This window comes from Vibrio sp. 10N.286.51.C3, assembly GCF_003050065.1.
Lineage (GTDB): Bacteria > Pseudomonadota > Gammaproteobacteria > Enterobacterales > Vibrionaceae > Vibrio > Vibrio crassostreae.
Genome location: NZ_PIGC01000005.1, coordinates 171,578 through 286,920 on the forward strand (window position 1 = coordinate 171,578; position 115,343 = coordinate 286,920).

At 43.6% G+C, this 115,343-nt stretch carries 101 protein-coding genes and 1 pseudogene (2 of these 102 running past the window's edge); 56 read left to right on the plus strand and 46 right to left on the minus strand.

The window, feature by feature from the left end:
• Positions 1-357: the end of a formate transporter FocA gene (gene focA, locus CWO27_RS07330; RefSeq protein WP_048614492.1), read on the plus strand. 486 nt of this gene lie to the left of the window's left edge; the window shows 357 of its 843 coding nt (coding positions 487-843); its start codon lies beyond the left edge, outside the window; the stop codon is at positions 355-357.
• Positions 358-711: 354 nt separating this feature from the next.
• Here focA and CWO27_RS07335 read toward each other — a convergent pair whose 3' ends face one another.
• The gene (locus CWO27_RS07335) at positions 712-1,506 is read right to left on the minus strand and encodes an ABC transporter permease (RefSeq protein ID WP_102433198.1); all 795 of its coding nucleotides are present in this window, start codon (positions 1,504-1,506) and stop codon (positions 712-714) included.
• A gap of 358 nt (positions 1,507-1,864) precedes the next feature.
• On the opposite strand from CWO27_RS07335, the gene torE reads away from it, so the two are divergent.
• Genes torE through torA form a run of 3 tightly spaced genes read left to right on the plus strand, consistent with a single transcriptional unit; the run spans position 1,865 to position 5,766 of the window.
• Entirely contained in the window at positions 1,865-2,047 is a 183-nt protein-coding gene (torE, locus tag CWO27_RS07340) for a trimethylamine N-oxide reductase system protein TorE (protein ID WP_008222628.1), read from the plus strand.
• Between the two features lie 50 nt (positions 2,048-2,097).
• The gene (gene torC, locus CWO27_RS07345) at positions 2,098-3,279 is read left to right on the plus strand and encodes a pentaheme c-type cytochrome TorC (protein ID WP_004734592.1); all 1,182 of its coding nucleotides are present in this window, start codon (positions 2,098-2,100) and stop codon (positions 3,277-3,279) included.
• Between the two features lie 24 nt (positions 3,280-3,303).
• Positions 3,304-5,766 carry a trimethylamine-N-oxide reductase TorA gene (torA, locus tag CWO27_RS07350; protein ID WP_048609404.1) on the plus strand — a complete coding sequence of 821 codons (2,463 nt, stop codon included), beginning with the start codon at positions 3,304-3,306 and terminating at the stop codon, positions 5,764-5,766.
• Positions 5,767-6,017: 251 nt separating this feature from the next.
• Here torA and CWO27_RS07355 read toward each other — a convergent pair whose 3' ends face one another.
• Positions 6,018-7,232: a putative manganese transporter gene (locus CWO27_RS07355; RefSeq protein ID WP_102433197.1), complete on the minus strand. Its 1,215-nt coding sequence runs from the start codon at positions 7,230-7,232 to the stop codon at positions 6,018-6,020.
• A gap of 201 nt (positions 7,233-7,433) precedes the next feature.
• Between CWO27_RS07355 and CWO27_RS07360 the strand changes: the two genes are divergently transcribed.
• On the plus strand, positions 7,434-8,339 hold the full coding sequence (locus CWO27_RS07360; RefSeq protein WP_048658327.1) for a manganese-dependent inorganic pyrophosphatase: 906 nt from the start codon (positions 7,434-7,436) through the stop codon (positions 8,337-8,339).
• Positions 8,340-8,489: 150 nt separating this feature from the next.
• Positions 8,490-8,879: a DUF2750 domain-containing protein gene (locus CWO27_RS07365; protein WP_004734596.1), complete on the plus strand. Its 390-nt coding sequence runs from the start codon at positions 8,490-8,492 to the stop codon at positions 8,877-8,879.
• A gap of 100 nt (positions 8,880-8,979) precedes the next feature.
• On the opposite strand, the gene CWO27_RS07370 is transcribed toward CWO27_RS07365, so the two are convergent.
• The 7 genes from CWO27_RS07370 to pspF form a co-directional block, all read right to left on the minus strand.
• Complete coding sequence (locus CWO27_RS07370) at positions 8,980-9,759, minus strand: DUF2927 domain-containing protein (RefSeq protein ID WP_102433195.1); 780 nt, start codon at positions 9,757-9,759, stop codon at positions 8,980-8,982.
• A 41-nt stretch (positions 9,760-9,800) separates the two neighbouring features.
• The gene (locus tag CWO27_RS07375) at positions 9,801-10,583 is read right to left on the minus strand and encodes a peptide ABC transporter ATP-binding protein (protein ID WP_017060304.1); all 783 of its coding nucleotides are present in this window, start codon (positions 10,581-10,583) and stop codon (positions 9,801-9,803) included.
• On the minus strand, positions 10,580-11,581 hold the full coding sequence (locus tag CWO27_RS07380) for a peptide ABC transporter ATP-binding protein (RefSeq protein WP_107898764.1): 1,002 nt from the start codon (positions 11,579-11,581) through the stop codon (positions 10,580-10,582). Before CWO27_RS07380 ends, CWO27_RS07375 begins: the two co-directional genes overlap by 4 nt.
• Positions 11,581-12,468 (minus strand): putrescine export ABC transporter permease SapC, encoded by an 888-nt coding sequence (gene sapC / locus CWO27_RS07385; RefSeq protein ID WP_048658330.1) that lies wholly within the window; start codon positions 12,466-12,468, stop codon positions 11,581-11,583. Before sapC ends, CWO27_RS07380 begins: the two co-directional genes overlap by 1 nt.
• Positions 12,455-13,417, minus strand: a complete 963-nt coding sequence (locus tag CWO27_RS07390; RefSeq protein ID WP_048658331.1) for an ABC transporter permease — start codon at positions 13,415-13,417, stop codon at positions 12,455-12,457. Before CWO27_RS07390 ends, sapC begins: the two co-directional genes overlap by 14 nt.
• Positions 13,417-15,039 carry an ABC transporter substrate-binding protein SapA gene (gene sapA / locus CWO27_RS07395; protein ID WP_102478598.1) on the minus strand — a complete coding sequence of 541 codons (1,623 nt, stop codon included), beginning with the start codon at positions 15,037-15,039 and terminating at the stop codon, positions 13,417-13,419. The genes CWO27_RS07390 and sapA overlap by 1 nt, the downstream gene beginning before the upstream one ends.
• A 102-nt stretch (positions 15,040-15,141) precedes the next feature.
• Complete coding sequence (pspF, locus tag CWO27_RS07400) at positions 15,142-16,164, minus strand: phage shock protein operon transcriptional activator (RefSeq protein WP_102433192.1); 1,023 nt, start codon at positions 16,162-16,164, stop codon at positions 15,142-15,144.
• Positions 16,165-16,434: 270 nt separating this feature from the next.
• On the opposite strand from pspF, the gene pspA reads away from it, so the two are divergent.
• The 9 genes from pspA (at position 16,435) to CWO27_RS07445 (ending at position 25,186) form a co-directional block, all read left to right on the plus strand.
• Positions 16,435-17,106 carry a phage shock protein PspA gene (gene pspA / locus CWO27_RS07405; protein WP_010440091.1) on the plus strand — a complete coding sequence of 224 codons (672 nt, stop codon included), beginning with the start codon at positions 16,435-16,437 and terminating at the stop codon, positions 17,104-17,106.
• A 14-nt stretch (positions 17,107-17,120) separates the two neighbouring features.
• Positions 17,121-17,354, plus strand: coding sequence for an envelope stress response membrane protein PspB (gene pspB, locus CWO27_RS07410; RefSeq protein ID WP_004734605.1), 234 nt, complete (start codon positions 17,121-17,123; stop codon positions 17,352-17,354).
• A complete protein-coding gene (pspC, locus tag CWO27_RS07415) occupies positions 17,347-17,733 on the plus strand; it encodes an envelope stress response membrane protein PspC (RefSeq protein WP_107898765.1) in 387 nt (128 codons plus the stop codon). Before pspB ends, pspC begins: the two co-directional genes overlap by 8 nt.
• Positions 17,734-17,890: 157 nt before the next feature.
• Positions 17,891-18,925 carry an efflux RND transporter periplasmic adaptor subunit gene (locus tag CWO27_RS07420; protein WP_055320147.1) on the plus strand — a complete coding sequence of 345 codons (1,035 nt, stop codon included), beginning with the start codon at positions 17,891-17,893 and terminating at the stop codon, positions 18,923-18,925.
• Position 18,926: 1 nt separating this feature from the next.
• A complete protein-coding gene (locus CWO27_RS07425; protein WP_102431597.1) occupies positions 18,927-20,012 on the plus strand; it encodes an efflux RND transporter periplasmic adaptor subunit in 1,086 nt (361 codons plus the stop codon).
• A complete protein-coding gene (locus CWO27_RS07430) occupies positions 20,005-23,115 on the plus strand; it encodes an efflux RND transporter permease subunit (protein WP_102431598.1) in 3,111 nt (1,036 codons plus the stop codon). The genes CWO27_RS07425 and CWO27_RS07430 overlap by 8 nt, the downstream gene beginning before the upstream one ends.
• A gap of 76 nt (positions 23,116-23,191) precedes the next feature.
• On the plus strand, positions 23,192-23,758 hold the full coding sequence (locus CWO27_RS07435) for a DNA-3-methyladenine glycosylase I (RefSeq protein ID WP_055320150.1): 567 nt from the start codon (positions 23,192-23,194) through the stop codon (positions 23,756-23,758).
• Positions 23,759-23,867: 109 nt separating this feature from the next.
• Positions 23,868-24,725, plus strand: coding sequence for a winged helix-turn-helix domain-containing protein (locus CWO27_RS07440; RefSeq protein ID WP_107898766.1), 858 nt, complete (start codon positions 23,868-23,870; stop codon positions 24,723-24,725).
• A complete protein-coding gene (locus CWO27_RS07445; RefSeq protein WP_055320152.1) occupies positions 24,716-25,186 on the plus strand; it encodes a hypothetical protein in 471 nt (156 codons plus the stop codon). The genes CWO27_RS07440 and CWO27_RS07445 overlap by 10 nt, the downstream gene beginning before the upstream one ends.
• Positions 25,187-25,297: 111 nt before the next feature.
• Here CWO27_RS07445 and CWO27_RS07450 read toward each other — a convergent pair whose 3' ends face one another.
• Both CWO27_RS07450 and cls read right to left on the minus strand, forming a co-directional pair.
• Complete coding sequence (locus CWO27_RS07450; RefSeq protein WP_107898767.1) at positions 25,298-26,482, minus strand: cystathionine beta-lyase; 1,185 nt, start codon at positions 26,480-26,482, stop codon at positions 25,298-25,300.
• 181 nt (positions 26,483-26,663) lie between these two features.
• Entirely contained in the window at positions 26,664-28,118 is a 1,455-nt protein-coding gene (gene cls, locus CWO27_RS07455; RefSeq protein WP_048658340.1) for a cardiolipin synthase, read from the minus strand.
• A gap of 366 nt (positions 28,119-28,484) precedes the next feature.
• Here cls and CWO27_RS07460 point away from each other — a divergent pair, with 366 nt between their 5' ends.
• The 4 genes from CWO27_RS07460 to CWO27_RS07475 all read left to right on the plus strand — a co-directional run bounded on the left by CWO27_RS07460 (position 28,485) and on the right by CWO27_RS07475 (position 33,591).
• Positions 28,485-29,918 (plus strand): sodium-dependent transporter, encoded by a 1,434-nt coding sequence (locus tag CWO27_RS07460; RefSeq protein ID WP_102431602.1) that lies wholly within the window; start codon positions 28,485-28,487, stop codon positions 29,916-29,918.
• A gap of 209 nt (positions 29,919-30,127) precedes the next feature.
• On the plus strand, positions 30,128-31,744 hold the full coding sequence (locus tag CWO27_RS07465; RefSeq protein ID WP_107898768.1) for a methyl-accepting chemotaxis protein: 1,617 nt from the start codon (positions 30,128-30,130) through the stop codon (positions 31,742-31,744).
• Positions 31,745-31,930: 186 nt separating this feature from the next.
• A complete protein-coding gene (locus CWO27_RS07470) occupies positions 31,931-32,629 on the plus strand; it encodes a TIGR01621 family pseudouridine synthase (protein ID WP_107898769.1) in 699 nt (232 codons plus the stop codon).
• Positions 32,630-32,637: 8 nt separating this feature from the next.
• On the plus strand, positions 32,638-33,591 hold the full coding sequence (locus tag CWO27_RS07475) for a class I SAM-dependent methyltransferase (protein WP_107898770.1): 954 nt from the start codon (positions 32,638-32,640) through the stop codon (positions 33,589-33,591).
• Between the two features lie 78 nt (positions 33,592-33,669).
• On the opposite strand, the gene CWO27_RS07480 is transcribed toward CWO27_RS07475, so the two are convergent.
• The 5 genes from CWO27_RS07480 to CWO27_RS07500 all read right to left on the minus strand — a co-directional run bounded on the left by CWO27_RS07480 (position 33,670) and on the right by CWO27_RS07500 (position 38,572).
• Positions 33,670-34,290 (minus strand): CDP-alcohol phosphatidyltransferase family protein, encoded by a 621-nt coding sequence (locus CWO27_RS07480; protein ID WP_107898771.1) that lies wholly within the window; start codon positions 34,288-34,290, stop codon positions 33,670-33,672.
• Positions 34,280-34,930, minus strand: coding sequence for an ATP-binding cassette domain-containing protein (locus tag CWO27_RS07485; protein WP_107898772.1), 651 nt, complete (start codon positions 34,928-34,930; stop codon positions 34,280-34,282). Before CWO27_RS07485 ends, CWO27_RS07480 begins: the two co-directional genes overlap by 11 nt.
• Positions 34,896-36,596, minus strand: a complete 1,701-nt coding sequence (locus tag CWO27_RS07490; RefSeq protein WP_107898773.1) for an ABC transporter permease — start codon at positions 36,594-36,596, stop codon at positions 34,896-34,898. Before CWO27_RS07490 ends, CWO27_RS07485 begins: the two co-directional genes overlap by 35 nt.
• A gap of 5 nt (positions 36,597-36,601) precedes the next feature.
• Entirely contained in the window at positions 36,602-37,768 is a 1,167-nt protein-coding gene (locus tag CWO27_RS07495) for an ABC transporter substrate-binding protein (protein ID WP_107898774.1), read from the minus strand.
• Between the two features lie 357 nt (positions 37,769-38,125).
• Entirely contained in the window at positions 38,126-38,572 is a 447-nt protein-coding gene (locus CWO27_RS07500; protein WP_107898775.1) for an META domain-containing protein, read from the minus strand.
• 191 nt (positions 38,573-38,763) lie between these two features.
• Between CWO27_RS07500 and CWO27_RS07505 the strand changes: the two genes are divergently transcribed.
• Both CWO27_RS07505 and CWO27_RS23550 read left to right on the plus strand, forming a co-directional pair.
• Positions 38,764-39,024, plus strand: a complete 261-nt coding sequence (locus CWO27_RS07505; protein WP_102431611.1) for a DUF1289 domain-containing protein — start codon at positions 38,764-38,766, stop codon at positions 39,022-39,024.
• Between the two features lie 109 nt (positions 39,025-39,133).
• On the plus strand, positions 39,134-39,301 hold the full coding sequence (locus CWO27_RS23550; RefSeq protein WP_009846446.1) for a hypothetical protein: 168 nt from the start codon (positions 39,134-39,136) through the stop codon (positions 39,299-39,301).
• A gap of 53 nt (positions 39,302-39,354) precedes the next feature.
• On the opposite strand, the gene CWO27_RS07510 is transcribed toward CWO27_RS23550, so the two are convergent.
• From CWO27_RS07510 to CWO27_RS07520, 3 genes are all read right to left on the minus strand, one after another.
• On the minus strand, positions 39,355-39,657 hold the full coding sequence (locus CWO27_RS07510) for a thiamine-binding protein (RefSeq protein WP_102431612.1): 303 nt from the start codon (positions 39,655-39,657) through the stop codon (positions 39,355-39,357).
• 127 nt (positions 39,658-39,784) lie between these two features.
• Positions 39,785-40,006 carry a hypothetical protein gene (locus CWO27_RS07515; RefSeq protein ID WP_102431613.1) on the minus strand — a complete coding sequence of 74 codons (222 nt, stop codon included), beginning with the start codon at positions 40,004-40,006 and terminating at the stop codon, positions 39,785-39,787.
• A 252-nt stretch (positions 40,007-40,258) separates the two neighbouring features.
• Positions 40,259-41,497, minus strand: a complete 1,239-nt coding sequence (locus tag CWO27_RS07520) for a DEAD/DEAH box helicase (RefSeq protein ID WP_107898776.1) — start codon at positions 41,495-41,497, stop codon at positions 40,259-40,261.
• A gap of 209 nt (positions 41,498-41,706) precedes the next feature.
• Between CWO27_RS07520 and CWO27_RS07525 the strand changes: the two genes are divergently transcribed.
• Positions 41,707-42,333 carry a LysE family translocator gene (locus tag CWO27_RS07525; RefSeq protein WP_048658351.1) on the plus strand — a complete coding sequence of 209 codons (627 nt, stop codon included), beginning with the start codon at positions 41,707-41,709 and terminating at the stop codon, positions 42,331-42,333.
• A 213-nt stretch (positions 42,334-42,546) separates the two neighbouring features.
• Entirely contained in the window at positions 42,547-42,903 is a 357-nt protein-coding gene (locus tag CWO27_RS07530; protein ID WP_017060329.1) for a hypothetical protein, read from the plus strand.
• A 139-nt stretch (positions 42,904-43,042) separates the two neighbouring features.
• On the opposite strand, the gene CWO27_RS07535 is transcribed toward CWO27_RS07530, so the two are convergent.
• Both CWO27_RS07535 and CWO27_RS07540 read right to left on the minus strand, forming a co-directional pair.
• Complete coding sequence (locus CWO27_RS07535; protein WP_048658353.1) at positions 43,043-44,167, minus strand: M14 family metallopeptidase; 1,125 nt, start codon at positions 44,165-44,167, stop codon at positions 43,043-43,045.
• 138 nt (positions 44,168-44,305) lie between these two features.
• A complete protein-coding gene (locus CWO27_RS07540; RefSeq protein WP_107898777.1) occupies positions 44,306-44,581 on the minus strand; it encodes a nitrogenase-stabilizing/protective protein NifW in 276 nt (91 codons plus the stop codon).
• Between the two features lie 306 nt (positions 44,582-44,887).
• Here CWO27_RS07540 and CWO27_RS07545 point away from each other — a divergent pair, with 306 nt between their 5' ends.
• From CWO27_RS07545 to CWO27_RS07555, 3 genes are all read left to right on the plus strand, one after another.
• Positions 44,888-45,982, plus strand: a complete 1,095-nt coding sequence (locus CWO27_RS07545) for a NapC/NirT family cytochrome c (protein ID WP_107898778.1) — start codon at positions 44,888-44,890, stop codon at positions 45,980-45,982.
• A 22-nt stretch (positions 45,983-46,004) separates the two neighbouring features.
• A complete protein-coding gene (locus CWO27_RS07550; RefSeq protein WP_107898779.1) occupies positions 46,005-48,452 on the plus strand; it encodes a molybdopterin guanine dinucleotide-containing S/N-oxide reductase in 2,448 nt (815 codons plus the stop codon).
• A 143-nt stretch (positions 48,453-48,595) separates the two neighbouring features.
• Positions 48,596-48,808 carry a TIGR02450 family Trp-rich protein gene (locus tag CWO27_RS07555; RefSeq protein WP_102431639.1) on the plus strand — a complete coding sequence of 71 codons (213 nt, stop codon included), beginning with the start codon at positions 48,596-48,598 and terminating at the stop codon, positions 48,806-48,808.
• A 49-nt stretch (positions 48,809-48,857) separates the two neighbouring features.
• Here the strand turns inward: CWO27_RS07555 and CWO27_RS07560 are convergent, their stop codons facing one another.
• Positions 48,858-49,595 (minus strand): HAD-IIB family hydrolase, encoded by a 738-nt coding sequence (locus tag CWO27_RS07560; protein ID WP_102431619.1) that lies wholly within the window; start codon positions 49,593-49,595, stop codon positions 48,858-48,860.
• Between the two features lie 641 nt (positions 49,596-50,236).
• On the opposite strand from CWO27_RS07560, the gene proV reads away from it, so the two are divergent.
• Genes proV through proX form a run of 3 tightly spaced genes read left to right on the plus strand, consistent with a single transcriptional unit; the run spans position 50,237 to position 53,522 of the window.
• Positions 50,237-51,424, plus strand: coding sequence for a glycine betaine/L-proline ABC transporter ATP-binding protein ProV (gene proV / locus CWO27_RS07565; RefSeq protein ID WP_102431620.1), 1,188 nt, complete (start codon positions 50,237-50,239; stop codon positions 51,422-51,424).
• A 3-nt stretch (positions 51,425-51,427) separates the two neighbouring features.
• Positions 51,428-52,522 carry a glycine betaine/L-proline ABC transporter permease ProW gene (gene proW / locus CWO27_RS07570; RefSeq protein ID WP_102431621.1) on the plus strand — a complete coding sequence of 365 codons (1,095 nt, stop codon included), beginning with the start codon at positions 51,428-51,430 and terminating at the stop codon, positions 52,520-52,522.
• Positions 52,515-53,522, plus strand: a complete 1,008-nt coding sequence (gene proX / locus CWO27_RS07575) for a glycine betaine/L-proline ABC transporter substrate-binding protein ProX (protein ID WP_048658358.1) — start codon at positions 52,515-52,517, stop codon at positions 53,520-53,522. The genes proW and proX overlap by 8 nt, the downstream gene beginning before the upstream one ends.
• 175 nt (positions 53,523-53,697) lie before the next feature.
• On the opposite strand, the gene CWO27_RS07580 is transcribed toward proX, so the two are convergent.
• Entirely contained in the window at positions 53,698-54,072 is a 375-nt protein-coding gene (locus CWO27_RS07580; protein WP_017633307.1) for a YybH family protein, read from the minus strand.
• Positions 54,073-54,214: 142 nt separating this feature from the next.
• Here CWO27_RS07580 and CWO27_RS07585 point away from each other — a divergent pair, with 142 nt between their 5' ends.
• The gene (locus CWO27_RS07585) at positions 54,215-55,081 is read left to right on the plus strand and encodes a LysR family transcriptional regulator (RefSeq protein ID WP_102431622.1); all 867 of its coding nucleotides are present in this window, start codon (positions 54,215-54,217) and stop codon (positions 55,079-55,081) included.
• Between the two features lie 28 nt (positions 55,082-55,109).
• Here the strand turns inward: CWO27_RS07585 and CWO27_RS07590 are convergent, their stop codons facing one another.
• Positions 55,110-56,969 carry a helix-turn-helix domain-containing protein gene (locus CWO27_RS07590; RefSeq protein WP_107898780.1) on the minus strand — a complete coding sequence of 620 codons (1,860 nt, stop codon included), beginning with the start codon at positions 56,967-56,969 and terminating at the stop codon, positions 55,110-55,112.
• A 307-nt stretch (positions 56,970-57,276) separates the two neighbouring features.
• Here CWO27_RS07590 and CWO27_RS07595 point away from each other — a divergent pair, with 307 nt between their 5' ends.
• From CWO27_RS07595 to CWO27_RS07605, 3 genes are all read left to right on the plus strand, one after another.
• A complete protein-coding gene (locus CWO27_RS07595; protein ID WP_107898804.1) occupies positions 57,277-67,668 on the plus strand; it encodes a DUF11 domain-containing protein in 10,392 nt (3,463 codons plus the stop codon).
• A 27-nt stretch (positions 67,669-67,695) separates the two neighbouring features.
• Entirely contained in the window at positions 67,696-71,211 is a 3,516-nt protein-coding gene (locus CWO27_RS07600; RefSeq protein ID WP_107898781.1) for a hypothetical protein, read from the plus strand.
• Between the two features lie 62 nt (positions 71,212-71,273).
• Positions 71,274-72,248 carry an OmpA family protein gene (locus tag CWO27_RS07605; protein ID WP_102478576.1) on the plus strand — a complete coding sequence of 325 codons (975 nt, stop codon included), beginning with the start codon at positions 71,274-71,276 and terminating at the stop codon, positions 72,246-72,248.
• An 83-nt stretch (positions 72,249-72,331) separates the two neighbouring features.
• On the opposite strand, the gene CWO27_RS07610 is transcribed toward CWO27_RS07605, so the two are convergent.
• The 3 genes from CWO27_RS07610 to CWO27_RS07620 form a co-directional block, all read right to left on the minus strand.
• A complete protein-coding gene (locus CWO27_RS07610) occupies positions 72,332-72,751 on the minus strand; it encodes a BLUF domain-containing protein (protein ID WP_102478575.1) in 420 nt (139 codons plus the stop codon).
• Between the two features lie 165 nt (positions 72,752-72,916).
• On the minus strand, positions 72,917-73,657 hold the full coding sequence (locus CWO27_RS07615) for a hypothetical protein (protein WP_102478574.1): 741 nt from the start codon (positions 73,655-73,657) through the stop codon (positions 72,917-72,919).
• 319 nt (positions 73,658-73,976) lie between these two features.
• Positions 73,977-74,168, minus strand: coding sequence for a hypothetical protein (locus CWO27_RS07620; RefSeq protein WP_240698015.1), 192 nt, complete (start codon positions 74,166-74,168; stop codon positions 73,977-73,979).
• Positions 74,169-74,694: 526 nt separating this feature from the next.
• Here CWO27_RS07620 and CWO27_RS07625 point away from each other — a divergent pair.
• The 9 genes and pseudogenes from CWO27_RS07625 to CWO27_RS23965 all read left to right on the plus strand — a co-directional run.
• Positions 74,695-75,123 carry a hypothetical protein gene (locus CWO27_RS07625; RefSeq protein ID WP_102431628.1) on the plus strand — a complete coding sequence of 143 codons (429 nt, stop codon included), beginning with the start codon at positions 74,695-74,697 and terminating at the stop codon, positions 75,121-75,123.
• Between the two features lie 106 nt (positions 75,124-75,229).
• Positions 75,230-76,015 carry a hypothetical protein gene (locus CWO27_RS07630; protein WP_107898805.1) on the plus strand — a complete coding sequence of 262 codons (786 nt, stop codon included), beginning with the start codon at positions 75,230-75,232 and terminating at the stop codon, positions 76,013-76,015.
• A gap of 64 nt (positions 76,016-76,079) precedes the next feature.
• Positions 76,080-76,601: a GNAT family N-acetyltransferase gene (locus CWO27_RS07635; RefSeq protein ID WP_102441929.1), complete on the plus strand. Its 522-nt coding sequence runs from the start codon at positions 76,080-76,082 to the stop codon at positions 76,599-76,601.
• Positions 76,602-76,714: 113 nt separating this feature from the next.
• Positions 76,715-76,966, plus strand: coding sequence for a TIGR03643 family protein (locus CWO27_RS07640; RefSeq protein WP_063522405.1), 252 nt, complete (start codon positions 76,715-76,717; stop codon positions 76,964-76,966).
• Positions 76,967-77,029: 63 nt separating this feature from the next.
• Positions 77,030-77,518, plus strand: coding sequence for a hypothetical protein (locus CWO27_RS07645; protein ID WP_107898782.1), 489 nt, complete (start codon positions 77,030-77,032; stop codon positions 77,516-77,518).
• 202 nt (positions 77,519-77,720) lie between these two features.
• On the plus strand, positions 77,721-78,368 hold the full coding sequence (locus tag CWO27_RS07650) for an HAD-IA family hydrolase (protein WP_102431630.1): 648 nt from the start codon (positions 77,721-77,723) through the stop codon (positions 78,366-78,368).
• A 39-nt stretch (positions 78,369-78,407) separates the two neighbouring features.
• The gene (locus CWO27_RS07655) at positions 78,408-78,926 is read left to right on the plus strand and encodes a GNAT family N-acetyltransferase (protein WP_107898783.1); all 519 of its coding nucleotides are present in this window, start codon (positions 78,408-78,410) and stop codon (positions 78,924-78,926) included.
• A gap of 38 nt (positions 78,927-78,964) precedes the next feature.
• A complete protein-coding gene (locus tag CWO27_RS07660; RefSeq protein WP_107898784.1) occupies positions 78,965-79,495 on the plus strand; it encodes a GNAT family N-acetyltransferase in 531 nt (176 codons plus the stop codon).
• Between the two features lie 14 nt (positions 79,496-79,509).
• Positions 79,510-79,593: pseudogene (locus CWO27_RS23965) on the plus strand (GNAT family N-acetyltransferase); the annotation flags it as partial.
• 82 nt (positions 79,594-79,675) lie between these two features.
• On the opposite strand, the gene CWO27_RS07670 reads toward CWO27_RS23965, so the two are convergent.
• Positions 79,676-80,197 (minus strand): prepilin-type N-terminal cleavage/methylation domain-containing protein, encoded by a 522-nt coding sequence (locus CWO27_RS07670; protein WP_102431633.1) that lies wholly within the window; start codon positions 80,195-80,197, stop codon positions 79,676-79,678.
• A 251-nt stretch (positions 80,198-80,448) separates the two neighbouring features.
• Between CWO27_RS07670 and CWO27_RS07675 the strand changes: the two genes are divergently transcribed.
• The 8 genes from CWO27_RS07675 to CWO27_RS07710 all read left to right on the plus strand — a co-directional run bounded on the left by CWO27_RS07675 (position 80,449) and on the right by CWO27_RS07710 (position 89,073).
• On the plus strand, positions 80,449-81,183 hold the full coding sequence (locus tag CWO27_RS07675) for a carbon-nitrogen hydrolase family protein (RefSeq protein WP_107898785.1): 735 nt from the start codon (positions 80,449-80,451) through the stop codon (positions 81,181-81,183).
• A 12-nt stretch (positions 81,184-81,195) separates the two neighbouring features.
• Complete coding sequence (locus CWO27_RS07680) at positions 81,196-81,957, plus strand: nucleotidyltransferase domain-containing protein (RefSeq protein ID WP_107898786.1); 762 nt, start codon at positions 81,196-81,198, stop codon at positions 81,955-81,957.
• Between the two features lie 61 nt (positions 81,958-82,018).
• Positions 82,019-82,411 (plus strand): NUDIX hydrolase, encoded by a 393-nt coding sequence (locus CWO27_RS07685; RefSeq protein WP_107898787.1) that lies wholly within the window; start codon positions 82,019-82,021, stop codon positions 82,409-82,411.
• 388 nt (positions 82,412-82,799) lie between these two features.
• Complete coding sequence (locus CWO27_RS07690; protein ID WP_010434910.1) at positions 82,800-83,009, plus strand: hypothetical protein; 210 nt, start codon at positions 82,800-82,802, stop codon at positions 83,007-83,009.
• On the plus strand, positions 83,010-84,272 hold the full coding sequence (locus CWO27_RS07695) for an integrase (protein ID WP_016788799.1): 1,263 nt from the start codon (positions 83,010-83,012) through the stop codon (positions 84,270-84,272).
• A gap of 257 nt (positions 84,273-84,529) precedes the next feature.
• On the plus strand, positions 84,530-85,405 hold the full coding sequence (locus tag CWO27_RS07700; RefSeq protein WP_050621924.1) for a hypothetical protein: 876 nt from the start codon (positions 84,530-84,532) through the stop codon (positions 85,403-85,405).
• A 619-nt stretch (positions 85,406-86,024) separates the two neighbouring features.
• Entirely contained in the window at positions 86,025-86,888 is an 864-nt protein-coding gene (locus tag CWO27_RS07705; protein ID WP_050621925.1) for a phage integrase N-terminal domain-containing protein, read from the plus strand.
• Between the two features lie 370 nt (positions 86,889-87,258).
• Positions 87,259-89,073, plus strand: coding sequence for a tetratricopeptide repeat protein (locus tag CWO27_RS07710; protein ID WP_107898788.1), 1,815 nt, complete (start codon positions 87,259-87,261; stop codon positions 89,071-89,073).
• 65 nt (positions 89,074-89,138) lie between these two features.
• On the opposite strand, the gene CWO27_RS07715 is transcribed toward CWO27_RS07710, so the two are convergent.
• The 5 genes from CWO27_RS07715 to CWO27_RS23555 all read right to left on the minus strand — a co-directional run bounded on the left by CWO27_RS07715 (position 89,139) and on the right by CWO27_RS23555 (position 92,443).
• Positions 89,139-90,203 carry a DUF6765 family protein gene (locus CWO27_RS07715; RefSeq protein ID WP_107898789.1) on the minus strand — a complete coding sequence of 355 codons (1,065 nt, stop codon included), beginning with the start codon at positions 90,201-90,203 and terminating at the stop codon, positions 89,139-89,141.
• Positions 90,204-90,211: 8 nt separating this feature from the next.
• Positions 90,212-90,481: a hypothetical protein gene (locus tag CWO27_RS07720; protein WP_107898790.1), complete on the minus strand. Its 270-nt coding sequence runs from the start codon at positions 90,479-90,481 to the stop codon at positions 90,212-90,214.
• Complete coding sequence (locus CWO27_RS07725; RefSeq protein WP_050621929.1) at positions 90,478-91,143, minus strand: hypothetical protein; 666 nt, start codon at positions 91,141-91,143, stop codon at positions 90,478-90,480. The genes CWO27_RS07720 and CWO27_RS07725 overlap by 4 nt, the downstream gene beginning before the upstream one ends.
• The gene (locus CWO27_RS07730; protein ID WP_107898791.1) at positions 91,140-91,910 is read right to left on the minus strand and encodes a hypothetical protein; all 771 of its coding nucleotides are present in this window, start codon (positions 91,908-91,910) and stop codon (positions 91,140-91,142) included. Before CWO27_RS07730 ends, CWO27_RS07725 begins: the two co-directional genes overlap by 4 nt.
• A 362-nt stretch (positions 91,911-92,272) precedes the next feature.
• Positions 92,273-92,443 (minus strand): hypothetical protein, encoded by a 171-nt coding sequence (locus CWO27_RS23555; RefSeq protein WP_165887198.1) that lies wholly within the window; start codon positions 92,441-92,443, stop codon positions 92,273-92,275.
• A 240-nt stretch (positions 92,444-92,683) separates the two neighbouring features.
• On the opposite strand from CWO27_RS23555, the gene CWO27_RS07735 reads away from it, so the two are divergent.
• Positions 92,684-93,607, plus strand: a complete 924-nt coding sequence (locus CWO27_RS07735; RefSeq protein ID WP_050621931.1) for a WYL domain-containing protein — start codon at positions 92,684-92,686, stop codon at positions 93,605-93,607.
• Between the two features lie 296 nt (positions 93,608-93,903).
• Here the strand turns inward: CWO27_RS07735 and CWO27_RS07740 are convergent, their stop codons facing one another.
• The 9 genes from CWO27_RS07740 to rplY form a co-directional block, all read right to left on the minus strand.
• Positions 93,904-94,626 carry an NYN domain-containing protein gene (locus CWO27_RS07740; protein ID WP_107898792.1) on the minus strand — a complete coding sequence of 241 codons (723 nt, stop codon included), beginning with the start codon at positions 94,624-94,626 and terminating at the stop codon, positions 93,904-93,906.
• Between the two features lie 188 nt (positions 94,627-94,814).
• Positions 94,815-95,636, minus strand: a complete 822-nt coding sequence (locus CWO27_RS07745; RefSeq protein ID WP_107898793.1) for a restriction endonuclease — start codon at positions 95,634-95,636, stop codon at positions 94,815-94,817.
• Positions 95,637-96,099: 463 nt separating this feature from the next.
• The gene (locus tag CWO27_RS07755) at positions 96,100-98,919 is read right to left on the minus strand and encodes a helicase-related protein (RefSeq protein ID WP_107898794.1); all 2,820 of its coding nucleotides are present in this window, start codon (positions 98,917-98,919) and stop codon (positions 96,100-96,102) included.
• A gap of 31 nt (positions 98,920-98,950) precedes the next feature.
• Positions 98,951-100,558 (minus strand): tetratricopeptide repeat protein, encoded by a 1,608-nt coding sequence (locus tag CWO27_RS07760; protein WP_107898795.1) that lies wholly within the window; start codon positions 100,556-100,558, stop codon positions 98,951-98,953.
• A gap of 526 nt (positions 100,559-101,084) precedes the next feature.
• Positions 101,085-101,198, minus strand: coding sequence for a hypothetical protein (locus CWO27_RS23950; protein WP_329957776.1), 114 nt, complete (start codon positions 101,196-101,198; stop codon positions 101,085-101,087).
• Between the two features lie 366 nt (positions 101,199-101,564).
• Positions 101,565-103,406: an AAA family ATPase gene (locus tag CWO27_RS07765; protein ID WP_048658380.1), complete on the minus strand. Its 1,842-nt coding sequence runs from the start codon at positions 103,404-103,406 to the stop codon at positions 101,565-101,567.
• A gap of 1 nt (position 103,407) precedes the next feature.
• Positions 103,408-103,917 (minus strand): ABC-three component system middle component 2, encoded by a 510-nt coding sequence (locus CWO27_RS07770; RefSeq protein WP_048658381.1) that lies wholly within the window; start codon positions 103,915-103,917, stop codon positions 103,408-103,410.
• The gene (locus tag CWO27_RS07775; protein ID WP_048658382.1) at positions 103,904-105,007 is read right to left on the minus strand and encodes an ABC-three component system protein; all 1,104 of its coding nucleotides are present in this window, start codon (positions 105,005-105,007) and stop codon (positions 103,904-103,906) included. Before CWO27_RS07775 ends, CWO27_RS07770 begins: the two co-directional genes overlap by 14 nt.
• A gap of 693 nt (positions 105,008-105,700) precedes the next feature.
• A complete protein-coding gene (rplY, locus tag CWO27_RS07780) occupies positions 105,701-105,979 on the minus strand; it encodes a 50S ribosomal protein L25 (protein ID WP_017060373.1) in 279 nt (92 codons plus the stop codon).
• Between the two features lie 369 nt (positions 105,980-106,348).
• Here rplY and CWO27_RS07785 point away from each other — a divergent pair, with 369 nt between their 5' ends.
• Complete coding sequence (locus CWO27_RS07785) at positions 106,349-107,077, plus strand: glycosyltransferase family 2 protein (protein WP_017079049.1); 729 nt, start codon at positions 106,349-106,351, stop codon at positions 107,075-107,077.
• Between the two features lie 14 nt (positions 107,078-107,091).
• Positions 107,092-108,399, plus strand: coding sequence for an LssY C-terminal domain-containing protein (locus CWO27_RS07790; protein ID WP_107898796.1), 1,308 nt, complete (start codon positions 107,092-107,094; stop codon positions 108,397-108,399).
• 77 nt (positions 108,400-108,476) lie between these two features.
• On the opposite strand, the gene CWO27_RS07795 is transcribed toward CWO27_RS07790, so the two are convergent.
• From CWO27_RS07795 to CWO27_RS07810, 4 genes are all read right to left on the minus strand, one after another.
• Positions 108,477-109,823, minus strand: coding sequence for an ATP-binding protein (locus tag CWO27_RS07795; RefSeq protein WP_055318564.1), 1,347 nt, complete (start codon positions 109,821-109,823; stop codon positions 108,477-108,479).
• Positions 109,824-109,950: 127 nt separating this feature from the next.
• Positions 109,951-110,610 (minus strand): response regulator transcription factor, encoded by a 660-nt coding sequence (locus CWO27_RS07800; protein ID WP_017060377.1) that lies wholly within the window; start codon positions 110,608-110,610, stop codon positions 109,951-109,953.
• 61 nt (positions 110,611-110,671) lie between these two features.
• The gene (locus tag CWO27_RS07805; RefSeq protein WP_048658387.1) at positions 110,672-111,070 is read right to left on the minus strand and encodes a PepSY domain-containing protein; all 399 of its coding nucleotides are present in this window, start codon (positions 111,068-111,070) and stop codon (positions 110,672-110,674) included.
• Positions 111,071-111,250: 180 nt separating this feature from the next.
• On the minus strand, positions 111,251-112,993 hold the full coding sequence (locus CWO27_RS07810; protein ID WP_048658388.1) for a DEAD/DEAH box helicase: 1,743 nt from the start codon (positions 112,991-112,993) through the stop codon (positions 111,251-111,253).
• A gap of 97 nt (positions 112,994-113,090) precedes the next feature.
• On the opposite strand from CWO27_RS07810, the gene rsuA reads away from it, so the two are divergent.
• The 3 genes from rsuA to CWO27_RS07825 all read left to right on the plus strand — a co-directional run.
• On the plus strand, positions 113,091-113,786 hold the full coding sequence (gene rsuA / locus CWO27_RS07815) for a 16S rRNA pseudouridine(516) synthase RsuA (protein ID WP_017060380.1): 696 nt from the start codon (positions 113,091-113,093) through the stop codon (positions 113,784-113,786).
• 176 nt (positions 113,787-113,962) lie between these two features.
• Positions 113,963-115,180, plus strand: a complete 1,218-nt coding sequence (locus CWO27_RS07820; protein WP_048664779.1) for a Bcr/CflA family multidrug efflux MFS transporter — start codon at positions 113,963-113,965, stop codon at positions 115,178-115,180.
• Positions 115,180-115,343, plus strand: the beginning of a protein-coding gene (locus tag CWO27_RS07825; protein WP_010441495.1) for a DUF2913 family protein. Its footprint extends 496 nt past the window's final position; 164 of the gene's 660 nt are visible here — the first part of the coding sequence; the start codon lies at positions 115,180-115,182; the stop codon falls past the right edge of the window. Before CWO27_RS07820 ends, CWO27_RS07825 begins: the two co-directional genes overlap by 1 nt.

Genomic DNA, 115,343 nt, shown 5'->3' on the forward strand with positions numbered 1-115,343 from the left:
GCTATCGCGCTTGGTATCATGTGTAATGTATTGGTTTGTATCGCGGTATGGATGACGTTTAGTGGACGTACACTTACCGACAAAATCGCGGTAATGATTTTACCTGTTGCGATGTTCGTATCAGCTGGTTTCGAGCACTGTATTGCGAATATGTTCCAAGTCCCTTTAGCTATCGGCATTAAAACATTTGCTCCTGCTGAATTCTGGACAATGACGGGCGCTAACCCTGCGGATTACGTTGACCTGAACATGATGGACTTTCTGATGAACAACTTGCTGCCCGTTACTATAGGTAACATCATTGGTGGCGGTATCTTTGTCGGCATGTGGTATTGGTTGATCTACCTGCGTGACTAATAAAGGTGGCTCTATCAACAAAAGTGGCGTACTTAACTCAGTTGACGAGATGCGCTAAAGCTCAGTGGAAACACTGAACTGACTTATGACATTTACAAGACGGTCTGCATTGCAGGCCGTTTTTTATTTGTGGAAAACCTACTTCTTCACCCCTCTAATGATCATCTGAACACTCAACAGCGCTGCTCACCATATGTGTATATCTCTTTGAAAACACCGAAGGATCAACGGTAATGATCTTTTCTCGAGTGAAAGTGGACAAAAAAGGATCTATCTTGATTTGGTTATCCACAATTTCTGTGGATAACCTGTCTCAAATTCAGTGAGTAACCAGATCTAAGGGGAGTAGAGAGGCTATTTTGCCGGTTTTATTTGAGCGAGGACTCGACCTTCTTTGGTCAGGGAAGTCTTCAATGAGAGGTGAAGGGCAAGCGCTAAAGAGCAACTCATCATCACGAAAATCGCCAGCATGATCATCAGTTGATACTTAATCGCGATCATCGGTGACGCCCCCCCAAGAATTTGTCCTGTCATCATTCCTGGCAGCGTTACTAAGCCTGTGGTTGCCATAGAGGCCATGATAGGGGACATCGCTTTCTGTATTGCATTGCGTACAAACGGTGCTGCAGCGTAGGAGGGAGACGCGCCTAACGCGATTGCTGCTTCATATTCTGATTTCTGTGTTTCAAAAGCACCAAACAGGTTCTGCAATGCCACTATATTACTGCTTAAGCTATTACCCAATAACATTCCTGCGATCGGGATAAGGTACTGCGCGTTAAAAAGCGGTGTCGGTTTAATGATGAAAAAGCAGATAAACAAGACGATGGGTACACAGGTTACGGCAAGGCTTACGGCAACAGGCGCTAATAATAGCTGTCTCGGTAGCTTAGACTTCTCAACAATCGAGCTCGCACCGACAATTATCATGGCAAATAACCACAACAAATTGACCCACAAACTATTCAAAGTAAATAAATATTCTAGGTAAAGACCCACAAGAAACAGCTGAATAACCATGCGAATGATGCTAATAGAGGCTTCTTTTCCAAGGCCGAGTTTCAGCTTGTGGTTGATGGCAATGGGCAGAAAGAGAAGTGAACCGAAGAGCAACAACTGCCACCAAGATATATCAATAACGTCTTGCATAGAGCTTCCTTTTAAGTAGGTCCCCATCATATCTGAAAGTGCCAAATGATGCATTTTTAGCTACTACTTAGTAGGTAAAACGTTAAAATTGGTTACAATAAGGTTGTGTGAGTGTTGGAATTTAACATTTGTGAAATATACTTAATTCTTCACATTTGTTAATACTTTTTAATAACTTTGTTTAACTAAAAACAACTTTGGATGAGCTCAAAAAAGTATTGATTAGCAAGGGTTATAACAGGAGATTTGATTGAACCCTACTTTGAGTATGGTCTAAAATTTGTTGTTAGATACTTAAGAACTTTAGCCCCATAGAATGGGTTACTCGAAATTACTAAATACAAAATAGGCAAAATGTATGAGTGATGTTAATAAAATTGAAACTGGCGAAAAACGCTCGTTGGAGTGGAAGTCTTTCCTCTTCATCGCGGTGGTTCTCTTTCCAATATTAAGTGTGGCTTTTGTAGGCGGCTACGGCTTCCTAGTTTGGGCACTGCAAGTGTTTGTATTCGGACCTCCAGGTGCTCACGGCGGCATGTAATGCCCTCTAGTAACAACATTTTTTAAAATCAATATTTAAGAGAGCTAAACATGAAATCATTTTTAGTTAAATTATGGCGCACAATGACTCGCCCTGCGGTACACATCAGTCTTGGTGTACTAACTATGGGTGGCTTTATCGCCGGTGTTATTTTCTGGGGCGGTTTTAACACAGCTCTAGAGCACACAAATACAGAAGAATTCTGTGTAAGCTGTCACACCATGCGTGACAACGTATACGTAGAACTACAAGAAACGGTTCACTGGAAAAACACTTCTGGTGTACGCGCGACTTGTCCTGACTGTCACGTTCCACATGAATGGACAGCAAAAATCGCTCGTAAGATGCAAGCATCTAAAGAAGTATTCGCTCAAGTATTTGGTGACCTAGATACACCTGAGAAATTCGAAGCTCGTCGTATCGAATTGGCTAAACATGAATGGGATCGTTTCTCTTCGAACAAATCTCTAGAGTGTAAAAACTGCCACAACTACGATTCAATGGATTTCGAAAACATGCGCCCAACAGCGCGTATCCAGATGAAAAACGCGGCAGAGCGTGATCAAAGCTGTGTTGACTGTCACAAAGGTATTGCTCACAACCTTCCATTAGATATGGCATCAGCAAGCGGTATTGTTGGCGAGCTAGAAAATGTAGCAAGCAGCACATCTTACGCAAATGGTTCAGACGTAATCTCTATTCGTCACCTACCAATGTATACGGATGAGACAGCAACAGTTGAAGCGGGTCTATTAAGCCCTGCAAGTAAAGTTGCAGTGATCGACGAAAAAGGCGACATGATTAAGATTCAAATCGACGGTTGGCGTAAAGCGAAAGGCTTCGGACGTGTAATCCAAGAAGACTTCGGTATGAACATCTCGACTGCAATCTTGACGAAAGAAGTATCTCAAAGTGACGTAATCACTGTTGGTGAGAAGAAAGAAGATGAGCTAACTGGTCTTCCTTGGGAAGAAGTTAACCTAGCACTTTGGATGAAGAAAGAGTCTATGGTTGATAACTTCGATCCAATCTGGAACGCAGCGGGTCAAGCGTACCAATCTAACTGTTCAACGTGTCACTCACAGCCAGATGAAGCTCACTTCAGCGCTAACGGTTGGGTAGGCATGCTAGATGGTATGATTGCGTTCGTTAACTTCGATACAGATACAGAAGCACTTGTTCTTAAGTATCTACAGAAGCACTCATCAGATTTTTCTGAAGGCCATCACTAATAAGACGTCAATTGGAGTAACACAATGGCAATTACAAGAAGAAGTTTTCTGAAAGGTGTCGCTACTACAAGTGCGGCATCGGTTATCGGTCCAAGCTTATTGGCGTCGGCATCAGCGTCTGCTGCAGAAACAGACGGCGCGTGGAAAGTCTCTGGTTCTCACTGGGGTGCATTCCGAGCTCGTGTTTATGCGGGTAAAGTACAAGAAATTAAACCTCTAGAAATCGATCAACACCCAACTGAGATGTTGAAAGGTATTAAAGGTATTATCTACAGCCCATCACGTGTGCGTTACCCAATGGTTCGCCTAGATTGGTTGAAGAAGCATAAATACAGCGCAGATACGCGTGGTAACAACCGCTTTATTCGTGTGACTTGGGATGAGGCACTAGACCTTGTTTACCGTGAACTAGAGCGCGTACAGAAAGATTACGGTCCATGGGCGCTTCACACCGGTCAAACTGGTTGGAGACAAACTGGTCAGTTCCACAGCTGTACTAACCACATGCAACGTGCAATGGCACTTCACGGTTACTCTGTGAAGAAAATCGGTGACTACTCAACAGGTGCTGGTCAAACGATCATGCCTTACGTGCTAGGTTCGACTGAAGTTTACGCGCAAGGTACATCTTGGGAACTTATCCTAGAAAACAGTGACAACATTGTTCTTTGGGGTAACGATCCAGTTAAAAACCTGCAAGTAGGTTGGACATGTGAGACGCACGAGTCGTTCGCATACCTAGAACAGCTGAAAGAAAAAGTTGCTAAGAAAGAGATCAACGTTGTTTCTGTTGACCCTGTTAAAAACAAAACAGGCCGTTACCTAGAAAACGAGCAAATGTACATCAACCCACAAACTGATGTGGCGTTCATGCTTGGTGTTGCTCACGTTCTTTACAACGAAGATCTATACGACAAGAAGTTCATCGAAACTTACTGTCTAGGTTTTGAAGACTTCATCAAGTACGTTCAAGGTGAAACGAAAGATAAAGTTGAGAAGACACCAGAATGGGCTGCAGAAATCTGTGGTGCAAGCGCGGACTCTATCCGTGAATTCGCTAAGATGCTGGTTAACGGTCGTACACAGATTCTTGTGGGTTGGAGTATCCAACGTCAAGAGCACGGTGAACAGCCTTACTGGATGTGTGCAGTTATCGCAGCAATGGTTGGCCAAATTGGTCTACCTGGTGGCGGTATCTCTTACGGTCACCACTACTCAGGTATCGGTGTATCTTCAACTGGCTTCGCTGCTCCGGGTTCTTTCCCGCTGAACATCGACCAGGGTCAATCGCCTAAGCACACTAACACTGATTACAACGGTTACAGCCGCGTAATCCCTGTTGCTCGTTGGGTAGATAGCCTGCTAGAGCCAGGTAAGAAGATCAAAGCGAACGGTTCAACGGTAACACTACCTGATATCAAAATGATGGTATTCAGTGGTAACAACCCGTGGCACCACCACCAAGATCGCAACAAGATGCGTAAAGCATTCAAGAGCCTACAAACTGTAGTGGCTGTTGATTTCGCTTGGACTGCAACTTGTCGTCACTCTGATATCGTGCTTCCAGCATGTACTCAGTGGGAGCGTAACGATATCGATGGTTACGGCGCGTACTCTGGCCGTGGTTTGATCGCGATGCACAAACTAGTTGATCCTCTGTTCCAGTCTAAGACTGACTTCGAGATCATGTCTAGCCTAACTAAGCGTTGGGGTCGTTACGACGATTACACGCGTGGTATGGACGAAATGCAGTGGGTTAAATCTCTGTACGACGAATGTCGTGCTTCAAACGAAGGTAGCTTCGAAATGCCTGAGTTTGCTGAGTTCTGGGAAAAAGGTTTCCTAGACTTCGGTAAAGGTAAGCCATGGACTCGTCACGCTTCATTCCGTGAAGACCCAGAGATCAATGCTCTAGGTACACCTTCTGGTTTCATCGAAATTACAAGCCGTACTGTAGGCAACATGGGTTACGAGCACTGTCAAGAGCACCCAATGTGGTTCGAGAAATCTGAACGTTCACACGGTGGTCCAGGTTCTGACAAACACCCGTACTGGCTACAATCTTGTCACCCAGACAAGCGTCTTCACTCTCAGATGTGTGAATCTGAAGAGTGGCGTGCGACTTACGCGGTACAAGGTCGTGAGCCAATCTACATCAACCCAGTAGATGCTAAGAAGAAAGGCATCAAAGATGGTGACGTAGTACGTGTGTTCAACGACCGTGGTCAACTACTAGCGGGTGCTGTTCTAATGGATAGCTATGCCCCTGGTGTTGTTCGTATCGAAGAAGGTGCTTGGTACGGTCCGATCAACGAGAAAGTGGGCGCGCTAGATACATACGGCGATCCAAACACACTGACTCAAGATATCGGTACGTCTGAACTTGCTCAAGCAACGTCAGCAAACACATGTTTGGTAGACTTCGAGAAGTTCCAAGGCAAACTGCCTCCAGTAACTTCATTCGGTGGTCCAATCGAAGTTTCTTAAGCATCTCGCTTAAAAGCTAAGATTAAAGCTTGAATTAAAGCCCCTGTAAGCACTCTTACGGGGGCTTTTTGTATTTTAGATGTCTGTGTTGCTGTTTCTAATAAGCCTTGTGACAAGGCGAATAGAGGGCATTTTTGAGATAGGTTGTAACGTGCTGTTTGAGATAGGTGACAGAAGCAATGACGCGGAAACAAAAAGGCCGATACAAAGTACCGACCTTACAGAAGCCTATGGAGTTAGCTCTGATCAAGTTAGATCTCAAACATAAACCAATAGCCATAAGCACAGATTAAAGCGGGCACACTTGAATACAAGGTTGCGACCAGTGCTGCTTTCGGTGCCATCGCAATCGCAGGAAATAGTGCATCACCATCATTTGAAATTGCGTTACCTACCTGAGCCGAAAGTGGTAGTGCGCCTGAAAGGTATAAGCTAGTGACCAATAATTGTGGTCCACAGCCCGGTAGCAAACCCATCAACACGCCAGCCAGGGGGAGCATGATGCCCCAGCTTGAGAATAGCGTCGCAAAATCGACATTTGCAATGACAGAGCCAAATTCAAAGAAAAGAAAGGCAACCACCACCCAAGCGGTAACAAAGTTTGTGTCTTGAGCGGTCTTTTGCAGTGGATGAGAGCCTACACATTTTTCGTCCTCACTCACAGCTGATTTGTAATCCTCAATTTCACGGGTCAGCCCCCACAGAAACATTGAGCTAATCAGTAAAATTGTTCCCACCCATTCCATTGACATTTCAGGCAAAGCGAGCAGCTCGTTGACATCGACTTGAAAAGAGCCAAGTAGGGCCACCGCTGCACCGGGAATAATTAGGACTGACCATAGGTAGCCTTGCAGATTGATCGCCTTTTTAGATACCGCTTCTTTGTCTTGAGATTGGGAAGCACAGCTGTTGGAGGCTTCATTTTGCTCAGTCTGTTTTGGACGTAAGAAGTCATCGGCATGGAATAGGTTAATGATTCGACCTGAAGCAGTACCCACAATCACGCCCATCGCCATCATGGCTAAACCAGTTTTAGGTTCGCTAGCAATCAGCAGGAAGGCTGCGTCACCCATCGTGGAAACAAGCACCGCAACAACCGCACCAAACCCGAGTTTGCCGGATATAAATTGCGTGGTTACCACAATCGCACCGCCACAACCGGGTAAAGCCCCCATGAGTGCCGCAAATACCACTTGGTTTGAACGAGACTGATGTACAAGCTTGTTAAAGACGTTGTCCTTATTGATGTAAAGGCTTAACCAGTGGTAAATCGCCAAGGTTAAAGCAACATAGCAAGACACTGCCCAGAACGCGTCTGACAGAGTGGTCACCGTCAATTCACGTGTAGCGGGAGCGGCCACAAGAGCGGCAAGTGAGATAGGTAATAGCAGTCGCTTAAATGACAGTGAAAACTGAGTTGTTTTCGAAGCACGACTGCTTGGCAAAAAAGAGATTAGACGATCCATAGGTGTTACTCAAAATTAGTGGCTTAAGATAAATATATACGAATGATAATAATTATCAATTGCATTTGTTGTTTTTTTATCTATTGTTACTATTGGCTAAAATTAGGAAACATGACCAATCTAAAAAAATGAGGTAAAGTATGGCTAATAAAGAGAGGCTCTAAAGGTAGAGTCATAATTGTTAGTGTAATAGGAAGAAACATGATTTTAGTTGTTGGTCACAAAAACCCTGATAGTGACAGTATTTGTAGTGCGTTAGTTGCAACAGAGCTTCTTAAAGCTCGTGGCGAGGAAGCGACACCAATTCGCCAAGGCGAGATCAACCGCGAAACTCAACACATTCTAGAAGTTGCTGGCGCTGAAAAACCAGAGCTTCGTACTTCTGTTGCTGGTGAGAAAATCTGGCTAGTAGACTACTCAGATCTAGCACAAGCACCAGACGATGTTGCTGAAGCAGAGATCGTAGGTATTGTCGATCACCACCGTCTAGGCGATGTGATGACAGTAAACCCAATGGAAGCTTGGATCTGGCCTGTTGGTTGTACAAACACTGTACTTTTCAACATGTTCAAGATTGAAGGTCACGCTATCTCTCAACAAATCGCTAAGCTAATGATGTCTGCAATTCTTTCAGACACAGTTGGTTTCGCATCTCCAACATGTACTCAAAAAGACAAAGACGCGGTTGCTGAACTTGCTGAAATCGCAGGTGTAGAAGACGTTGATGCATTCATCAAAGCACTTCTAATCGCTAAGACAAACATCGAAGGCCTATCTGCTGCACAGCTAGTAGAAAAAGACCTTAAAGGCTACCCATTCAATGGTCGCGATGTTGTTGTTGGTCAAGTTGAACTTGCGACTCTTGAGCAAGTAGACGGCATGATTGAAGCTCTAGAAGCTGATCTTGAAGAGCGTTGTGAGAAAGACGGTCTAGCATTTGCTGCGGTAATGCTAACTGACATCACTACTGCGCAAACTCGTCTTCTTTACAAAGGTGAGTGGGCTGAGAAATTAGTTAAGCACGAGAAAGACGGCGTATTGATGATGGAAAATACACTAAGCCGTAAGAAGCAAGGCTGGCCTTGGCTACAAGGTGAGCTTGTTTAATCAAGTCACTTAAATAATAAACGCCTGCTACTTTAGCAGGCGTTTTTCTTTGAAGTAGATTTTCTTCTTCATCGATAATGTTTGAAGTTAAAAGTACTCGGCATAAAATAGCTTTAAGAACAAAGTTACTGACTAAAGTAGGAAATTAAGATGACTACACAGCTAGACGATAAAAAAATCGCTGAAATCAACAAGTATACGGGCGAGCAACGCCTGAAGTACTGTGTGAAAGAAATCGTAGCAAACCGTGAAGTATGGATCTTAACCGATGAACACGGTTGTGTAATGCTTAACACAGAAGATGAAGACTGTGTTCCAGTATGGCCAAACCAAGAGTTCGCAGAGTCATGGGCAACGGGTGATTGGTCTGAGTGTAAAGCTGAGTCTATCTCGCTAAACAAATGGCATAGTCGCTGGACGAATGGTCTAGAAGACGACGAGCTTGCTGTTGTGGTGTTCCCGAACGAACAAGAAGAGGGCGTTATCTTGTTCCCTGATGAGTTCGATTTCGAGTTGAAGAAACAGGCAGCTAAGCGCTAGTTCTTTCGTTATACAGTAACACCGTAAGTCAGCGTTGCCTTTCTCAGGCAGCGCTATCATTCAATTATCCCACCTAAGCTTGCTTCCAACGTATATTCGTTCAATACCCAATCAACTGATACAAGGGCGCTTGCTGTGCGGCTTTAGAAGCTTGTTGAAGCACACCTGTTTTACTGTATCTCTTCAGTACCTTTCGAACGATAGGTTTTACTTCCGATTCTGTCATTCCAGCTTTCAATTCTGGTTCATACAGTAGTTGCAGTAGCACCACATCTAGAGGTGATAACAAGTCTTCTGGCGTGTGGTCGTTGAAAATAGAAGGGTAGGCTTTATCTGAATCATTCGGCAGACCTAGAACCTGTGTGATCTCTTCTACGATACAGGCGACTAGCTTACCTCGCGATCTTGCCTGATCTACGGGAATCACAATCCCAGCGTAAACAATCTCACTTTTAGAATTGGTTCGATAACCCGCCGTGCAGATAGCGTTATTTAAATGCTGAGTCGATTTGAGTTTCAGTACCGATTTCGCCTCTGACAACCACTGGCTCTGCCTCGTGTATATCCATTTAACGTTCGCTTCAGATTCCTTGCTGACGATTGTTATAGGGTGTTGAGTGACTTCGGATAAATGTTGGATATGAAGCTCGGTAAGTTCTTGATGCAGTTCTTCATCGCCCACTCGATGATCAATCCAAATCTTGATCGGTTGTTTCCATTTGGCCAGTGGTTTATTGCCTTGGGAATATTCGTGTTGCAGCGCGACGTTATAAAACGCGGTTTCAACGAAGGTTCTATCTAACCAAGTAAGAGGAGTGCTTACGGCGTTAAAGGAGAGAGTTGCAAGCAAGAGGGGAAGCATTGAAGCTTTTGTTAGCATGCGTTACCCCCTCTAGTGGCGAGTGAAAAAGCTAAACCAGTTTAGTGGTTGGGCGCTTTGGAGAAATGACTCTCAACCAGTCTTTGCGTGATTTGGTGAGTTGGGTTGGTCAGCACTTGATCCGTTTCACCGCTCTCAACCACATTGCCTTCGTGCATCACGATGATCTTGTCGGTGATGTGCTTAACAATACCTAGGTGTTGAGATACGTAAACGAACGACACGCCCATCTCTTCTTGCAGCTCTAAGAACAAGTTAATAATTTGAGAGCGCATTGCCATGTCCAAACCATTTAACGCTTCATCAGCGACAATGATGGATGGCTGAAGTATCAAGGCACGAGCCAAACAAACCCTCTGTTTCTGGCCCGCAGCAAGCATCTGAGGGTAGAAGTAAGCATGTTCCGGAAGGAGGCCAACGCGTAATAACGTGTCTTTCACGCGGCGCATACGGGCTTCTGGTGGCATGTTGGTATTTCGCTTCAATGGGCCTTCAAGAATTCGACCAATCTGAATGCGTGGATTAAGTGATGTATTCGGATCTTGGAAGATCATTCGAATCAGCTTGCAACGAGTTGAATAGTCTTTGTGTTCTAGCTTTTCGCCGTTCACGCGGATCTCGCCCGCAGTCGGTTCAACCATGCCTGCGAGCATTCTCGCTAATGTTGATTTCCCAGAGCCATTCTGACCGATAAAACCAATCGTCTGGCCTGCTTCAAGGGAAAAGCTTACCGGCTTCACCGCCTGATGAATCTTCTTACGGAAAAGACCAGAGCGAGTCGTAAAGTCTTTAGATAGATCACTGACTTCTAATAATGCACTCATGATTTCTTTTTCTTCTCCATATTCAGAGGGAAGTGACAGTTAAATTTATGGTTCTTGATACGTCTAGTATGTGGGATCTCCACACATTGCCTTTGCGCGTATGGGCAACGTGGGCCTAACCGACAACCAATAGGTAGATGTTGCAACGGCGGAATTGATCCTGGTAAAGACTGTAGCTTCTCCTTGTGGGGAATCCAGTCGTTAAAGTCTGGCATCGCTTTTAGCAAAGCAACGGTGTACGGGTGCTTAGGTGCATCCAATAGTTTCTGCGTATCAGCAGATTCTACAGATTGGCCACAGTACATAACGGTAATACGAGTCGCCCATTGGGTAATGGTAGTTAAGTCATGGCCGATCAGCACGATGGTCGTGTTATTGATCTGATTCATACGACTCAACAGACGCAGTATTTGAGACTGCGTAATTGGGTCTAAATCGTTGGTTGGCTCATCCGCTATTAAGACTTTTGGTTTGGCAGCTATCGCCATTGCGATCATGACTTTCTGACACTCACCATCGGTCAGTTCATAAGAGTAACTGTCCATTAGACGAGAGTGGTCTTTGATACCTACTTTGTGCAGTAACGCTATGGCCTGCTTCTTACGCCACTTAAATCGCTGCCACCAACGACCTTCAAATGCGTGGGAAGGAATCGCTTCAATGAGTTGGTTGCCTACTTTTTCAGAAGGGTCAAGACAGGTCGATGGCTCTTGGAAGATCATCGCGATATCGCGTGCGATCACTCGTCGCCTTTCTTTCGGCGTCAGTTGCAGCAGGTCGATATTACCTAAGCGCATTCGGTCTGCAGAAACCTTCCAGTTTTCTTTGCAAACCCCGACAATTGCCTTTGCAACCAAGCTCTTTCCTGAGCCAGACTCACCTACTAAGCCACGAATTTCCCCTTCATTGAGGGTAATACTCATTCGATCTACTGCTTTAACCATCCCTTGAGGGGTCTCAATTTCGATGGTTAGATGTCGAATATCAAGTAACGGCATTATTCGATTCCTGCATTTAGCGCTTGGCGAACACCTTCACCGACGAGGTTAATCACGATAACTGTAAACATAATAGCTAAGCCGGGTAGGGTTACTGTCCATGGCGCAAGGTAAATCAACTCGACTGAATCACCTAAGATTGAGCCCCATTCCGTACTTGGTGCTTGAGCGCCAAGCCCCAAGAAACCTAAGGCCGTGATATCAAGAATTGCAACTGACAGTGCCAGAGTCACTTCAAGAGCGACCACGGTAAGAATGTTAGGAAGGATTGAGTTCCATAGTAGGTAGAAATCGTTCGCACCATCAAGGCGAGATGCCAGAATGTAGTCCTTCTCTACTTCAGCGTGCACGGCAATGTACACCGAGCGAATAAAGCGTGGAATCAGTGCCAAGCACAAGGCAAGCAAGATATTAAACTCACCAAAGCCAAGGAATGCCACGAAGATAATCGCCAGCAGAAGAGATGGGATTGACATCACGGTATCAAGCAGGTGATTAAGCGTGCTTGATAGCAACCCACGCGTCATCCCGGCAAGTACGCCAATCAGACAGCCAATGACTGCTGCGATAAAGGTAATCACCACCGCAGCGCCGAAAGTAAGTTGAGAGCCAATTATTAGGCGAGAAAGAATGTCTCGGCCTAAGTCATCAGTACCTAGAAAGTATTCAACCGTACCCGCAGGGTCCCACGAGGGAGGGGTTAGAAGATGTCCCGTTTGCTCTTGTGCATCATGTGGTGCTAACCACGGTGAAGTGACGGTAACTAGAATGATAAGCACCAAACACCACAAGCCAAACATCGCCAGATTGTTGCTACGGAAGCTGCGCCAGAAACGTTCGAACTGGGTTGGAATCTGTTCTTCTTGGTAGACGTTATTTGTTAGCATACCATTCCTTCCTTACCAGTGGATTGATCATCGCGCCCAGTAGATCGGACAGAATATTTGCAGTCAAAACCAAGGTTGCCACTACAATTACGCCTGCTTGAATTGAAACATAATCTTGATTCGATAATGCATCCAATAACCAGCGGCCAATACCCGGCCAGTTAAAGATAGACTCGGTAATAATAGCAAGTGTTAACATACTTGATAGTTGAACGCCGACCTTAGGAATAATCGGTGGTATTGCATTTCTCAACACGTGTTGAGTGATGATCTCTCTAGTTGATAGACCCTTAATTCGCGCGGCGCGGATGTAGTTTTGAGTCATCACTTCAGCTACTGATGCTCTCATCAATCGGATTACCTGAGTCGTTGGGGCGAGCGCTAAAACAAGGCAAGGCAACGCCATATGCTCGATAACACTTTGTAGTGCGTGTGCACGGTAACGGCCTTCGGCAAAAAAGGCATCTATCATCGCGAAGCCAGTCACGTGTTCAATTTCGTAAAGCAGGTCGTATCGACCGCCAACCGGGAACATTTCAAAGTGCAGAGAAAATACCATGATCATCAACAATGCGACCCAAAATATAGGTGCAGAGTAACCGGCCATAGAGGTAAACGATATTGTCGTATCGACAAACTTACCTTGTCTCATACCTGCAATCGTGCCGAAAGGGATGCCGATAAACAGCGCAAGCACAAAGGCAAAGAAGCACAGTTCTAACGTTGCAGGGAATACAACGGCCAACTCATCGATGATAGGTACACCGTGTTTGCTTAGACCAAAGTTTAGTGTCGATAATTCAGTGATATAGCTGATCCAACCGGGCCAGAAATCTTGAATCGCCCAAGGTGAGGTTTGGTCTAATCGAAGCAGGGCGAAACCCACTAACGTCAGAATCCCCAACGTAATAATGAATAAGTTTACACGTCTTAATGTATACCAAAACATCACTGCACCTCTCTTCTGACTTGGTCAAAAGGTTGAGCATTGAACGGGCTCTGTTTAAAACCGGTTAGCGAACGATCGTGCACGCGGAACTGCACGCCGTGAGCGAGAGGGATCACAGGAACTTCTTCATTGAGAATGTTTTGGGCTTGTCGATACAAGTTCACACGGTGCCTTTGTTGATTGATCTCTAATGCTAAGTCGAGAAGGAAATCAAAGTCTGAATTACACCACATAGAGACGTTTAATCCTGCGCGTTCTGAGCTGCATGATAGAAGTGGACGCAAGAAGTTATCTGGATCCCCCGTATTGCCTATCCAGCCAGTAAGCAACAAGTCTGTTGAGGAAATAGAGGATAACTGTGTGCGGTCAAATCGATCGTCGGTATAGAGTTTCAGCTCGATACCAATATCGGCCAAGTTTGCTTGGATCAATTCTGCGGTTTTTCTTGGGCTTGGGTTGTATGCGCGTGGCTCTAGTGGTACCCACATCGAAAGCTCTAATCCAGGTTCAACACCAGCTTCTTTGAGAAGCGCAATTGCATAGTTTCGATCATAACGAACTTGAACGCTGTCTTTTTGGTAAGCCCAAGACGTAGGAGGAAGCAATGTGTAGGCCTTAGTACCTGTGCCGTAATACACAGAATCAAGAATGTTCTGACGATTGATGGCTAGGTTGAGCGCTTTACGAACTCGAGAATCGCGTAGTGCAGGGTGCTCAGTATTCAGCGCGATGAAAGAGACATTAACCGCCGGTGTAGCAGAAATTTTCAGCTCTTCATGAGCTTGAATAATAGGGATCTGACTAGAAATCGGTGAGTTCAACACGTCACACTCACTGCGGAGAAGCTTGGCAAGTGTGCCTGTCCCACGTTGTGAAGTATCAAACACAACTTGGTCCATTTGTACTTCTCCCCTCCAGTAGTGCTTGTTTTTTTTCAAGCGAACTAGGTCATTGATCTGGTATTCGTCTAAGTAAAAAGGACCAGTGCCGACCGGGTTGGAATCGATTTGATTTTTCTCGTCCGCAGCAATGAGCTTATTGGCATATTCTTTAGAATGAATGACCGCATAGCTGGTGGCGATATTGTTGAGAAATGAATTGTCTGGGCGACTTAATTGGAATTTCACCGTTAGGTCGTCAACTGCAGTGATATCGACGATCAGGTTTTTGAAGTCGATTCCGGCAAACCATGGATATAGGCCACCGCCTACATAATGAAATGGGTTTGAACTATCAATGACACGTTCGAAGCTAAACACCACGTCTTGCGCATTCATGCTACGAGTTGGGGTGAACCAGTCTGTAGTTTGGAACGCAACATTTGGGCGCAGTTTGAACGTGTACTCTGTACCAGATTTATCAACAGACCAACTTGTCGCCAAGTTCTGCTTTGGTCGGTAAGTCATCGGATCAAGAGTGAGCAGTGTATCGAAGATTTGAGGGCTCAGTGATTCTGCGGTAATACCACTATCAACCAGCTGTGGGTTGAAGGTACTAGGATTACCTTGGCCGCAATAAATGAAGCCTTTTTCACGGATTTGCTCGTGATCCACACTCTCACCACATCCAGCTAGAAAGCTCAGCGTGCAGATGCTCAGTGATAGTTTTATTAGTGCTTTCATAAAAAGAAATACTTTTCGAAACGAGGCGTTAGAGGAGCCTCAAGATCCGGACAATTTAACATTTTATTTATTCGGCTCCAAATAATAATCTAGTGTGGGCAGCTATTTATCGTTAGCTTGTCCGACAATCGCGTACTTCCTCACCATTCCTCGTAATTGGTTGTAGGTTAACCCAAGTAATTCAGCGGCTTGCTTCTGGTTGTACTTGCTTTGTTTTAAGGCTTGATTGAGTAGCTTGATGTCTTGCTGCTCCTGCCATGCTTTGTAATCCAACGGCAAAGAAAAAGCGCTATCAGATGAAGTATGGCTGTTGGACTGAGCATTGCCAGTTTCTGGCGTCGAATCTTGTTCTGTTTTCCATGCTGGTTTGAATGGGTTAAACACCAAAGATTCAATAGGATATGGATTCTTACCATGCTGATAGATTGCCCGCTCAATGACGTTTTTTAGCTCTCGTACATTCCCTGGCCAAGAGTACTCCAATAGCGATTCAACGGCTGATGGAGCAAAGCCGACAAACAACTCCAATTCCAATTCACGACACATCTTAATTGCGTAGTATTCTGCCAATAACGTGATGTCTTCTTTACGTTCACGAAGCGGCGGGATAGTAATCACATCAAACGCCAATCTATCGAGTAAATCGGCCCTGAATTCGCCTTTCAAAGCCATCTCAGGCAAGTCGGCATTGGTCGCACACACCAGTCTTACATTCGCACTTAAAGCTTTTTGTCCGCCGACACGTTCATATTGTCCGTATTCAATAACACGTAACAACTTTTCTTGAACTGCAAGCGGGGTTGTTGCCAGCTCATCAAGAAACAGAGTGCCGCCCTCCGCCCTTTCAAAGCGGCCTTGATGACGGCCTTTTGAGCCCGTGAAAGAACCGGATTCATGACCAAACAACTCAGAATCAATCAAACCTTCGCTGAGGGTTGAACAGTTCAGCGAGATCAAAGGCTGATCCCAACGTCTTGAAAGGTAATGCAGCCTTTGTGCGATCAATTCTTTACCCGTACCACGCTCGCCAATGATCAGTATGGGTCTTTCGATTGGAGCTAGTTGAGAAACTTTATCCAAAACAGAGAGAAAGCTAGGGGATTCACCAATGAGGTTCTGCTGCATAGCGGGTCCTTGTATTAGCTGAGCGCTGATGGAAGTCATTTAGGCTGTAGTGGTGAAAAATACCAATACTTGGTTAAATTCATCATAGCATGGTTCGGATTAATCGCCATTACATTGTAAGTGCATGATAATAAATGCCTTAAAAGTTGGCATGCTACTTGGATTACTTATGGTAGGTTTAATAACAAACGTAAATTTGCGAGCAAGTGAGTAAAGGGTCGAACAACGATTTAGAACGCATTTGCCATCATTGTAATTAAGGAGTTCCTCATGGGTATTTTTTCTCGCTTTGCAGACATTGTAAATTCAAACATCAGTGCACTATTAGATAAGGCTGAAGATCCTGAAAAGATGATTCGCCTGATTATCCAAGAAATGGAAGACACGCTGGTAGAAGTTCGCACTAACTCGGCAAAAGCTATCGCAGACAAGAAAGAGCTAGCGCGTAAAGTTGAAGCTATCGAAACTCAGATTCTAGATTGGCAAAATAAAGCGACACTAGCACTGACTAAACAACGCGAAGATCTGGCGAGAGCAGCGCTGATTGAAAAGCAAAAACTTGAAGACATCATCAAGAGCCTTCATACAGAACAAACATTGGTTCATGAAACCATCGAGAAGCTAACCAGTGAGATTGGCAAGCTAGAAACTAAAATTGCAGAAACTCGTGCAAAGCAACAAGCATTGATGATTCGCAATAATGCTGCGAGCAATCGTCGTGACGTTCAAAAACATCTGCATTCAAGCAAAACCAACGAAGCAATGGCGAAGTTTGAGCAATTCTCGCGTAAAGTGGATGAATTAGAAGCTGAGGCAGACGTTTACGCAAAAACAGGCAACGCAAAATCTTTAGACCAAGAGTTTGCAGAGCTACAAGCTCAAGACGAAATTGAAAAAGAGCTAGCGAAACTGAAGCAACAAGTTGAAAACCGCGATAAATAATTTAGGAGTTTTCTATGTCAACATTTCTAATTGCAGGCCCACTGATTGTCTTCTTGATCTTCGTGGCACCGCTATGGTTATTCTTACATTACCGCAGCAAGAAGAAATCCAGTAACGGTCTTTCAGAAACGGATCTTCAGCGTCTGCACAAGCTTTCAGCGCAAGCGGAATCCATGCAAGATCGTGTGAAGACACTAGAAAAAATACTGGATGCGGAGTCGCCTAACTGGAGACGCAACTATGAGTAGAGAACTGTATCGCGACACAATTAACGGCAAATTGTCTGGTGTGTGTGCGGGCTTAGCGAACTACTTTGGCCTTGAAGTTTGGCTGGTTCGCATCTTAGTTATCTCTGCAGCACTGCTTGGGGGGAGTTTTCTGGTCTTGTTAGCGTATTTAGCTTTGACATTTATGCTTGAAAAACAACCACCTCAGTATGTCGATCAGATGAAAGCTAAGCAAGAGCACACGCTGAAGCAGAAGCCTTGGGAAAAAGGGCAGACTGCAGAGTCTTTGCTGGGCACTTTAGAGGGGGATTTCCAGAAGTTAGAGACCAGTGTCCGCAACATGGAAGCTTATGTCACCTCCGACACTTTCAAAGTTGATCGCGCATTTAAGAACATCTAGTGTTAAAACCTCAAAAAATTAGATAACGGTTTAGGAAAATTTATCCCAAGCCGTTATTTTTTTTAATAATTTTGTCTAAATAAATCTTACGATAACTGGCAAGTTACATGTGATTAATCTATGTTATAAAAATATTTATAGATATGGATGAACACCAATGTATAGAGCCTCCGTTGTCCTATTGACGGCCTTAGCTGGGTTGTCTGGGTGTGGTAAGGAGCTTCCTCCCGTGCCTGAACCTGAATCTAGACCCGCCAAACTTTTCACTGTCTCCGTCGGTAGCAACGCTTTTGAACGAACTTTTCCTGCCACTACCGAAGCGGGTGACAAAGCGGTATTAGCTTTCCGTGTACCTGGATTACTTCAAACTATCGATGTCACAGCGGGACAAAGCGTGCAAAAAGGTGACCCTTTAGCAATGCTCGACCCTGATGAATATCAATTGTTGGAGAAACAAGCCAGAGCGAATTTCAAGTTGTCTGACGTTCAATATCAACGTGCAATAAAATTGCGTAAAGACCGAGTCGTTTCTGAGCAAGATTTTGACCAAGCAAAAGCGAACCATAACTCTGCAAGAGCAGAGCTCAATCAAGCGAAAGCTAATTTACGCTACACCACTCTTGTTGCTCCATACGATGGCACCATCTCCATTATCCCAGCTGAAAACCATGAATACATAGCGGCGAAGCAAGGAGTCATGAATATTCAAACCAATCAAATCCTCAAAGTCGTATTTTTATTGCCTGATCGCCTAATTACACGTTATTCATCCGGGTTTGAAACTGATTCGACTATGGTATTTGATGCGTTTCCTGACAACGCTTATGAACTGATTTTTCAAGAGGTTGATACCGAAGCGGATCCTAAAACTGGTTCTTATAAAGTTACCATGGTAATGGAGAGACCTACTGACATTGGCATCCTACCTGGTATGTCGGGAACCGTAAATTTGGTTTCTGCCAAAGCAGCTGCGACGAAAATTCCAACCTCAGCAATGATGACCGATGGCGACGATGTTTCAGTTTGGCGCGTAAACAGTGACGGTATTGTTGAGAATGTGGCAATTGTGATTGATGAAAAGCGTCACATTGTCTCTGGGCTTAATGATGGAGACCGCATCGTAACCTCTGGTGTTAATGGTCTTGAACCCGGCGTTAAAGTCCGAGAGTGGATCAAGGAAAGGGGGCTATAACATGAGTGCATTTAAATTAGCGACAGGTTTGTCATGTTTAGTTCTGCTAACCGCTTGCGGAGAAAAGCCACAAATAGAAGTCGACAATACACCCCTAGTCAAAGCGATTGAAATTTCAGTCTTGGATTTCAATGACAAGCTGTACTTTCCAGCAGTGGCGAATGCCGCAGAGAAAGCGCATCTCAGTTTTCGTGTCGCGGGTGAGATCTTTAAGCTTGATGTCAAAGAAGGCCAGCGAGTTAAAGCGGGGGAATTGATTGCCGAGCTCGACCCTACAGACTACCAATTAGATGTTGATAACGCTCAGGCGAGATATACGGTAATCAATAGCCAATATAGACGCTCTAGTCCGTTGGTCAAAAAAGGGCTGTTGGCTAAATCTCAGTTTGATGAAATTGCAGCTCAACGCCAAATAGCGTATGCCGAGTTAGAGCTAGCTAAGTTACGCTTATCCTTTACTAAGCTTCTTGCGCCTGTTGATGGGATTATCTCCCGAGTCAGTGTTGATCAATACGAAAATATTCAAGTCGGTCAGCAAGTTGTCAATATTCACAGCGTCGAAGATGTTGAAGTCATTATCCAGTTACCAGACCGCATTTATGTAAATCAACCGAATGATGCGGTACTAAAGACTATCGAAGCTCTGGTGAGAGTTCCGAGTGGTAATGAGTATCCGGCGAGCATAAAAGAGTATACGACAGAGCCAGACCCAAGCACTGGTACCTTTACGGTTACCTTGGCATTGCCGATGCCCGAAGATGATTTGATTCTTGATGGTATGGCTGTCGATGTTACCTCTCATGGACGAGATATTGGTTTAGAACTGAAAGCCGGTGTTTTGGTTCCAATTGAGGCGGTGTTCAATGCGGATGGCGATGAACTGAGCCGAACGAACTCATTTGTTTGGGTTTTGAATGATGACAATACCGTTTCGAAGCAGCAAGTCGTGTTAGGAAAAGCAAACCAGAAAACTTTGCAGATCATGAAAGGATTAGAAATGGGGCAGCATGTCGTTGTTGCAGGCGTATCGCGATTGCGAGATGGGATGACAGTGGAAGTATTGCCTCAGGAGACGAACAATGAGTGAAGTAAATAACAAGCCTCAAAATGACGATCAACAGGGTGATGATCAGATCACAGGTGTTGCTTCTTACTTTATACGTAACAAAGTCATTAGCTGGATGCTATCTCTGATCTTTCTTATTGGTGGTGTTTCTGCATTCTTTGGTTTGGGTCGTCTAGAAGATCCTGCCTTTACCATCAAAGATGCAATGGTAGTGACCTCTTACCCTGGGGCTACCCCTCAGCAAGTGGAAGAGGAAGTGACCTATCCGCTAGAGAAAGCGATTCAACAGCTTACTTATGTGGACGAAGTGAACTCTATCTCAAGCCGTGGCCTGTCTCAGGTAACGGTAACGATGAAGAATAACTACGGCCCGGACGATCTTCCGCAAATTTGGGATGAACTTCGCCGAAAAGTGAATGATCTTAAGGTTGAACTGCCACCCGGCGTCAACGATCCTCAAGTCATCGATGATTTCGGTGACGTTTACGGGATTTTGTTGGCGGTGACGGGGGATGGTTACAGTTATAAAGAGTTACTCGATTATATTGACTACCTAAGGCGAGAATTAGAGCTGGTCGACGGGGTCAGTAAAGTCTCGGTATCCGGCCAGCAGCAAGAGCAAGTGTTCATTGAGATATCGATGAAACGGATAAGCTCATTAGGTCTGTCTCCAAGCACAGTATTTAACCTTTTATCGACTCAAAATATTGTTTCCAGTGCAGGTGCGGTGAGAATTGGTGACGAATACATTCGTATCCACCCTACGGGCGAGTTCCAGAATGTAGAGCAACTGGGTGATTTGATTCTGACAGAAGGTGGCGCTCAAGGGCTTATCTACCTGAAAGATGTGGCAGAGGTAACTCGTGGTTATGTTGAAGTACCTACTAACATCATTGGCTACAATGGCAAGCTTGCGCTCAACCTTGGGGTATCCTTTGCGCAAGGTGTAAACGTTGTGGCGGTGGGTGAAGCCTTTGACCGAAGACTCGCCGAGCTGAAATATCAGCAGCCCATCGGTATCGATATCTCTGAGGTTTATAACCAACCCAAAGAGGTAGATAAGTCAGTAAGTGGATTTGTGGTGAGTTTGGGGCAGGCGGTTGCGATTGTAATCGTGGTTCTGCTGTTCTTCATGGGGCTACGCTCTGGTCTGTTGATCGGTTTGATATTGTTGTTGACCGTTTTCGGTACCTTTATTTTCATGCAGTACTTCAAGATTGACCTTCAACGTATCTCATTAGGCGCGTTGGTTATCGCTCTGGGGATGCTGGTGGATAATGCCATTGTGGTGGTGGAAGGGATATTGATCGGCACGCAGAAGGGGCGAACCCGGATGCAGGCCGCCACCGATATCGTGACCCAAACCAAATGGCCGCTGTTGGGGGCAACGGTGATTGCGGTGACTGCGTTTGCTCCTATCGGTTTATCCGAGGACTCAACAGGTGAGTACTGTGGCACCTTGTTCACAGTGCTACTGATTTCTTTGATGCTGAGTTGGTTTACTGCCATCTCGCTCACGCCGTTCTTTGCTGACATGTTCTTTAAAGGTCAAAAGGTCGACTCAGAGAACGAAGGTAAAGACCCATACAACGGGATGGTTTTTGTGATCTACAAAAACTTCCTTGAGTTCTGTATGAAGCGTGCTTGGTTAACCATGTTTGTTCTGATTATTGGTTTGGGCGCAAGCGTTTACGGCTTTGGTTTTGTAAAACAAGCCTTCTTCCCATCCTCGACAACACCGATGTTCCAAGTTGACGTCTGGATGCCGGAAGGTACTGATATTCGAGCGACCAATACCAAGCTTAAAGTGCTTGAGAGTTGGTTGGCTGATCAGGACGAAGTTGAGCACATCACGACGACTGCGGGTAAAGGCCTGCAACGTTTCATGCTGACTTACGCACCAGAGAAAAGTTATAGCGCGTATGGCGAAATAACGGTCCGTGTGAAGAGCTACGAAGTGCTTGAAGGGCTGATGAAACGCTTTCGTGAGCACGTAAATGGTCAGTTCCCTGAGATCGACTATAAGCTCAAGCAGATTGAATTAGGCCCTGGTGGTGGTGCGAAGATTGAAGCGCGAATTGTTGGTTCTGATCCAACAGTATTACGTTCAATTGCCGCTCAAGTGATGGATATCATGCGATCTGATTCTGGAGCATTTAATATTCGTCATGATTGGCGTGATAGAACTAAGGTGTTAGAGCCTCAGTTCAACGAAAGTCAAGCGCGTCGTTATGGCATCACCAAGTCTGATGTCGATGACTTCCTCGCGATGTCTTTCTCTGGTAAGTCGATTGGTGTGTACCGTGATGGTACGACGCTGATGCCTATTGTGGCTCGTTTACCTGAAGATGAGCGTGTTGATATTCGTAACATTGAAGGTATGAAGATCTGGAGCCCGGCATTAAGTGAGTACATCCCGCTGCAACAAGTAACACTTGGTTATGAGTTAGAGTGGGAAGACCCACTGATCATCCGTAAGAACCGTAAGCGTATGCTGACGGTAATGGCGGACCCTGATCTATTGGGTGAAGAGACAGCATCAACTCTACAGAAACGCTTACAACCACAAATTGAAGCGATTGAGATGCCTCCGGGTTACTCATTGGAATGGGGTGGTGAATATGAGTCGTCAGCAGATGCACAGGCGTCACTGTTCACAACCATGCCTCTTGGTTACTTGTTCATGTTCTTAATTACCGTGTTCTTGTTTAACTCGGTGAAAGAGCCTCTGATTGTTTGGTTAACGGTTCCATTGGCGTTGATAGGGGTGACGACAGGCTTGCTAGCCTTGAATACACCATTCGGCTTTATGGCGCTGTTGGGCTTCCTGAGTCTATCTGGGATGCTTCTGAAGAACGGTATCGTACTGCTTGATCAAATTGAGATTGAGATGAAGTCAGGTAAAGATCCATATGTAGCGGTTGTTGATGCGGCACTGAGTCGTGTTCGTCCGGTATGTATGGCAGCGATCACCACGATTCTAGGTATGATCCCTCTACTACCGGATATCTTCTTCAAACCAATGGCAGTAACCATCATGTTTGGTTTAGGCTTTGCGACTGTACTCACGCTAATCGTAGTACCTGTGCTGTATCGTTTATTCCATAAAATTGAAGTGGCTTAATGTCAACTAACCTTTGAAATAATGCCCCTAAATGGGGCATTATTTTTATATATCGATTGATAGAAGAGAATAAAAAATGGAAGTAAATACATCGGATAGAACTTGCGCATGGGCGCTTAAACACGAGCTTGAAAGGGAGTACCACGATGCAGAGTGGGGCGTGCCTGTTTATGATGACCAAGTTCTGTTTGAGTTCATTACCTTGGAAGGCGCTCAGGCGGGTCTAAGTTGGATTACGATCCTCAAAAAGCGTGAAGGCTATCGTGCCGCATTCGATAATTACGAGTTAAACAAGTTAGCTGAGTTGAATGAAGACAACGTGCCGCACATCATTGAAAACTTCGATGTCGTTAAACACAAGGGCAAGATTGCTTCGGTATACAACAATGCGCGAGCTACGCTTGAATTACAGAAAGAGTTCGGCTCTCTTTCAAATGCTTTATGGCAGTTTGTTGATAATGAGGTGATTGTGAATCAATGGACCGAGATGTCTCAAGTTCCCGCTTCTACCGAGCAATCTAAAGCGATGAGTAAGTTTTTGAAGAAGAGAGGCTTTAAGTTTGTAGGGGAAACAATCTGTTACGCGTTCATGCAAGCGACAGGCATGGTTAATGACCATATCGTAGGTTGTCCGCACAAATAAAGGTGTTATTTATCGTCGAAAAATAATTGCGTTAATATAGGAAAATTCACTGGTCATTTATAAACTATTCAATATCATATGCGACCAAATTCAAACCTAGAAGACGATAGTGAAACAACAAAGCTACCAAATCTGTGATGTTAGTTATGATCCCTTGCTTCGGCAGTTTGTGCGTGACGATGGCCACGTAGAAACTATCGCGCCGATAGAAGGTAAGGTGTTTCTGTTCTTACTTGAAAATGCTGGTGAGTGTGTTGAACGAGGCCTAATATTTGATAGGTGCTGGGGCAATGTGATTGTCTCAGAGCAAGCGCTCACTAACGTGATATCTAAGATTAGAAAAACGCTATCGCGAGTGACTTGTGGCTGTGCAACGATTCGTACGGTCAGTAAAACGGGTTATTCACTTGTAATCGATGAATCGATAAAACCTAGTAAAACTGAAACTGTGCCTTCTCAAATGACTGCGAAGGCATCTAAATTAAACTCTTCACCTGTCGATCAAGAAGTGTTGGCTGCAACTGAATTAGAACCCTCAGATTCAAAGAGTAATGCGCACTTAATTAAAGCGGGCTACTTAGTCGCATTGATTTGTGTCGTCGTAACGGCGTTCAATCTTTTCAAAACCTATTATACGCCACTGCCTTATTTTATTGATAAAGCCGAGTACCGCGGCAGTTACACAGACAATACTAATCACTACTTTTTCCATGTTGCGCACAATGAATCTTATTCGTTGCCTGCGATCACTAAAAAGCTAACGGATGTGATACCTAGCCACTGCAATGTTGATGTTTTTGTCCGTATCTACCCATCAGTAGACCAGCCCGAAGATGATACGCTATACATGTTGATTCAAAGGAAGAGTGGTGAGGCTTTGAACTATAGCGCTTCTATTTTCAATGTAGAGTCGTCTTTTGATTCGTTTACTCAGTACATGGAAAAGAGGAGTAACTTTTGCGACTAATTGGCTTACTCATTCTATTGGCAATTGCTACAGCAAGCTTTTTTCTGGAACAGAACGCATTGGCTGGCACTCGCTGGCACTGTAAAACGCTAAAAACGGATTTTTTATCTCAGGCATTCCAACCGTATCAATCGCTTTATGAGCGAATGAGCATTACTTTTCAGTCTGACCAAACTTTTAGTATGAGAGAGTTTGTGACGATAACTGAGAAAGACGGTAACGAAGCTACAATGGAAAATCTTTATTCTGGTTACTATGGCCTTGATGGGGATAGTTTGTCGATGAGTATTATTGATGTGAGAACTGCAACGCCTTTTCATGATCCTATTATTAACAATGATTACAGTGAGTATAAAGGGGTGACGATTGACTACGCTATTGCAGTGAAGGATCAGTCTTTGTATATGTTCAATGAACATCGAACTGAAATATTCAATTGGGCGTGTTTTAACGTTCGTTAACGGCTTATAAAGCACTTTGTGGCAGTATTGGAATTACAGGCTACTGATACGCTGAATTGAAAAAGGCAGGAATATCCTGCCTTTTTGGTCTGAGTCTGTTAACGATTTTAATTAAATGAGCGCGTTGTAACGCTCTAATCCTGCCTCTAGGTCTGCAATCAGATCATCGACGTCTTCTAAGCCGATATGAACACGAATCAAAGTCCCTTCGAAGTTCGGATTCGCTACTGTTCTTAGGCTGTTAAAGCTGCTTGGTTCATTCGCTAGAATCAAGCTTTCGAAACCACCCCATGAGTAACCCATACTAAAGTGCGTCATACCATCAAGTAGCGCTGTGGTCGCTTTGGTATTTGAGTTCTTCAGCACGAAAGAGAACAAGCCATTCCCGCCAGTAAAATCTCGTTTAAAGAACTCATGACCAGGACAAGATTCAAGCGCAGGGTGACGAACGTGGTCAACCTCAGGGCGAGTCTCTAACCATTTTGCCACTTTCAAGCTGCTTTCTGCGTGTTGGCGTAGGCGAACATCAAGAGTACGAATACCACGAAGGCCGAGGTAAGCGTCATCTGGCGAAACACATTGCCCCATCAGGTAGCTCTGTTCTCTTAACTGGTCCCAACATTTTTCATTGGCTACCGCAGTCCCTAGCATCACATCAGAGTGACCAACGATGTATTTGGTTGCTGCTTGAATCGAGATATCAACACCGAAATCAAACGGTGAGAAGTTAACACCAGCAGCCCAAGTGTTGTCTAACATAACAATGATGTCATGTTCATGAGCAATACGTGCGAGCGTTGGAATGTCTTGAACTTCCATGGTGACAGAACCCGGAGATTCGGTAAACAGCACCTTAGTGTTTGGCTTAATAAGGTCTTGGATGCCTTCACCAATTGTTGGTTCGTAGTAAGTTGTTTCTACACCCATCTTCTTCATGATGGTGTCACAGAAATCACGAGTCGGTTCGTAGCAGGTGTCGACCATCAGAATATGGTCGCCTGTTTCTACAAAAGAGAGAATGGCGTTAGAGATTGCTGCCGTACCACAAGGGTAGAGTGCACAGCCTGCGCCGCCTTCCACTTCCACCATGGCATCTTGGAAGGCGAAATGAGTATTGGTTCCACGACGTCCGTAAAAAAGTGTTTTGTTAGCGCGGTTAATTGTAGCTTTACGCTTCTCTTCTACTGAGTTGAATACGACAGTTGAAGCGCGCTGTACTGGTGGGTTAACGACACCATTGGTCCACTTCTTATCACGACCTGCAGTGATCAGCTTAGTGGTTTTGTTCTCGGACATGCTGTGAATTCCTTATCAATCGGTTATCTTCTATTTAAAACATGCCAATAGCCTTCAAAGCAAGAGGGGGGCAGGAGTTTTTACGCTTTTCTTTCGCTTTTTAACCTTTTACTTATTCAATGGTGAAAGGTTAAAAACTTACGGGAGGAAGTGATGAGCCGCAATCGACTCATCATATGTATTACAGAAGAGGGTTGAACAAATAGAACAACCTTTCAAAGAAGCGATTTCGCAAGTTTCTCTGTTCCCACTGTTCTAGTACTACTGGGTGAGATGATTCTATATAAGACTGTTGCAGTTCAGAGAGCTGCTGAGTGAAGTGCACGTCATCTACGGCTAGCGTCACTTCGAAGTTGAGCCATAGGCTACGCATGTCGATATTCACCGTTCCGATCAAACAAAATTCTTCATCGATCACTACCGATTTGGTGTGAAGAAGCCCACCGTAAAACTCGTAAATCTTAACGCCGGCTTCAAGTAACTCGGTATAGAAAGCGCGCGAAGCCCACTTAACCATTAATGAGTCGTTGTTGTGTGGGATGACCAGTTCTACATTGACACCGCGTTGCGCTGTCATTTTGAGTGTTTCTAATAAATCGGCACTCGGTACAAAGTAGGGTGTTGTGATACGAACAGAATGGTTTGCCTGATTAATCGCAATGGTTAGAACTTGCAGGATCAAATACTCCGGCATGCCTGGACCAGATGGCACGACTTGCACAGGGTGATGCGTCATTACCTCTTCAATCGGACATTCAGGTAAATCAGGAAGGATGCGCTCGCCCGTTTCCACTTCCCAATCCCAACCATGAATTGCCGACAGTACATTAACGGTTGGCCCCGTTACGCGTACCATTACATCAATCCACTGGCCAACACCTGAATTTTGCTTGAAGTGAGCGGGGTCAACCATGTTCATTGAGCCAGTGTAGGCGATGGTTTCATCAATCACGATGATTTTACGGTGTTGTCTTAGATCTAGACGACGTAAGAAAATACGCCAAGGGCTTACTTCCAATGCTTGTACAACTTGCACACCGGCGTCTTTCATCATTAAGCGCCAGTGACTTTTAAAAAAGCGCGGGCTACCTGCAGAATCAAGCAAAACTTTAACATCCACACCACGTTTCGCAGCTCGAATGAGAGCGGAAGCAACCGAATCAGTTAATCCTCCAGGGTGCCAAATATAGAAAACCATCTTAATACTGGTTTGGGCATTTTCTATATCTTCGATAATTGCGTGTAAGATCTCATTGGGAGAAGCTTGCAGTGAAAGTGTGTTTCCGCTGAGTGCAGGAATGCCCATCCGATTGTTACAAAGTTCATCAATCTTGTGGATAGGGGAGCCGACCTTTCCTGGAAGGTGGAGCTGGCAATCATCTAGTTTTCGGAACCAATCACCAAATGGAGTAAACATGCGATGTGCGCGTTCAGCCCTCTTCCTACCTAGGTTTAGCTCTCCGAAAAGGAAGTAACAAGCGACACCTACAATTGGGATAATGTAGATAACCATCAACCACGCGAGAGAAACGCTGACAGAGCGTCGTTTTAGTACGACACGGAAAGTCACACCGGCTACAAGTACCCAGTATAAAGCGACAGAAGCTAAAGTTAAAAAATGGTAGAGCTTTTCCACATTGAATACTCGAAAAAAGAGACACTTAGATAGTAATGCTATTTTACGGATATGGGAATTTAAGGAATCAACTATTTACAAATTAGAGCTAAAGCTGTAAACAGGTTATAGTTGTTAAGTTTTGGTTAACTTAAGACGAAAACGATTGTTTTGTATGAAAAGGCGGCATTTAACCATAAAAATTTACATTGGTAACGAAATATATACGGTTCGGGCTTCCAATTTTATTCTTAAACTGGTTTACTTGCTATATACGAGCGTCAATCAAATCTTTTAGGTGTGTAAATTTTTTTATACGCCTTATCTTTTAAAGACGCCACTCAAAGCAAAACACAACATCACATAACACAAAAGTTTGGAGTACACGTGGCTACTAGTAATACAACCACAACACCCCGCGATACCTGGGGTTCGAAGTTAGGATTCGTAATGGCTGCAGCAGGTTCTGCTGTTGGTCTAGGTAACATCTGGAAATTCCCATACACAGCAGGCGAAAGTGGCGGCGGTGCATTCGTTGCAATTTACCTGTTTTTTGTAATCTTCATCGGTTTCAGTGTGATGCTGACTGAATTTGCGATTGGCCGTCATACGCAGAGATCAGCAGTAGGTGCATTTAAATCAACTGACCGTCGCTGGACGTTCGCTGGTGTTATCGGTGTAGTAAGTGGTCTGCTAATCATGGGTTTCTACCCTGTAGTAGGTGGCTGGTCTATCGCATACATCGGTAAAATTGCTGGTGGTCTACTAGACGCACCTGAAGCAATCGGTGACAGCTTTGGTGGCTTTATCTCAAACCCAGTTCAGCCACTTATGTGGATGGGCTTATACCTACTGCTTAACGTTGTCATCGTTATGAAGGGTATTTCTGGCGGTATTGAGAAAGCGGGTAAGATCTTAATGCCACTTCTTTTCATTATCCTTATCGTGGTATCAATCAAAGGCATCATGCTTCCGGGCGCGATGGCTGGTCTTGAATTCCTATTCAGCCCTGACTTCTCTAAAGTAGACAGCGGTGTAATCCTAGCTGCACTAGGTCAAGCATTCTTCTCACTATCTCTTGGTATGGGTTGTATGTTGACTTACGGTTCTTACCTGAAGAAGAAAGAGAACCTAGTTCAAACTACCGCTATGGTTACGGCAATGGATACAGGTGTTGCTATCCTAGCTGGTGTTGCAATGTTCCCAGCAATGTTCGCATTCGGTATGGAGCCTGCAGCGGGTCCTGGTCTGGTATTCGTTGTTGTTCCTCAGCTATTCGCTGAAATGGGCGGCGTAGTGGGTCTTCTATTTGCTCTTATGTTCTTCGTTGGTCTGAGTGTTGCGGCACTGACATCTTCAGTATCTCTACTTGAAGTTGTGGTTTCGTACCTAATCGATGAGAAAGGCATGAAGCGTGTAACAGCTGTACTGTCTGCGAGTGTCGTAATGGCGATTCTATGTATCTTCGCTTCTCTATCACTTGGTGGCTTCGGTCCAACATTGTTCGGTACTGGTGCGTTCGATATCTTCGACTTACTAACTGATAAGATCTTCCTAGCAGTTGGCGGTATGTTGGTATGTATCTTCGCTGGTTGGAGACTAAACCGTGCTGACCTAGAGAAAGAGATCACTAACGACGGTGAAGTATCTTTCCCACTATTCGGTCTATGGTACACACTAGTTAAGTACATCATCCCAGTAGCTATCGCTATCGTTGCGTTCATGGGTATCTCTTCTGGCTTCGACAGCGGTAAAGGTGCAATCATGCTACTAGGTATTGGTATCATTGCTGGCTCTGCGCTTATCTCTAAGAAGCTATAGTTTTTAGAAACCAAAGTTCTTAGAAGCTAGAATCGCAAGTTAAAGTAAGTTAATAAACGGGAGCCCATGGCTCCCGTTTTTTTATGTGAGTATCTTAATTCTCTTCGAAAAATAAAAAACATTCATTCACTAAAGTTATCCGTGTGCTAGCCGATATAATAAATGTTAAGGGCTGTTTTGGCCGATAATTTTATTTAGGTAGGTGTTGTGTGAAATTGTCAGTGAGAAAGAAACTGTATGCCGGTTTTGGCTCTATATTGGCGGTGCTTGTCACGTTAGTCGGTATTGTATGGATAGAAGTTATTGGGGCCCATAAAAGCGCTGATGAGATTAGAATGGATGATGTACCGGGTACCGTTACCTACCTTGTATTGATAGATGAAGCGGGCGATGTTTATCGGGACGCTTTGGGCGCGATTATTCAGGTTGATAACGCGTTGAACGATTATCGAACCAATAAGAACGAGTTTGCTCAAGCTATTGAGCAGGCGAAGCGTTTGGAGAGCAGAGGATCGGAAGATCATCGACGTATTCAGCGAATTGAAAACTTGATGGGGCGTTTCACTCAAGAGTTTGAAGCGAAGCTTGTGCCTAAGATCAATGATGAATCCGAGCTACTAGCAAACATCCAGCAGCTTCGATCTTTGTATGAGAGCAACTTGATCCCAATTGAAAACTTGCTTGACCAAGCGTCAGCAAGTGAGCGTGCTGATACAGAGCAATCACTGCTTGTATTAACCGAGTCGTTTACCATGATTGAACGTACCATCATGGTGTTGTCTGCCATTGCGATTGTATTTGGTTGTGTGATTGCATTTGTATTGTCTAGCTCTATCACTAACCGCCTAACTCGTGTTGAACAAGTTGCGCGCCGTGTAGCAAATGGCGATCTTACCGCTGGAGATATTGTTGATGATTCAGGCGATGAATTGGCGGATCTTGCTAAGTCGATCAACCAGATGCAGAAATCTTTGGTCGACCTCTTGGGTTCAATTTCTTCTGTGACCAACCAGGTCCAATCTGTGACAGGTGAACTATCTTCTATCAGCCAAGACATCGTGACGGGTGCTTCTGCTCAAGCTGACAAAGCAAACCTGATAGCAACGGCTGCAGAAGAGCTAAGCTTGACCATTTCGGAAGTGGCACAGCAGGGCACCTCTACTTATGAAGAAGCTCGACGTTCTGAGTCTTCAGCAGAAGATGGTCGTAACGTGATTGTAGAGATGGTAGCAAGCATTCAACAAGTTTCTGCTCAAATGAGTGACATGTCGGTACAGATGAACACGCTGGGTTCGCATGGTGAACAAATTGGCAGTGTGATTAAAGTGATCGAAGACATTGCAGAGCAGACGAATTTATTGGCTTTGAACGCGGCGATTGAAGCGGCGCGAGCTGGTGAGTTTGGCCGAGGTTTTGCCGTGGTAGCTGACGAAGTAAGAGCGTTGGCTGAAAGAACCACCAAAGCAACGCAAGAAGTGTCTGGCATCATCCAATCGATTCAGTCTGGTACTCAAGAAGCCGTAACTTACACTCAAGACAACTGTCGTTTAGTTGAAATTGGTGTAGAGCAAAGCACAGGGGCGGTATCGGCTCTAGAAGCAATTGTTAGCGGTGCGGGCAATGTACAAAGCATGGTTAACTCAATTGCGACTGCGGCAGAAGAACAGACAGCGGTGACCAAAGAGATTGCTGCAGATATTACCGCGATCAGTGATATCTCAGAGCAATCCTTGCAACTGGCGACTCGCAGTTCTGAAAACACTTCAGGTTTGAATGCTAAGGTTGCTGAACTAGAATCATTAGTCGGTAAGTTCAAACTTGCTTAGTGCTTAGTGCTTAGTGCTTAGTGCTTAGTTCGTATTCGATAGAGGCTAAAAGCCTATTACCGAAAGCGAACAAATAAAAATAAGCCCAATGATTCAATGTTTATTGAGTTAGTTGGGCTTTTTCGTAGCTGGAATCTGGGTTCAGACACGGTATACTCCACGCTCTACAATGGAGCTAGCCTTTACATGTTCGATATTCTTCTGAACCACTCTGATTTTTTAATTATCAATAAGCATCCTGGAGTCAGCGTCCACAAAGACGATGGCGATACCATGTTGCTTCAAGAAGTTGCTAAGGCGATCAATGAGCCTAAGCTATATCTCGTTCATCGACTCGATAAAATGACCTCAGGCATTCTGTTGTTGGCAAAAAATGCGTTGGCTGCGAGTGAGCTTTCGCAACTGTTTGCAAGGCGTGAAGTGGAGAAATACTACCTTGCGATTGGCTCTAAGAAGCCAAAGAAAAAGCAGGGTTTGATTTCTGGAGATATGGAGCGTTCACGACGCTCTAGCTGGAAGCTAATGACTAGCAAAGAAAACCCAGCGATTACCCAATTTTTATCAGCAACGGCTGAACCCGGTGAGCGTCTACTTTTGTGTAAACCCTATACGGGGCGCACACACCAGATCCGTGTTGCGATGAAGTCGATCGGCTCAGCCATTGTTGGTGACCCTATTTATAATCCATCGAGTGAGGCTGACAGAGGATATCTGCATGCATTCGCGATTCGATTTACCTATCAATCACAAGCCTACGAATATGTCTGTGACCCAAGGAACCTAGATTCCTTAGGTGAGAAGTGGCATCAAGAGACTGTGTCTGCTGGTTTAGACAGTTGGCTTGAACCTTGGTCATTAACTTGGCCGAAGCTAAATACTAAGTGAGTGAAATAATGGAAGCATCAGCTTTACCTCTGTTTTTTAGTCATATTGAACAGCAACTTAATGAAGTGCCGAATGAACTACGCCGTATTTTTCACGGTCGCGGTAAGTTTTGGCCAGGTCTAGATCAACTGACATGTGATTGGGTTGATGGGCAGTTATTGGTTAACATATTCAAAGAGGTGGATGACGAATTCTTATCATCTCTTAAAGCTGGATTGGTTGATCTGACTAATAAAGACATCTGGCAAGCAAAGCAGGGCACAAGTATTGTTCTGCAACACCGTTATGCCGATGGCGTGCCTTCAGAGGTTTTATGGGGCGAACTCAATGACTCACCCGTTGTGGTTGAGCACGGTCTTAAATATCAACTCGACATTGGCCGTAATCAGAACTTCGGTTTGTTCCTAGACATGCGTAATGGTCGTCAGTGGGTGCAAGATAATGCCAAGGATAAGAATGTTCTTAACCTGTTCGCATATACTTGTGGCTTCTCTGTCGCGGCTATCGCTGGTGGTGCTCGTCAATGCATGAACGTGGATATGTCTCGCGGCTCGTTGAATAAAGGTCGTGATAACCACCGTCTTAATGAGCACGACATGCGCTCGGTTAACTTCCTTGGCTACGATATCTTTAAGTCGTGGGGGAAAATCAAGAAGGGCGGCCCTTACGAGTTGGTTATCATCGATCCACCTTCGTTCCAAAAAGGCAGCTTTGCTCTAACTAAAGATTATAAAAAAATCTTACGTCGTTTGCCTGAGCTTCTAACAGAAGGTGGTGAAGTGATTGCCTGTGTGAATTCACCTGCTGTATCACCAAACTTCCTGATTGAGACGATGGTAGAAGAAGCACCAAGCGTTGAGTTTATTGAACGTTTAGACAACCCGCCTGAGTTTGTTGATGTCGATCTTGATTCGAGCCTCAAAGTTCTGAGGTTTAAGATAGGCGCTTCTGCTGACGCTTAATTGATTCTATACATCAGTTAGAAAAAACGCCGCTCATATTGAGCGGCGTTTTTGTATCTTGTTTTTGTCGTTAGAGCACTAGATCTCTTGCTGAGTCTTAAGAGTTTGGAACCCAAAATAGATACGCATAAATGTAGTCAGCCAGCAAGCTGCACCAAAGGTATAGGCGATAACTGCAAAGTGTTGAGGCCAAATACAGAAAGCAATGAAACAAGCAATGGTTTCTGTACCTTCGGTTAATCCCGACATGTAATAAAGAGACTTATGTTTATAGACTGGGTTTTCAATGCCTCGTTTGCCTGCCATTACCGCAAACGCCAAAAAGCTACTGCCTGTACCGATAAAAGAGAAGATCAAAAATGCACCGGCAATGGCGTTGTGCTCTGGATTGGCAATCACAAAGCCAAAAGGAATCAGCGAATAGAAAAGGAAATCCAAGCTGATATCGAGGAAGCCACCTGCATCACTGATGCCTTGGATTCGAGCCAAAGCGCCATCAAGTCCGTCGCAAACCCTGTTAAATACAATAAACCCCAATGCCAATTCGTATTGCTGAAATGCTAATGCTGGAAATGCTAAACACCCAACCAGAAATCCGAATAACGTGGTTTGATTGGCCGTGATACCTAATTGGTTCAGTAACTTAGCCGACTGATTCAATGGCCATTTAATGACCTTAATGGAGTACTTATCCAGCATTGTGACTTCTCCATGGCCAAGACAGTACTTCTGCCCCTTGAGGCACATCGGCCTCGTCGTGCGTGACCATTAACGTCGGGATATTTGCTTTGGTCAATTGTTCAAACACCCAATCGCGAAATTGTGATCTTAACTCTTGGTCTAACTTACTGAACGGTTCGTCGAGTAGGGCGAGTTTTGGCTTGGCTAGTAACATACGAGTTAAGCTTATTCTTGCGCGTTGACCGCCTGAAATTTGATCCGGGAATGACTCTGCCAAGTGAGTCAGCTCTATGTCTTTTAGTGCAGCCATGGCTTGCTGTTGACGAGCGGAACCCTTAACCGAATTAGGTAATGAAAAGGCTAAGTTCTCCCATACTTTTAGGTGCGGAAACAACAAGTCATCTTGAAACAAAATACCGACTTCACGCTGATGTGAAGGCAGGTCATCTAGCTGAATATCGTTCAACACAACGCTGCCAGAATACGAAAACTCTTCACTTAAGTGACCAGCAATCGCATCCAGTAAGGTCGACTTTCCGCAGCCACTCGGCCCCATTAAAGCCAGTATTTGGCCAGATTCTAATGTTACGTTTAGCGCTGAGAACAGCGAATCCCCATCGGTTTTACGGATGGCGAGGTCGTTGAGGTACAGACTCATTACTTAGGAAACCTTTAAAAGTAAGACGGCGATATCTAAGTTGAAGTCGGCTGACCAATATCGCTAAAGAGAAAAAGAACAGAGGCAATAAGGCCTGCCAAATGGCATAGATTGCTGTCACCCTGCGGTCGAAACCACTGGTTAGGGCAACCGCTTCTGTGGTGATGGTGCTAATACGGCCCGCACCTAGCATCAATGTTGGAAGGTACTGGGCCAAACTCACACTGATCCCGACCGCCCAAGCAAAGGCAATAGCAGGAAGCAAGATTGGCAGTTTGATTGAATACCAACTCTGAAATGGCGATTTACCCAGGCTAAGCGAGGCTTTAATCAACCCATCGTTAAAGCTTTTCCATGGGCCGTCCAAAGAGAGATACACAAACGGGAAAGCAAAGAAAACATGCGCCCAAATCACCCAGAACTCATAGGCACTACTGCCAACGTAGAGGGTCGTGACTTGCATACCAAACAACACCGAGAGTTGAGGTATCAACATCGGAATGGCGATAATGAAGCCCGGAACTTGCCACTTGTATTTGATTCTGTATTCGTGAGCAACCAGCGCAAGCAACAAAGCGACTGAAGCGGCAATCAAACCAATCCACAAGCTTTGTCCGACGGTACTCATGATGCCATCCCACTCAAACTCCCAGAAACGCATGCTATATCGGCTAGGGAGTAGGTCTGGGAAACGCCAACGTTGGGCAACACTCCAAATCACCATCAATGGAATGATAAGCAGTGATAACGCAGCAAGCGCAGTAAACACGGTTTTCCCAGGAAGGTTCGCGCCTGTTCTGCCTGAATATTGCCAAATTCGAAAGTATTTAAGGATCGCCCATTCAACGAAACGTGCTAAGGCGATGATTAACGACGCTAAACCAAATAGAACAATAGCTCCGGCTGCTGCTCGCGGCAGTAGGTTAAGATCTGGATCGTTAAACCATTGCCATACTAATACCGCAAAGGTTGGTGGGTTTGTCGGGCCAATGATCAAAGCAATATCGACAACCGAGACACTGTAAGCGAGTACCGCCAGCATTGGGAAGCGAAGCTTAGTAAACCATTGTGGGAAAATAGATTTCCACCAAATCTGAGCACGGCTATAACCCAGAGATGCACTGACCTTAGTGATACGTTCTACATCAATTTGCTGCAGTGTCGAAATGCTCATCAGCAACAAGAAAGGTACTTCTTTGAGTGCGAGCATAATGATCAAGCCGAACGCGTATGGGTCTTTCACCAATAACGCCAATTCTGAGCTCGTAGCCGATTCGCCAAGCAAGTGATGCACGGCTCTGGCTCCAAGCCCTGTCGGGCTGAATAAGAAAGCAAAGCCGATAGCGAAAGCCACATGCGGAATAGCCAGCATTGGCGATAGCGTTAACTCAATCTTTCTCCAAAACTTGTTTCCCCAAGAGGCTTGAAGAATACAAAAGGTTAGGAAGCAGGCAATATAGCTGCTTGCAATCGCTGAACCTAGGCTCAAGCCAATAGAGTGCCAAGCTCCTTCCCATTGAAAGACTTGGCTAAAACCGTTGAGTGTTGGTTCCTCTAAACCTAGGGGCGGGATGAAACTCAGTGACGAAGCCACGACTCCCGCCACCCCAGGAATGGTTGGGATAATGCACACAGCTATAACAACAAAATATAGAGCGCGTAGCATAAAGATTAGTTACCGTATCGCTTCAGCCACTCTTTCTCGAGCGCGTTTTGCCAGCTAGGGTGTGGTTCATCAACCGATTTAAATTGTTGGGTGTTTTTGGCGCTGCCAGTGAGGTACTTGCTGCTCAGTACCGAAGGATCGCCCCAAACATTGAGGTCACCTTTACGAGATTGCGCTTCTGGGCTCAGCAAGAAGTTAATGGTCACTTGAGCTCCTGCGGTTGCATTGGCATTCCAAGGAATAGCAAGGAAGTGAATGTTAGATAAAGCGCCGCTTTCTAGAGCATAGGCCTTAGTGGTTTCGGCTAGGCGACCACTTGCTTGTGCTGAATAAACAGAGTTTGGATTGAACGTAATCGCGAGATCGAGCTGTCCATCATCCAAAAGTTGGATACTTTCTGATGTGCCTGCTGGGAATTGTTTGCCACCGCGCCACGCTACTTTATGGAATTTATCTAAGTAAGCCCATAGTGGTGCTGTAACTTCTTGGAAGTTGTCTTCTGAAACAGGCTTAGCGAGTTCTGGGCTGTTGTTGGTTAGTTCAATCAGTAGAGACTTAATGAAGCTCGTACCATGAAATTCTGGTGGGCGAGGGTAGCTTAATCGGTTCGGGAAAGCTTGAGCGTAGCTCAACATCTCTGAGAATGATTGTGGCGGGTTGTGTAGTGTCTCTTGGTCATGAATAAACACCAATTGTCCAACGCCCCAAGGTGCTTCAAGGCCTTCTGTTGGTTCAGAGAAGTCGACATCAATCGGCAGAGACTTATCGACATATTGCCAGTTTGGAAGCGACTCCGTGAACGGGCCAAACAGCAAAGCGTTATCTTTCATCGAACGGAAGTTTTCGCCATTGATCCAAACGATATCAACACTGCCTTCGCTGTTCTTGCCTGCCGCTTTTTCAGCAAGCAGTCGAGTGGTGGTTTCCGCAATATCGGTTACTTTCACATGCTTCAGCGTGACACCATAGTCACTTTGTAATTTCTTGCCTGCCCATTGTAGGTAACGGTTGATCTCTTGGCTTCCGCCCCAAGCGTGAAAGTAGACAGTTTCTCCCTCTGCCTGCTGTTCTATTTGGTTCCAACTCTCGGTGGATGTTGCTTCATCAGCATAAATGGTTGCGCTGTATGCAACGGTTGCCATGATTCCTAACGTACTTACTATCTTGTTCATAAACTTTTCCATTTGGTAGTGAACGGGCAAGAGCATTGTGTTTTCGAACTCCCTTGGACGTGTTGACCTTTCGTGGCTAACGAAAGATCAACACGGCATAATAGTTATTCTATCTGTTTCTCAAATAAATTCTAATTCAACAGTAAATTCAATCAATTACTAGGGGCCTTTGCCATCCTAGCAACAGACCGTTAAAGCGGTGAATTAATTGCACCTAAATGAGGTTTTTTTGATATTTATTGGAGGTTGGTACGAAAAGAAGGTGAGAAGTAGCGTTTTTAATGATTAGGTTTTGAGCAAGCAATAAAAAAGGAGCCGTGAAGGCTCCTTAAATCAATATCTGGTGTCGATGATGGGTTAGTTTACCCAGTCACGAATTGTGTACGTTAGTGTGTGTACATCGTTTTTCAGTACTAGCGTATCGTTTGTTAGCGTTACGTCGCTCCACTCGCTTAGAGTAGTTGAAACCGATTGTTCGATTTCCATCGCTGAGCCCTGACACATTTTCATTGTCATGCCCATTTGTTTGATACGGAATTGACCGTCTTTCAGCTCACCTTGACCGAAGAAGTTGTTACAACCAGCCATGCCGTTTGCAGTCATCTTTTCGCCGATCTCTAGACGAGGAGCTGCTTGGTCTTCGCTTTTCACAATGTCCTTGCCATCAATTTGCGCAAGTTCCCAATTATGGTGCTGTAGATCGGTTGGTGTTACTTGCATCGCGTTGTCACCTGTTGTTGTGCATGCTGCTAGCATCATAGGTAAAGCGGTTACTGCTAGTAATTTTTTTGAACTAAACTTCATATTATAAGGCTCCAAAGGAAAGAACGAAGTTACCGAATAAGTGTAACTTGATGGGTTCAAAGTATAGTTTACAAAACACTATATGTGTCAGTATAAGGTCATAGTTTAGTATGGATTTCATGAGCTAGGCGACAAATTAATCGCTTATTTTTGAGATAGTAAGCGTAATTTTAAATGTGTAAGGAGGCACGGTGGAGCAGTTAGAGTTTTTCCAAGTTCCAAGCCCTTGCGTTGGGGTTTGTTCAAGCGATGACAAAGGCTATTGCAATGGTTGTATGCGCAAAAGAGAAGAGCGCTTCAATTGGATGTCGATGACACCGTCAGAACAATTGCACGTCATAAAGCTGTGTCGTCAGCGCTATAGAAGAAAAATAATGAAACAAAAAAACTTGGTTGGTAAGCAGATCGACGAAGAGGGAAATACAAGTCCCCAAAGAGATCTTTTTGGCTAAAGAGGATGTATTAATATTTTATTTAACTCCGCGGTAACTATTACTTTACATAATGGTTGGGGTGTAATATTAAGATAGGTACCTTTGTACCTGAAGGAGTGGTGTCGGTATGAATAAAAAGAACGTAAAACTCAAAAAAGAGCCAGTCAAAGCACTGGATCGCAAACCGATCGGGGCGAAAGATGACCCTGAAGAGACTCCGCGTGATTGGCATTCGATGTCAGAAGAAGAACGAATGGAAATCCTTTCTCACCTTTCAGACATGCCTTTCCAATAACACCACTGGTTCTTCAGAGTCTTTCTTAAAGCTCAGTTTTCACAAAAATGTTATTAAACAAACATGTGATTCGCTTTCGTTACACCACGATGGTACGTGCAAAATGTATCATCGGCCTCGGTGGTTTTACTGTGAATCTTAATGTTTGTGATTACTTCTACAGCCCCTGCATCGTAGCAAGCTTGTTCTGCTTTTTTAACGATATCGAGTAATTGGTTGAGTTCACCTTTCATCGTGGTTTCCATCGCACCGACTTGAAAAGGCACATCGGTAGCTTTCACAACTTCAATGGCTTTATCAACCACTTCGAAGTTGTTGCCTTCTTTAACGCGAGGTATCACTTGGAAGGCAACCATCACTTCTTTTTCTCTTTTTAACTCAGACACTTTCTGCTTACTCTAGGATAGGGAATTGTTGCAGATGATAGGTTAATGCGGAGACGAATTCTACAGCGGTTATGCTGGTTGGATTACTCTCGTTGTCCTACTTGTTACCCCAGTGGTCACTTATCCAACCACCTATGTGCTCATCAAAATGACTGCCACTGAACCTCTGGTTACGTTCAACCGAAGTATCACAATCATCTTTATTATCTATTAGGGTTTGTATGTAGTTTGCCATCGGGTCATTGGAACGTTGACGATCTCGGCGGGTTGCCACTTCCTTAATCAGTTGTAATCGATATGTAGAGCTAGCACGTTTCATTTCAATGACCTCCTGTTGTAGACACTAATAGAAAAATCTAGTTGCCAGACATAGGGGCGTCAACGTGATTTAAGAGTATTTTTTTTGAGCAACCAAGAATCAATACGTTGGCATCATAATTCACAAAAGTGTCATTTAATTTGGCAACTTTAGGGAGGTTTTTGGGGTGGAATTATGTTTTGTTGCATATAAAAAAGCCCAGTACAAACTGAGCTAATTATTCTATTTCTGGTTACTTTGAGCTCTTTCTGGTTACTTTGAGCTATTCGGTTTGCTTTTAAATTGTTTAATGCTCTTCTTTTTGGCTGTTCTTCGATTTGCCATTTTGTCTTTAGGTGGACGCTTGCGAGCTGTCGCTTCAGATGCAGGTTTGTCTGTAACAGGAAAACCTTCTAATGGTTGCAGCGCTAGCGGCTTATTGGTCAGAGTTCGAATCGCATTGAGGTGTTCGCTTTCACTATGGCTAACCAGTGAGATAGCACAGCCTGCGCTTCCTGCTCTCGCCGTTCTTCCTACGCGATGTACATAAGTTGCTGAGTGAGGTGGTAACTCAAAGTTGATCACGACAGGTAGCTGATCAATATGGATACCACGAGCCATCACATCGGTTGCGATAAGTACGCGAGTTTCGCCATTTTTGAAGCTTTCTAATGTTTGCTCTCGTTCTTCTTGGCTCTTATTTCCATGTAACGCACTCACACTGATCTTGGCTTTACTCAATCGCTTAGTTAATGCGTCAGCATTGTCCTTCGCACCAATAAAAACCAACACCTGTGGCCATTGGTTTTGATTAAGTAGGGCAATCAGAGCTTGAGCTTTACTGCCTTTGTTCACTAAGTACAGAGTTTCTTCAATAGTCGCGACCACGCTGTTTTCTTGGTGTGTCGTGACTTTAACTGGATTTGAAAGAAGCTCTTCAGCTTGACCTACTAATTCCGACGGAAGTGTTGCTGAGAATAGTAGTGATTGTCGTTTCGCTGGCAGTGCAGCGGTAATCGCTTGAATATCTGGCCAAAAACCCATGTCGATCAGGCGATCAGCCTCATCAAGAACCAATGACACACATTGAGTTAACTCTAATTCGCCACTCTTGATGACACCAAGCAAGCGCCCTGGTGTAGCAATGGTAAGCTGTGGTTTCGTTAGTAATTGCTGTTGTTGGTCATCCGCGTTCACACCACCCGTTAGCGTTACCAATTTGATATCGAGCGCTGTTGCGATCGGTTCTAAAGACTCAGCGACTTGAGACGCAAGCTCGCGTGTTGGAACAATGATCAGAGCTTGGAGTTCATTTACATCTTGATTGATGTTATTTAGCAAAGGTAAGCCGAATGCCAATGTTTTACCGCTGCCTGTTTGAGCTAATGCAAGCACATCTTTCTCCGCAATAATTGTAGGAATTACCGCTTGCTGTATCTCTGTCGGCTTATTGAATTGAGATGGGATCGCCGCGACGGTTTTTGCGTTAAGGGTTAGGCTAGCAAATGACATAAATGAACCAAGTATCAAAAGGGAGGTGGAGTCTAACAGGGCTGTAAATGTTAGAGAATCAGTTTTGTACGTTACACGATAAACGTATTCATTATACGTGCGAATTATGTATGTTAGCCAGACGTGATAATTAAACGTTTATCATATTGTAATGGCACTGAATGGACGTAGAATGTTCGCCCTAAAAATGTTCATGAAATGAGATCGAAATGAGTTTGGACAGTATCTGGCTGTTTATTGTTATCGTGTTTTTTATTGCCATTATTCCGGGCCCTAATGCGCTGTTGGTATTAAGCACAGCATTAACTCAAAGGAAGCTGTTCGCATTTGTGAACGTGTTGGGCGTGTCATGTGGTTTCTTTTTTCACGCATTTATCTCGGCCAACGGCATAAGCCTGTTATTGTCGAACACTCCCATGGCCTTTGAAGGGCTTAAGTGGGCTGGGGTTTTGTACCTTGTCTGGCTTGGGTATAACCATTTTCGTGCGGCGCTGCGCGCTCAAGAGGGCGTACTTTCAGTGGTAGGCGCATCGGGAAGTAAGCTTTATAACCAATTTTTCAAAGGGCTCCTTACTAATCTACTGAATCCTAAAATTGTCCTATTTTATCTTTCTATATTCCCTCAATTTGTGTCAAAAGATACGATTGTGTCAGACAGCCTAATGCTTGGTGGGATTCAAGCGATAGTGGTGTCGATGTGGTTTTTGGTTGTGATCTTAATGGCGGATACGTTTAAGCGCTTGTTGGTTCAAAAGCGTACCTCGCAAATGATGAACATCGTGTGTGGGGTTCTATTTGTGGGCTTCAGCATTCAGTTGGCGTTGTTTCAGCTTTAGGTTTAGAGCTTGATAGAAGCGTTAACCGATACGACTCATATCTCACTTTTCACTGAATCTTAGGGAATCCTTGTCTCTCTGCATAAATGCCTAAAGCATTAGGTTATAAAGTCGATATAATAATCAGCTATCAATTTGGTGAATGTGTTTGTTTGAGACCAATTGAAGCCAAAGTCTATTGCTTGACCGAATAACAGAGACAGGGAGTCACTAATGCGTGAAGATTCATTCACCCAGAAACGCAAATATTACCGCTTAAAGTACCCTCAAAAGGCACGTCCGGTGATGCGAATTAAGGATGAGCTTTTTCATGTCAGTGAAGTTTCTGAAAAGGGCGTACGCCTGATGATGCGTAATATTATTCCGGTTTACCGCGGCTTTTCAATGGCAGGCACTTTAAGGTTACATGACAACAACAGTATTGATATTAGCGGTGCTGTATTGCGACAAGAAGGTGACGAAGTGATCGTTCAGTTATCACAAGGCCCGAGCTTTAAAGATATGGTGTCTGAACAACGCCACATCAGACAGCGATACCCAGTATTTTTTGCTAGCCTCAGAGTGGCATAGAAAGCTTTTAAAGTTAGATTCACTCATTCAAACCGATATTAAAAAGCCCAGCACTTTTTCAAGTGCTGGGCTTTACTATATATGTAAGCAAACTAACGATACGGACAAACTAAGGAGTTTAGTCTGCCTATAGTTCGTTTTATAGCTCGTCTACTGTCGCCCAAACTGCGGCTAACATGTCGTGACCAAATGCAACGCTGCGTTCTGGAGACCAACCGTAAAGTTCGTCTGCGTGGCTGATGTGATCTTTAAATGGCATCTCGACTGTGTAAGCTAAACACTTGAACTGCTCACCAATCCAGTTTGTGCCAACCGTCATATTCGCTTTGCCCGGTTCGTCTTTATCGTAACCAAACTCATCTTGGAACTCTGGCGTGATAGTCAGCAGTGCTTGCTTGAAGTGATTTTCTAGTTTAGCAATGCGCTCGTTGTATGAAGGCGTGCCTTCGCTACCTGCTACAAAGTTATATGGGATCGCTTCGTCGCCGTGAATGTCTAGACACAGATCAACGCCCGTTTCTAGCATGCGCTCACGAACAAGGAATACTTCTGGGCTACGTTCCATAGAAGGCGATTGCCATTCACGGTTCAGGTTAACGCCAATCGCATTAGTACGAAGGTGACCGCGGATGCTGCCATCTGGGTTCATGTTAGGAACCACGCGGAAAACAACGCTGTCTAGCAGAGAACGACCTACTGTATCTGTTTCATCAAGCAGACGTTGAAGTAGACCTTCGATCAACCATTCAGCCATAGTCTCGCCAGGGTGTTGGCGACCTATAACCCAAATGTTTTTCTTCTCTTCACTTGGCTCACCAATGGTTAGCAAAGTGATGTCATTGTTGTCTAGCGTGTGGCCCAGAGTTTCAAGCTTACAAGCCGGGTGCGTTTGAGCACTGTGCAGAAGATCTTGGTGACGATCGTATGAGTAAGGCGCGAAGTACGCGAAGTACATTGAATCGTGCTCTGGAATGATGTCGAAGCTTAGTGTGTCGCCATCGAATTGAGATGGGATACGGAACCACTCTTCACGGTCGTACGATGCAACCACATCATAATCTTTCCAGCCTTCAGGATACGCCGATGTTGCCAGTTGACCGATTTCGAAGTGGTGTGCTTGTTGAGCATCGCTTTCTAAGCGGAAGTGGAACCACTGAGAGATTTCAGTCTGGTTGTCTGCTGGGATAGTCAGTTGAATGTTTTGTGGTGAATCTGCTGAAACGACGTGAATGTTGCCGCTTTCGAAATTGCTGAAAATTTTCATTGTAGTTTTTATCTCGTAGTTGAGTTGCCGTAAGACTAGCACACTTTTTTTCGAGCAAACCACTAACTAAATCGTAATGAGATGTTATTTCAACTATCTCATTTTTAGTTGTCTATTTTTCAACAACCCACTTTCCAACTATCGGCGCTGGCAAGTGGTACACCCGTGGCAGGCAGAACGTGTGTGGCGATCTAACTTACTACGTTGCACCTTGCAATAAGCGTTTTTTAGCGCTCTTCGTCCAGAAAACCAATCATCAGGTTTCGCAAGAATCAGATAACCATTAAATCGCTTAACGAGTTCGATTCTGTTTTGCTCGATGAACTTGCTATCAAACCCAATCTCAAAGTAATCAAGCGCTTGTTCGATGGAGGTGAAACTCGCTATTTTTTGCTGGAATTCTGTTTGGTTCATGGAGTGCAGAGTTTATGAAAAGAGTTAGCCGACATTGTATTAGATTTACAATTTACTTCTTTGATTTGGGAGCGAGTTTAGTGTCTTTATTGTTGGATTAATCAGTTAGCAAAATTTAATTCGCTCCTTGTATTTACTGGGTGATTAGGTTGGTGGAGCGCTAATTTTTCAAAGTGACATCAAGCTCTCAGAAAGGTTCATTTTTTATTCCTCAGGTTGCGATTGATGATCCAAATCAAACAGATCTACCCCTAAAGTACTATTCTGATCTCAATTGTAACCAATTGTTGAAGATGATTAAGAATTATGACAATAAAAAAACGTTATATCGCACTAATAGCGGCGGTTGGTATAGGTATTGGCTGGTTAACCTTAGGGGGAACTGCAGCCGTTATGCACTATACATCGAGCACTGAGTTTTGTGTTTCTTGCCACACGATGGAAGCACCTCACAAAGAATACCAAGGTTCAGTTCACTTCAGTAACGCAAAAGGCATTCGAGCTGAATGTGCCGATTGCCACATCCCAACGGATCCGATTGACTATGTGATCACCAAAGTAAGAGCGTCTAAAGACATCTACCACGAATTCATCTCAGGCAAGATCGACACGCCTGAGAAATACGAAGCACATCGTGAAGAGATGGCTGAAACAGTATGGGCTCAATTCCGTGAGAATGACTCAGCGACGTGTCGTTCTTGTCACGAATTCGATGCAATGGAAGAGTTCGAGCAATCTCGTGATGCGGCGAAAATGCACGCTTACGGTAAAGAGAACAACCAAACGTGTATCGATTGTCACAAAGGCGTCGCGCACTTTGCTCCTGAAGCTCAGCTAGACAGCAAAGCGTTCGATACCCTGATTGCCTTTACCAAAAACACGCCAGCAGATGCGAAAGTGGTTTACCCAGTCACTGACATCGCAATGGGCGAGTTCGGTAGCGTAAACCCAACGGCCGAACTTGAAGTCGTTAAAGCTGAAGGCGACAACCGTACTGTGACTCTGAATGCTTTCCAAATGAAAGGCGCAGAGCAAGTGCTTTACTTCGGTGAAGGTCAACGTGCGATCGTTGCGACACTGACTGGCAAAGGTCAAGAAGCACTGACTACTGGTGAATACGAAGCCGATGCTTACGGTAACGAGTGGCGTTCTGTTGCGTTAACGGGTGACATTACTGATCCAGTTGTCGATAGCCTAGACCCAATCTGGTCTTATGCAGAAGAGTTGGACAATGTTTACTGTGCAACGTGTCACGCGAAGATTCCTTCAAACCACTTCACTGTGAATGCTTGGGGACCTGTTGCTAAAAGTATGGGCGACCGTACCGACATTTCTGAGCAAAACCTTGAGCTGCTGACTAAGTACTTCCAAAACCACGCGAAAGACGTTGTTGGTCACTAAAGAGAATTAGAAGGATAAAATTATGACTAATATGACCCGTCGTGGATTTATGAAAGGCACAGGTATCACTGCTGGTGCGTTGGCATTCACATCCTTGACGCCGATGAGCGCAATGGCTTCTGACAAGCGCGGTTCTGGTGTTCTAACATCAGGCCGTATGGGACCAATGCTGTGTGAAGTGAAAGATGGCAAGTTAGTGTCGACCACGAATGCACTGGCACAAACTGTTCCAAACAGCCTACAAACTACAGGCCCTGACCAAGTACATACCAAAGCGCGTGTTAAATACCCTATGGTTCGTAAAGGCTACTTGGCTAACCCGTCTGCACCTGAAGGGGTACGTGGTAGTGATGAGTTTGTTCGCATCTCTTGGGATGAAGTGTACAAACTGATTCATCAACAACACTCACGTATTCGTAAAGAGCACGGTGCAGAATCGGTATTCGCAGGCTCTTACGGTTGGCGTTCAAGTGGTGTGCTACATAAAGCACAAACACTTCTACAACGTTACATGAGCATGGCTGGTGGTTACTCTGGTCACTTAGGTGATTACTCAACAGGTGCAGCTCAGGTCATCATGCCGCACGTGGTGGGTTCGATTGAAGTGTATGAACAACAAACGACTTACCCAGTCATCCTTGAACACAGTGATGTGGTAGTACTTTGGGGTCTAAACCCAATCAATACCTTGAAGATCGCTTGGAGCTCAACGGACTGTGCAGGCTTAGAGTTCTTCCATCAGTTGAAGCAGTCGGGCAAAACGGTTATCGCGATTGATCCAATGCGTTCTGAAACTATCGAGTTCTTTGGCGACAACGCAGAGTGGATTGCTCCGCACCCAATGACTGACGTAGCCATGATGATGGGTATTGCGCACACATTAGTGAAGCAGGGTAAACACGACAAAGAATTCTTGGGCAAATACACAACAGGTTATGACGTATTCGAAGCTTACCTAATGGGTAAAGAAGACGGCGTTGAAAAATCTGCTGAGTGGGCGTCTAAGATCTGTGGTGTGCCAGTGAAGCAGCTTGAACTACTTGCTGATATCTTCAGTAAGAACCGTACTATGCTGATGTCTGGCTGGGGTATGCAGCGTCAACAATACGGTGAACAACGTCACTGGATGTTGGTTACGCTAGCGACAATGCTAGGTCAAGTTGGCTTACCTGGTGGTGGTTTCGGTCTTTCTTACCACTACTCCAACGGCGGTAACCCTGCTCGTGATGCAGGCGTACTTCCTGCGATTTCAGCGTCGCTTGGTGGTGGTTCTTCGGCGGGTAACGATTGGGCTGTTTCAGGATCTGTGAACGCATTTCCTGTCGCGCGTATTGTTGAAGCTCTAGAAAATCCGGGTTCAAGCTACCATCACAATGGCCACAACCTAACGTTCCCAGAGATCAAAATGATCTGGTGGGCAGGCGGTGCTAACTTTACTCACCACCAAGATACCAACCGCTTGATCAAAGCTTGGCAAAAGCCTGAGCTGATTGTTATCTCAGAACCTTACTGGACAGCAGCAGCTAAACACGCGGATATTGTATTGCCAATTACTACATCGTTTGAACGTAATGATATGACGATGACAGGTGACTACAGTAACCAGCACCTAGTGCCAATGAAGAAAGTCGTTGAGCCTCAAGGTGAAGCGCGTAATGACTTCGATGTGTTTGCAGACATGTCTGAGTTGCTTGCTCCGGGCGGCCGTGATGTGTACACCGAAGGCAAGACCGAAATGGAATGGCTGTACGGTTTCTACAAAACAGCACAGCAAGGAGGTCGTGGTCAGCGCATCGTAATGCCTAACTTCAGCAAGTTTTGGGATGATAACCAACTCATTGAGATGAAGTGGAACGAGAAGAACGCACAGTTCGTTCGTTACGCTGATTTCCGTGAGAACCCAATCATGAACCCACTAGGTACACCGAGTGGCAAGTTCGAGATTTTCTCAAGAACGATTGAAGGTTACCAACTAGACGATTGTCCTCCACATCCAACTTGGATGGAGCCAACAGAGTACACCGGCAATGCAAAAGATGGCGAACTGCAATTGATGACAGCGCACGCGGCTCACCGTCTACACAGTCAATTTAATTACGCGAAGATCCGTGAAGAGTACGCGATTGCAGACCGCGAGCCGATTTCAATCCACCCTGAAGACGCAAAAGCGCGTGGCATTAAAACAGGTGATTTGGTTCGTGCACATAATGGTCGTGGCCAAGTATTGGTTGGTGCACTAGTGACGGATGGCATCAAACAAGGCTCTGTATGTATCCATGAAGGTGGTTGGCCAGATTTAGATAAAGATACAGGCTTATGTAAAAACGGTGGCTGTAACGTACTTACGTTGGATATTCCAACCTCTCGTTTGGCAAATGGTTGTGCAGCGAACTCTGCGCTTGTGAAAATTGAAAAATACACAGGCCCAGTATTAGAACTGACGGCATTTGATCCACCTAAAAATGGCTAATCTTTAACGAGAAATAGCTAATCGAATGAAGCCAGCCTAAACGCTGGCTTTTTTTATGATCTTTTTTGCGATGGAAAGACTATTACTTTGTGTCGAGTAGACAACTCATGATAATCAACGACGTTAAAGCAAGAGAGAAGCCCATGAATCGGATCAACCCAAAGAAATTACTTCGTAGCAAATGGACAGCCGTTAGCCCCGTGAAGAAAGAAAAGCACTTTATGGTCACAGAAGTTGAATTTGATGAAGGGGAGGTCGTGCGCTGCATGATAGAGGCGGTAATGACCAAACGAGAAGAAGATATCAATTGGCGAGAGCTTACAGATAATCAAAATTGGCTTCCAGGTTGGAAGTAGGACCGGAAGCCTGTTTGATTAGAATTTGTTGTTAATGGCTAACTAGCGTTTATCGGATGCTCGACGCTCGCTTTTGCCAGTATTTGAGCCCCTCTAACACACCTTCAGCGTGCGTTGCTGTGCTGGTGTACACATTGTCTCTGTCGGATAGGTGCGCCACTTCTGGGTAATGGTTAGCGACCAATATCGAGTTTACACCCTCTATCGTCAGCATGGATGTGTCGTTTGCAGAGTCGCCCGCGACACACACTTCTTCTACGCTCAAATCATGCTGCTTGAGCAGGTGATGAATCGCAGTAGCCTTATTGACGCCCTTTGGTGTGATGTCCAAATACCAGTCGTGGGAGTAGGTGAGGTGTACATCTAACCCGTGCAACTCCAAGCTTGATTCAATCAACTCATGTTGAGGTTCAGACAGCTTCCCTTCAAAAGTAATCTTGTAATCACCCTGATGATTTTCAAAGCGTTCGCCCATAAAGTCGAGTGGTGCGAGTGCTGTCTCTACTTTGGATTTGTTCCACGACGCTTCTAATTGATTGTGCCAAACATGATCGGGTTTTTGGGAGTGATCGTGATGAATTCTAGTGCCAACATCACTGATAATGCTGTGTGGTTTCGGGTAGTTATCAGACGCCAACCCAACACGAATTGACGGCAGAGTTCTTCCTGTCGCAATGATAAAACGAATATCAGGTTGCTCGGTTAGGTAGTTAAATAACTGATTCACCCCATGAGAAGATCCTCCATCCAGCGTCCCGTCAAAGTCACACACCAGCATTTTTATCATTCGAATTCCTTGTCTTTTTCTCTAATTCATCGCGGGGAAATGTCAATTTCTTTTATAAAGAATGGCTCAGCAGTGAGGACTCTACAAGTTGTCTTTTAGCTTGGGTAATCGACGTTTAATAGTTTGTAGCAAGTGTCACAGTTGGTGTGATGTTTTGAAACTCTTGGTTGAAAAAGATCGATTTTATCTCGCTGACTTTAGCCAGTTCACCTTTGGATTTTATGTCGATGCCGAGTGTGGATCTTATCCCTGTAGCAGGGTGGATGATCAACTCTGAAACGTCATTAAATCTTAATAAATAGTTTGTATTCGAATTATTTGTGCACGAACTATTTGATGCTGTTCTTGGTCTGTTTCGCGTATTAATTGCTCAAATGTAAAATAAATATTCAATAATCTATCAGTAAGTAACACATAATGTCGCAAGCGGTCCTGTTGCTTTAATATCTTTTTTTTCAGTGTGTTGGGTGTTTGTTGCTTTGTTCTTAATCATTAATTTTTCTAGGGGATTGGTGGTTTTGTGGGTGAGTTACAGTACGAGACCCCTTGATTTACACTGGTTATTTACTTAGAGTGCTAATCGTTTTTCGAGCTTAAATAACCATTTTTAAGTTAAAATAGCTAAGAAAGGATTAGATTATATGGATCCCATACTGGAAGTTAAGGGACTGTACAAGGTGTTTGGTGAAGACACCGATCGTGCTTTTACAATGATTAATGAAGGCGCGAACAAAGATAAAGTTTTCGAAGAAACAGGGCTAACGATCGGCGTTAACGATGTTTCTCTTAGTATTCAAGAAGGCGAGATTTTCGTCATAATGGGACTGTCAGGATCTGGCAAATCAACCCTAGTACGCCTTCTTAACCGCTTGATTGAACCTACCAAAGGCAATGTGCTTCTACGAGGCAAAGACATTGCCCACATCTCAGAAGATGAACTCCGCGAAGTCCGCCGCAACAACATTTCCATGGTTTTCCAAAATTTCGCATTGATGCCGCATATGACTGTGATCGAAAACGCAGCGTTTGGCCTTGAGCTTGCGGGTGTCGATGTTGATAAACGAAAAGAGTCAGCACTGGCTGCCTTAGAGCGAGTAGGCCTTGGCGTGTATTCGGAGTCTTACCCAGATGAACTGTCTGGTGGTATGAAGCAGCGTGTTGGTTTGGCTCGTGCTTTAGCATGTGACCCGGACATTCTGTTAATGGACGAAGCGTTCTCTGCACTCGATCCACTGATCCGTACTGAAATGCAAGACGAGTTAATCCGACTTCAAAATGACGATAAGCGTACCATTGTTTTCATCTCGCATGATTTGGATGAAGCGATGCGTATCGGTGACCGAATCGCGATTATGCAAAATGGCGAAGTGGTTCAAGTAGGTACTCCAGACGATATTCTTAATAACCCAGCGAACGACTACGTTGAAGCTTTCTTCCGTGGTGTGAATGTCGCAAGTGTCCTTACGGTTAAAGACATCGCACGCAAGAAACCTGCAGCGGTATTTAAGAAATCTGAGCACGATGGTCCAGCTTCGGCTCTGCAAATCTTGATGGATAACGACCGTGAATATGGCATCGTTGTTGAGAAGAGCAGTCACTACTCAGGCATTGTTTCTATCGACTCCCTTCGCAAAGCCCACAAAGAGAACAAATCATTGGTTAGCGCTCAGCTAAGTGATGGCTTAACTCTGAATCCAGATTTACCAATCAATGATGTGCTTGGCCTTGTTGGCGGTGTGCCTTATTCCGTTCCTGTTGTGGACGAGCAAGGTAATTACTTTGGCGTTGTGACTAAGTCACGACTGCTACAAACATTAGATAAGGGATAGATCATGTCGTCGGAACAAACAAATAATGACCCATGGTCGCAAGCAGCTCCCTCTACTCAGCCGGCAAGTGATCCTTGGGGCCAAACAACTGAGACCGCACCATCAGCGGATTGGCTAAGCAGTGAAACCGTTGAGGTTACGCCTTTTGACCCACTGAACCCTTTTGCTGAAGCTGTACTACCAGTCGATACTTGGGTTGAGTCTGGTCTTAATTGGTTGGTTGAACATGGACGCCCACTGTTTCAGGCGATACGTGTGCCGATCGATTTCATCCTAAGTTCATTTGAAACAACACTGGTTTCTACGCCAGCACCATTCATGTTGATCATCTTGTTTTTAGTCGCATGGCAGTTTTCAAACTTGAAGCTTGGTGTTGCTACCGCAGTATCCTTGACGTTCATTGGCTTGATTGGCGCTTGGTCTGAAGCCATGACTACGCTTTCGTTGGTGATGACATCGGTCTTTTTCTGTCTGTTGATTGGCTTACCCATGGGGATATGGCTCGCCCGCAGCAACACGGCGGCTAAATTCGTTCGTCCAATTCTGGATGCCATGCAAACCACGCCTGCCTTTGTTTATCTCGTACCAATCGTCATGTTGTTTGGTATCGGTAACGTGCCGGGTGTTGTTGTAACCATCATATTCGCACTGCCGCCAGTGGTACGTTTAACCATCTTAGGTATTCAGCAAGTACCGGAAGAGTTGATCGAAGCAGGTCACTCATTCGGCGCAAGCAAAAAGCAGATGCTTTATCGAATTCAATTGCCACTAGCACTGCCAACCATCATGGCGGGCGTAAACCAAACACTGATGCTGTCACTGTCGATGGTGGTTATCGCGTCAATGATTGCGGTAGGTGGTCTCGGTCAAATGGTACTGAGAGGTATCGGCCGTTTAGATATGGGACTGGCTGCAGTCGGTGGTTTAGGCATCGTTATTCTCGCCATCTTATTGGATCGTATCACCCAAGTGTTGGGTGTGAATGCGGGCAATACAAAATTACGCTGGTACCGCATGGGACCTGTTTCCCTAGTACTTAATGCTTTAAATCGCGGTAACAAATCAGAACTTCAATTAAGGAAAAACACCAATGAATAATTCATGGAAGAGCAAACTTGCAGTGAGCATCGTTTCTACACTGGCTGTATCAACTAACGTATGGGCAGCAAGCCTACCGGGTGAAGGTGTACCTGTTCAGCCTGTTCAATCGTCTGTAGCAGAAGAAACATTCCAAACGTTGATTGTTAACCGCGCTCTTGAAGAGCTTGGGTACGACGTGAAATCAACGCAAGAAGTGGACTACAACGTAGGCTACACCTCAATTGCAAAAGGTGACGCAACGTTCCTAACGGTAGGTTGGTTCCCGCTTCATGCAGACAAATACACAATGGCGGGCGGCGATGAAAAGTTCTACCGCGAAGGCCAATATGTAAGTGGTGCAGCGCAAGGTTACCTGATTGATAAGAAAACGGCAGAAAAGTACAACATCACTAATATTGGTCAGTTAACCGATCCAAAAATTGCAAAACTGTTTGATGCAGATGGTGATGGCAAAGCCGACCTAACAGGCTGTAACCCAGGTTGGGGTTGTGAGATGGTAATTGAACATCAACTGTCAGCATTCAAACTGGACGATACAGTAACTCATAACCAAGGTAACTATGCGGCTATCATCGCAGACACGATTTCACGTTACCAAAAGGGTGAATCAATCCTTTACTACACGTGGACACCGTACTGGGTAAGTGGTGTATTGGTGCCTAACGAAGACGTAGTATGGCTAGAAGTGCCATTCTCTTCACTTCCTGGCGAGCGTTCGGATGTTGATACGACGTTATCTAACGGCAAAAACTACGGCTTCGAAATGAACTCAATGCGCATTATTGCGAACAAAGAGTTTGCTAAGAATAACCCATCAGCAGCGAAGCTTTTCGAGATCATCAAACTTAACATCAATGATGTAAGTGCTCAGAACATGATGATGAGTAAAGGTAAGAACAGCTCTGCGGATATCGAAGCGCACGTAAACGGTTGGATCAAAGCGAACCAAAGCACGTTCGATGGTTGGATTACAGAAGCGAAGAAAGCAGCACTGTAACTTTGACTTGTATTTGCTCTGTCTTACCAGACATTTTGAATGATTGTGTAGAGTCATTGAATCACCTTCAAATCAAGTGAAATGGCGACAGAGTGAACATTAAAAAGCCAGCAGTCCATTCGGATTGCTGGCTTTTTTTTCTGTTTCTATGCTTCTAGCTTCTAGCTTCTAGCTTCTAGCGTTCGCCTTGAACTTCGAAGTCATCGCTTACTAGGCGAGCACAGCCATCCGCTTCTAATGCCCAGTGTTCACGGTGTACGACACCAAACGCTTTGTTCATTGTCCAGCTAGCGGTAAGAATGTAACCACCTTCTGGGTGCTCTTCCCACTTAACATCTGTGTAATCAACGTCTTTGAAGCCTTGGTCAATGATGTTTTGCCAAAATGCTTGAATCGCTTCACGGCCTTCAAAAGTGCCGAATGGACGAGCTTCCATCACACAAGCCTCTGTGTATTGGTCGGCACAACCTTTAGCATCTTGGCTATTGAATGCTTTTTGCCACGCGTTAATGCCTTGCTTACATGCTTCTAATACTTGGTTGTTTAACATTGTTTTCTCTCCATAACAGTCTTCTTTCAAACACTGTTTCTTTGATTAGGTATCTCGATAAGTTGGATTCAGTTTAGTCTTGGAAATTAATTTGAAAAACAGAGATAATAGAAAATACTGTTTGTAAAAAGAGAACAATAAAATGAGTAAGCTAAAGCAGATGTCGATTTTCGCTCATATTGTAGAGCAAGGCTCAGTATCGGCTGCGGCTGAAAAGTTAGAGTTGTCTAAATCTGTCGTCAGTCAGCACCTAAAAATTCTGGAACAAGAGCTTGGTGCTTCGCTTCTTAAACGAACAACGCGAAGACAAACCTTGACTAGTATGGGAGAGCGCTTCTATCTAAGTTGTAAGGATATTAACGTGATCGCTGAATCGGCATGGGATATGGCGAAATCGGAGTTGGAAGAGCCACAGGGACGGATTCGCATCACGGCTCCTAATGCGTTGATGGATTTGCTGGTTGCGCCTGTTATTGCCGATCTGATGAAACAGTATCCAAAATTAAAGCCGGAATTGATCAGTGATGATCAACACTTAGATTTCATGGAGCACGATATTGATCTTGCGGTGCGAGTTGGCAGTTCACGAGACAGTAACCTAAAACAGAAACGGTTAGGTGAGTTTAAAGATGTGTTGTGTGGCGTCACAAGCATGCGTGAACGTGAGCTTGAATCGATTCCTTACATTGCAAACTCTTGGCAGGGGAAGCAGGTGACTCACCATTTCAGTTCTCTAACTGAAGAAGGCTTTGTCTATCAACAACAAGCTAGCTGCGTTACCAATTCATTTCACAGTTGTCTTGCGTTGATTAAATCGGGTGTTGGCATTGGTGTGATTCCAGACTTCTGTGTTCCTCAGTTATCCAATGAAGTTGTCGACGTGCTGCCAAGCTTTGAATTACCCACCAATACGGTTTATGCATTGAACCCATTTACTTCCAACACGCCGATTGCCATCCAACTGTGTGTTCAAGCCTTAGAAGAGAAGCTTAAGAAGAATTTAGTATAAGCTTTCTATAGTTAGTAAAATCAGGTGCTTAACCATGTTTACTAATAAAAGCAATAACATGTTTATTGCTAAGTAATTCAATCTTGTCGATAGTCAGTACGCAATAGCGGTAGTTTTTTTTCTTGAAGGTAATGTTCGATTTTTCTTTTGTTGGTTCTGAGAATTTATAGATTTCAAACCCAAGGTTTTTCATCAGCTCCAGTGCATTTGGATTTTTGATCATCATAGAGAATTTCTTGATCTTAGTATTTCTTGCAAGAAGCTTCATATCGGAAATCAGGTTCGCAATAGATTGTTCGCGTTTCTCAGAGTGACCGCTAACGACTATATAATTTAAGTCCTGATTAGAATCTAAAGAGCAGGCTTGCTTAATATGTAGATGCTTATTTTGGTATTGCTCGAATACCTCTTCGTTGAAGAAAAAACCTAGGCTATGACTAACAATATCGCCATTAACATCGACCATTTTTCTGCCATGCGCCTTTTTTTCACTGCAATAGAGAAACAGGTCGATAGTATCAAGAGCTGAAGGATCCACCTTTGTATATTGCGAAATCAGCTTAATTCTATCTATTACTGCTTTGTCATTCTGATCTGTCATCAATGGCATGATCTGACAGTCGCAGCCTTCTTCTATCTCCCCTTTAGTGATAGACGATACTCGGCTTTGAAACGAAAAGAACCTCTCACGAAGGAAGTCTTCAAGTAGTGCACTGTCTTCGTTAACTTCTGAATCAAAGGATTTCAACGTTGTATACAAGTCCAGACCAAGGCAGTCCAATAGCTTTAGGGCTTTGTAATTACTTGGCTTTACTTTGCTATTTTCCCATCGATTTATCGTTACGACATCTACAGAGCTGAATTCATCATCTAAGTGATTAATGTATGCCGCAAAATCCTTTTGCGTTAACTTCAATTTCTTGCGCGCTTCGCGCAGTAATTGCGGAAATTTCATCATGGTAGAATATTCATCTTTGATTAGTGACATTACGTTCCGATTCGTCAGATAGTCTATTTTATCAATCGTTAATATACAGTAGCTATAATGTTTATTTTTGAATGTGATATTACATTTTTTAGCAGAAGGTTCTGAAAATTTAAATACTTCAAACCCCACGCCCTTCAAGAGTTTCATCATGTTGGGGTCTTTAACTAAAACAGAATATTTTTTAATGTTTTTGTTCTGAGAAAGTAACTTTATATCTGAAACTATATGCTCAATAACATGATTTTTTTTCTCTGAGTGTGAGCTTATATTAAAATAATTTATGCTTTTGCTTGAATTTAAAGAGCTGGCCATTCTTAGATCTAGCTCTTGAGTTTTTAATGTCTCAAATTGATGGTCTTCAAAGAAAAAGCCTACGTTGTGACTCACAATGTCGCCATCTGTATTGATGAGCTTGTGACCATGTGCTTTTTTCTCACAGTAATAGAGATATAAATCAATTTGGTCCAGTGGCGAAATATCGACTTTAGTGAACTTAGAAAGTAGTTTGATTCTGTCGATAACGCTAGTGTCACAGGGCTCTGACATTAAAGGCTGTGACTTAAAATTGCGTTCGCCTTGTTGTTGATTCAGGCCTGATAGAGCTGAAATTCTACTTTGAAATGAGCCATGGGATTCGTTAAAAAACGGTTCGATTAGTGTATCTTTTTGTTCGGACTTGAAGCTCTTTATTGTCTCAAACAAATCTCCGCCAAGGTACTGTAAGATCTTGAGTGCTTTGTATGTACTAGGCTTTACCTTACTGTTTTCCCAACGATTTATCGTTACGACGTCAACCGCATTAAACTCATCGTCCAGCTGATTTAAGTAGGTTGCAAACTCTGTTTGTGTAAATTGAAGTTCCTTTCTGAAGTTACGTAACAACTGTGAAAACTCACTCATTAAAACATTAACCTTATGATAATTAACTCAATGTCTTGATTTTAATTTAGACATCAGACTCTATATTTAACATCTTCAGTAATTTGTTTTTTACGGATGTTAATTGTTCGGGTTGATTGAACTGTATGTTGCGCATGTCCCTAAAAAGGCGAGATGCCAAAATAGTGACGTCAAATCTATGGCATTTAGCCTGGAGACTTGTCAATCTACTGTGAAGTACGCGTTAATGTTCAGATACAACCTTGCCTTTTTCTTATCTATTTTATTGTTTCCATTCTCCGTCCAAGCTGAAACAGCGGGGCTAAAAATGGATCTGTCCGTTGATAGTGCGTCTTATGACAATGGGCAAAAGGTCGTTTATACGCTTGTTCTTACGAATGAGTCGGATAAAACCATTGCAGGGTTGGATGTTAAAGATGATCTGTTAAATATCTTAACGACAGACGATGAAGGGAATGATGTTAACGCCTTTACTCAAGCATCGATCCAAGCGGAGGCGACGATTCTTTCATCGCCGGGTACTTACAACCGTCTTGGTAGTTTAGAGGCGACTGACGTACGTATTACTGTGGGTGGCTCGGTGACCTATACCATGACCGCCAAAGTTTCTGGTGACGCAGCCGATACGATTGATAACGTCGCAAGCGCGAGCGCTGGGCCTCTTTCATCTGCTGAATCAAATACGGAATCTATTCAACGAGGTTTGTACGAACACGATATTCTGGTGTCGGTAGATAAGACAAACTACCAACTGAATAAAGAACTCACGTACTCGATTAAGGTATCAAATACTGGCGATATGGTGATTCGAAGCCTTGATGTTCAAGATGCTATTTCATATATCAAGACACTCGACATTGATGGTGTTCTTCAACAGGCCTTCACAAACAATGTGAACTCAGCCGAGGTACAAGGCGGTGAAAGTGATGCAGGTAAATTCAACTCTTCAGGGGATTTGTCCGTCACTGATGCGTCGATAGATATTGGTGGATCTATCACCTACACAATTCGAACGACCGTTGCCGACAAACTCGTCGGCGATATTGTTAATGACAACATAACGGTAGAAACACGAGATGCGCAAGTCACTGGGAATGAAATCACTACGCCCCCCACAGCGTCTAATGTCACTCTTAAACATACCTTGAACCAAACAGAGAACTATGTTGTTGATGATGAGTTCTCTTACACGGTTACTGTAACCAACCAAGAAAATTCCGGTATCGCTTATCGCTATTCTGTTCAGCAGTTACTTGCTGACTTAGAGACCGACTTAGGTAACGACATCAGCAATGATAAAAATGCTACCGATACCAAGGGGAATCCTTACGAATCTTGGACCAATCAAGTTATTACTATTGGGCCTAACAGTACCTCTCAACTGGCTGATAGCGGCGTAGAATCCAACCATTCACTGGATGATGTAGTCTCTATTTACCCTGGCGAAGAGATCCTTTACTCGGTTGAAGTCGATGTAAGCCCTGTTTCAATTGGCGAAATTCCTAAAGTTATCGCACGTGTAGTGAATGCCGAAGGCACGGCTGATTCTGCTGATGTGGTGACTAACCCTCTAGATACACAAGAAGTCCTAAACTCTTCATCAAGCCAGATTACCCGCAACAAGAACACAACAGATACCACTTATGTACCTGGGATATCGGGTGAAAATGAAGTGGTCTACGACATTGTTATCTCCAACAAAGACACTGAATTTTTCGCGAACGATGTTGAAGTGATCGACAAATTCTCTTGTATCGTGACAGAGCAAGCCGATGGTACTACCGATTCTGCGTTTTCCGAGTGGAAGTTGGAAGTGGATGAAAGCAGCGGTGAGGGTTCTAACTATGGCTCATTTAATTATGGGGCTTGGACTACGAACGACATCAACCTAAAAGTCGATCTTGCTCCTGAGGGCTTTGTTCACTACAAACTGACAGCCAAAGTAGCAGATACCAGTGTGGGTCAAATTGTTGATGATGGTACCGATGCAGGTTTGTGTTTGGGAGATAACCTGGGTGAGGCGGGTTCTGGCGTGCAAATGCCAAACTCCAAGTTAAAAGTACAGAAGGAAGTGGATTCTCGCTACTACTCTGCAGGTGGCACACTCAACTATGAAATTACGGTAGAAAACAACGGTGACGGTTACGCGATTGATGTACCTGTTTATGATGACATTGCATCAATCATGACCAAATCAATCACGGATGAGCCAACTAAAGCGTACTTGAGCTGGGTTGTGACGGCAAAATCTTATGGCTCTGATGACTTAGTCTCAATAAACAGTGATCTCGGTTTTAGCGGTGAAATTTCAGGTAATCAGAGTAATAAGAACATCTTAGATGTGAAGGCGAAGCTAGCCCCGCACGACAAAATCATCTATAGCATTGCAGCGGTGGTAAACCCGATTGCCGATGATGAGATTCGAAATGAAGTGACGGTAGATAGCGTGCTTTATTCTGACAGAGGTTCATACCCAAGAGACTACTATCTAGTCTTGGACAAGCGTGTCGACGGCAACAACGAGCAAAGCGCTTACACCGACACGACAAAGGAAGTCACTTATACAATCAGCGTTACCAACCCTGAAGGGAATGGTTTCGCGTCTAACATCAATATTAAAGATGAAATCAGCACGATAGAGGCTGAGTTACTGCATGAGCCGGGTGAAACCAAGCCTGTGTTTAAATCTTGGACGATCACTGCTGACAGAGATGCGGCTTCTCCTTGGGTCAAAGCGGTCACCGATCCTGGAGAATTCTCAGATAATACTGACCTGAATGCCACGGCACAAATTCCACCAGGTGCAACTATCACCTATACCGTTGTTGGGACACTCGATCGCGACGTAGACAGTGAGATTCTTTGGGGAGCATTCACCAATACCGCAACAGTGACGGGACCAGATACTAATCTATCGGATACGGTACGTACCTATCCTAGCGAACCGAATCTTGTAGTCGCTAAGACTGCTCGACATACCGACTTTGTGGTCGGAGAGCGTGCTACGTTCGATATTGATATCTATAATCGCGGAGCTGGTTACGCGAACGACGCAACGGTAAAAGACAGCATTTCAGCACTCATGTTCTTCGATAGCTGGACGATTGTCGGATCGACTAACACCGATAAGCCGGGGTCTCGCTACGGTGATATTACTGATAATACAGACATCAACACTGATGTTGATATCACTCCAGGAGGTTGGGTTCGTTATGAGGTGAGTGGTATTGTTAATGCTGATTATCCACATGATCAAGTATCCAACCGTGTAGATGTCTATGACCCTATTACAGACAGAGAGCACAGTTCTTCCGCGCAAATTAATAACGCAGATAGCCTTTTTGATATCAATGTTTCCCTTACAAAGACGACGGATGTAGTCCGCTATACACCAGGTGAATACGTTGAATACACCATTTTGGTTAAGAACAATGATGAAGAAAGCTTCGCTGAAGTTGAGCTCAAAGACGAACTGACGAAGGTCTTCACAACACTTGCCAATGATAAAGATGCGTATGTTGAGGATGTCGAAAACCAGTCTGCATTCGAGCATTGGTTGATAGATACTGGGAGTGGCTATGGAAGTCAATCTACCCATGATGTAAGGATTCCGTTGTCACTTGCTCCCGGTGAATTGAAAACCATAAAGATTAAGGCCCTTGTTAAAGATAATGCGGTGTCAAATGGGGTTGACGCGGATGGGCTAAATGTTATTCGGAATGAAGCTTTACTCCTCGATAGTAGAGACTCTGGGTGTATGACAGATTGCGAATATTTTAAGCGTGCCGTGGCTGAAAACCATCAAGTTCACAATAACGGTACCGTGGTTCGTACAACCAACATCAACCGCTACTCTCCGGGCGATGAACTGACTTACACCATCAAATACAACTCTCAGGATGGTCACGGCTATCGCAACAACGTTGACGTTAATGAACTGATCAATGATATCTCTGTTGAGTTACAAGATGGCACATCAGGCAATCCATTCTTCGACGATGCGGTGGGTACCAACAAGTTTACGGTGGTAGTTGCTAAGAGCGATCCTGCAAACGCGGGTACAACCGATGGTACCAAAGACGGTGATGTTGCGAACGACACTGACATTGTGACTTCGATTGATATCGATGCTGGTGAAGACGTGATTTACACAGTAACAGGTACCGTAAGACCGGATGCGGTCGGTGATATTCATTACCGAGATACCGTCGTGATTCCCGATGATTACCATTTAGATTTTGATAAAACGACTGATGAAGTGGTGTACGAGCCAGCTCAAACCGTGACCTATCACTTGGTGATTGAGAATGACGGTAAAGGCAATGCTCACGACATTCCAATTGTCGATAACCTCAAAGATATTACCGTCGATCTCGTAGACGGTACAACTGGACCTGCGTATTCAACATGGACCATTACCTCTATCGCAACGGGCACTGATTCTGAGTATGTCGATGCAGGTGCGGGTGCAGGTAAGGTTTATACATCAACAGACAACAACCTAAACGAAGAAGCCGATATTCCGATGGGAGCAACGCTTGAGTACCAAGTAGTGGCAACCATTAACGATAAAGCCAATGGCGATATTATCAATGTACTGACTGTTGATGGAGATACGATCTCTCATGATATCTCGCAAGCTGGTCGTCAAATTGATTACGAAAAAAATATTCTGGACTACTACGATGCTGATGGAAACAAGATTCCGGGTGCAACGAGCTACATGCCTGGTGGTTACATCGAGTATGAAATCTATATCGAAAATATCGCAACTGCGCACGTTGATGATATCAGCCTTCGTGATGACATCGACCAGATAACGACTCAATACTACGACGGAACTCGCGGTCCGGCGTTTGATAGCTGGACTATTGAAACGTCTGAAGACAGTTTAGGGATCTCTGACCCTGATGTTGATAACTCGATCAAAGACAATCAACCGATCGATACGCACTTTGATATATCGGCAGATAACTTTGGCCGTGCAGTATCGTCACCGTTTGTACGTTATGTCATCAAAGCCAAAATCAGTCCCAAAGCAGTAGGTTCTTTCACTAACCGAGCGTATATCGATGAAGATGATGGCAACCAGTTAATTGCTGTTTCTCCCCCAACGTCGATGTCAGAGCCAGAGATAACATTCTCGAAAAAGGCGTTCTATGACGCAGGCTTCTCTTCGGCAAAGACAAAGTACTCTCAAGCTGCGGGTGAGAGTGAAGTTTATTACCGAGTTCAAATTAAGAACACGGGCAACGGAATTGAGTATGGTTCTCGCCTTGAAGATACCATTTCTGCAATTCAGACTCGCATTGCAGAAGATGCTTCGACGTCTGGCGCTGACCCTGTCGGGCAACCATTTTTATCTGGTTGGGAAGTGCAGCTAGAAAAAACGGCAGCGGTAGGTTCGATCACGGACGCGGTTGACTTTGTTTCTGGTAACAACGTTGATATTGATAACGACATTGTTATCGCGCCTCAAGAAAGCCTAACGTTCACCATCCATGCTGAGATTCGTGAGGATGCGTTGGGCGATATTCAAAACAAAGCGAATTATGACGGTATGGTTCGTACTGCGACTCTAATGCCACTAGGAAGTAATATCAGTGTTGAAAAACGCGTGGTGTCGATTAACGGCAACCCGTTCAATGATGGGGATACCTATCTGCCGGGTGACGAAGTCGAGTATGAATTCGTGGTCACTAACCCAGAAAACGGTTGGGCAAATGATATTCAGATCAAAGACACGGTAAAGGATATTCAAGTTGAGGCTATTGGTGGAACAATGGAATCCGCCTTTGTTTCGGGCGATATCACTCACGAAGTTAGCAATGGTATTGATGCTAACGTCGATACTTATGTTCCGAGCTATAACCCAAACAATAACCTGAATATCGAAACCGATATTGCCGCAGGTGAAGTGCTGACGTTCAACTTAACAGGTGTTATCCGTGATGATGCTTTGGGGACTATCGAAGCCAACCGAGTGACGGCAGGTAATCAGTCAGCAACATCAGAAACGATTCCGCCACAAGCGGCTGAACTCGACTACTTCAAAACCTTGGTATACACCGATGGTGAATCAGCTGGCTGTTCAGTGCCTTCAAACGATGGCAGCAGCTGTACCTATGCACCGCGTGGTGATGTTGAATATCAAGTTACGTTAGATAACACCGGCGATAGTATCGCCAATGATGTACGTGTTATTGATGCTATCCATACCCTCAAAACCGAAGATGGCGATGATGCTTTCTCTGATTGGGCAACAGCGATTGCGGTTGAACCGGTTGGAACTTATGACGTGCAAGGCAACTACAATGGCAGTGTGCCATTGAATGCGACTGTCGATCTTCGCCCAGGTGAACGCATCGTGTTCGATGTCAAAGGCACAGTTTCAACATCGGCAACAGGTACCATTACCAATACGGCACAAGTGAACGGTGATGACACCAACGACATCGTACTTGACCCTGGTCGTTCTAATATCCTAATCGATAAGTGGACAGATACACCTACTTACGTGCCGGGTGGCACGGTGAATTACTACATCGACATTACCAATGACGATGTGGATTCTGGCCTGTTCTCAATCCGCGACATCATCAGTGGCTTCGAAGTCGAAACTGTCGATGGTTCAATGCAAACCGCACTCACTGAGTGGAGCGTTGATTACGATGTCTTATACAACTCAGCACCATCGGATCCTGACGCGAATGATTTCTCAGAGTTAGACAAGCTCGTTGGGCAAAGCAGCCCAGACATCGATTTGCCTGCTGAGTCAGTCAAGATGGCAGGGCGTGATGATGCGGGTACTGGCGGCGGTGATAAGTACACGGTTGTTCGAATCCATGTTGAAGGCAAGGTCCGTAATGATGCGATTGGTCGCTTTACCAATACTGCATATCTACGACATGGCTTAGACGATTCGAAAATAGCTCGCTTAAGAGAGGGTTATATCACGCCTCAACCGGGACAGTTGGTGTTAACCAAAGAAGCTACCCCGATTGCCGAGCCTGATGCTAAGTACCAACCGGGCCAACCTATCTCCTACAAGATCACCGTGGCTAACACGGGTGAAGGTTACCTTGTGGATCAAGTCCTGACGGATCGTATCGATACCATCATGACCGAAGTGGCGAACAGCCCAGATCAAGAACAAGCCCTTACCGGCAACTGGATCATCAGCGATGAACAGATTGATGGTAGTGGTGACCCAGCATTGAATGCTCGTAAAGATGTGTCTAACACTGCTCAAGGTTACCGCGCCACTTACAGCATTCATCCCGGTGACAGCTATTCGTTTGTTGTCACAAATACCGTGAATGACAAAGCCAAAGGCGAGATCACTAACGTTGTTAAAGTGGTTGGCGATGATGGTGAATACACCGCAGACGCGACCTACATTCCAGAAGACGCACAAGTTGAGATCACAAAAGACGTTGATAAAGCGGAGTACCTTCCGGGAGAAACACTTCAATACACCGTGACCGTTAAAAATAACGGTTTAGGTTGGGCTGAAGATGTTGTGATTGAAGATGCGTTGAAATCGGTAGAAACCACGATTGCTGGTGGTGAGACGAAGCAAGCCTTTGACCCCGCTTCAATCCAAATATCAGCCGTCTCGACAACAGGTGAAACGCCCGTACCAGACGTAACCAGTGGTGAAGATCTAAACGAGACGCTCGATATCGCACCGGAAGACAGCATTGTTTTCACTATTCAAGTGACGACTAATCCGTTGGCGACAGGCGATATTACTAATATCGCATCAGCGATCTTTGACGGCACAACATTTGATGACAGTGCTACCAGTACACCAGTTTTGGCGATGGTTTCGGTCAAGAAGACGGTTGATACGCCATCGTATGAAGTAACCAAGCTGATTAACTACGACATCACCGTAACCAACAGCTCTGATGCTTTTGCATCTGGTGTTCAACTTCAAGACATCATCAGTGACATTCAAGTCGACACGACCGCGGATAAACAAGAGTCGGCATTCCTGATGTGGGAAGTGAGTATTGAAGCTTCAGATGACCGCACTGTAGTGACGCCGAAGACGTTTGAATTGAGTGAAGACATCGACGTCAATATGGATGTTGCGCCACAAAGTACCGTGACATTCCATGTTAAGGCGTTGATTCGTACTACGGCGATTGGCGATATCAGTAACACGGCAACCATCACTTACAACGGCGCACCACAAGACTCAACGGTAGTCATGACACCGAAAGACTCTGAGTTTGTTGCGACGAAAACCAACGTACAAACCGAGTATGAGCCGGGTGGTGAGCTGGAGTTCTTGATTACTATTGAGAACACCTCAAACAACTACATTAGTGACCTAAGTGTTGTCGATGATATGAGCACGATAGAGGTGAGCTATTACGATGGCACCACTGGCCCTGCCTTTGTTGCCGGAACCACTTCTTTGATTGTTGACTCAACCACGCTAGGCACGACGACAGAGCAAATTAGCCCGATTGAATACAGTGTGGATATTGCACCGCACGGTACGGTTGTATTCCGCTCAAAAGGCACCGTGGTCGATACTGCGACTGGACGTATCGTCAATACAGCGCAAGTTGACGGCGGCGATGTGGTTAGCCCTCCGGTTAACACTGTCGCGGCGGTTGTTCAAGCTGAGCTCTATACAGACGCACCTTATTACGTGCCGGGCGACCAAGTTGAGTATCACTTAGTGGTACAAAACATTGGCCGTGGTATCGCTAAAGATGTGGCGCTTTACACCCAGTTCTCTGAGTCAATGGGTGATTACATAGATGGCTCCCGCAGCAATGCTTTTGATGATTGGACCCTAACAGCATCATCGGAAGGGGCTGAAACGCAGCCGGGTACGTTTGATAACGATAAAGACCTCTTCACCTTGGTCGACATCGCGCCGGGTGGCAAGATTGACTACACCTTCACATTGACCGTCAACGAAGACATGTTGACCAACATCGATGTACTCGGCTACTACCTTGATCTAACGGGTAGCCCGACGATGCGTGCTCGATCTAAAGGTATGTTGGCATCAGAAACCTCGATGCAGGCAGTAGCAGACCAAGTATCAGCTCTGGATCTACCTCCAGTGGGCGCAGATCTGATTGTCGAAAAGCGTTCAGACAAACCTGAATACACCGAAGACGACGACAGTGTCACTTATTACCTAGCTGTGACCAACAATGGTTTAGGTAATGCAGCGAACGTGCGACTCACTGATGAGATCAGCGAACTGCAAAATAGCGTTGGCAACAAAGTGTTTACTGACTGGACGATTGAAGGTGTTGAAGTCGATGACACAGGCGCGGTGATTCAGCGTCATAGCTTCCCGTCGAGTAAAGATCTAGATACCACCGTTAACCTAGAATCCCAAAAGCGAAATGCCTATGCGTTCGAAGTGGTGGGTACATTAGGTAAAGGTTTAGATGACGACATCACCAATACCTTTACGGCGACTGAATCTGACGGTACTGAAACTAGCGACAGCGTAACCACTCACATCAAGAAGATTCCTGACAACTCTGGGGAATTGGAGCTGACCAAGTCGGCGCTGCAAGATACCGCGCAAGTCGGTGATGCGGTTGAGTACGAGATCATCGTTGAAAACAACAATGAATCTTACTTTAAGAACGTGACGGTAGAAGACCGTTACCCAGGTGGCTTGAAATACATCGTGGACACGTCAGAAATCGTGTTGAGTGGTATTGATGGTGAGTTTGGTACGGAAGACGATCAGGTTCTTTCTCAAGAGCCATCGGACACAGGCAAGCTTATGTTCACTTCGTTGAACTTTGACCCGGGCGAGAAACTGCGTATTCGTTACTTATTGCGAGTATCGGTAGGTGCGACCTTTGGTGACTACATCAACACCGCAGTCGCGAAAGTGGATGGCTCAGCGGTTTCTAATGAAGACACCGCCAAAGTGACCGTAGAACCGGACAAGGTGTTCGATACCTCATCGATCATCGGCAAAGTCTTTGAAGATCACAACAAAGATGGGTTCCAAGCGGATGCCACTGCGTTTGATGTTGAGTTAACTGCGAACCTAGCAACACAAGGCTACATCGCTGATTCGACACACATCATCCGTGATGGGCAAGACGTTGCTGTCGAAGATGGTGCAATAACCACTGCACTTGGGCAAGGTTTGGATCTTGGTGATCTTTGGGGTCACTCAGTGAACCGAACACTGCCAGAAACCAGCAAAGTGGTGATTCAATTCAGGACTCGAACACAGCAGAGCTTTGATTTCTATGTCACGACCGATGCGGGCTCTCGTATCGAGTTTGATGCACAAGGTCAGATTCAGTTTAAGCATGAATCCGATAAGAAGAAGGGACTGAGCGCGGAAAACCTCAACGTAACAAGAAACCTGTATCGCGATGGCGAGGATTACCTGTGGGAAATCGTTATCGAGAACAAAGGCATTTACGAAGATGGTATTCCGGGCGTTAAGTTGATGACGGTTGAGGGAATCGTTATTTACACAGACCAGTACGGTCGTTACCACGTGCCCGACCAATGGGTACTCAATAAGAAAGGTAAGAACTTCCTCGTGAAGTTGGACACTGACTCGCTATCCACCTCCATGGAAGTGGTGAGCGAAAACCCGAAAGTGTTGCGAATTACCCCGAATAAGCTCACCAAGTTCAACTTTAGCGTTCATCGCAAAGAGCAAGAAAGTGAACAGCAGTAAGCCATTGGAACCGTATCTGGAAATTGTATGAAAGTATTTAGTAAGTCTCGTTTAGCGACGTGTGTGTTGACTGCCATTCCTGTGATGGCGGTAGCGAAAGACACGGGTAAGCTGGAAAAGCTTGGTTCAGAGACAACGGGCATTGAAATCACTAAGCCGAACCAAGACCAAGACAGCTCGCGTATTTACCTTGAACAAGGTGCTATTTGGGCAAGCCGTGATATCACTCGCTTTGACCCTGTTCTAGATGTCAGTGTCAGTGACGAGCTGGAAGTCGAACAAGGTACACTGCGCGATAGCGTAGGTTTCACCATCACGACTAACTATGGTTATTACATCAAGAAGTATCAGCTAGAAGTGTACCGTGTCGGCGATTTTGGGCTGTCTGAACCCATCGCTGTACTTGGTGGCGAAAAGCTAGCAAACGATTCTGATATTAACTGGGATGGTCAAACCGATGTCGACTACCAGTTTGAGGTGGGTGAGCAGCTGATGTTCCGTCTAAAAGCGTGGGACAAAGATGGCAACATGGACGTGACCACCGTTGGTGTGACGGATTTGGTGAAGCCAGACTCTGAAGTCGATATCGATCGCAACGATAACGACGATGAAGAGAGCAAAGACAAAAGTTACGGCCAAGCTAAGTTGATGCGTCACAACATCCCGACCAATGCGGGCTTAGCCAAGTTCATTGGTACCGGTTTGAAAGGCGTCGATAAAGTCATCATCGGTGAAGACGAATTTGACGTTGAAGATGGCAACTTATACGCAGAACAGTATCTACCGACAGACTCTTACATTTTCCCAACCAAGGTTGTGTTTGATAACGGCGATGAGCGTCGTTATAAGCTTTACGTCCGTATTCCAGATACCTACTACGCTCAAACGGGTTTGGCTGATCTTTATGTTGGTAAGAACAATGTTTCTGGTAATAACAGTGCGCTGAGCGTCGATGACCAATATCAAGATGACATCTATAACCAAGGGCGTTTGGCGTACTTTGGTCAGGGTAAATTTGGCGATAAGCTTCGCGTTACGACTCACTTTGATACGCGAGAAAGTGAAATCAAAGACATGTTCAAACATCCGTTCGCCTCGGACGATTCGGATGTGTTCGATATCCTCGAAGACGACGATGAGCTTTATTACGGCAACTATGGCGATAGCTCAAACATCGAAAAAGTGGTCAACACCAAGGGCAAGGTTTACCTCAATGTCGAATACGATAAGTCTCAATACTTGTGGGGTAACTACAACACGGGTTTAACAGGCACCGAGAATAACGATTACAATCGTAGCCTCTATGGTTTCAAAGCCGATTATCGTACTCGCGATACTACACAATACGGTGAAGATCGCTTGAACGTGGTCGGTTTTGCTGCAGAAGCAGATTCGTTGTATGCACACGATGAGTTCTTGGGTACAGGCGGCTCTCTGTATTTCCTTCGCCACGGTGAAGCGGTACCGGGAAGCGACAAAGTTTACGTCAAAGTAAAAGATGAATCTGGCCTAGTACAAAATGAAATCCCGCTTGAGCCGGGCGTCGACTATGACTTTGACCCGTACCAAGGTCGAATTATTTTGACCAAGCCACTCGATAACATTCTATCCGACAGCTTTGGTAGCGTGATTGAAAACGGAGATGACTACGAAAACTTTCTGGTTGTCGATTATGAGTATGTTCCACAAGGTTCTGACTCATTAGATGCGATGTCTTACGGTGGTCGTGCCAAAGGCTGGATCAACGATTATATTGGCGTTGGCGTGACGTACGCGACCCAAGAGAAAGACAATCAAGATTACGAGTCTTACGGTACCGACTTAACGCTACGTGCTACTGAGGGGACCTACATTAAGGCTGAGTTCGCGCGCAGTGAAGGTAGGCAAACCGAGTCGAATTTCGTCTCTACTGATGGTGGTTTAACCTTTACGCCAATTGGCGATACATTGGAAGACCGTAAAGGTGACAGTGTCCAAATCACAGCTGTCACCAGCCTTTATGACCTTGCACCAACTATCTTTGGTGCAGTAGGTAATGACTTCAAGCTTTGGTATCGAGACAAAGACGCAGGATATAGCTACGCGAGCAGCAGCGATGACCTAGAGCAAGAAGCCTATGGCGCCGAACTTCGTTTGCAAGCGACCGATCGTTTGGCGGTTCTGTCTCGTTTCTCGACCAACGAAGAGCGCGATGTTGACGGCAATCTAGAAACAGACACCGAGACTATTGAGGTAGAGACTCAAGTTAAAATCACCGAGCACATCAAAGTTTCGGCGGCAGGGCAACAAACTGAAGAGCTTAACCAAAACGACGAGCACAGCGATGCGACCTTAGCGGGTGTACGTTTGGAATACATGTGGGACAGCGACAATAGCGTTTACGTTAAAGGGCAAAAGACTGTCGATCAGTCGGATGACTACGACGAAAACGATAGCGCCTCGATCGGTGCTGAATTCCAAGTTTTGGAAGATTTGTCTTTAGGTGGTGAATATACCGATGGTGATCGTGGGCAAGTTGCTGAAGCGACCGTAACTTACGATGTGTCGGATGATCACTCAACGTACCTTACTTATGTTGATGACAATTACGAAGGCCAAAACAACGTGATTGTCGGGCAACGAGCGGACCTCACCAGCAGTGTCGATTTCTACCAAGAGAACCAGTTCGTTGATGAAAATGATGGTCACGGCCGTATCGATTCGTATGGCTTTGGTTACGACGTGACGGAAGATGTTGAGATGGGCATCGGTTATCAGCTTGGTGAAATTGAAGATGACGAAAACATCACCACAGAGCGTGAGTCCATCAGCTTCAATGCGTCAATTGACCTAGATGACATCACTCTAAGCCACAAATTCGAATACCGATTGGATAAGAGTGAAGACGACCCAGAAATCGCTCGAAGGGAGCTGCAACAAATCGTGACCACCAACCGTTACACACACCATTTAACGGAGGAGTACACGCTGTTTGGCAAGTACAACTACTCAATCACAGAGAGTGAAACCACTGGCGAAACCATGGCTCAATTTACCGAAGCAACAGGTGGTCTAGCTTATCGTCCGATCTACAACGATCGATTAAACCTACTTAGCCGTTACACCTATATTGCGGACTTCGACCAACTGGATCGCGATGTGGATTATCAAGACGAAACCAGCCAGATCATTGAAGTTGAAGCGATCTATTCGATCGACCAACACTTGGACGTCGGTACTAAGTACGCCCATAAAGACAAACAGCAAGCTTTTGAACGAGCATCTGGTTCGAATGAGCTGGTTAAAAGCGATATCGACCTATACGGACTGAGCGCTTCTTACCGCGTGATGAAAGAGTGGGATATCACGGGTGAATATCACTGGAAAACGGACACACTCAACGATGAGTTAGAGCACGGCGCGTTAGTTTCGGTGAATAAGCACATCGGCGATAACTTCAAAATGGGCATTGGCTATAACTTCTCTGCGTTTGATAGCGATCTAACCAATGATGATGACTACGATGCATCCGGTGTGTTCATTAACTTAGTCGGTAAGATCTAAGCCTGCCCCAAAGTGGGTTGAAAGTTAAGAGTAGAGAATTCAAAGTGACAGTTAAGAGTAAGATGAAAACAATTATTTTCCTAATAAACGCAGTGATGAGTACTTTGTTGCTTTCTGGCTGTGCAACCGACACGTACGTGAGTCAGGAGAACCGAGACAAGTTTGCTGGCATAGACGTGTCTAAGTTTTTAATCAGCGAGTGTTTGGCGCCAGAGCGTGAGGTGCACATCGCCATCGCAGAGCATTTTGCCTTTGATAAATACCAATTACGCGACCTCGACAAGATCAACTTGGATACCTTTGTTAAAGAGATCAGAGGCCTCAAAGGGCGCATCACGATTGTCGGCCATACTGATTATAAAGGTTCTCTCGAATATAATGAGCACCTTTCACAGCGCCGTGCTAAATCGGTCGCGGACTATTTGAAAGCACACCTCGACCCAACGAATTACGATTGGGAAGTGAAGCACCTTGGTGAGACTCAACCTCTGTTGCTGGGTAAAACCGATAAAGACCGAGCAGAGAACCGCCGTGCGTTTATCGTGTTTGAAGAGGCACAGAAGTACGAAGAGATGCCTTTCTGTGAGCCACCAAAACCTGAGCGTAAGGTTTACATGGCGATGACGCCACACTTTGATTTTGATAAGTCAGTGCTAAAACCAGAGGACTTAACTCAGTTAGATGACTTTGCGGCTCAATTGAGTGACTTACAAGGCAGTATCATGGTGGCAGGGCATACAGACCAAGCCGGTTCGGTCTCTTACAACGAGAAATTAGCAGAGCGCCGCGCAGAAACGGTGGTTGAATACCTCAAAACCAAACTCGACCCTAAGCAGTTCATCTGGGAAGCGAAGTCATTTGGTAAGTTGCAGCCTGCGATTAATGAACGATCTGAAAAAGCCGATGCATTAAACCGCCGCGCGTTTATTGTGTTCAAAGAGTCGGATATTACTGCCGAGCAGGAACAGCAAACACTATCAGGTAGTGAGCAAGGTTTTCTTCGTAGTGAAAGCGATCAGAAGCATGGCGATGAATAAAGAGCAATCTTTTAAATAATGTGAAAAAGCCCCATCCGTTGGGGCTTTTTGATATGTCTTCTTCTGATAAAAGGGGCGTTAATCTACTCAGAAGGCAAATTCTGCTTCAATTCTAGAAGCATTTGATAAGCACTTTCACCGGACATCTCATATGGGTTGAATTGGTTGGATGTTGAAAACTGTAAGTTTACCAGCTCGGTTAGGCTCGACTGAGGAATGTCGCCCATTGACCAGTCTCCAAATTGCCGACAATCTATTTCCTTGAAATACAAGATCATGACGTTTTTGTGGCGCTTATCATTGAGAATATGATTGTAGGTATGGTTAACCGCAGTTCGTGAACCTTCGATACATTGTAGGAAATACTTATCGTTGTGACTAAGAAGGCCAGTTAAGTGGCTCTGCTTATTGCGATCGTGTGAGATCTTGAGAATTTCATCTAAAGCCTTCGAGTCGCAGCTTTCACAAAGCGTACTGACATAAATTAACCGAGTTAGGCGCATAGGCATCACTTCGAATTTTGTTCAAAAGGTACTAATAAATATAAGCCAAGCTCACGGAATTGCTAATTATTGGTGGGCGCGAAACGATTTAAAGTAAGATGAAAATGAAGGGGCTAAGTTATCGTTGGCCCCTCCGTTTTATCGTTTACACCGTGTTATGGTTAATTAATATTGCTCTGGAAATGTTGGATCAAATATTGGGAACAGCACTTGTAATTCATCTTGAGCAAGGTAGCCACGTTGAGTTTTGATTACCTCCCCATTCTCACGATATACCGCCATTGCACTAGAATAGGTGCCGGTTTCTAACCAAGACGTCTTGAATTCAGCGCAGTACGCTTCAACACAATCGCGTGGACTTTGAGTTGCCCAGCTATCAAATCCAGTTTTCCAGCCTAGCAACGTTGAGTCTTCAATGATTACCTTTTCTGTGTCTACATGATGAAAAGTCGATGAAACGTGCTCAATTTCGATATCGGTATTTCCAATTAAATCGCTGTAAAACACGTAAGTAGGCCATAAATCTGCGTTGTTGTGAGAAAGAGTGAAGGTTACTTTACTGGTGCCTTCCAGCAATAGTGTTTCACGCTCAATCGTAAAAGTGATTCTCTCTTGCAGATCTGCAAGGTTACATGTCCATAATTGGCATGCATTGTACATTTGATCGTAAGTCGTTCCCCAGCGTTTTGCTGCTTCGGCGATCAAGTCAGTTTGAGGTGGATTTAAGCCAGTGTCTTCGTCTGGATTGGTTTGATCATCTCCTGAACCATCGCCCCCACCAGGCGGCAATATTGGATTACCCGGGTTGTGAGGTGCTGTACCTCCAGTGGTGTCTGAACTATCTGAACTGTTGCAACCGCTAAGTAATACTGCGACCAATGCGACAAATAAAGCTGATTTTTTCATTGTGAATTTACTCTCTACTCTTATTAAAAGCATCCTAATAGGTTGATAAGCTTTATTTTTCGATTGCTCATCGGCGCCTTTCCTTTGGTGAGAACATAATATTTGTGAACTGAATCATTGGCTAAGTAGCATTTTGAATATTTGTAATAAGTAATGCTTATCGTACTGGTTAGGTAGTTTGATAAATGTAACTTTTGTTATCAACAATTGAGGGATGCGCGGAGAAAGTCGATGTAATGTAGGGAGGGTGCAACGCTCATCTCTTAAATGGTGAATGATATTGGGATGTATTCACCATATAAGAGGTTAAAGTCAGTACTTAATTGTTCACTACCGAAATAGATTCAACGTTTGAAGAGGCATCAAATCGAACATTGACCAACACACTTTCACGTTCGAAAGTTACATCATCAAAGTCAGTAGCCGCGATTTTAAATCCATTCCTTGCAAATAAACTTGTTACCGTTGTCCGTTGTTTCTGTTCCATTGCGCATGTCAGTAGTTCGTTCATCGTTATCTCCATATTAGGTAACCGTGTGTATTTTTTAAGCGTACAGCCTCTTTTCTATGAGATCAATTGCCTAATAGATAAGCTGTATTGATGTGTTCAATTGAATGATTTTGATATTCAAAAATACAATGGGTAAGTGGGAGTGCGATTGCGTTAGTTATGATAAGTAGAGTGTTATGTGACCACAGTTCAGCATTAATCGAGAACTAAATTTTTTGTAATAATCGCGTTGAAATAAGTGGTTACAAAACAGGGGGAATCATACTCGCCGTTTAGTATGTTAGGTCGGTGATTGGAATCATTGTTGGTCTATCTCCAGCTTAACTAAAGTACATCGATTTATGATATGTAGAGTTTTTAATGAACCTTTTTATTGAAATCTCGCATGCCAAAGCAGTGTTGTTATAAGTGTTATTAATTTCATATTCTTGCTTTTTACATTCTCTTGATTTATAAAATAAGGATTCACCGATAACTTCATGATTATATTAGTTTTTACTAACCTTTAATAACATGGAGAAAGGCGATGAATAAGAACCCAACATGCAATAGGTTAGCGAATTTATTGAGGCTGCGTAGACCATACAAAATATCTGACTTTCTAGTGAGTTCTGATGAACTTCGAGTCAAGAAAGATGTTTATAGTTTACGTAAAATCAAACAGCTAGAAACTCGACAACTGGGCATCAAAGAAAACGCAATCAACGTCATTTCATTGGCCTTGATGCTATCTGCAGCAACTTGGGCGTTCGTACCTCAGTTTGGGTTACCTATGCTCGCTCTGACCTTTATTTTGGCTTTTGTTTCGTGGCGAAAATACGAGCTTCGTGCAGAGTTTAAAGGATCAGACGAAACTGGTGATCACTGGGTATCTGTAGCTCGAGGTTGTACTCGTGAAGAGTTTAAGATCTTAAAAAGTGTCGAAGTGAATTTGCGAGAACAAGTTGTAAGCTAAGTGCGACCTCGCAGTTAGCATGGTTCAACCCTAAACAAGGCTCGTCATCATTGGCGAGCTTTTTATTTTTGGAAAGGCAAGACTTATTAAAAACGATATGAAGCAAATGCGAGTAGCCTTGGGTGTCATTTTTCTCGGCTTCAGCCTTTACACTAATGCCGACACTATTGAGTTCCCTGCTTGTGTTGAAGGTGAAGTGTTGAACACCGAGGTTCACCTTTACATTGACGAGTCTATGTTGTTGGAATACTCGAGGGCGTTTATCGCTAGTAAAGTTGCCACATGGGAAAGTTACTCCAACCTAGTTTTGAAAAACTCATGTATTCCTATGAGGAGAAAGGTAACCCAAATTACTTATACACCTGCTATCGATAGCCTTTGGTTTCAAGATTTGAGTGCGGCAGAGAGGCTACTCAAATTATCAATGAAAGAGCCAATTGAAGAAATCACAGAGGACGGTCGTCCTGTTTTTACAGGTGTTGTGTTTTCTAATTATCATTCTGCTTTCGAGTCTCGATATTGTGGTATCGCATCTCAGGTCTCTCGTTTTTTCTTTTTGGCTATAAATTGCCCAGACTCGACAATGGAACATGAAATTGGTCATTTGAGCGGTGCTAACCATGACTATAAAGAGGTGTTAAAAGATTACGCGACTATCGAACATTTTATCGCTGACAGGTACCCGAAAGCGCCCGCATATTCATTCGGTGCTACATGTGCAGAGAGAGGCACTGTAATGTCTTATGAGCGTGATATTATTCCTGCCTACTCTAGCCCTGAAATTAGAGTGAACGGACAGCAATGTGGGGATAACGCGCATCACAATAATGCGAGAGTGCTTAGAGAGTTCGCAAATACTCATTTAAAGCTAATAGACTCCAACAAAAATTAGTCGAGCTAATGCCGAGAATAATCAAATAGTACGATGGCGTTTGAAAACAGGATAAGGAAAGTGAATGGACATAACGATAAGACCAGCAATGCCGAGCGAATTGGCTACCATTTATGCTTTGGTTATCTCAAACGATGAGTGGACTAAGTTTAATGGCCCTTATTTTTCGTATTCTCATCCGTCATTAGAAAGTTTTGAAGCGCATTCGTTTAAACGACTGCTTGAGGGCGATGACCTGCAGCTGGTGGTCGTCGACGGTGTACCTGTTGGAACCGTGAGTTGCTACTGGGAGTGTGAAGAGACACGTTGGCTCGAAGCTGGCGTAGTCATTTATAACTCTGATTATTGGGGGAAGGGGATCGCAGCATTAGCACTTCCGCTCTGGATTACTTACTTATTCGAAAACAAACAAATTGAGCGTGTGGGGCTAACGACTTGGTCAGGTAACCCGCGCATGATGTCTCTCGCTTTGAAGCTAGGTTTCCAGCAAGAGGCGAGGCTGAGAAAGGTGCGATATTACCAAGGCGAGTATTATGACTCGTTGAAGTATGGGGTGCTGCGTAGCGAGTGGCTGGAGAGAGGATAGCGACAAATATCTGTTTTTTGTTTGATGATTCCTTATCGATTCAGTAGTAACACCCTGATCTAAAAAGTGAGAGTGAGCGTACTTCTACTCAGATTTTAAAGGATGAGTAGACAATGAAATTATCTAAAGAGAATGAATCAAGAATTATTGAAATGGCGTGGGAAGACCGAACGCCATTTGAGGCAATAGAACACCAATTTGGTTTAAATGAATCACAGGTAATTCGTTTTATGCGCAGCCATATGAAGCCGGGTAGCTTCAAATTGTGGCGCGCTCGCGTCGCAGGTCGTGCGACAAAACATGTAAAACTTCGTAGCTCTGAAGTGTCGAGAGGTTATTGCCCAACACAATATAAGCGGCAGTAGGTTTTCTACCAACCATTTACCTCTTTCTATCAGTGGCTATCGTTCTAAATAGGGAGATTGAGATTGAATAGTTTGATTGGATTAGCGATAGGCTTTTTGTTTGTGATGCCTATCGCCACCTTATTGCATGAATTGGGGCATGCAATCCCTCAGCTTATTGCGGGTCACAAAGCCGAGGTGACCCTCGGGAATAGCGAAAAGGCCAAGGTTGTTCAAATTGGCAATCTCACACTTTCAATTTCAAGCTTTTCAATGAATGTTGGCTTTGCCTCAATAACTCAGCAGGGCAGTAAATCCTTGCAAGCATGGTCTCTAGTTATGGGGCCACTTACCTCATTACTCCTGTGTCTATCTTTGTATTTTATTAATAGCAATCAACTCCCTTACATCGCTTCTTACGTCATTAACTTTGGTGTCTATTTTTCATTGGCTCAGTTTGTGATGACAGCATTGCCTATCTATTACCCTAGTGCGTTTGGGGCCTATGAAGGGATGCCTAGTGATGGTAGGCAACTACTGGAACTTTATGACGTAGTAAAGCGCCTAGAGTAGTGGTCGTTAATAGATTGGTTGAATCTTATGGCTTGGCATTTTTTTAGTTCTAAATGTGGACTCTAATGCTGAGTTGAAAGACACTCATCACACCACGTTCGGGCGCACTAATTTTTTGAATCAAGCTACGTAAATCTATTAGTGCGTGCGACATCATTAATGAGCTTGAGTAAATTGAGTATTTTTATAGGTTGTAGAGTTCATGGTTGAATGTAAGAAGTTTATTTTTGATGTCGATGCAACACTGGTTGATACCCAAGTGGTTATCGACAATATTTGGAAAAAATGGTGCAAGACTGTTGGTGTTCGTTTTGAAACCATGAGTGAGTATATACACGGGCGAAAAATCGAAGAGACACTGAGCTGTATTGGCATGGAATTCTCCAATGTCACTGAGGTCAATAAAGTCAAAACTATTGCGACCCAAGAGATGAAGCGCGCCAAGGCTATACCAAATTCTCATGATTTTTTATCAAAAATAGGCCCGGATTGCTGGTCAATCGCAACGAGTGGACCTAGAGCCGTCGCAACAACAAGCTTGGAAGCCTCCGGTTTTACGTTGCCAAAGGTCATGATTTGTGCCGAAGATGTGGTACGAGGTAAGCCAGCACCGGATCCTTTCCTTAAAGCCGCAGAAGCTTTAGGCGCAAAACCAGAAGATTGCGTTGCAGTTGAAGATTCACCATCTGGCGTACTATCGGCCAAGAAGGCAGGATGTTTCACGATCGCTCTATTAACCAGCCATACCAGAGAAGAATTAAAATCAGCAGATTTGATCGTAAATGGGTTTGATGAGCTCAAACTTACCTGCAGTCCGATTGGAACCTATCAGATTCATCGTGCTTATTAGAAAGATCCTTTAATTTTATCTTAAGAGGAATAGATAACAATGAAACTAGTATCGCCCTCAAAAGAATTTGAGTCCGCTTTTAAGGTGTACTACCAAGACTTCTTGGAGCAAGACATCGATAACTCTGATTATTACAAAGACGGTGTTCTTGATTTTTCTCGTTATATTGAATGCTTAAATGATGAGGCTAGAGGCGTTAACTTACCCGATGGTTATGTGCCATGTAATCATTATTGGTTGGTAAATGATGAAGGAGAGATACTCGGCGCCATTCGTGTCCGTCATCGCATCGATAATGAGTTTCTGTCACTTGAAGCGGGGCACATTGGCTACGATATTGCTCCCTCAAAGAGAGGTTCTGGCTACGGCAAGGCAATGCTCAAATTCGCTATTCCAAAAGCGAGCTCTCTGGGTATTAAACACGCTTTGATTACCGCAGACGAAGACAATATATCTTCACGAAAAGTCATTGAGGCAAATGGGGGTAAGTTTGAAAAAATAGTTTTTGGTAAAGTCTTTCCTGGCCCAGTTGCTCGTTATTGGCTTGACTGTCAGTAACGCAATGCAGTTTAGGGGACAGATAAAAAGGAATTTTTATGTTCAAAATAGACACTGCCAGGTTGGTTCTAAGAGACATGACGTTTGAGGATCAAAGCGCGTTTGTGGCTATGTCACAGGACGCAAAATATCAGCGCTTCTATGATGAGACTGATTGTGAGCCTAGTAAATACTATCAACTCACCCAATCGTTTGTTGAACAGGCTGAGGAAGATCCTCGTCAGTCCTATCAATTAGCTGTTGAAAGTAAAGAGTCAGGGAAGTTTATCGGAACCGTGTGTTTACGCCTTGAAGATAACCAGCAAGCTTCAATGGGCTGCGCTTTTGCGAGAGAAATTCAGGGGAAAGGGCTACCCATAGAAGCGGCCAAAGCTCTGGCTGGTTTTGGGTTTTCAGAGTTAGGGGTTCATCGAATTTATGCGGAAACCATTGGTGAGAATCTAGCGGCGATAAGGCTGTGCAAGTCACTTGGAATGAGACAAGAAGCTTGCTTTAAAGAGCACCGATTCTTCAAAAATAAGTGGTGGGATACCGTCGTATTGGCGATTCTTAGTACTGAATGGGAATGATGTGGTCACCCGCAGAAGTGCGCTATGCTAATGCTCGGCGTTTACCTTCTGGAGAGTTAGACAGCACGCTGGTTTATGCCAAAACGTGCTTATCTTAATTTCTGGGATGGTTGAATCTTGATGCGTGGCATTCTCTAAGTTTATTTGTGTGTACCAACACGTTCAGTATTAAACTAGAGCTTAGCTGTCTGGTTCGTCATCCACGGTGACATCGCCATTCATCGAGTTGTAGTAAATAGATATCCCCGGTACGACTCGATAATGATAACGGCATTGGTCGGTGTGGATGTACTCAGCGATGTAGTCAGTATCAGTCGGTGAGTTGAAGCTAGAAACGCTTGGTGGATCAATCAGGAGAGCTCCCCATACCGAAATACAGTCTTCCGGGTTATCCAACCTTGGAAAATCTTCTGCGTAAGGCCATTGCTGTACTGGGTATCCCCATTCATTGAAGTCAAGCTGGCCAGTGGCAGAGTCATCATAGATAGGGATGTTCGTAGATGGACCGCCACCGTTTAAGGTCAAATTTTTTGAGTAGGCAAGATCGACACCTGCTTTGAAAGCAGCGCCAGTACCTTTTACGGCTGCAATATGCGAATCTGTACTCACATTCAGGAATCTGGGCGCTGCCGTAACGGCGATTATTCCAAGAATCACAATAACGACAACAAGCTCAATAATTGTAAAACCGCTCTTTTTCATTATGCACCTCTTTTGAAGGCGGAAATTATGCACCATAAGTGACTATTACCAAAGGAAATTACTATATTTCAGAGGTAATTTTATAAACCAATCATAAATGTTGTGATTTACATGGTCTTATTTTATAAAACCCAATCGAGAAATAACTTAAGAGCCGGATATCTCACTTCAATATTGAATTTAGATAGACAAGGAGTTTGTTGTAGTGAGTATGGTCGAAACGGTAAATTTGTTTTTGGGAGAAGTTTGAAATGAGTGTCACTATTAGTTTGGCCCAAATTCCTGTCGTAAGAGGCAACTGGAGAGAAAACCTTAAGCAACATCTAAAAATGATAGAGCAATCGTCAAAGTACAATGCGGATGTGGTTGTTTTCCCCGAGCTATCACTAACCGGCTATGAGCTTGATTTGGCGGAAGAACTTGCGTTGTCTCTTGAGCCATCAAACTTTGAAGAACTCTCCCGAGCTTCGGTTCAAAGTGAGACGATTATTGTGGCTGGTTGTCCCCTGCGAGTTCCAGACTTATCCCACCCCACCATAGGCGCCGTTGTTTGTTTTCCCGACGGCAGAGTCGAGTTCTACTCTAAACAGCACCTGCATGATGGAGAGGGCAACTACTGCTCCGCTGGCGATGTTGATTATATTTTTGATGTGAATGGGCATAAAATCGCGCTAGCAATATGTGCTGACTTCATAGAGGCGGATCACTCCCAACGAGCCAAACCTCTAGGCGCTGATATCTATTTAGCGAGCGCTTTAATCTCTGAGAATGGCTTTGATCCGGATTCTAAAATCTTAGCTGGAATTGCGTCGGAACACGGTATACCAGTATTACTGAGTAACCATATATCTTTGACGGGAGGCTGGGGAACGTGTGGTAAGAGTTCGGTTTGGAATTCGCAAGGAGAGCGCGTGATCAGTGCAAAATCAAAAGAGAGTGGCATTGTTCTATGTACTATTCGGGCTGTGAAACGGATCTTAATATAGCTGGAAAGTGGCATGCTGAATCAAACTAGAGGCCTCGATAAAGACGGGTTTATCGAAAACCTATACTCACCTAAGAACATTGCTCCTGAATTTCAAGGTGTCGTGAATGCTTTTATTGATTCGTTGTTAAGTGAACTTCCGGAGCAAATTTATGGCATCTACTTGTATGGAAGTGTACCAAGAGGAACGGCCATTGTTGGTCGTTCAGGTTTGGATGTTTCTATCGTACTGACTACGCCTATTGGCCCAAAAGAGAGGCGAGTATTTAAGCATCTCTCTGACACCATTCCTGAAGCATATCCCCAAGTCAGTAAGCTTGATATCGATCCCGGCTTCCTGCGCGATGTTCTGCAACCCACAGAAAAGTATCACTGGCACTTTTGGCTCAAGCACTGTTGCTGTTGTATTTGGGGTAAGGATTTATCTACAGAGCTTCCGCTATATAAGCCCAGTATTGAAATCGCCCAAGCTCTCAATGGCGACTTGCCTACTTTTCTTGAGCAAATGAGCCTGAGTTTCAAAACAATGGCTGACGGGGATATCGCTAAGGTGATTAGCAAGAAGTTAGTGCGAGCAGCGTATTATTTTGTGGCTGAGAAAGACGGAAGTTGGTACACAGACCTGAGCCAGTGTGCCTCAGTAGCCAAGCGCTATTACCCAAAACAAAGCGACGATATTGAGTTGGCGCATCAATATGCTCTTGGAAACTTGATATCTAAAACAGAGGCTTTTGAATTGTATGAAAGGCTAAGCAAAAAGCTTGTTGTAAATTAAGGATTAACACAAGCTAGAACAGCAAACTTAACTACCGTTGTAACGGTTTTAGGAAAATCAGATGGATGTACACGAGTGTGTTTCTTTTATCTTGCTCAGCGAATCACAAGTATTGCTGGAAAAGCGCAGTGAGTCTAAGGAGACGGATCCCGGCGTAATTACCATTCCAGGTGGTCATATTGAGCACGGTGAGAATCAGGTGCAGGCTTTGTTTCGTGAGCTCAAAGAAGAGCTCAACGTTACTCCAACTCATTACACCTTCTTATGTTCACTCTATCACCCAACATCAGAGCTACAGTTGATTCATTACTTTGTTGTGAGCCAATGGACAGGGAAGATAACCGCACAAGAAGCCGATAGCATTGAGTGGTATCCATTGAATACAGCGTCTGCCGGCATCACTGTCGATGGTGTCGCTTTGAAAGAAGTGGAGCGAGTGGGGATGTTTCTTTAGAGCTGTGGTGTTAAGAGGCTTTACGACGTTTTTGAGGGCTCAAAAACGGTGAAACCCCGATGTTGGTAGTAATCTTAGCTGTATGGTATTGATTTATATGCGTTTCATGTATTTAGGGCTGGTGGTTAAGCTCTAATCGGCCTAAAAAACGGTTAAAAAGGCCAATGAAATAGTCAAATAAAATCAATGCATTAGCAACTCGGTACTACTGTATTAGTCCACCCTAAAGTGGGCTTGAAATCGATTCGTTGAATCGTTTTACGCTTCGGGAATCCTTTTCGTTAATTGCTGCGCAAATAGAATGTCACTGAAAAAATCGTGCATAGTTTTTCTACCAGTAGATGAAAAATCTTAATTTTCATGTAGTGAGAAAGGTAAGGAGAACGACATGGCAACGCGTAAAATCAGACCTAGACAATTTATTGATGAGTTTTACCCTGATTCAGGGATATGCAATACCACCATCATAAACTGGATTAAACATGGCAAGCTCGAGGGTACTAGAACGCCAACGGGCCGATATTTAGTCTGTGTTGACGACGAGATAGGGAACCCTGCAGACAGGGTCAGTGAACTTCTAAGATTCTTGGAGTCATAAATGGTTGGTAGAGCTAGAAGCAAAGAAACGGCTCATTACCCTCCATTCTTGGTGAAAATGAGCCATAGGGGTCAATCCCGATTTCGGTTTACAACCGTAGATGGTGTGAAGAAGCTATTTCCTATCGGGACTGTAGAGCAAGAAGCGATACAAGCTGCGCATGTTTATAACTTGCAATATCGTCCTGAGCTAGGAAGCGCATTTTCGCTTTCTGAGATGACCCCATTTCGCAAAGCTGTCTCTAAAGGCCGCAAGGACAAATTCAATCGGCCTTTAAAAGAGTGGCTTCCATTAGTGTTGTCTCGAGTGAAGAAAGAAGAACGGCTTTCCAAAGACGTTTATCGAAATTTGGAGAGGGACTGCTACCGCCTTGATGAGTTCATGGGGCGGTTGCCAACCAAATCGATCAAGTTACAGCACATCAATGAATTCCTTTCGAAATACTATTCAGAGTTAAGTAATCGTCAGCTCAACAATAAGATCAGTAATCTTAAAAAGGTGTTTTCCTACCTTGCCGATGAAAGTGCTATTGAGAGTAATTTTGTACTCAATAAAAAACAGCGTCGATTGACCAGAGAAGATTACACAAAAGCTCGCCACGACCTAGATATCGAAAATTACCAAAAGGTCTACGATGCAGCGCCACTGTTTCTTAAGGTAGCAATGAGCCTAACTCTTGAGACAACTCATGCTGTGAGAGAGATCTATAGGCTTCGTTATCGGATATACAAACCACGGGAAGGCGTTTGTGGGATTCTATGGAACCCTGACAAAGAGGTGGAGTATGTGGATGGGCATGCAGTGTATGGAATGCTTTATGTTCACCGAGAAAAGGTGAAAAAGTCCGATGCTTCCACTGTCGCCATTCCTGTCACTCAGACGATTAAAGACATTGTCGATCTTTCTAAAACATCGAGATTGATTTGTCCTTATATCGTTCACCGTAAACCCAAACAGCAGCAACGTGGCATTTCAAAAGAAACCGATCACCTCTACCAAGTACATCACCACAATATAAGTAAAGAGTTCAGTAAGGTTCGAGACTCATTAGGGCTTTATAGTCACCTAAAGAAATCGCTAAGGCCGACCTATCATGAAATTCGAGGACTAGCTGCCCGAATGATTGAACAGCAAGGGCAGAGTGCTACCGAGCGAATGGCGCATGCGAACGCGAAAACAACAAAAATCTATACAGGCACAAGTGACATTATTTGGCACCAAGTACCACCTGTTGAGGTGATGCCTAAAAGTGGCCAGAAGTGATGTTTGTCAGTTGTTTAGTTTTGGAGGAATTCGGAATCCGAATTTGATAAAGGGTCGCTTTACCTTATTAACTTTAATTTGAATCTATGCACATGGTATTGACTCGAAAACGGTTACTGAATACAGTCAGATATAGGTTATGCGCGACCTATCAGCTCACGGATGAAGCGAAAGCAGCGCGAAGTGAATTATCACTTCATCGATTTTGTATCTTTATTACGGTTCGTGAGCCCGTAAATCTAATAGGATGCTTAATCATGCTTAAATACCCATCAGTGAGCCAATCTGAGGCCCACGCAAAGTACATTTCAAGAACTTTAAAGATCAAGCTCAGTTTTGCAAAAGAAGCTGTCGCATTTATGTATGGCTGTGACAATTTTAAAGAGTTATGCAGTAGCTCTGATCTAGCGGTACTCGACAGTAAGAACAAATACTCGGCAATTCCAAACAAGCAGGACTTAGAAATATTGAAGGTCTTGTTACAACCTCACTTACCTGCTATTCGTGCTCACTTGAACCCCGATATCCATTTGGATTGTTCCGTATTGGGAGCAGTAGTAAACAATAGGTTAAATTGTATATCTCATGGTGCTGTGAACCATCTCCTTTCATTGGGAGACTCGTTTGATTGGAGCGATGCTAAATCCGTCATCAATGAACTTGAATTTGTTGATGGTACTGTATCGACAGTACTGGCAAGTCGAATTGTCATGAATAGAGTCAAAAACAAAGTAAACCCCTGGATAGAGTTTTCATCGTTCGGTATCAGAGCATATGGTTACTATAACTTCTCTGGTAAAACCGTCTGTATTGAGATGCGCGAACTCGATATTATGTTTAAGTATCCGAATAGATATAGAGATATTTCGAGCCGTAAATGGATTGGTGATTATGTCATTGGTTTTTTAGGAGTGCTTGCAAAGCAGTTTGAAACCTTAGGGTATACAGGGGAAATACAGCTTTCAAATGTTAACTTTCCAATAAACTTAGCAAATGAGATGAACACCCTAAGGGAAGAGATAAGAAGTGCTGATCTAATACGTGGAGTAAAAGTTCCACTTGATGTTTTGATAAATCAAAATGATCCACAAAACATCTGGCTAAGAGAAAACCTAGTAAATGAAGTAGGTTAATACCAATCTCATAAAGCTAAAAGACTTCAGTCGAAATAGCTCTATTGTAGAGGCCGAATATGAATATATTCGGCCTTTTTTGCGCCTAGCTAAAAGGGTATCTAGTCCTGTCACTCCAAAATTTGGGGAGTGACAGGACGGGCAGCACTCACCAATAGGGGGCTACAAGCGAATTATCGGAATTGAAAAAGAATGACGGCGAGAATCTATGGCGCTGAGAGCGCCTCAAAAGTTGCGAGTAGAATGGGCTGAGACAATAATGGAAGAGAACTAAAAAGCAGCCGTTGCTGCAAAGACTACTAGACGAAGAAATCCTTTAATTACCAGCGCATTCTTATCTCAAACGCCCAACGGGCTTCTGGGAATTAGCAATTGCACATGGCTTACAGTCATTCAATTGTTCGGAATTTCTGAACCGCGCAGTAGTCTCGCTTCATTACCTACTGACTTGATTTAAGCAGTAGGCGTTCATTCGAAATGAACGGGAGCAATAACACTAATCTGAAATCGCATTGATACCTACTACTGTACCCATGAAATAAGAACCTTGAAATGACTGAGATAAGAGCCGCTAACGAAAGCGGCTCTTTTTTTAGAATTAACATATTGAGGTAGCACTATGGCAACGAACTTTTTTTACCAAATTACCCGAGTTCTAAATCGTAACCCCGATGGCTCTAAAGCGACTCAAGCAGAGCGAAAGAAGATACTAAAGTTAGCTGACAAACAACTAAGAGAGCTTAACGTCAGAAAGCTTGAGCTAAGGAACTTGGGCCGAAAGCATATCGAGAAGCTTGTAAATCATTGGCAAACTCAAGGTCTAGCGGCGGGCACAATCAAGACGCGTATGACTCACCTGCGTTGGCTCTCTGAAAAAATAGGGAAGCCAGGGTTAGTTCCTAAAAGCAACGCTTCCCTTGGTATTGAAAACCGCAAATATGTCACCAACCAGAATAAAGCCAGATTCTTAGTAAATTCAAAATTAGCAACACTCAATGACAGGTATCTTGACGCGAGTTTTCGTTTGCAAGCCGCGTTTGGTTTGCGCCGAGAAGAGTGTATGAAAGTCCAGCTTCATTTAGCAGATAGAGGCGACCATTTACATCTAGTAAAAACCAAAGGTGCAAGACCTAGAGATGTGCCTATTCGCACTTTGGAACAACGTCAGTTAATTGATGAGGTGAAAAAGTGGGTAGGGAATAGCTCTTTAATTCCAGAAAATGCTAAGTACGTTTCTCAGATGAAAAGATACGAACGAGCTTGTATCAAAATGGGCTTAGACAAAGCTCATGGGTTACGGCATGCGTATGCGCACCAGCGATACTTTGAGTTGACGGGTTTTAATGCTCCTGCTGCGGGCGGACCGTCAACCAAGGGATTAATAGGAGAGGACAAACAGCGTGACTTTGAGGCAAGAATGGTCATCACTGAAGAGTTAGGGCATGGAAGAGAAGAGGTTACCGCCGTTTATCTAGGCCGCTAGAGCTTGAAACTTAAGTTCGGATTCCTAATTCGGAATCCGAATAGTTGTAATTCGGTATTGGACAAACCTTGGTAGTGGTCTTGCTAAATTAGCTTCTTACGGATTACCTGAAGTATTGCAAAACCTCTAGTTAATTGGACAAGTTTACTCATTCAGTACAAATTTTATTAAACAACCTGTTAACTCTGAATGTTCTCCGAATAAACTACTTAGTTACAACAACCATGCCCCTAATGCCTAATCGTATAGGTTGATCCAAATCAAAGTTAATTGAGTCACCTACACTTTAGTGACGTTTTTTCTACTTCATGGTGTTGGGTGTTGGATTTACGTCCTATTGTTAGAGAGAAGTCAACTGGTGGGCCTTATTATGGAAAAAATAGGTAATCCAATTTCAAAAGCAGAAATTTCAGAAAAAACTGTAGGTTACTTATCAGGAATAGTACTTCTCTTGACGGTATTAGTTTTGGTTGTGGTAATGGGACCACCCAACTACTATCAATGGATTGTCTTTAAGATTTTACTAGCGTTAGGTTCTTCTGGCATCGGAGGTATCCTCACGGGAAATATCCAAGTCCAAGGGGCTATTCAAAAAGTTAAGCTACAAGCAGGTGGAGGGTTGGCAATATTTGTAATCGTATTCATTTATATCCCCGAAACTCCCCCCAATGATTTTTATGCACTGCATTTAACCGAAGCGAAGTATATTGCAATGTTGGCTAAACAAGAGACAGAAATACAAAAGGCACTACATAGTAAAACTCGAAGCGAGGCAGAACAATCACTTCTTGAGAGTGAACTTATAAGGGTTCGCGAAGATCTTGAGCAAACACATGAAAGCTATAAAAATTATGTAAAAGAGCAGGAAGTTACCATTGCTCGTATTGATAAATTAAAGGGCATAGCACCACTTAACTTAATAATTGACGCAAAAGCTGCGCTGGCGAAAGGAAATATATCGCTAGCAGATAAGTTGTTTTCAGAAATAGAGAAAGATGCTGAAACTCACATAAAAGCTGCTGCTGAGGCGGCATATCAGAGAGGGTTGATTGCATTTAGTGGCTTAAAATATCGAAATGCGCTAGAGCATTACGAAAGAGCTTTTCAGCTAGGCCCCGACGTAGCTGCCTACGCTTATGCACTCGGAGGAATTTATTATGAGCTAGGACAACAAGCCAAGGCAATCTATTATTATGAGCAAACCATTCTTACTAACTCAGAAAACAAGGAAAGCAGCATTGCTCTAGAAAATATTCACTACAGCTTAGGCCTAGCATGGTATAAACAAGGAAATTACGATAAATCAATTGGTTACTACGATAAGGCGTTGGAGCGCAGTGTAGTAATATATGGAGAAGAAAACCGTGAAGTAGCAAGGATTCTAGGTGGTCTAGGATTAGCGTGGCACCAAAAGGGGGAGTTTAACAAAGCTATTAGGTACCTTGATGAGGCGCTTCTAATTTCGGAGCAGATCAATGTAGAATTTCACCCAGATGTTGCTAGGGATTTAAATGGGTTGGCTATTGTCTGGGCTGATAAGGGCGACTACAACAAGGCGATTGGTTACCTAGAGAGATCGCTTACTATTGACTTAACTAACTTTAATGAAGACCATCCAAAGGTCATCACTCGCCGCCATAACCTTGGACAAGCATGGCATGCTAAAGGACAGCACAATAAGGCACTTGAATACTACGAACCTGCATTAAGTAGTGCCAAAACTGTATGGGGTGATGCCCACCCGAATCTCATACTTTTGTGGCGGTCTATTGGAAGGGTCTGGCATGACCAAGGTGAGCTTGAGAAAGCATTTGAATGCTATGAGCGCTCGTTAATTAGTGATCCGAACACCAGTGATAAACCTCACCCCAATGTGGCAACGACTCACGCATACATGGCCGAAATATTTGTGACCAACGGCCAATACGACATTGCCATTAATCATTTAGAGAAAGCATTGGATATTGATCTTAATACCTTGGGAGAAATCCATTCATACATAGTTGATGATCTTTATAGTTTGGCTCATGCGTTCGCACTAGCAGGAGAATTTGATGAGGCTATCAACAGTTACGAGAAAGCAATTATTACTACAAAGGCGGTCTATGGTGACAACGACCCAACCGTAGCCACTATTCAATATGAACTCGACAGTTTAGTAAAAGCGATAAAACGCACTCCATGAGACAAGTAACTTCATTATACTTAGTCATGCAAAGCACCCAACTTAGGTCAGGTGCTTGCTACTTATTACACCACCATCAAACCATACTTAGGCAATAGCTCTCTTAAAACATACCAACGATGATAAGACGCAGCTTGATAGAATTTGTAGACCGATGTAGACATCGCTTCTTCACTCTCTAGCGTTTCCAGTTGCTCAAAATCAACATTCCAATCGGAATAAACTGGAATAGCTTCAGCTGCATTAAACAATTCTCCAAATTCTGTTTCTTGCTGCCATTTAACTATGCGGTCATCACCTTTCGCTTGATATTGAAGTATCGCTACCACTTTAGGCTTTAATTGCTCCCAAGATTGTTGCTGCTCTTCATCTCTCCAATCAGGGTTACTATTAGCTATATCCACGAAAAATTGATGGATTTTCTCACAATACTCCGTGAAGGTTGCTACATTATCTCTCCAACCAGAATGACCAGACAATTCATACTCAAAACTCCAATGAAGGTAAGGCCTATCTGGAAAAGTAACCACGCTACCGTGACCAAGCGCATTGGAAACACTTTCAGCTACACTTGATTTAATATTCCGAATAATGGGATTAAATCGGTCCCAAACACTGTTCTTTTTAGTCACAATGTAATCTTTTATTTCCCCATCTAAATCTTTAAATTCAAAAGAATACTGCTCTACGCGATTACGGCGAGAGCTCACGCCAGAAAATCCATAGTGAGCAAAGGTATCAGCATATACATGAGCCATTACCCCAAGTAGTTCTAAGAAATAGGGCTTCGTTGATTGTGTCAGGTGGTTATCACACATCTCTCGGGCGATTTTGCTATCTTTTCTGCAGATCAGACGCTCAGTGAATGAATCACCTTCATCACCAGGTAAAAAATGAAATGGGACCCAAACATTACGTTGATCAGTAATATCTAAGTTTTCTAAAGACGTTGTATGATGTGCGGTAGCTTCTACCTGACAGCTAGAAGCGTCTGATAAATCAATACCACCTTGCTTGGCATTATCATCCACGAATTGCGCGGAGGTTGCGATGATTCGTGAAGCTTCTCGAGTAAGTCCAGCTGCGCGAGCTAGACTATAAGTACCGTAGTAGTGCATATCAATTTGCATAAATCCCCCTAGCTCACTGCTTTAATGATGTCTTGTGTTAATTCCCAAGCTTCTTCACCTAATTGGCGAACATTGCTTTCTAATTCGGCCACACTCAAATTGCGTTCAGATGCCGTCTGTATCACATCCATTAAGGCCCGGTATTTTTCATGGTCTTTTATTGCAGGGCTAAGGCTCTCTGCATCAAATCGGCTATCGAGTAATAGCTGCATTTCTCGCACAGCGTTTTTACTGTTAGCAGCAGCGACTGACTTTTTAATTCGGTTTCTCATACTCATTGAGTTTTCTCCAGATAAGGTTGTGCTTTACTATCGAGTTCACGAACCTTATCTAAGCCCTGTTCAGCCTGATCCGATAACTCACTAAGTTGTTGATTAATGCTATTTCTAAGTTGCTCCAAATCAACGCTCTCCAGCAATTGATTCTGTACATCTTGTACTTCACGAATGCTATTAAGATGAGCAGTAATGGTTTGATTACCTTGCTTCATCAATCCAAAGCTCTGCTGAATATCAGCAATCATGGTGACCTCTGCTTGCTCTAGTGGGACAATCAGTTCTCTACGTTTGGCCTCGATTTCATCTGTTGCCACAAGAGCCCAGTCCTTAATACTGTTTAGCTGAGCGATTCGGTCTGGTTTATCAACCGAAACAAAATCCTCTACCTGATTGTCATAAACAACCTTGCCTTGAGCCATTTCAATCAACATACCTTCTTCAATCCAATCTTCTAACAGAGCAGGGACCCACTCGTTATACAGATAGTCTTCTCGCTGCTTTTTGAGTACAGCAATATGCTGACGGACTAAATCGGTATAGGCATGTTCTACATGCGTCATGTCCTGGTTCATTTTGTATGACAGCTCAACGACTTCTTTTGGGACTGTTGCCGCACAGGCTGAAAGCAGCAGTGATAGGCCGATTAAACATAACTTCTTCATATTAACTCTCCTACTAGGGCGATAATGTGTCCATTAGCCGCATCAATATAAAGCAGGTAGAATGGTATGGAGACACCTATACTTAGCACAAACAATCGCTTCGCATTGTGTACAAGCCCACGATTTAAAGGAGCGGTTCTAATCATCTGAGCCGACAATATTGAGAAAAGTAGGGCTGCGGCTTGCATTAACGCGGTTTTAATTACAGAGAAAGGCAGTTCACCAGTACGGAAGGCTTCAATATAAGAGCTTAAACCTTGACCCTTCAAACTCTCCGCGACAGCAATGTAATAAGGGTCTATGGGCGAACGGTATACAAGAAAGAGGATATAAAAAAGGGCACTGTAGCCAATAAGCTTTATCAACTTAACTTGGCTATTTTCTCGGTAAACCAGAGAGAACGCGAGGTTAAATAAGAGGAATAGCAAGCTAATTGCAAGAGCCCAATCACTATAGCGAATATAGAGAAAAGCAGTAATAAAGCCGACAACAGTGAAAAATGCGAACTCACCGTCCCCCTCAGATTTAGGCGGCTGGCCGCTACTGTAGTGGTGATTGTTATTGGTAACCTGATTACCTTTGCCAATCTGGATATTACTCCCTTGATTAGCCGTGATATCACCATTACCGATCACATTTAAGTTGTTATAAAAGTCAGACTCGTCGTTATCAGAGTCGTTGTTTAAAAATTTTGTCCAAAGGATACCGGCTATTGGGCCTATGACTATAGCGAGCAACAATGGATTCATTAGAAAATCCAACATCATTTGATTACCTTTCAATAAGGCGAGCGAGGCTCGCCTGAAAATTCAAGTTATTGCGGAAGTGAACGAGTGTGCGAACACACACCTTCCCAGACACCATTTCGGTAGCGCTTATATGCCCAAACTGGGACAACTTTTGGTCGAATACTCATGTGAGATTCCTCCATCTTGCTTAACAGAGAGGGAATTCAACAATTGAAGTGAACACATTAGAAAGGTATGATTGCGAGACAAATCAGAGCAATCGGCCTTTCTAACAGGGCTTGAAACCTCTTAGTGTTGGGCCTTAATAATTCTGTTGGTGCAGAGCTATTAATTCACTTCACTGTAAAAAGGCACTTTTAGTATTAACTGAAAGTGCCTTTTTATTTTTCTTTTCGGACGCCTTTAAATGGCTTGCCATCTTGTTTCACATCCATAAATTGACCTGTGTTAGTGTCACGCTTAACCCAATTCCCAGATGGAGTTTGGGTCTGTGAACGCTCACGAACCATGCCGTGACGGCGGTTATCACCTGATTTCCCGTTGGTAGCCATTTTAGCCTCCTATAAATTCAAATAAAGTTTCGTGGAACAAAGCTAGATAATATTGACCACACAAATAATATGCCATAGCAATTGAGCAAAAATCAATCTAAAATTAAAAAATTAACCTATAGATATTAATTTTTTAATTCAAAATAATTAAAAATGTTAACCAGTGCGCAGATGTGTTGCCATTTTTTGCTATATTTATTGTTAAATTTAGTTGAATAAAAACTGAAAGAGATATGTAAGATGTATACTATCAATGGCTTAATGGAAGAAACCAAAAACCAATCAAGAGCGGTCCGACTTGCGTTTATCGACTTTAAGGTTAGATTTAGTGGCAGAATATATAGAACAGAAATAGTCGAGGAATTTGGTGTGTCTGAACCTTTAGCAACTAAAGATCTCAATGAGTACAAGCAACTGACTCAACAAAATAACATTCATCCCAAATCTCACCAGATCAAGCTCGATACTTATCGTCCTTTAGTTGCGATAGATGCCCGTAAGGCATTAGAAATGCATTTTGAAGGTTTCTGCCGCCATAAACTACATATTAACGAATCACCCTATTACAAACGCGCTTGTGATTTGAAGACTGATTTGGATCCAGATGCAGTTGCTGTAATTACGAGGGCTATTACAGACAAAAAACGTGTTGTAGGAGAATACATATCTGCTAATAGTGATAATCGTAACATCCGTACATTGGAGCCCTCTACAGTTTTCTTTGATGGTTTAAACTGGGTTTTTCGAGCAAAAGATATTAAAGAAGCCCCTCATCTTTCAATATTCAAAAGTTTCCATTTTTCGCGCTTTGAAAGCATAACGCATACTAATGAAGACTCATTATCATCAGTTAATGATGATAATGAGTGGAATACACTGATCCCGATCCAATTGAGCCTGCACCCCAATCTCGATGATAAAGGAAAAGAAGCTATTCGTATCGAGTTTGGAATGGGTAACAATGAAGACCTAGTTGTGGTTGAAAAAGCCGTATTTGCTTGGTCATTGCTAGAAAGGTGGGCAGTTGACTCAGGGACAACTCCTTGCAAAGTTCCTACGGAAGCAAACAGGTTCAATTTCTACTTAAAGAATGCTGATATGTTACGGCACGTAAATAGTGTAGAACGAATGATGCATGACTATGTGATAACAACTGAAATGTAGATGTGGTCTGTTTGAAATATTCTCCCACCATGACACGACCGCAGCTGCACCATTAACTTACAAGTAAAAATCTAATGGCGTAACCCACCGCCTTTTATTAATGGGGCAATCACGGGACTCTGATTTACCAACTCAATCAGACAAGTTTGAGTAGGGCAGGTACGGGTTAACAAGATATGGGTGAGTAAAAGAACTAACAAACTAAGAGGCGCTTCCAAGCTAGAAAGTGCCTAACGTTCACTTCTGGACAATTTTGAGTTATCCAATTCGTTTGAGCCATAAGTGAAGGAAGTAAATCATTTTTGTTTACTGGCCTTTGTTATAAACTGAAATTCCATACCAGAGCGTTTAGTGTTACGGATTCTATAGCGCGTTGGATACTTATCAAAAAAGTCGGACAATTTTTTTAAACCGTAGTTTCTAGGGTCAAAATCAGGCTTCAATCTCTTCAAATATTTACCAATTTCGCCTAGCTTCGCCCACCCCGATTCATCTCTATAGTTTTGCCAAGCTTGGTGCATTAATCGCCATAATTCGCGTTCTGCATCTTGATTCGTGCTTGATTGTACTTCTTCAAGGTCAACATCAGCGTTTAAGTTTTCTATAGCTACGAAGTCGTCACAAGCGTTTTTAAACGAAGTAGGGGTCATTGCTTTTCCAACACCGATGACATGTATCTCTGACTCTCTCAATCTAGTAGCAAGACTTGTAAAGTCACTATCGCTGGAGATCAAAGCAAAAGCATCAAACCTTTGGCTATATAAAAGGTCCATAGCGTCAATAATCATTAACGAGTCTGTCGAGTTTTTTCCAGATGTATAGGCGAATTGTTGTTTAGCTTGGATGGCTAACTCATTTAAAGGCTGTTTCCAGTTTTTTAGCTGTTCAGCAGAAAAATCGCCATACGCACGTTTAACGATGATTTGCCCAAAGCTAGATAGTTCTTCAATAATCAGGTTTAGCTTTGAGTGTGGAGTGTTTTCCGAGTCGATTAGTACTGCGATTTTTCTGTTGCCCATAATCTGTGTGTGACCATCTTTTATGTAGTTAGTTGCACTATATAGGGCTAAGTCATGTGTGTTCAATTAGGAGTTCTCAGAAATGTTATGAGTAACAACTCTAAACAGGATTGGGGTACTTTTAACTACAGTCAGTGCTGTTTATAGACACTCTCTACAATAAACATTGGCAACTTCGAACATAGTAATCAGCAGTCACATGTATAACGACACCTTGGATACGTAGAGCAACCATAGAAAGACATTCCAGATTTAGCTCCCCGCTTAGCGACACGTATTACGAGCTTAGATTGGCAACGTGGGCAGGTCCTGGACTCACGGATAGCTCGTGGTGCTGGAGTAGGTATTGATGGTTTATTCTGAAAGCTGCGCCCATCTTCAATCATATGAACTAGTTCGCTGCCGTTGACCAACCACAGACGTTTATCTAGGGAAAAGGTAACGGCCTCAGAAGTGAAGTCTCCTGATGTTACAATAATCATCTTGCTGGCATTGTTCGCGATCATGACACCGTACATTTCCCTTAGAACTTGCACTCCCACTTTGCGAGTTTTCCAATGCTTACATTGAACAAGGCTTAATGCATTATCCTTTGTCAGCCAAATATCTACACCACCGTCAGCTTTCTGAGTGAAGGATTGTTTTACTGAATATCCTTGAGACTTGAAGTATTCCCCAATGTAACTTTCAAACTCTATCCAGTTTAGGTTATTTAGCGGTGAGGTATTTTGATGCGTTCTAAGCTGAGAGCTCGTCGTAAGAAAGGTTCTCTTCCTCTTGTACTGCTTGAAAAACGCTATCGGTGCAGGAAGCAAAAGTAAGAACGTAAAGTATGGTGCCATCAAGGGTAAATTTGGAGCTATAGCTTTAAAGATAAAGTTATCACTTTCAATGGCTAAGCTAGGCAATAGATATGAAAGTCCAAAATAAATACATGCTGATAGCAATACGCTTAGCCACCATGGAGCATCCATTAAGTGCCATATAATCCCATCATTTTTTTTTGCCATTTAAACTCACCCAGTAGCATATTGGTGCATTAAAGCACAAGTTATAAGTACTTGAAATAGTGAGGTTGTTGATATGTGTAGGGGTAATGATTTCAGTAATACTAAATATGCTTCTTAGATGAAAAAATACAAAAGAGTTTTTATCTAAATAGGCTCAGATAAAGTGCATGGTTCATTGCATGCGTATCAGCGATACTTTGAATTGACGGATTTTAATGCTCCTGCTGCGGGAGGGGGCCGTCAACCAAGGGACTAACCGGAATGGACAAACAGCACGACTTTGAAGCAAGAATGGTCACTACCGAAAAGTTAGGGCATGGAAGAGAAGAGGCTATCGCGGCTTACCTAGGCCGCTAAAGCTTGTAAGTTAAGTTCGGATTCCTTATTCGGAATCCGAACTTTTTAATTACTTAGACCTAAATACTTTCGCCTATTTGCGTTTGTTGGAGAGAATTATAGACCATCAACTGTCTGAATTTAGCCAAGCAGCAGCAACTAGCTCAGAGTTTTCAGGCTGCATCCATTTGCTTGAAAGCTCCGCTAATTTGTCATCAACGGAAATCTCCAAGAGTTTGAAGTCGAATTTGTTTTGCTCAGGTTCATGAGTATAACGAGACGATGAGAATTGGTTCTTAAACATATCTATTACACTAGAGTCGTTTTCTCGCGTATCACCGTTAGGGTCTACATACCAAGTCATGTACTCTTGGCGCTGCCTAACTCCTTGATTATTTTGCCATCTCAGAAATCCACAGAACAGAGAACCCGATAATGGGGCAGGAGATAGGATAGACGCAGTTTGCCCTTGGAAGCTGTAGGACTTAGCGACTTCCAACATGTGTTGCATCAACAAGTGGTCAAGGTCGAGAGCTTCAATGTTCTCGCGGTTAGATGCAATATCCCGATTCAGTGTTAAATCCAAACGAGATTTTCGCGTTCCTAAAGAGTCTTGTAACTCCTCGGACAAGCGAACCTGCCACACCTGTCCGCCATGCGTTTTATCTATGATTTGTATGCCAAGGTAACCAAACATTGATTCAACAAAACTAGCCAAGTGGTGCTCGCTTGGTATGAAGCCGCCTCTAAGATCGCTTGGATCGAAACTTGATGCATGCTCAAATAACTCTTGCTGAACATTAGCGGCACTCTTAGCTTTTTCTAATGCATCATCAATTCTCTGCTGAGTTCTATGAATTCCTTCTAAAGTCGCTTCTCGTAGAATAGATTCAACGTCTACCAAATCCGCGATCTCACCCAAGATGTCATCGCTCAACCGTTCATGAAATTCATCACCGACGGTGGACAGATCGTTAACAACTTCACTGATTCGTTCGTACATGAGCTCAATGATTTGTTCATCAGCTGTTCCAGGGGAATGGATATTAAAAACAATAACACGCTTCTTTTGACCGTAGCGGTATAAGCGCCCAATCCGCTGTACTAAGCGCATAGGGTTCCAAGGAAGATCATAATTCACCATAATGTGACAGTTTTTTTGGAGGTTAATACCTTCTCCACCAGCTTCGGTAGAAATCAAAAACTGACCACTTTCTTCAAATCGTTTTATCGCTTCCCTTCTATCTGGATGTTTCATTGAACCGTTGATCAGTTCGACCTTATTACAACCAAACCTTTTGGTTAATGCTTCAAGTAGGTAGTTTTGTGTGGAGCGATATTCGGTGAAGATTAGAACTTTTTCGTTGAGGTTATTGTTAAGTATCTGGCTGATAATTCCATTTAGAAATTCGTTAATTTTTTTATCATTGAGAAGTAGGGTTTCGCTTTTAGCAATTAATTCATCCAAAAGCGCTATCTCACCATCGAAAAACTCTTTAGCAGAGTGGTCGAAATTCTCTTCGGACTCACCGATATATCGTTGGTCTGCATCTAGAAGGTCTTCAAGTTTTGGTAGTTGCCCTAGTTCTCCTTCCAAACGTGCTTTACGGCGTTGAAGTGCGGAGTTTATTGCTTTAGCACTTGAAGCTGCTAGCTTCCGGTATATGGTCATAACAAAACCGATAGCGTTACCTGCACTACCGAGAGATTTTGCTTGTGCATAGCCTTTACGGAGATAACTTTGCAAATCACGATCAAAAGCTGAAAATGCTTCATCAACTTCAACTGTAATAGCTTTAGTGACCTTGCCTTCAAAGATGAAATTGCCTTCAGCATCAGTTACATCAGATTTGTTATTTCGGTAGAGCATTTCCTTCAAAAGCTCTGGGTTGAGCTTTAAAGTGTCGATTTTCTTTTTTAGGTCTGGTCGCAGTAGTTCAAGCAAGCTAATAAACTTGTCGTGTTTTCCTTGGTGAGGTGTAGCGCTAAGCAAAATTAGAGCATCAGTCTTCTTCCGCAGAGATTTAGCTAGTTTGAAACGCATTGAACTATCAAAGCTCATACCGTTTTGACGACGGCTTAAACGGTGCGCCTCATCAAAAATGATGATATCCCAAGAATCCGCGTGCATTAATTTCATCAGATGTTCGGGATCTTTAAACCTGTCAATAGACCCAATTACGTGATTGTACATACCCCATTCGCGAGGTTCATCGATGTTAAAGTTATCACCGTAAATACGGAAATCGCCAAACCCAAATTTCTCATGTAACTCTTCTTTCCATTGCTGGGTAAGACCTGCGGGAGTTACTAGCAAAATTCGACGTGCCATCCCCCTTTGATTAAGAGCTTTGAGTAGCATTCCCGTTTCAATGGTTTTCCCTAAACCGACGTCATCAGCAATCATCCAGTTCAGATTTCCATGAGCGAGTATGTGGTGTACCAAGTGAATTTGATGTGGTAGAGGATCAATATCTAGCTTCGACAAAGCACCGGAATTTTCATTCCATGTTTCAATAGCGTGTGCTAAAGACTTAAGCCGAAATCTTTCAGCTGCATCTGCTGCCCCTGTATCTTTCCCAAAGTACCTTAATTTGGGGCCTTTTATAAATTTGAGCGACTCATATGGAAGCCATATTTGTTGTCCTTTGTTGGGAAAGTCGACAAGCACCTGTTCACGATTGGCAATAGTTCGAACACTGACGACATTGCCACAGCCTAGAGACTGTTGAGAGAATGACAAGGGTTTATGGCGTACTTCCATATTACGTTGAAACCCACAGGTAAGATGTTCTACGCTAACAGTTGATGCGCCACCTTTAAACCACTGAACTGTGGCTAAAAGCTCCCCGGTGTTTTCAGATATAGATTCAATGATTCCCCAACTTTCACCATACTTCACTGCAGTCCCGGTGATTGGCGTGAGCCTGTCAGATGTATCTTTCATAGGTTTTTCCTTTGATAGCTGACTATTCATGTCAGTGAATGTTCACTTTGATTGCATCGAGTCCGATCTCATGCAGGCGCTGTCGATTTTCAGAGTTACAGTTAATGAAGTCGCCTTTATCCATTGGGTCATCAGTCAGATCTGGTTGATATGGTCTAGACTCAAAGTCCATATATGGGGTGCTTTTTGCCCTGTAATAGCAGAGATATTTCATAAAGACGGGGAAAACTCTACGCATCAATGTGTGTTGATACCAATATTCGAATTCGTCTTCCAAAAATACTTCTAACTCCTCAATGCTTGGCAACCAGTTGAAGCAGCGGATTATTTTCATTGTTTGAGCCCAACTCATTTGTCGGTGGGTGGCTTCTGTTACATGTGCGGTGGGGCCAAGCTTACTTAGTGTGATCCAGTAGCGATCGCAGTTCTTCCAAATATCTTTGAAGTCTCGCGCGAGCATTAACTCATCAATAGTAGTACCACTGAGAATCTCTTTTTCCATGGTGACCCTTGTTGCTCCCCACCCATTTTCGTAGAAAACGTCAGTTAGAAACGCAAGATTTTTACCAGACCAGTTTGTTGAATAGATAACTTCGACAGCTATTTGTTGCGCGCGCTCCCAGCGAGTCAGCTTGGAGCTGTTTCCATCATCTTCTTCAGCAAAAGGTTGCTGCTCTTCCTCACACTCCTCCTCGAAATTAAATTCCCTGAATGCCGAGACAAATGCATCATCTGAAGCATCAAACAGATCAAAACCTTCTTCATCAAAATCCAGTAGGAATTCGTCGTCTTGAAAGAGCTGTAAATCCAGTGGATCTTGTGTCCATTCCAACTCGCAATTTGACGGCTGGAAAATATCTTGCGACGACAGAGTTTGCTCGGAGGTGTAAATTTGAGCTGTTTCATATTGAGTATTGTCTTTATGGATATTTGAATGTTCATGAAAGGCATCATGCTCGGACTCAGTATGGAATTCACAATCTTCCATATGCTCAGATAGTGAGTTAACTGGCTCAGCTTTGGAAACAGATGATTCTGAAGGTGTGCAAGCTACATGCGCATGGATAGTTTCCTTATCTCTTGTTTCAATCTCGTTTAGAGAAGCTTTCGTATCTGAGCTGCTTTTGTTTGTTACGGAAGTTCTGCTAGCGCTCGGAGTTTTTTTCGTTTTCAGGTGCTTTACTAAAACAGAACTTTGCCCCGAGTGACTTGAATAGACGCTACTTTCTTCAATATTCCTCGCTCTTGAAGGCACAACGTTATTGTTAAGAGCGAGTGTTTTTCTTGTGGGAGTTGCTCTCTCGACGTCAAGGATAGGGCTAACGAAGGAAGGAACGTTAGTAGTGCTATCAAGCTGTTGCTGAATAATAGCGAGATCGTCTTGAGTGACGCGATCGTGCTTGTATCCTTCGGCAGAGTCGTAAACGATATTGTCGGTATGCTTGAATTCTAGAAAGTGAATGGCTTTCTGGGTCAAACCTAATTGTAGATAGGTTCTACCAGCGAAGCGTTGAAGCTCTCTGTTACTAGGGAACTCATCCAACGCAATTTCAAGCCATGCGCGTGCCTCCGACTTCCGCTTTTTGTCTAACTGCAGCTTGCATTTTTTTATTAAGTAATCTAATCGGTCGGTTGCCATGTTTATTGCCATTCAGGACGAGTACGCCCTTGAGAAGTAAAATTGATTTTTGTCATTCAGGTGTTCAGCAACAGAAATAAATGCTGGAAGGACAGTTTACTCCAGTTGAAGTGCTGTCGGATATCGAGATTTTTGAAAGTTGCAGGTCATAGCCAAATTAATTAATCCATATGAAACATAATTGTGAAATAACTATCTGATAATGTGTACGTATCGTTCTAATCTTGGGGTGTTTTTGAGACAAATTCACCAATCGGCAAAGTGTTATAGTGTTTTATTAGTAGTGTTAAAACGCCCGAATTCTTAAATAATGGATGTCTAACTCGCAGTCCAAAGTTCAACAGTTACAGGTATAACGACACTTTAGATACGTAGAGAAACAATCAAAAAGCATGCTTGATTTAGCTCTTCGCTTATATATATGTATGACTGGGATTGGCTACTCTGGAAGGTCCTGGACTAGTTGGCTGCCGTGAATCAACCACAGGCGTTCGTTTTGATAAAAATTAATAGCCTTAGAAGTAAACTACCCCGATGTTATAATAATCATCTTATTGGTATAGTTCGCGATCATAACACCGTACATCTCTCTTAGAACTTGTACTCCTACTTTGCGAGTGTTCCAGAGCTTATCTTGTATAAGGTTTAATTCACCAGTCTTTTGGAGCTAAATATCAGCATCGCTATCAGGCTTTGACAGAAGTGCTATTTGATCTCTTCACCTTGAGATTTGAAGTACGTACGCTGTAACTTTCAAGTGGTATTCAATTTAGTTGACTTATCGGCGAAGTATTACAATGTTTTTTCATCCGAATTATAGTTTCTTCTATTGTACTGTTTTTGAGTCGGAGTGAAAATATAGTACGATGGAGGGAGTGAAAAACAGTTATCAAAGATAAAACCACTTAGCGAAACGTAGTAAATTAGGCTAAGCTAAAAAACATATAGCCCTTAATAATTGACTTTAATTATTTAAGGGCTATATGGATATAATAAATACTATTAATTATATTGGAAAGAAACCATAACGTCCTGAGCTGTTTTTAGTAAACTCAGTAATTTGGATTCCAGAACTGTATTTTTCGGGAATAGATTTTTTATTCTCAAAAACAATAATTTGCTTAGACTGCCATTTTGATAAACTATCAAAAAACTTAATATTTACATCAGTACCAGTAAGATCATCTTCGTCATTGTCAGGTTCTTCATATGCCAACAGTGGAGAATCAAGAATAGAAAAACCAAAATGAGGTAAAGAATTACTATCTGTATACTTCATGAGACCAAGACTAGCTGCAGCATGTGTAATAGCACGGTGGCCCTTTCCGTTGCTTATCCGGTGTTTTCCATTAATCACAAAATCACTTTTTTCTTTATCGAAGTGTATATCGCTAGAGTTAGGTAGGCCCCATTCTTGCAATAATTGTTTCACGGATTGTGAAAGTTTAAACAAAGCGCTTGTTGGTAGAGTGCGCTCAGTCTCACTCTTTTTAAGGGTTTCTTTATGAGGAATATCTTGTTCAAGCTCTTCTTTCTTTTTGTTTAGGAGGGTAATTTGTTCAAGTTGTTCAATCGATTTATAAACCTCGTTTTTCTTTGAGAATAAATCAGAATATCTAGCTCTTTGTTTAGTTAGCTCTGGATTTATTTTGTTCAATTCATCAACTATTAGAGAGATCTTTTTTTCAATATTAGAAACTTCTTCAAAAATTACTTTTTTTTCCATACTTAAAGAGCTAATGGTTTTATAAAGCTCATCATGCAATCCGTTTATTTTGTTTTTTTCTGACTTCGCAGCTAAAACAACTTTACTGATCTTCAGGTTACATTCTTGATGTGCTGATTCCTGTGATACTTTTCTTCCACAGGTAGGGCAGTCGTCTGTTGGTAGAGCATCAAGTAAAGTCCCTGTTTCTATAATGTTATCGAGTCTTGATATGTCTGATAAGTATTGCTTTTCGAGTAAATTAAATCTAGACAACATTTCAGAGATATCGTTATTTCTATCATTGTGAATATCTAACTTTTTCCGAAAGTTTGACCTTGAATTAATTAGTTCGTTGTAGCACTCTTCATTAACATCAAGCACTGAGCGTTCATTTGATATTGTTGTTGATAATTTTTCATCTTGCTCTTTGAGTTCTTTTAGCAATTGTTCAAAAGGTTGAGTGTTATCTAATAAGTTAAGTTGTTCTTCAATTAGTTCTTTTAATACTTCTATTTTTGCACTTCTAGATAGAGCTTTCTTCTCAACTTCTGCTGGCAAAAGTGAGCTATCATCGACGCCTGTAAGAAAAAACTTAAGTCTAGATTTATGCTCGGTTATTTTTGTATATTGTGAGCTAATGTAAGGTGATTGTTCTTCTTGAATAGACGCTTCGTTGATAATAGCAAGATCTAGTGAGTTTCTTAGAGTCAAACTTACTAGTTTATTACTTGCATTTTTTTTAAGTTTCTTATCTTTTAGTGATACTTTTTCTAGGATAAATCTAGATATGCTATTTATTTTTTTTGTGTGCTTTTTAACTCTTAATATTATAGGGTCGATATTTTGGGGCTTTTCCTTGTGCAAGCCTTCAAAACATTCAAAGTCACCACCATATATACTTCTAACAAATGTGAAATATTCTGAGTTTGAAAATTCAACTCCTAAAAATATCTGACTATAACCCTCGTGCTCTGGAAGCTCTTTCAAAGAACTATCCCTACCAAGCATAAAGTCGATACCATCTAAAACAGATGATTTTCCTGTATTTGAAGGGCCATATATTAGGTTTAGTCCACTTCCAAATTCAATTTCCGCAGGGCTTTTATTCGGCCCACGGAAACAAATAAATCTAATTTCCATTTCAATTCCAATTTTGTTCGATTGATTTTTCTACAAGATGAAATTCTTTTGTCCATCGTTCAAATGCATTATTAAAGACCTCGGAGAATAATTTATCACCGGAGTCTTGGTACATATAAATAGCCCATTTAGCACGCTCGCTCATTTCTTCAATGTAGCGATTTGTTAGGCTTTCAATGAAAACACAAGCCAGCTCTGTAGCTCTATAGTAAAAACCATTACGAGTAAACTCTTTCTTTATGAGCTTTTTATGAACCATCAGAGCTAATCCGTCCTCAATTAAAGGTCTTCTCACTAAAAGCTCTCCATTTCTTTGAAGATTAGCCGGATGCAGACTCGGAGGTGCATTGATTATATCCCCGGTATGAACAACCAAGTGATCGAATGCCAAAAGTTGATGAATATCAAATTTATTAGATAGATTGACCGATAAAATGCAAACAGCACGAATACCAGTTTCTAGTGCGCTATTAAATATATAATCCGACTCTAAGTGCTTATTTTTTGTCATCTATCCACCTCAACTCCAAATCATTAACCAATTGATGGCAGATACCATATCTATCTTTGACTCGGATAGCTTGGAATAAACCATTAGCGTCTAATGGAACTAGTTTTGATTCAGCTAAAGTCTTCTTAGCCTTAATGTAGCCATTAGGGTGTGGTTCTTCTGCTGTGTCGATTATGCCGTCAAGCATATCAGTTTTTAAATCATCAAAAGTGCCTTGAGGGACAGAATCTCTTGCAAAACTTCTCAAAGATTCAGCATGATAAAATGCTTCTCTTTGTCTTTTGAAGTGGGCTGAAAACTCCAGGTGGTTGTCTAGATCAAACTTGCTAATATCTAATCCAAGACTATCAGCATAAGCTTTCTTCAGTTGTTCAATGTACTTATGTTCGAGACTCTGAATACTTTCTGGTGGCTTTTCTGCCACTGGACGTTGTTTCAAGCCTCCACCGAACCTTATCGAGAAATAAGGAGTATTTCTATGTTCTTCAATAACGTCCGCTACTGGCTTATATTTAAAAATACTAAAATCGAAGTTGGAAACAAACGTTTTAAATGCACCGTCAAGAGCTATTTTTTCTAACGAAGTAATACTTTCTGAGCACCATGAGTCCCACTCACTTATTAACTTATCTTTAAGCTTCTCAGAATCTAAAAGCAACTTTTTGAGAGATGGTCCACAGTCTTTAGGTGCAAAAAAATAGTAATTTCTAGGCTTAGTTAATCTCTTATTGTGAACATGCCATAACAGCTTACCAATTTCGGGGATTGCAGTCGAAGGAGCTAACGGCTCACCTTTATAGTATTTACATTGAAAGTTGTCCCAATCGCCCGTAAAGCCCTTTTCACTACAGAAACATGCTACATCAACACCTAGGTCATTAGCTCCACCCAATCTTGTGACTAATGTGTATTTAGACTTCTGAAACTGTCCCCACTCCTCGATGAAGCATTCCCAATCTTCTGCATAGAAGAGAAGTAAATGTTGCTTAGGAGGAAGTAGTTTACCTATTTCTACATCTTGTGATGACGCTGATTTTTGTTCAGACTTTGGTTTGGGCATTTCGAGGTTGGTTAAATCACCATATACCACTTTTTATATTTCCATATTCAATCGTTGCTAATTTTTTACATCCCGAGATAAGTCTGCATTAGAGGCAGAGCTGGATATTTCGCAACTGTTACATTCTAAGGAGGCTTGATTAGGTTCGTACTGTTATCGTTAATCAAGTTGGAATATCAGAACTCTACACGACTAAGAATCGTATTATGTGGGTATATAATGCTTTCTTTAGCTTTGATATTCAATATAAATCAATACCCTAGCTTATTAATTTGAGATGTTTGTTTACACTGTAACCCATCTTTTTAGATGTGCTGCACTTGGATAGCTCTTTTACTCGTGCTAATCAACGGTAGCAAGAAGTGGTTGAACCATTAGTATATTCAGTTTTAGGGTGAAAGTTTATTAGAGTTCTTTTTACATGTAGTTGAATTTAGTTAGAAACGCGCCTAAGATTTTAATCAAGAAAAACTACTGTATAAGTCCACCTTTCGTCCACCCTTAATCCACCCAAGCAAGATTGGGATAAAGTGGGGAAGGGGAAAGTTGATTCTTTTCAGTGTATTGCGCGAGATTTACGACGTTTTTGAGGGCTCAAAAACGGTGAAACCCCGATGTTGGTAGCATCGGGGTTTCGAATTTCTAGATTTCTCGACTGGTAAGATCGATTATCTTTTCTATGCAGAAGGCTGGATTAATCCAATCTTATTCCTTGGTAGGGAATTAGATACGGATGAAGTCCATGTGCTCAACTTTTGGCTTGAACGCGTGACGTTGAACGTCTTGTGGCTTAACCTTAACTTCTGCGCCGTCAATCAGTAGAGTGATTGCTTCGTAGAATTCAGGCTTGTCCATTTGGTTGATCACGTCAGCGTGAACAAGTTCGATAGCTACAGCTTCAGCTTCGCCACCGTAGATTACAGCTGGGAATTTACCAGCGTGACGTAGGCGGCGGCTCGCACCTTTACCTAGTTCAGTACGTACTACTGCTTCAAATTTCATAGTTTTACTCTCAAATTAGTAAAAATTAACTTCACACCTCAATGCGACCTTGAGTGTGTGGTAATGCTTAGACACAAACGAGTTCATGCTTAAGCGAGCGCGGATACTAACATCACATTCCAATATGAGCAAGTAAGAAGCCCATCTCAAAGTGAATTTCCTTAGATAATGGGTTCATTTGGAGATAAAACGTTCGCTAACGCTTGTTTCGCGTATTTTAACCCCTTTTACAGCACCACTCTCATCTATTTATATCACTGCTAAATCATCAAGTTAATGAACGGAAAATGAATGTTTGCCTAAGACTTGGTTAAGGCTTGGTTCGTTAATCTTAGTGTTAATTAAACAGCAGAATGAATAGGTGAAAATATGGAACCGGTAAGCATTGTCGTAATTACGCTAAACGAAGAGAAACGCATTAGCCGCTTAATGGAAGAGCTGAGCGTGCAAACCCACCAAGAGTTTGAAGTAATTGTTGTCGACTCGAACAGTGAAGATAACACAAGAGAAGTGGCACAAGCTTATGAAAACGCGTTGCCAAAATTAACTGTTCATCATATGGAAAATCGTGGTGTGAGCCTTGGCCGAAACACAGGTGCGTCATTGGCGCAATACAACAGGATCCTTTTCTTAGATGCTGATGTGAGCTTGCCTCGAAATTTCCTTGCGAAAGCGCTTTACGAGCTAGAAGAGAAGAAGCTTGAAGTGGCCGGAGTGTACATGAGTTCGAAAGGTCTGCCGCTTGTGCACAAGTTTGGTTACGGGCTATTTAACGCAGGCTTGTTTACTACCCAGTTCTTTTTCCCAACGGCGATTGGCGCGTGTATTTTCTCGACGAAACGAGCGCATGATGAGATCGGCGGTTTCGATGAAGAGATCGTACTGTGTGAAGACTGTGACTACGTAAAACGTGCGAGCAAAACATGGCGATTTAGATTCCTGAATATGACTTTTGGCTTTGACCCACGTCGTTTAGACCAAGATGGCGTTGTGAAGACAGGCTCTACTTATCTTAAAGCCAATGTAAGACGCTTCTTTAAAGGCGAAATGCGTAACAACGAGATGAACTACAAGTTTGGTCACTACAAAGAACAGTAAGCATTGAGGTTGTTATGTTTGATGGACTAGGGCTTTTTCTGGGAGCATTGGGTGATGCTCTCATTGGCCCAAACCTATTTGTACCCGGAGAGCCCTTTTTTATCGCAGCGGGCTTTCAACTGTATTCAGGTGCATGGATGGCGTTGGTTTTGGTGATGCTAGGTGGTTTGCTTGGTGACCAACTCAGTTATTTCATTGGTTATAAATACGGTGCTAAGGCGCAACGAAGGCTCATTAAGTTTCGTCCTAAAACCAAAAGATTAATTGCGCGCTGCCGCTATCTGGTTGCTCGCAAAGGCACGTACATCATTCTTTTGGCTCGTTTATTAGGGCCTATCGCTTGGGTTGTGCCATTTATAGCGGGCTCGCATCGTGTACCGTGGCGCAACTTCAGTGTATTAGCCGTTATCGGCTTGGCCCTTGGTGGCGGACAGTTTGTTGCTTGGGGTATGTTACTGGCACACGGCGTTGAAAACTTTCCGTGGCTTAATAGCCTTAAGATATTTATCTCTGAGCATCATAGTTTGATCGTCGGGGTATTAGCGGTATTGGTTTTCACCATTATTGGTTATCGAATGAAGTGGCGACGTTTGGTACTTAAGTCGAGTGCGCTGTTATTGGCATGGGTATTGTTTGCAAACTACGCTCACTTTTTTTGGAAAGCGGATGACTTTCAGAATCAACCAGAGACGGCTCAAATAAACAAAGTCGACTGGAATTCGGTTACCTATAAAGCATTCCCAGGCAAATCGTCATTCTATTCAGCGCAAGCGATCAACGTCATTTATGTTGGCGCAACCCCAAGAGACTTAATGAAGCAATTAGGCTGGATAGAGAATCAAACATTCTCTCGAAATGAGATTGAATGGGCTGGTTATCTCGCATTGCTTAGAGACAAAACGCCACCTGTGTCTGATTTATATTGGCGAGATAAGCCACAAGATATGGCGTTTCAATTGCCGGGTAACCTGATGAAGCGCAGCCATATTCGCTGGTGGCGTGCAGGTGTTGATATTAAAACTAACCAGCCTCAGTGGTTAGGCGCAATTAGCTATGACGATGGCCTTAAAGTCACGCCTTACTCAGGCATTGTGACCGTACTTCATAACATTGACCCTAATGTTGATGAAGAGCGAGATAGGCTCGCTAATCAGATACGAATGTCACTACCTGACATCGAGCTAGACAAGTACCCATTGGCAACGGTGGAAGTGATTAATGAAGATCATGACTATTATACAGATGGTAGGATTTTAATGATTGGATCAACGACCCTGAGTGATGAATCGCAAGCTTTGGATGTTGCTGTGAACGATATATAGGGTCGTATATAAGGTCGATTGAACTAAGCCCTAGCATTGCGCTAGGGCTTATTGCGTTTAACTTTTACTGAACGTGGTTAGCCTTTGCTTAGTTTAAACACCAGAGAAGCTTTTAAGCCGCCCATTGAGCTTTTGCTGAGCGTTAGGCTGCCTCGGTAGCTGTGTGCCATTTCATTCACGATGTTAAGCCCCAAGCCTGTTCCTGGTGTGGTTTCATCAAGTCGAACACCACGTTTGGTCACTTGCTGAAGCTTCTCTTCAGGAATGCCTTGGCCATCATCTTCAATCACCAATTCAATGTTGCCATCGTCGAGTTCATTTGCATGGACACGAATTATATTGTTCGCCCACTTGTAACTGTTCTCTAGTAAGTTGCCGACCATTTCATCAAGGTCGGTTTTTTCGACCGCCACTTCAATCTCTGAGTCTAGCTCGTTAATCATAGTAATTTCGTTGGCAGCGTACACCTTATCAAACGCCATTGAGATAGCTTCAACACGCTCACAAGGTGAAGACTTCACCGAAAGAATGTTCATTGCACCCGCCATGCGCGCACGGCCAAGATGATAGTCTATTTGGCTTTGAATCTGATGAATAGGCTGTTGTAGCAGTGCCTTGTCATCCTCAGGAAGTCGTTCTATCTCATTTTTCAGAACCGACAGCGGCGTTTTTAATGCGTGAGATAGGTTTCCAGCGTGGTTACGAGCTCGTTCCAGTAATTCTTGGTAATGAAAAAGAAGAGCATTGAGGTCTGATACTAATGGCGAAACTTCTTTCGGGTAGTTATCGCTTAGCCCTTGCTGCTCGCCGTTTCTTAGCATCACCAGTTCGCGCTGCATTTTACTGAGCGGTAGCAGCGACCAACTGACTTGTATGCCGATCAACATAAGCACGCCAACAAACAACAGCATTAGGATTAACCAGACTTGGCCAGTAAGCTCGGTCAGTGTGGATTCTAGCGGATCTTCATCAATACCAATAGTAATCGTGACAGGGTCGCTCAGTTCAGGCAGGTAGATATCCTGCTCGATGTAAATCAGCTTTTCTTTCTCAGGCCCTTTGACTGATGTGTGAATCGGCGAACGCTTAATGGTGAGGTCTTTATCCCATAGCGAGCGAGATCGAATGATCTGTTCTTGGGTAGCGGCACGCCAATAAATACCACTGTAGGGCTGGTTGAACCTAGGATCAGACAGACGCTCTGCCATGATCAAATTGCCATTGTCATTGGTTTCGATATTGGCGGTTAACTCATCCATGGTTAAGCCAAGCTGCTGCTTCATATCATCGACGAGGTAGTCGTTAACCAGTTTCGGAATCCCTACACCTGCCGCTAATATCATCGCACCTAGCCAAAAAGCCGCAGCGAGGAGCAAGCGGCTTTTTAGACTGATGTTTTTAAGTGTTCGTTTCTTTAGATTCATGCATTTCTAGCCTGCCTTTGCTCATCGTGACTTATCAGTATTGCGACGATCAGAACAGGCTGTCCATTTAATTGGCTATTACACTGAGTTTTGTTGACGGTTGCTTATAGTGTAATTAGATAGGGCGCTATTCAGCATTCAGTTGGTAGCCAAGGCCACGAACAGTTTTAATGATCTTTGGTGCGATTTTTTTGCGAATACGACCAATGAACACCTCAACTGTGTTTGAGTCACGGTCGAAGTCTTGTTTATAGATGTGTTCAACCAGTTCTGTACGCGAGATAACCTTGTTTTGGTTATGCATGAAGTACGCGACAACTTTATATTCTAGCGCGGTTAGGCTAACCGCTTGGCCTTGCCATAATACTTTAGAACTGCGTGTGTCTAGGCTTAGGTCTCCGATTTGAAGTATAGGGGCAGCACTGCCTGACGCTCGGCGTAGTTGAGCACGAATACGGGCAATCAGCTCGACCATCTCAAATGGCTTAGTTAGATAGTCATCAGCACCTGCGTTTAAGCCCTCAACACGTTGGGTTAGTGTGTCACGAGCACTTAAGATAATCACTGGCGTGTTGATGTTCTCGTCTCGAATGCCTTTTAATACGGTTAGGCCGTCAAGCTTAGGTAAACCTAAATCGAGGACAATCGCGTCCCACTCTTCTGACGTTGCGCGGTAGAGTGCGTCGATACCATCTTGAGAAAGCTCCGGAACCCAGTCGGCTCCCTCAAGTGTTTCAATAATTTGTTGGCCCAAACGAGGTTCGTCTTCAACGACTAAAATTTTCATAATTGTTCTTCTTAATTCTTGTAATGACTGTTCGTAGTGCTTAACTATTCGTCGTGCTTAATTAGTCGCCGTGTTTAATTGCGTCTTTAAAGTTGCGGCCTTTGATCATAAGCATTTCTAACGTCTCAGCGTTGTATTCGACTTTGATGATGTTGTTTTGGTAATTGATTTTTAGTTCATACACCCAAATGTCGTCATCTTCTTCTAGTTCTACTTTTATGATTCTGCCATGAAGATCGTTTTCAACCGCGGCATACATTTCTGAGAAAGGGCGAATGTAGCCTTCTCGTACGGCTTCGTAGACTTCGTCTTGATCTTCTTCAAATTCGATGCTGGTTCCTGCTTTATGAACGTCCTGCACTAATTCATGACCATTATGATGTGAGTCAGCCCATGCGCCAGTAGAAACAAATAAGCCTAAGCTTATAGAAAACAAAGAAATCATAGCTTTACTAAACATAGCGAATCCTAGAGAAGGTTGATAGCGTTCAGTATAAAAAAGTAATTCTGAACAGAAAGTGAACCTGATTAATAATGAGAATTTGATACCGAAAAACTTAACGCTTAAATGGCGTAGGCTTTAATACATAACACTAACTGCCGAGTGTTAAGAACGTAAGACTTACCTTTATTCTTAACTTTAACGCTGCTGTAGTTCGTCTTCGAATATCTTGTCTCTCATTTTCCAAAAGCGTCCGACTTTACGTGCAATCACGAACTGAGGTGGGCGGAACCTATGTTGGTGAGCAACCACTTTCGATGGTGATGCTTCTTCAAAAGGGCGATGTCTGTCTGCTAGGTGAGGGCGAACAAACTGGTCTTTGAAGTTCTGCTTCTGTTTCTTGGTGGTTAATGACCAAAACTCATGCACTTGCGCTTGGTTTTCACCGCGATAGGTGACTTTAAGTTGTGATTTACCTTTGTCGTCCTTAAGTACGTTCAAGTCCATTTCTAAACACTCAAACACCAACGCATCTTTTAGGTTTAACGCTTCCTTAAGCTTTTTGTCTGGGTCAACTAAAGTTGCATCACACTCATGACAAATGCGTGCGGCAATGTCGTTGTCAGCGCCGCATTCACCACAGTATTTCGCTCGGAAACGATAGTTACAGTGTTCGCGTTCGCCCGTGTCTTCATCGGTAAAGTAGCCTTGGCATTTACGACCAAAGTGCTCAAGCAAGAAGCCATTGCTGTCTAGTTTGCCCCAAAAGTTATTATTGAAGCCGCACGCCGGGCAAGGGATGGTGATGATTTCACTGTCTGAATCGGGTTTTGGATCGCCGACCTCAGGTTGGTAAAGGTCGTAACTATTACCCGCATAGTCGAGCACCAGACACTCTTTCTTACCTGGGGATAGGCGTAAGCCACGGCCGACGATTTGTTGATACAAACTGATGGATTCGGTAGGGCGTAAAATTGCGATTAAATCGACATGTGGCGCATCAAAGCCTGTGGTTAATACCGATACATTGACCAAGAATTTGATTTTACGCTCTTTGAAATCATTGATGATTTGGTCACGTTCGAGTGTTGGCGTATCGCCAATCACAATCGATGCTTCACCTTCTGGTAATAAGCCGAGAATCTCTTGCGCGTGTCGAACGGTGGCGGCAAATACCATGATGCCTAGCTTGTCTTGGGCCAGTTCAATTATCTGGTCGACAATCTGCGGGGTCGCGCGTTTCGACTGCTCGATCACCATATCAAGCTCTGCTTCTTTGTAGCGACCAGTGCTTGCTGGCTTTAACTGTGAAAAGTCATAGCTCAATACGGGCGCATCTATCATGCGCGCTGGAGTTAAGAAACCTTCGTCGAGTAGGTAACGAATCGGCAGTTCGAAAATACAATCTCTGAAAAACCTGGGTTCTTCAGATCGTACTTGGCCTCGGGTGTGATACTGGTAAAGCCAACCCATACCAAGACGATAAGGGGTCGCGGTTAGGCCAAGCACCTTGATACCCGAATTATTCTCGCGCAAGTGAGTGATGACTTTTTGATAGCTACTGGTCTTTTCATCGGGAACACGGTGACATTCATCGATCACCAACAGTGAAAATTGGTTAGAGAATGAATCGAGATTTCGAACCACAGATTGAACGGATGCGAAGACCACTTGTTGGTCTGTCTCTTTACGGCCTAAACCCGCAGAGAAAATCGAGCCTTTTAACCCATAGCCTTCATACTTTTCATGGTTCTGTTCAACCAACTCTTTTACGTGAGCAAGTACCAACACTCGACCTTTCGCAAGCCTTGCCAACTCTGCAATTACAAGGCTTTTTCCTGCACCAGTCGGAAGCACGAGCACAGCCGGAGTTTGGTGTTTTCTGAAGTAATGAATCACTGATTTTACAGAATCAGCTTGGTACGGGCGGAGTGTATACATATCGCGTCTTGTAAGAAGGAAAACAAATAGTGTGAAATAGCTCAACTAATTGAGCAAAGATGACTATAATACCCGACTTAGATTAGTTGAGGTATTCATGCGTTTAGATAAATTTCTGTGCGATGCATTAGGCGTCACTCGAAGAGAAGCAACACACTTATTAAAATCCAAGGCAGTGACAGTTAATGATGTCATTCAAAAAAGCGGTTCACTCAAAGTAACTGAAGAGTGTGTCGTGGAATGGCAAGGCAATGAATTGAATGTTCATGGCCCACGTTACATCATGCTTTATAAGCCAGAAGGCTTTGTTTGCTCGCATGAAGATGGCGCAAATCGTATCGCGTTTGAACTACTCGATGAAATCAAAATGGACAAGCTGCACTTTGCTGGCCGTTTAGATATCGATACAACAGGTCTTGTGTTGATTACCGACGATGGGAAGTGGTCTCACCGTATCACTTCGCCAAAGCACAAGTGCGAGAAGACGTACCGTGTGTGGTTGGTTGAACCTGTTGAAGACGATTACGTTGAGAAATTCAAAGAGGGCATCCAGCTTAAGAGCGAAGATGGCCTAACACTTCCTGCACACCTAGAAGTTCGTGCAGAGCGTGAAGTGCTGCTAACGATTCACGAAGGCAAATACCACCAAGTTAAACGTATGTTTGCAGCACTTGGTAACAAAGTAGAAGCACTGCATCGTGAACGTATTGGCGAAATTGAGATGGACGAATCTTTGGAATTGGGTGAATACCGTTACCTAACACAAGAAGAAGTCGACTCGATCTGGAAGTAACCCTTTCTATCGAAGATGTAGCCGACCAAGGATAGCGTCGGCTGATTATTTTGACTGGTACTAGGACAGTTTCAGCCATTATTGCTGTACGCATGTTTGTGTATCACTGTGCGTATTCGTGTATCACTGTGTGGATGCTCGTGCTCACATAGAACCTAGTACTTAGTCGGAGAGTTATGCAAACATCTACCCAACAGACACCAAGCTCACAACCACAAACTCCTCAGTTAGGTTGGATGCTATTTTTGGTTCTGGGTGCGATTGGTGCACTGACACCACTCGCCATTGATATGTACCTGCCCGCTATGCCAACGATCGCCAAAGATCTTGGCGTGACAGCGGGTGAAGTGCAGATCACACTTACAGCGTATACCGCAGGTTTTGCACTCGGTCAGTTGTTACATGGTCCGTTAGCCGACAGTTATGGTCGCAAGCCTGTCCTATTGATTGGTGTATTCTTCTTTGCGATCGCGTCTGTTGTGAGTGCCACTACTCATGGTATTGAAGCACTAACACTAGTTCGTACCGCTCAAGGCTTCGCAGGTGCAGCGGCAGCGGTAATAATTCAAGCCGTTGTACGTGACATGTTTGACCGTGAAGATTTCGCAAGAACCATGTCGTTCGTTACCTTAGTAATGACGGTTGCACCGCTTATCGCGCCTATGATTGGTGGTTATTTAGCGTTGTGGTTCGGTTGGCGTTCAATTTTTTGGGTATTGGCGATTTTTGCAGTGATTGTGATTCTCGCGGTGATAGTCAAAATTCCTGAGACACTGCCTGTCGACAATCGTCAACCATTGCGCTTTAAAACCACGATTCGTAATTACGCTCGTTTATGTAGAAACCCGACCGCTATGGGGCTGATTTTCTCTGGTGCGTTCTCGTTCTCTGGGATGTTCGCATTCTTAACCGCAGGCTCTTTTGTCTACATTGATGTCTATGGCGTACGTCCTGACCTGTTTGGTTACCTATTTGGTCTGAACATTGTTGCGATGATTCTGATGACGACAATCAATGGTCGAATCGTTAAGAAGGTCGGTTCTCATACAATGTTGAGGGCAGCGCTGGTCATCCAATTACTGGCTGGCGTAGGTTTACTTGTCGGTTGGGCATTGGATCTCGGGCTTTGGGGAATTGTGCCGTTTGTGATGCTATTTATTGGGACCATTTCTACTATTGGCAGTAATTCTATGGGGCTGCTGTTGAGTGGTTATCCGAACATGGCAGGAACGGCTTCATCGCTTGCAGGAACATTAAGATTTGGTACTGGTTCTGTCGTTGGTGCGATCGTTGCGATGCTACCAAGTGACAGTGCAGGGTCTATGGCTATGGTAATGGCTGCGTGTGCAGTACTGTCAGCATTACTATATTGGACATTAGGAAAGAAGGCATAATGTCAAAATACTATATTGAAATTCAGAAGTTAGTGAACGATGCGTTAGGCGAGCTATATGCTCTACATAAGTCTGGCAAAGCCATTGACGCACCTATCGCGAACAATCTTTACCTTGTTCGCTGGGTAACAAAAGCGATTAAATCTCAAGCGTATGATCGCGT

Bases quoted from the DNA above. Each gene is read 5' to 3' on its own strand.
- CWO27_RS07335 (WP_102433198.1), bottom strand. From the start codon at position 1,506: ATGCAAGACGTTATTGATATATCTTGGTGGCAGTTGTTGCTCTTCGGT.
- torE (WP_008222628.1), top strand. From the start codon at position 1,865: ATGAGTGATGTTAATAAAATTGAAACTGGCGAAAAACGCTCGTTGGAG.
- torC (WP_004734592.1), top strand. From the start codon at position 2,098: ATGAAATCATTTTTAGTTAAATTATGGCGCACAATGACTCGCCCTGCG.
- torA (WP_048609404.1), top strand. From the start codon at position 3,304: ATGGCAATTACAAGAAGAAGTTTTCTGAAAGGTGTCGCTACTACAAGT.
- CWO27_RS07355 (WP_102433197.1), bottom strand. From the start codon at position 7,232: ATGGATCGTCTAATCTCTTTTTTGCCAAGCAGTCGTGCTTCGAAAACA.
- CWO27_RS07360 (WP_048658327.1), top strand. From the start codon at position 7,434: ATGATTTTAGTTGTTGGTCACAAAAACCCTGATAGTGACAGTATTTGT.
- CWO27_RS07365 (WP_004734596.1), top strand. From the start codon at position 8,490: ATGACTACACAGCTAGACGATAAAAAAATCGCTGAAATCAACAAGTAT.
- CWO27_RS07370 (WP_102433195.1), bottom strand. From the start codon at position 9,759: ATGCTAACAAAAGCTTCAATGCTTCCCCTCTTGCTTGCAACTCTCTCC.
- CWO27_RS07375 (WP_017060304.1), bottom strand. From the start codon at position 10,583: ATGAGTGCATTATTAGAAGTCAGTGATCTATCTAAAGACTTTACGACT.
- CWO27_RS07380 (WP_107898764.1), bottom strand. From the start codon at position 11,581: ATGCCGTTACTTGATATTCGACATCTAACCATCGAAATTGAGACCCCT.
- sapC (WP_048658330.1), bottom strand. From the start codon at position 12,468: ATGCTAACAAATAACGTCTACCAAGAAGAACAGATTCCAACCCAGTTC.
- CWO27_RS07390 (WP_048658331.1), bottom strand. From the start codon at position 13,417: ATGTTTTGGTATACATTAAGACGTGTAAACTTATTCATTATTACGTTG.
- sapA (WP_102478598.1), bottom strand. From the start codon at position 15,039: ATGAAAGCACTAATAAAACTATCACTGAGCATCTGCACGCTGAGCTTT.
- pspF (WP_102433192.1), bottom strand. From the start codon at position 16,164: ATGCAGCAGAACCTCATTGGTGAATCCCCTAGCTTTCTCTCTGTTTTG.
- pspA (WP_010440091.1), top strand. From the start codon at position 16,435: ATGGGTATTTTTTCTCGCTTTGCAGACATTGTAAATTCAAACATCAGT.
- pspB (WP_004734605.1), top strand. From the start codon at position 17,121: ATGTCAACATTTCTAATTGCAGGCCCACTGATTGTCTTCTTGATCTTC.
- pspC (WP_107898765.1), top strand. From the start codon at position 17,347: ATGAGTAGAGAACTGTATCGCGACACAATTAACGGCAAATTGTCTGGT.
- CWO27_RS07420 (WP_055320147.1), top strand. From the start codon at position 17,891: ATGTATAGAGCCTCCGTTGTCCTATTGACGGCCTTAGCTGGGTTGTCT.
- CWO27_RS07425 (WP_102431597.1), top strand. From the start codon at position 18,927: ATGAGTGCATTTAAATTAGCGACAGGTTTGTCATGTTTAGTTCTGCTA.
- CWO27_RS07430 (WP_102431598.1), top strand. From the start codon at position 20,005: ATGAGTGAAGTAAATAACAAGCCTCAAAATGACGATCAACAGGGTGAT.
- CWO27_RS07435 (WP_055320150.1), top strand. From the start codon at position 23,192: ATGGAAGTAAATACATCGGATAGAACTTGCGCATGGGCGCTTAAACAC.
- CWO27_RS07450 (WP_107898767.1), bottom strand. From the start codon at position 26,482: ATGTCCGAGAACAAAACCACTAAGCTGATCACTGCAGGTCGTGATAAG.
- CWO27_RS07470 (WP_107898769.1), top strand. From the start codon at position 31,931: ATGTTCGATATTCTTCTGAACCACTCTGATTTTTTAATTATCAATAAG.
- CWO27_RS07475 (WP_107898770.1), top strand. From the start codon at position 32,638: ATGGAAGCATCAGCTTTACCTCTGTTTTTTAGTCATATTGAACAGCAA.
- CWO27_RS07480 (WP_107898771.1), bottom strand. From the start codon at position 34,290: ATGCTGGATAAGTACTCCATTAAGGTCATTAAATGGCCATTGAATCAG.
- CWO27_RS07485 (WP_107898772.1), bottom strand. From the start codon at position 34,930: ATGAGTCTGTACCTCAACGACCTCGCCATCCGTAAAACCGATGGGGAT.
- CWO27_RS07490 (WP_107898773.1), bottom strand. From the start codon at position 36,596: ATGCTACGCGCTCTATATTTTGTTGTTATAGCTGTGTGCATTATCCCA.
- CWO27_RS07495 (WP_107898774.1), bottom strand. From the start codon at position 37,768: ATGAACAAGATAGTAAGTACGTTAGGAATCATGGCAACCGTTGCATAC.
- CWO27_RS07500 (WP_107898775.1), bottom strand. From the start codon at position 38,572: ATGAAGTTTAGTTCAAAAAAATTACTAGCAGTAACCGCTTTACCTATG.
- CWO27_RS23550 (WP_009846446.1), top strand. From the start codon at position 39,134: ATGAATAAAAAGAACGTAAAACTCAAAAAAGAGCCAGTCAAAGCACTG.
- CWO27_RS07510 (WP_102431612.1), bottom strand. From the start codon at position 39,657: ATGGTTGCCTTCCAAGTGATACCTCGCGTTAAAGAAGGCAACAACTTC.
- CWO27_RS07515 (WP_102431613.1), bottom strand. From the start codon at position 40,006: ATGAAACGTGCTAGCTCTACATATCGATTACAACTGATTAAGGAAGTG.
- CWO27_RS07520 (WP_107898776.1), bottom strand. From the start codon at position 41,497: ATGTCATTTGCTAGCCTAACCCTTAACGCAAAAACCGTCGCGGCGATC.
- CWO27_RS07525 (WP_048658351.1), top strand. From the start codon at position 41,707: ATGAGTTTGGACAGTATCTGGCTGTTTATTGTTATCGTGTTTTTTATT.
- CWO27_RS07530 (WP_017060329.1), top strand. From the start codon at position 42,547: ATGCGTGAAGATTCATTCACCCAGAAACGCAAATATTACCGCTTAAAG.
- CWO27_RS07535 (WP_048658353.1), bottom strand. From the start codon at position 44,167: ATGAAAATTTTCAGCAATTTCGAAAGCGGCAACATTCACGTCGTTTCA.
- CWO27_RS07540 (WP_107898777.1), bottom strand. From the start codon at position 44,581: ATGAACCAAACAGAATTCCAGCAAAAAATAGCGAGTTTCACCTCCATC.
- CWO27_RS07545 (WP_107898778.1), top strand. From the start codon at position 44,888: ATGACAATAAAAAAACGTTATATCGCACTAATAGCGGCGGTTGGTATA.
- CWO27_RS07550 (WP_107898779.1), top strand. From the start codon at position 46,005: ATGACTAATATGACCCGTCGTGGATTTATGAAAGGCACAGGTATCACT.
- CWO27_RS07555 (WP_102431639.1), top strand. From the start codon at position 48,596: ATGAATCGGATCAACCCAAAGAAATTACTTCGTAGCAAATGGACAGCC.
- CWO27_RS07560 (WP_102431619.1), bottom strand. From the start codon at position 49,595: ATGATAAAAATGCTGGTGTGTGACTTTGACGGGACGCTGGATGGAGGA.
- proV (WP_102431620.1), top strand. From the start codon at position 50,237: ATGGATCCCATACTGGAAGTTAAGGGACTGTACAAGGTGTTTGGTGAA.
- proW (WP_102431621.1), top strand. From the start codon at position 51,428: ATGTCGTCGGAACAAACAAATAATGACCCATGGTCGCAAGCAGCTCCC.
- proX (WP_048658358.1), top strand. From the start codon at position 52,515: ATGAATAATTCATGGAAGAGCAAACTTGCAGTGAGCATCGTTTCTACA.
- CWO27_RS07580 (WP_017633307.1), bottom strand. From the start codon at position 54,072: ATGTTAAACAACCAAGTATTAGAAGCATGTAAGCAAGGCATTAACGCG.
- CWO27_RS07585 (WP_102431622.1), top strand. From the start codon at position 54,215: ATGAGTAAGCTAAAGCAGATGTCGATTTTCGCTCATATTGTAGAGCAA.
- CWO27_RS07590 (WP_107898780.1), bottom strand. From the start codon at position 56,969: ATGAGTGAGTTTTCACAGTTGTTACGTAACTTCAGAAAGGAACTTCAA.
- CWO27_RS07595 (WP_107898804.1), top strand. From the start codon at position 57,277: ATGGATCTGTCCGTTGATAGTGCGTCTTATGACAATGGGCAAAAGGTC.
- CWO27_RS07600 (WP_107898781.1), top strand. From the start codon at position 67,696: ATGAAAGTATTTAGTAAGTCTCGTTTAGCGACGTGTGTGTTGACTGCC.
- CWO27_RS07605 (WP_102478576.1), top strand. From the start codon at position 71,274: ATGAAAACAATTATTTTCCTAATAAACGCAGTGATGAGTACTTTGTTG.
- CWO27_RS07610 (WP_102478575.1), bottom strand. From the start codon at position 72,751: ATGCGCCTAACTCGGTTAATTTATGTCAGTACGCTTTGTGAAAGCTGC.
- CWO27_RS07615 (WP_102478574.1), bottom strand. From the start codon at position 73,657: ATGAAAAAATCAGCTTTATTTGTCGCATTGGTCGCAGTATTACTTAGC.
- CWO27_RS07620 (WP_240698015.1), bottom strand. From the start codon at position 74,168: ATGAACGAACTACTGACATGCGCAATGGAACAGAAACAACGGACAACG.
- CWO27_RS07625 (WP_102431628.1), top strand. From the start codon at position 74,695: ATGAATAAGAACCCAACATGCAATAGGTTAGCGAATTTATTGAGGCTG.
- CWO27_RS07630 (WP_107898805.1), top strand. From the start codon at position 75,230: ATGCGAGTAGCCTTGGGTGTCATTTTTCTCGGCTTCAGCCTTTACACT.
- CWO27_RS07635 (WP_102441929.1), top strand. From the start codon at position 76,080: ATGGACATAACGATAAGACCAGCAATGCCGAGCGAATTGGCTACCATT.
- CWO27_RS07640 (WP_063522405.1), top strand. From the start codon at position 76,715: ATGAAATTATCTAAAGAGAATGAATCAAGAATTATTGAAATGGCGTGG.
- CWO27_RS07650 (WP_102431630.1), top strand. From the start codon at position 77,721: ATGGTTGAATGTAAGAAGTTTATTTTTGATGTCGATGCAACACTGGTT.
- CWO27_RS07655 (WP_107898783.1), top strand. From the start codon at position 78,408: ATGAAACTAGTATCGCCCTCAAAAGAATTTGAGTCCGCTTTTAAGGTG.
- CWO27_RS07660 (WP_107898784.1), top strand. From the start codon at position 78,965: ATGTTCAAAATAGACACTGCCAGGTTGGTTCTAAGAGACATGACGTTT.
- CWO27_RS07670 (WP_102431633.1), bottom strand. From the start codon at position 80,197: ATGAAAAAGAGCGGTTTTACAATTATTGAGCTTGTTGTCGTTATTGTG.
- CWO27_RS07675 (WP_107898785.1), top strand. From the start codon at position 80,449: ATGAGTGTCACTATTAGTTTGGCCCAAATTCCTGTCGTAAGAGGCAAC.
- CWO27_RS07680 (WP_107898786.1), top strand. From the start codon at position 81,196: ATGCTGAATCAAACTAGAGGCCTCGATAAAGACGGGTTTATCGAAAAC.
- CWO27_RS07685 (WP_107898787.1), top strand. From the start codon at position 82,019: ATGGATGTACACGAGTGTGTTTCTTTTATCTTGCTCAGCGAATCACAA.
- CWO27_RS07690 (WP_010434910.1), top strand. From the start codon at position 82,800: ATGGCAACGCGTAAAATCAGACCTAGACAATTTATTGATGAGTTTTAC.
- CWO27_RS07695 (WP_016788799.1), top strand. From the start codon at position 83,010: ATGGTTGGTAGAGCTAGAAGCAAAGAAACGGCTCATTACCCTCCATTC.
- CWO27_RS07700 (WP_050621924.1), top strand. From the start codon at position 84,530: ATGCTTAAATACCCATCAGTGAGCCAATCTGAGGCCCACGCAAAGTAC.
- CWO27_RS07705 (WP_050621925.1), top strand. From the start codon at position 86,025: ATGGCAACGAACTTTTTTTACCAAATTACCCGAGTTCTAAATCGTAAC.
- CWO27_RS07710 (WP_107898788.1), top strand. From the start codon at position 87,259: ATGGAAAAAATAGGTAATCCAATTTCAAAAGCAGAAATTTCAGAAAAA.
- CWO27_RS07715 (WP_107898789.1), bottom strand. From the start codon at position 90,203: ATGCAAATTGATATGCACTACTACGGTACTTATAGTCTAGCTCGCGCA.
- CWO27_RS07720 (WP_107898790.1), bottom strand. From the start codon at position 90,481: ATGAGTATGAGAAACCGAATTAAAAAGTCAGTCGCTGCTGCTAACAGT.
- CWO27_RS07725 (WP_050621929.1), bottom strand. From the start codon at position 91,143: ATGAAGAAGTTATGTTTAATCGGCCTATCACTGCTGCTTTCAGCCTGT.
- CWO27_RS07730 (WP_107898791.1), bottom strand. From the start codon at position 91,910: ATGATGTTGGATTTTCTAATGAATCCATTGTTGCTCGCTATAGTCATA.
- CWO27_RS23555 (WP_165887198.1), bottom strand. From the start codon at position 92,443: ATGGCTACCAACGGGAAATCAGGTGATAACCGCCGTCACGGCATGGTT.
- CWO27_RS07735 (WP_050621931.1), top strand. From the start codon at position 92,684: ATGTATACTATCAATGGCTTAATGGAAGAAACCAAAAACCAATCAAGA.
- CWO27_RS07740 (WP_107898792.1), bottom strand. From the start codon at position 94,626: ATGGGCAACAGAAAAATCGCAGTACTAATCGACTCGGAAAACACTCCA.
- CWO27_RS07745 (WP_107898793.1), bottom strand. From the start codon at position 95,636: ATGGCAAAAAAAAATGATGGGATTATATGGCACTTAATGGATGCTCCA.
- CWO27_RS07755 (WP_107898794.1), bottom strand. From the start codon at position 98,919: ATGAAAGATACATCTGACAGGCTCACGCCAATCACCGGGACTGCAGTG.
- CWO27_RS07760 (WP_107898795.1), bottom strand. From the start codon at position 100,558: ATGGCAACCGACCGATTAGATTACTTAATAAAAAAATGCAAGCTGCAG.
- CWO27_RS07765 (WP_048658380.1), bottom strand. From the start codon at position 103,406: ATGGAAATTAGATTTATTTGTTTCCGTGGGCCGAATAAAAGCCCTGCG.
- CWO27_RS07770 (WP_048658381.1), bottom strand. From the start codon at position 103,917: ATGACAAAAAATAAGCACTTAGAGTCGGATTATATATTTAATAGCGCA.
- rplY (WP_017060373.1), bottom strand. From the start codon at position 105,979: ATGAAATTTGAAGCAGTAGTACGTACTGAACTAGGTAAAGGTGCGAGC.
- CWO27_RS07785 (WP_017079049.1), top strand. From the start codon at position 106,349: ATGGAACCGGTAAGCATTGTCGTAATTACGCTAAACGAAGAGAAACGC.
- CWO27_RS07790 (WP_107898796.1), top strand. From the start codon at position 107,092: ATGTTTGATGGACTAGGGCTTTTTCTGGGAGCATTGGGTGATGCTCTC.
- CWO27_RS07795 (WP_055318564.1), bottom strand. From the start codon at position 109,823: ATGAATCTAAAGAAACGAACACTTAAAAACATCAGTCTAAAAAGCCGC.
- CWO27_RS07800 (WP_017060377.1), bottom strand. From the start codon at position 110,610: ATGAAAATTTTAGTCGTTGAAGACGAACCTCGTTTGGGCCAACAAATT.
- CWO27_RS07805 (WP_048658387.1), bottom strand. From the start codon at position 111,070: ATGTTTAGTAAAGCTATGATTTCTTTGTTTTCTATAAGCTTAGGCTTA.
- CWO27_RS07810 (WP_048658388.1), bottom strand. From the start codon at position 112,993: ATGTATACACTCCGCCCGTACCAAGCTGATTCTGTAAAATCAGTGATT.
- rsuA (WP_017060380.1), top strand. From the start codon at position 113,091: ATGCGTTTAGATAAATTTCTGTGCGATGCATTAGGCGTCACTCGAAGA.
- CWO27_RS07820 (WP_048664779.1), top strand. From the start codon at position 113,963: ATGCAAACATCTACCCAACAGACACCAAGCTCACAACCACAAACTCCT.